Genomic DNA, 115,343 nt, shown 5'->3' on the forward strand with positions numbered 1-115,343 from the left:
GCCTCGTTTATGGGGCCTTTTTTAGGTTCGGTTGGTGGGAGAGGAGGAGGGGGCAGATGTGAGAGTAGGAAGTAAGGAGTAGGGGGAAGAGTAAGAGAGATTAGTGGGAGTAAGGTGAGGAGTATGAGCAAGAGTGAGTAGTCAGTAGTGGAATTGAGGAAGGAGTAGGAGTAAAAGTGAGTAGTGGGAGTATGTGTAAGAGTAGTGAGTAGAATGTAAGTGCGACTATAGCTGTGACCTTTAAACAAATTAATAATAATAAACAACACCGATTCTGGTTGATGCCATAGTCTCGTATTTAATTCAAACTAAAAGCTAAAGAGGAACAATAAGGGCAAAAATGCCCCTGAGTCACTGGAATTCCGCCCGAAGAGGCAAAAGAAAGGCAAAAATGCCCTAGATCGGGCGCAATACAGCCCTAAGGGGCAAAAGAAAGGCAAAAATGCCCTAGAATCGGTGCAATACAGCCCGAAGAGGCAAAAGAAAGGCAAAAATGCCCTTGAATCGTTGCATTTCAGCCCGAAGTGGCAAAACAAGGGCAAAAATGCCCTAGATCGGGTGCAATACAGCCCGACGAAGCAAATCAACGGTATAAATCCCGCAGAATGAGCCAAATCCGGCCCGACGAAGTGAATTAACGGTATAAATCCCGTAGACTGAGCCGAGTCCGGCCCGAAGCAGCAAATCAGCGGTATAAATCCCGCAGAATGAGCCAAATCCGGCCCGACGAAGTGAATCAACGGTATAAATCCCGCAGAATGAGCCAAATCCGGCCTGAAGCAGCAAATCAACGGTATAAATCCCGTAGACTGAGCCGAGTCCGGCCCGACGAAGCAAATCAACGGTATAAATCCCGTAGACTGAGCCGAATCCGGCCTGAAGCAGCAAATCAACGGTATAAATCCCGTAAATGTCCCCAGCCCGCCCGGTTACTATCCATTACCAACAGGGAGTCGGTTTTCGCCACACATTTAATGTGATCCCTACTATGATGAGTGAAATTTGTTTAATTGAGCAGATACATCCGCGTTAATTGAAAATAGGGTAGGAGTTTATCGCTGCAAAATAAAAAAACTGACACCGCTATACCAGCGATATCAGTTTACAGAGCTTAGCGATTAAGCTAGCGGCTGCCTATTTTTAGCTTGTTCCTCTCGCATCCACTGTGACAACTGGCGTTTGAGCTTAAGGAACTCGGGAGAGTCCGTAATCTCATCACGGCGTGGCCGCGGAAACGGCACATCGACTGTATGCAGAATGGAGCCGGGGCGGCCGGAAAATACATAGATACGATTAGAGAGCAGCAACGCTTCTTCGATGTTGTGAGTAATGAACAGCACAGAGCGGCGATTCTCTTCCCACAGCTCAAGCAGCCAGCGCTGCATTTCACTGCGAGTTAGTGCATCCAGTGCGCTGAAAGGTTCATCCAGCAACATTAGCTCCTGAGGAGCGAGCAATGCTCTGAGAAAAGCTGCACGCTGCTGCATCCCGCCAGACAGCATATGCGGATAAGCATGTTCGAACCCGCTTAACCCAACCTTGGCTAGCCACTGGCGCGCTTCCTCGCGGGCTCCATCCCGCAGTGCGCCCTTGATCTCCCCAGCAAGCAGCACATTATCCTCAATCGTACGCCAAGGAAAAAGCGCAGGCTGCTGCGGCATATAACTAATTTCACCGCGTTGACCTGTAACGGCCTTACCGTTCATGAGGATCGTGCCTGCATCGGGTTTCACAAGGCCGCCAATCATATGGAATAAGGTGCTTTTTCCGCAGCCGGAAGGACCAACGATCGAAACGAACTCTTGTTGCTCTACCTTGAGAGAGACATTATTCAGAACGTTCGTCTCACGGCGACGATGGGAAAAAGATTTGGAGATGCCGCTCACTTCAAGGGCGGGTGCCACGGTATGAGCTTCAGGAGAGCTTATGACTTCTGTTGTTCTGTGTTGCATTTGCGTCGCTTGAGACATACAGGCATCTTCCTTTCTATGAGTTACGGCGCGGCTTCCAGCGAACCAGCCATTTTTCCAGCAATGCAATAATAGCAAAGAGTACAAGACTTAAAAGTACAATAATAACAATAGCAACAAACATCCGATCCGTACGATATGCGGATTTCTGCAGAAGCATATAATAGCCAATACCTTTATCCGCGCCAATCCATTCAGCGACCACGGCGCCCATAACCGCATAAGTAGCAGATATTTTTACGCCGGAAAATAGTGCCGGGATAGAAGAGGGCAGCTCCAGCTTGGTGAAAATTTGCCACTTGCTTGCGCCAGCCATTTTCATATAATTCATCATGACCTGATCACTTTGGGCCAGACCGCCCATCGCAGCGACAGCTACCGGGAAGAAACATACTAGTGTAATCAGCACGATTTTGGGCAAAAGACCAAAGCCGAACCAGATAATGAGCAGGGGTCCGAGCGCGATGGAGGGAACATTTTGACTCAGAATAATAAGTGGATAAAAAGCCCGTCTAGCCCAAGGCAAAAGATGCAAAAGCAAAGCAACGATCAGGCCTACCCCCGTACCAATGGGAAAACCAATTAAAGTGAGCCGCAGCGTAGCCATCGTATGAGCCCAAAGACCAGAAGCGTTACTGGTGGATTCACGAGCAATATCAGCAGGACTCGGCAGAATCCAGGATTCAATATGAAATACAGATACAGATAGCTGCCATACGGTTAAAAAGAAGACGACCGCCACAAGGGGCGGCCATATTAGCTTCCAGGTCGATCTCACGGCCGATATTTCTCCGTCAATTTATCCATGCTGATTCCGTTAGGATTATGAGCGATTTTGATCTGCGAAATTACGCTTGGACTGCCTGCTTCGATCAACGCCTCCTGCATCTGACGCACAACCTCCAGCAGCTCGCTAAGCTCACCTTCCATTGTGGTTTCCAGCGGATTCACTTGATGTTTAACACCGGATTTCTGAATGACCTCAATCGCTTTATCTACGTATGGGATGGAATCCTCGTTGTTCGGAGTTTTTGGAATTACTTGAATGCTTAGTAGGGTGTTAGCCACAATAATCAATCCTCTCATTTTATAAGGTAAGTTCAAAAAGCCAACTTTGATAACGAAGTAATTCATTACAATTGTTGTTTACTCCGCCGGTAAAAAATCATTACTGAATGCACTAGCAGCATCCAGCGGTTTATCCAGCAACTTCAGATCATACATCCAGTCGCCGTAATTTTGCCAGACCTCGGTTTTTTGCTCGCCCCAGCGGGCAGCATCGTCCTTGTATTTTGGGCTAAGCCATTTTTGGCTAGCTAGGACAAGGTCGGCGTCCAGGTCAGGAACGGCCTTCGATAACATACCGGCAGCCTCTTCCGGATGATCTATGGCATATTGATAACCTTTTGATGTGGCTTTCATGAAGGCCTTCACCAGATCAGGATGATCTGCAATTTGCTTCTCACTCGTCGTCAGCACAGGCGTGTAATAATCGAGCTGCGGCGCATAATCCTTTAAGTACAGCATATCCAATGGCTCGCCACGCAACTCAGCCTCAACACCAGTCCAAGCGTAGAAAATCCAGGCGAAATCAATGTCACGTTTGACGGCGGTAAAATAATCAGCTTCACCGATACTGATCAGCTTCACCTTTTTCACATCGCCACCTTCAGGATCCATGATAGCTTTCATGGCTGCTTCTTCGGCCGGTGAGCCCCAGCCTCCGTAGGTTTTACCTTCAAAATCCTTTGGTGATTTAATATTGCGATCTACTGGAGCAGCGAATCCCGACGTATTATGCTGAATAATAGCTGCTATCGAGACAAGGGGCACGCCTTGTAGACGGGCTAGCGTTAATCCTTCTTGGGCGCTGATGCCAAATGCGGCTTCGCCAGAAGTAACCATAGTATCAGAACCCGCTGCGCCTGGCTGAACGATCTCGACGTCCAGACCTTCTTCAGCGTAGTAACCAAGATCCTTAGCTACGTATAGACCGGTATGATTTGTGTTCGGTGTCCAGTCGAGTGCGACTTTAACTTTGGTGAGCTCTTTTGGAGCATCCGTCCCAGCCGCAGCAGTTGGATCAGTAGCATTTGCTTTGTTTCCGGCTGTATTCCCATTGTTGCTGCCGCATCCGGCAATGGCAAGAATGAGTACACAGGTGAGGCACAACGTAAGTGCTTTTTTAAGGTGCATGTCTTCTTCTCTCCTTTAAGGTTACAAGAATCCCGTCTTCACAACATGAACCGTAAGTTGTAGTATGTACGTTTTTCTACATCTTTTAGTGATCTTACAAAAAAAGCGCCCCGAGTGATCGGGACGCTGGCTTGGCGCAAGGTTAGTTAAGGTCACAGGGACCAGAACCAATTGGCGATTCCTACGCTGGCATTATCCAGATCAGGTATAAGGGTCAGTATCTTGTGGGATACAATCTCAGCCGGCCAATTCCAGCACCCCTGGTTCTATGAAGTTAACGGGTATTTCTATGTGCAATATAAGTAAGCATAAGTTTTGTACCCATACTTTATATCTTATATTTCTCGCATACGGTGTATTATAGACGGCTGTACTCGGAATGTCTAGTAGTGCACTCCTGAATTTTTCCAATCCAGTAGTTTCTTTTTTGCTAGTCTAGATCTTTATATTTCTTGCGGTGACGCCGTTTAAGCTCACTAACCAGCGCCCCTAGCGTGAGGACAACGCTGATCAGAATCCCGCTCATGATCACGAAGAGGGCAAGAAATTCAAAGGGAGAATAACCAATCATTTTACTCCATTGAATCTTTCCATCCAGATCGTCAATGACCTGATTCATGCCGTAAATCCCGCTTACTACCGTAAATACAGTAAGAATCATCAGCAGATTATCCCGTCGCTTGGATTGAAACTTATCCTGATACTGAAACAGGTCATTTAAGGTTTCTTTCACTTCCTCGAACAAAGCATCGTTTCCGTATACTTTACGCAGCTGAAGAAATATCTCCCGGCCCTGCGACTGGGAAATCAACTCCAAGAAGTAGAACTTTGCCGAGAACTTATTAATGGAGTAGATTAGATTGTCTATTTCCTCATAATCATGATTAATCCGAAGTCGGGAGTGCATATTGGCTAGCTTTAGCAGAACGATTTTGTGGAAAATATTGAGTAAAAATCCGTAATAATATTGCCCGTACATCTGGTTGGCTAGACTAACAGCAATCTCCTGTTCAGCGCGGGTCATGCAGCAAAAGGTCTGCTCATTCATCATATAATACGTGTCTGGACCCCAGCGATTATAGGAGTGTTCATGACAATAGTTCGCAATATATGCTGGATCGCTGGCACTGGCATAGGGCTTTCCGTTCAGATCAATTCCATCAAGCTGTGAGGCACGATAGCGCAGATTTACACTAATCTCATCAGAGCTTTCTTCATTCTGAAAGCCATAAAAAGCTTGCACCTGCATTCTTTCATCTACGAAAAAAGGAAGGGTCTCGAAATAAGCCCCATTGATATCCGATTGATCCAGATATGGCTCCAGTCCATCCACCAAATTTCGGAAGACAAAATCCTCTACCATCTCATAGGTCTGTTCCCCGCAATGAATATAAGTGTAATCATCCTGTATGAAGGTATTCTCTAGCGCACGGAAACGATCTGCGAATTCTAGGGCAATACTAAAGGGAATTGAATCCCCCTCCAGCTGGACACGTATCGTCACGAATCCAAGCTGAAAAGGGCATATGAATATATCCGTCGAGAGAATTTTGAAAAATATAGATTGCTGCGGAATCTCCAGAATGCAGTCGAGATTATTTACTCTGGAAAAACGGCGAAACGAGTCGGCATCCTTCCTGCGTGGAAAAAGGACATGTGCAGCAAACGGTAAATAGGTGCGCTCCATTCGTTCATGGGAAACACAGTAGCCATCTCCGTAATAGGCAGCTTCAAGCTCTTTATTATCCAGAAAAAAACGTGTGAAGCCGTCGTTCTGTAATTGCTGGATAAGCTGCTTAGAATCACCCTTTTTTATAGAAAAGGGAAATATAAACTGCATGAGCGCAGTATGTAACAAAGGCTCAGTTGAAGACTCATTCATTCATCGTCCATCCTTGTGCTCAGAATATGCTTATAGATCACATTACCCTAAAAGGATAACGTTGATACTGTTCTAAATACGGGAACTCTTTCCTTTCACCGCTTGCATGGACTGGAACCTCCATGCGGCAATGCTTAGCAGAAACAAGAAGGCGGCAAAAGCGGCAAGTAATCCGGCTGTTTGTGCCACTTCTAAATGGTCCATAGACCAGCCCATAAACAGAGGTAGCAAAGCACCGCCAACACCTCCGGAAGCAATCATAATGCTGGGTGTTGACTCTTCGGTGCCAGGCAGCATTTTGCTGGAGAAGACTAAAGCAATGGAGAAAATACCGGACATAAACAGCCCCAGCAGCAGAATTACAATGAAAGCAGCCATTCGATTGTCAGTGAACGGAAAGAGTGTCAGCAGTAACAAGGTAAGTAAACAGCTGCTGAGAATGTACACGCGGTAAGATATTTTTTCGGCAATTACACCCGCAAACAATCTTCCTGTAGACATCGCCAGCCAAAAGAAAGTGACTGTCAGTGCTGCGGCAGACTCCGTCATCCCTAGCTTGGCAATAAAGATAGCCGGCATAAAGTTGACTAAACTCATCTCTGTGCCTACATAAAGAAAAAAGAAAACGATGAAGATCCCTAACAGAATCCATTGCTTACCTTTATACGGAAATTTTTTGTTAGAACGTGAGCTTGAGGATTGCGAATTGTCTGCTCCTTGGACAGAGGCGCGTTCATCCAGCATTCGTTGTAGATTACCGAAATGCCCTCTTGTCCAGAGGATAAGAGAAATTAAGGAGAAGGCAGCGACGATTAGAAAGGCCAATCTCCACGCTCCGGCAGCAATGAGCGGACTGGCGATAAGCGGCATCACGAGTGCGCCTATCCCGAATAGCACTTCAAGCCGGCTCATTGCAATAGCAGTTCCTTCGGTTACAGCACCAATAATAATGGTGCCGATAACCGCTTCGATCATCCCGAAACCAAAACCTGCGGCAACAGCGATAACATACATCCAGCCCCAAGGCGGTAGAAAGGCGTAGGCAATTTCTGCAACTAGTAGAAGACTGGTGGCAATGAGGATGCCTCCACGTTTTCCGAAGCGGCGATTAAGCAGGGGAGAGACCAACACACCTGCTAAAAAACCAGCGAATTGACTAAAGATTAATTCACCGCCAGCACTATAATTTTGATCATAATGTTGCAGTAGAACGGGCAGAATAGATCCCAGCACAACATGTGCCAGACCGATAACGAAGTAGGAAAGACAGCCGATCCAAATCAGTTTTTTCACGAAGTAAGCTCCTTATCTTGAAGTAGTTTATGAGGTAAGGTCGGATTCAATGTGAACCTGAAGGGTACATTATAATAAGCACCATTGTTATGATAAATCCAAACGGTGAGCTTGGATATATAAACTTTTGTTTACATGCTTGAAGGGAGAGATTTACGTAATGGATAACAAACAACTGGAGCAACTCATTATTAAGGCATTGGATGACAACAAGTTCGGTTCCTTTGGTACGATCGAAGAAGGAAATAAGCCGAAAGTACGTTATATGGCCATTTTCCATGAGGGTTTGAGAATTTATTTGGCTACAAATCGCAAAACTCATAAAGTGGAGGAGTTATCCGATAATCCGAATGCTTTTGTACTGCTTGGCTATGAGGCAGGCGGAAGCAAAGATGTGCTGGAGATTGAAGCAACTGCTACCGTCTCTAAGGATGAAGGCTTGCGCTCCAAGGTATGGAATAAAGAGCTGGAGCCATGGTTTACAGGACCTGATGATCCTAATTATGTAATTTTGGAGCTTACTCCAACACGTATTGAGTATGTAGGCAGCAATAAAGAGCATGGAGTATGGCAGCCGTAAGCTATAGCTTTGAATTGATCAAACAGCCCTCCTATCCCATATGGGGTAGGAGGGCTGTTTGATGTGTTATAATGACTTCAACTTTTTAGGTATTCATATCGGGGAGGAGCTAAAGCTACATGAGCGTTACTCTGTTATATATTGAAGATGATCGTGAAATTGGCAGTGTAGTGTCTGCTGATTTAAGCGAAAGAGGATATAGTGTCCGCTGGTTACGGAGCGGCGAAGGAGCAATGGAAGAAGCCGGCGCCTGCCAACTGGCTATTCTCGATGTTATGCTACCAGGTCTGGACGGGTTTACGATCGGGCAACGTTTGAAACGTTCTTACCCTAAGCTGCCCATTTTGATGCTTTCCGCCCGGACCTCTATTGATGATAAGCTGCAAGGTTTGGAGTTCGCAGATGATTATTTGACCAAGCCTTTTCATCCGGATGAATTGGCCGCTCGAATTGAGGTGCTGCTCCGAAGGAATGGGGCATCGGTTCAGGATTCGCTCACACTTAAACATCTAGTCGTATATGAAGGGGATAACCGCGTAATGAATGCTCAGACTCAGGAAGAAATCATGCTTACAGGTAAGCAATTTCAGATTTTTTCCTATTTGCTGCGTCATCTTAACCAAATTATGACGAAGGAGCAGATCTACGAGGCCGTGTGGGGTGAGGCTTATATCGAAGGGGATAAAACTCTGATGGTACATATTCGTTATTTGCGCGAAAAGCTGGAGCTTGATCCGGGTAATCCGGAAATTATCGAAACTGTCCGTGGGATCGGCTACCGGGTAAGAGCATGAGAGGATTAGAGCGCATTCGCAAGAAACGTAATTCCTCCTTGTTATCAGGGTATTTGCTAATTATCGTATCTGCACTGCTATTTATCCCTGTGGTCCTTCCGTTGTCTTTTGTTGGCTACAATATTCTTAACGAAGTGACCAAAGGTGCCCCGCCTGTAGATACATCCCTGTATTCGAATATTGCACCGCTGGAGACTATGTGGCATAAAGAGGCACTTCACTTAGAAAATGCTTCTTCGGAAGCCATAAATCAGCGGCTGATTGAATTGAGTCGAAAATACACCGAGGCTACTATGTTTTGGGTAGACGGGCAGGGAAAAACCCAGTTGATTCTCACGCCTGAAGAAGGGGATAAGGATAAGATTTACCCTGAAGTTCCTGATCAGTGGACTGCGGCTGAGGCTATTTCATTTATGAAAGAAAGTACGAATCGTGATCCATTAGCCATCGTTGCTTTCGTGGGGGACAAAGTGGAGGCAGACAAGGGATTTATGGTGATGCAAATTCCAAGCAAGCTGCTGAACAAAGGGGCTTATGGGGGATTAGGGGCTTGGGCTTGGTATAACTTTGTGTTATTTACCCTTTTTGGAGGGTTCGCTCTGGTTTCATGGATGTTCTTTAGAAAAATTCGCAAACGGCTGCTGCAACTGCAAACCGCGATGACGATCACAGGCCCGGATAGAATGCCTAAGTCTATAGTGACAGGAAAACTGGACGAGATCGGTCGATTGGAGGAAGCTTTTAATACGATGGTAACTAAACTGGATGAAAGCCGACGCAGGGAAATAGAAGAGGAAGAGTTGCGTAAGCGTCTAGTCTCGAATTTATCTCACGATTTACGCACACCCCTAACCGTCATTCGCAGCCATATCCATGTTATGACCAAAGAGGATCTGACCTCAAAAGGTAAGCAGTCCTTACAGCTTATGGATGAGCGTATTGCGGATCTTAGCGTCCTGATCGAGAATCTTTTATCTTACAATCTGCTCAATAGTGGACGGGTAACCTTAAAGCTGGAACGTAAAGATGTTTTACGCTTGTTACGGGAAAGTGCGGCTGCTTGGTACCCCGTATGGGAAAAAGAGGGCTTCGATATTGATATTAACCTGGAAGCCGAACCGCTATTCTGGAGGGTGGATGAGGTCTGGTTCCGCCGTATTCTCGATAATTTGTATCAAAACATTGTACGACATGCCAGCAGCGGGCATTATGTCGGGATCTCAACGGAGCAACGTAATGAACAACGTGCCATAATTATTGCGGATCATGGTCGAGGCATTCAGAGTCCATCCGATTACAAGGGGGCAGGTTTGGGATTGTCTATCGTCGATCTTTTGATGAAGCATATGGAGCTGGAATGGGTTGTGGAGAGCACAGGCAAAGGCACTTCTATTGTAATCTTTGATCCGCGTCGTGAAATTTAAACAAAACTTAAACTTGGCACTTCCTTGTTCTTAACCTTGGGACGTTATGCTGTATACCGAGGTGAAGAACATGGAAGAAACAGTGATTAAAACTAAGGATTTATTGAAAAAATATCGTGGCCGGGCTGCGGTAGAAAATTTGAATTTAAATATCCGTAAGGGAGAGATTTATGGTTTTCTGGGTCCTAACGGAGCTGGGAAAACTACAACAATCCGTATGCTGCTTGGCCTAATTACACCGACATCTGGAAAAATTGAAGTGTTCGGCCAGGATCTTCGGAAGAATAAGATGCAAATTTTACGGAAGGTAGGGTCGCTTGTCGAATCCCCCTCGTATTATGGGCATCTGAGTGCTGTGGACAATCTCGAAGCGATCCGCCGCATTCTGGATGTTCCGAAGTCACGAATCGCTGAAGTGCTAGATATTGTTTCTCTAACCGGGGAAGAGAGACGTCCGGTCAAAGGGTTCTCCCTCGGGATGAAGCAGAGACTCGGTATCGCAGCTGCCTTGCTAGGGAATCCAGAGCTGCTTATTCTGGACGAGCCAACGAACGGACTCGACCCGTCAGGGATTCAGGAAATTCGTGGGCTTATCAAACGTTTGCCACAGGAACAAGGAATTACGGTTGTAGTATCCAGTCACCTGCTTAGTGAAATTGAACAAATGGCAGATACCGTGGGTATTATTCGCCAAGGGCAAATGGTATACCAAGATACAATAGCTAATCTGCAACAACAGGCTGCTGGCGAGATACGCCTTGCGGTTTCGGAACCAGAGTCTGCGTTACGTCTCGCTGGAGGCCGGGGGTATGAAGGGACACTACAAGAGCAAAAACTGATTTTTTCAAGAATGAACGATGCAAGAGTAGCGCTGCTAGTCAAGGCTTTGGTAGAGAATGGGCACGCTGTCTATCGTGTAGAGGAGCGGAGACAATCGCTTGAGGACTTCTTCCTACAGGTTGTGGGAGGCGGGGAATCATGATGTGGCGGGCGTTGTCAGCGGATTGGCTTAAAATCCGCGGCAAAGGAATTTGGTTTCTAGTGTTTCTAGGACCGATTGGTCTAGTAGCCATGCAGGGCCTTAACTTTGGCCTTCGTTATGACTATCTGCGTCAGCAGTATAGCGCGGATTTATGGGGAGGACTTCTGGATAATGTGTCCGGGTTTGTGCCCACAGCTCTTTTTCTGGGAGGCACTTTAGTATGCTCGTTGATTGCAAATGTCGAACATCAGATGAGTTCATGGAAGCAGCTCTTGGCACTGCCTATCTCTCGTACCTCAGTGTTTATGGCTAAGTTAATGCTCTGTCTGCTGCTAGTGGCAGTTTCCTGCTTGTTGCTCTCAGTGGGGATAGTTGTTTTAGGGCTTATTTTGGGCTTCAAAGCGGATCTTATTCCTTATGTGGATGTAGTGCGGATTGGCTTTATGTCCTATATTGCGGCTCTGCCGGTCATCGCGCTACAGCTGTGGCTTTCCCTGGCTAATCGTAATCAGACACTGCCAGTTGCCCTGGGGATCACATTATCTTTGACGTCATTTTTCTCCATGTTCCTTTCGGAGTGGGTGCCTTTAACATGGCCATATTTGGCGTGGGACTCTTCTAATCGCCTTTTGTTCAGCGGTGCGGGTCTGCTGCTGGGAATGCTGGTGTTTTTGCCGGGTGCAGTGCATTTCGCTCGAAAGGATGTGGATTAAGATGATGTCATTTTGGAGAGTATTGTCCTCAGAGCGATTAAAAATGTCTAAATCATATGTTTGGCTTTTAGTCATAGGAAGTCCGGTTTTATCACTGGTTCCCGGATTGTTATCGGATAATCAAGGTGAGAAGATGTCTTGGGAGCTGCTGTTAAGTGTGATGTCAATGATGCATGCTTTGCTGTTTCTGCCTGTGCTTTCAGGCATTTTTGCGGCCCTGATCTGTCGTTATGAGCATCATGACGGTGGTTGGAAGCTATTGTTGTCTCTGCCTGTAACCCGGTTGTCGGTGTATCTCTCAAAATATGTGATGATCATCGGATTGCTGGCAGCTGTGCAAATAACGTTCCTCGTTATGGTGCTGGGAATGGGCTTGTTCCAAGGGGCTCCAGATCCAATCCCTTGGGCGCAACTGCTAAAATCAGTATTTGGCGGCTTTGTAGCCTGTCTACCTCTCGCCGCATTGCAGCTGGCGATCTCGCAAAGCTGGAGCAGTTTTGGCGCACCGCTGGCGCTGAATGTGAGTCTGACCATTCCCAATATACTGATCGCTAATTCTTCAACCTACGGCCCCTATTATCCTTGGGTACAGCCGTTGTTGGCCATGAGTCATTATGGTGATGACGGATTTGGTGCCTTTAATCTGCCTTTAGAGACACTGATGATGATAGTGGGAGGAAGCTTGATTGTCTTTTTTGCCGCAGGACTAATCTCCTTTTATCGTAAAGCAGTCTAATTCACAATCAGAGGCTATAAACTCCTCCTCAATGGACATCCCGTGCTGTTTTTCTTATAATTAAAGAATATAATTAGCTAAGATGGAGGAGGGCGAGAGCATGGAGCCAACGGCATTAGAGGACTGCGACAATACATGCAAGGGTTCAGAGCTTGAACCGGAATCCATTGCATTGATCCTGCCAGACCGTGGGATTACTGATAAAATGGCAGAAATGTTCAAAGCGTTGGGTGATCCAACACGAGTGCGGCTCATTTACGCTTTGTCACAGCAAGAATTATGTGTACATGATTTGTCCGTGATCCTTGATATGGGCCAATCTGCGATATCCCATCAGCTCCGTTATTTACGGAATCTACGGATCGTGAAGCGGCGTAAAGAGGGGAAAACGGTATTCTATTCGCTGAACGATGCGCATGTGGAGCAGATCTTTTTGCAGACCCACGAGCATGTCCGACACGAATAGCTAGTTGCAAAAAAAGAGGGACTCCAGCAGCCATTGAATGGCTTTTGGGAGTCCCTCTTTTTATTATGCCGACGAGTCCCAACCATCCACTACGGCTTACGGACCCAGCTGACGTTATTTGCACAATAATCGCTTTTTGAGCAGAGTTGCGGACCTCAGTGCAGTTATTCTTTAGAAAGAGGTCTTATTTTGCTCTTTTTCATGCCAATAGCGCCTATGGGGTCCGATAATATGCTAAACCGGGGATAATACTGCTTTTAGTGTCAATTGGGTCCGTTAGCTGTGTGGTTTGCGACAAATATTGCTCTAATGAAGCTAAGTGGCATCTCAGCTTAACTAAGTAACATCTCAACTAAACTAAGTAGCATCCCAATTAAACCAGGCTGCGTCGGGGTTAACCAATGCGTTTAAATCCACTGAAGCCTTGTATTTCGAAGTAAGGATTAAGCTTATTAGCTGGCTTGATTTAGGTTCTTCGTTAGGTTTGGTTTTCTAAAGGACAACACTAGCCAGACACATTGCACAGCAAGCACTAGCAGGATAAATAGATCGATTCCCATGTATTCACTCGTATTATCGTTGCCCACAAACTGAATTAAATTATGTATAAAGTGAAAGGATATCAGCGGAAGAATATTATTATTTTTTAGCATCAACAAGGCTAGCGCAAAACCGATCAGAAGCGCATATACGAGTTGTAGAAGAATTTGTGTGATATCTGTGCTGGATAATGCATTAAGTAAGTGGGTAATAGAGAAAAGAATACTTGAAGTGATCACTGCTGTTTTAGCCCCTTTAGGAAGCAAGGTCTTAAAAATCAAACCGCGATAGATACTTTCCTCCACAAAAGCGACCAGCAGGGTGAAGAAGATAAAGAACAGTACCTCAGATGCACTGATCTCACGAAATCCCTTAAAGGATATGGTAATCAGGACCACTACTAGCGGGGCATAATAGATCCAGTTGCCCGAGGATATGGTGTTTAGAGGTCGGAAGCCAAGCGTGCTCCATTTGCGCTTAACTGTAAAGTAGATGATGAGTACAAGCGCGATTGGGATGAAGGAGATAAGTACAGGGGCGGTGTACGCAAGTTCCTTAATTGTTGCGTAAGCCCCGGCGGCAGTTACGGCTACAAGTAATAACACTTCGATAATAACTACGCTCCAAATAGGGTGTTTCTGTGAAAAAGAAGACGTTTTGGCTAGCTTTGACATGTTCTAAATTCATCCCTTCTGTGTAAATCATTTGCCCATCGAGCTTCATTGATAATGGGGTCATTCGTATGTAAGAAACTTACTTTGGGTCATACATGATTTTACATATTTTCTCGTAAAGGTCAATTGATTTAATTTTTAAGATAATGTAGAAAAATGGTGTATATCGCGTATTGACCTTGAAATATAAAGGGAATATAATAGGGCTAAGATAACATATGAACAAGTGCTCATATATGGTTTTTATTTGAGGAGATGTGCCGTATGGATACAATGCAAGGAAAATTAAAACGTCAGTGGGAATTAGAAGGCTTGGATTGCGCCAATTGCGCGATGAAAATTGAAGATAAGGTGAAGAAGATTGAAGGTGTATCGTCTTGTTCCGTTAATTTTGTAACAAAAACAATGACGTTGGAAACTGCCGCAGGGTATGAGGAGTCAGCGATTGTAGAAGCGAAGAAGACGGTGAAGGCACTTGAGCCCCACGTAAATGTGAAAGAGAAGGTTGGGGGCAATCACAAGGCGCGCAATAGTGGCGCTCATGAACATACGCATGATCACGAGCATGGTCATGAGCACGGCCATCAAGCTGCTGGACATCATCATGGTCATGAGGATGCTGAAGGTCATGGTCATACGCACGAGCACGGGGAAGGTGATACACGCAAAATATTGCTGCGGTTAGGCGCTGGTGGAATTCTTGCTCTAGCTGGGATATTCCTGCCCGTGAATGGAGTAGTTGAATTGCTGATCTTTTTGGCAGCCTATCTTATCGTGGGTGGTGAAGTTGTCTGGCAGGCGGTTAAGAACATCATCCGTGGCCAGGTGTTTGATGAGAATTTCCTGATGGCTCTGGCAACTATCGGTGCATTTGCGATTGGTGAGTATCCAGAGGGCGTGGCAGTAATGCTGTTTTACCAGATTGGAGAACTGTTCCAAGGTCTGGCTGTGAATCGTTCACGCCGATCTATTACGGCACTTATGGATATTCGCCCCGAGTTTGCCTATCTCAAGCTTGGAAATGATCTGAAGAAGGTCTCACCTGAGGAAGTAGCCATCGGAGATTTGATTGTTGTTAAACCCGGTGAGAAGGTACCCCTTGACGGAACAATACTTGAAGGTAACGCCATGATGGACACATCTGCACTTACTGGAGAGTCGGTACCACGATCAGCTGGTCCAGGAAGTGCGGTGTTAAGTGGTTTTATTAACCGGAACGGCGTAATTACTGTGCAAGTTACTCAGACCTTTGGAGAATCGGCCGTATCCAAAATACTGGAGCTAGTGCAGAATGCGTCAAGCAACAAAGCTAAAACGGAGAACTTTATTACTAAATTTGCACGTGCCTACACGCCTGTAGTAGTGATCACAGCAGTCCTGCTGGCCGTCGTTCCTCCACTGCTGATCAGTGGTGCAACTTTTTCGGATTGGATTTACCGTGCACTTGTATTCCTCGTAATCTCTTGTCCTTGTGCGCTTGTGGTCTCGATTCCACTGGGATTCTTCGGAGGGATTGGTGCAGCTTCACGCAGCGGTATTCTGATTAAGGGAAGTAACTACCTGGAAGCCCTAAATGATGTGAAGGTAGTTGTCTTTGATAAAACGGGAACGTTGACCAAGGGACAGTTTAAGGTGACAGGAATTTATCCGTCGGGTGGCAAATCTAAGGATGAATTACTGCGGACAGCCGCTTATGCGGAGAGCCATTCCAATCACCCGATCGCTGAGTCGATTCGGACGGCTTATGGTGAACAGATTTCTAAGGAAGCTATCTCGAATTACAATGAAATCTCTGGTCATGGTATCGAAGTAACTATCGAAGGCAAGACCGTATTTGCAGGTAACGCACGTCTGATGGAGCGTGAGGGAATTGCTTATGAGGTCCCAGAGCAGAGCGGTACAGTTGTTCACATAGCGGTAGATCATCAATATGAAGGTTATCTGGTCATCGCTGATGAAGTGAAGGAGGACTCACTGCAGGCCATTCAGCGCCTCAAAAAGCTGGGAATACGCAAGACGGTGATGCTGACAGGTGATGCTTCCGCCGTAGCTGAAGATGTAGGGAAGCAGTTAGGGGTAGATGAGGTACACGCAGAGCTTTTACCACAGCATAAGGTAGAGGCCATCGAGAAGCTGGATCGTGATAAGTCTCCACGCGAGAAGATTATTTTTGTCGGAGACGGAATTAATGATACTCCTGTACTGGCTAGAGCCGATGTCGGCATCGCTATGGGAGGACTTGGTTCCGACGCTGCCATTGAAGCAGCAGATATTGTAATTATGACCGATGAGCCTTCGAAGATTGCTGTAGCTATCGGAATTGCCAAGCGTACTCGAGCCATCGTATGGCAAAATATTATTTTTGCTTTAGGTGTAAAAGCTATATTCCTTCTGCTCGGTGCATTTGGGATTGCCACGATGTGGGAGGCTGTATTCTCAGATGTAGGGGTAACCGTACTTGCCGTACTGAACAGTATTCGAGCTTTAAAAGTGCAAGACGAGGGTTAAGAATCTTTGGTGTATTAAATAAATGATTTCAACAAAAGTAAGCTTTAGGATTCCGGTTTTAAGGGTCTTAGGGCTTATTTTTTTTATTCTCCAGCAAAGAATTTGTCTATTTTTGCCGATATAGAAGATATATCCACATCAGGAGATATTATAACAAATGGAGTGAGGAGGCTATTTCATCGTGAATGAAAATGAAATGAAAGGAAACAAGATGAAAAAAATGAGAAAAAATGTAACGAAGAGAAAAGCGACGTCAATTCAACTTAAGTGGTCATCTGTTATATTAGCTATTGCAATCGTGCCGCTCATGGTAGCGACCATATTTTTACTTGATTATTTCGGCAATGTCACACGCACAGACAGTGAGCAAATGGCGCAGGACACCATTAATACGAACACATTCCGGATGGATGAGTGGCTATCCAACAAAACCTCGTCCGTAAAGGATCTGGTGTCCCAGCATCCTGAGTTCGATTTTACAAATCCGGCAAGTATCTTCCCTGTGATAGAAGTGCTGGAGGAAAGTGACAGTGAGACAGAAGGTTACAGTGTCATTAGTAAAGACGGCCAGTTAACCAATATGATGAACATGACCGCAAATGTAGCAGATGCGAGCTATTTCTTGAAAGCGAAAGAAACACATGCGCCTGTGTTGGGGGAAATGTCCTATCTGGAGCAGCTTGATAAATATATCATTCCAATCGTAGTTCCTGTCATGGATAAGGATAAGCAATTTATGGGAGGTATTGTCTTCTCGATTACTCCTGAAGTTCTTGCCCAAATGAGTAATGAAATTACTATGGCGGATACCGGATTTGGATATGTAATCTCAAATGATGGCATGTATTATACATATCCAGACGTCAGTCGTATGGGCAAAAAAATTACCGATTTCGCTAAAGAGCCGGCTCTTCAGAAGGTCGTTGACAAGATTTTAAGCAATAAAGAGGGGTCTGAAACTTATAAGGGCGAAGATGGTAAGAAAGTCATTACATACTTTAAGACAATTCCAGATACCGATCTAAAGCTTCTTGTAACAGTGCCGGAGAAAGAGGTTTTTGCCAAAGTGACCTCTGCACAAAGAACAGCAATGTTCATCTTACTGGCAGTTATACTTGTCATAATTTTTGTTTCACTGTACCTTACTCGTCTTATCGTTAGACCCATTAAAGCTATTTCCTCGACTATGAAAAAGGTGGCAGAGGGTCATCTAAATGAGAGGGTTAAAGTGCAGTCCGGAGATGAGATCGGCGAGATGAGTCAAAATATCAATGATATGATTGAGACACTCTCCGGTATTGTCAACAAGATTGATACAACAGTAGTGGAGGTTACTTATTCCTCAGAAGGAATGCTGAAATCGGCTCAACGTTCGTCCTATACTTCAGCAGAGGTTGCCACAGTTATCCAAGAAGTAGCTCAAGGAATGGAAGAGCAATTTAGAGGCTCCGAGCAATCCGCAAGAGCAACGGAAGAGATGGCTGTAGGTTTACAACGTATTGCTGAGTCCTCTGCAGCGGTATCAGATCAGGCTGAGACAGTCAACTCAGAAGTAGAGAGTGGCTATTTGGAAATTCAATCTACACTGCAACAGATGGCTGTTATCAGTTCCACAGCTAATCAGACTGCCGAGATGATTGGGAAATTAAGTGAGCAATCGGAACAAATCGGACAAATTGTGGATGTAATTTCTGAGATATCCAATCAGACAAGCTTATTATCTTTGAATGCTTCTATTGAGGCTGCCAGAGCTGGAGAACATGGTCGTGGCTTCGGTGTAGTTGCGAATGAGGTGAAGAAGTTAGCAGAGCGGACAAACAGCTCCATCATTAGTATAGTGGAGCTAATCGGCGGCATTCAGTCTTCAACAACAAGTGCAGCGGATTCCATGAAGAAGAGTATTGAGGAAATTGGCGATGGAATGGGGAAAATGCAAAACGTCGGTGTTTCCTTTGATCATATCCGTTCTTCGATCCGTGAAGTATCGTCGCAAATACAGGATGTGTCAGCAATTAATGAAGAGATGTCAGCCGGCACGGAAGAAATAACGGCTTCTATATCCGATATGCTCGGAATAGCTAAAGAATCTGCTGAGAATGCTCAGGCGGTCTCCTTAGCTTCAGCGGAGCAGACAGAGATTATGAAGGATGTCGTGTCCTCCGCGGAATCACTTAATGAAGTGATGTCTGTGCTGAAAGAAGAAATCGAAAAGTTTAAAAAGTAGGAGATAAACTGAGATTCATCTCCTAATAATACAAAAAATCGCTCTCTGGGAGCTGGTAGGTGATCTCACCAATTCCCAAAGTAGCGATTTTTTTATGAATTAAACGCTGTCTTCCAGCTGTAGGCTCTCGATGCCTGCACGTACAATGTTGCAGGAGTGGTTAAATTTCTGGGTTTCCTCTGTATTTAAATTAAGCTCCAGCAGCTCTTGAATCCCAGTGTTGCCTATGATGGCGGGCACGCCCGTGCATACACCACTATGTCCGTACTCTCCATCCAGAATGGCGGATACGGCGATAATTTTGTGCTCATCATTCAGGATCGAACGGGTAATGTAGGCAAGTGCGCTGCCAATCCCGAAATGTGTGGAGCCTTTACGGGTGAAAATTTCCCAGCCGGCATCTTTTGTCTTGCGGGAGATATCCTCCAGATCCAAATGCGGGAACCGCTCGCGATGCTGATCTAAAATTTGCAGAATAGGCTTGCCGCCAATTGTTACATGGGACCAAGCTACAAATTGGGATTCGCCATGTTCACCTAAGGCGTAGCCATTAACACTGCGCGGGTCAATGGAGAACACATCGGAGAGCAGGGTTTTTAGGCGCGACGAGTCAATGGAGGTCCCGGTACCAATAATTCTGTGGCGAGGCAGACCTGATATTTTCCAGACCATATAAGTGACAATATCGACCGGATTAGCGGCGACTACGAAAATTCCATCAAATCCCCCAGCCATGATGTTGGTAATGATTTCTCGAGTAATAACCGCAGAGGCTTCCAATACGTCAAGTCGGGTCTGCCCGGCTGTTGGATTAGCGCCAGCGGTTAAGATAACGACATCCATTTTTGCACAATCGCTATAGGTTCCGGCATACACCTTTGTGCGTGTGCTTGTGAAATCCATACAGTGCGAGAGATCAAGTGCTTGTGCCATAGCCCGATCATAGGTGCGGTCGATCATCATAATTTCGTCGCAAATGGCCTGATTAACCATGGAGTAAGCACAGCTTGAACCCACCATTCCGGCCCCGACGATGGCTACTTTTCTCGATTTACTTTTCAATTGCCTTGTCCTCACTCTCTAAAAGTTATACGCAGTATAGGCTTCCAAATGATATTTATTTCAGCATTAAGGTCTTTTGGAAGCTTATCGTTAGGTATGCTTATAGTTTAACGTATCCCTTCGCAAGTTACCTGACATCGGACTTGCAAAGATTATATTTTTTCTGTTTAATGCTGAATAGGTGACATGATGAGTTAGTTATTTCAGGAGATCTATCCCTATAGTGTATGTAAAGTGCTTAAAGAGGATGTAATAAGAGGATGGCTAATTGATGTCAGAAAAGGGTGAAAAGTAGAAAAAAGCAGAGGAGAACATAAGCTTGAGTTACAAGAGGTAAGAAGTCATCTCAAGGATATCGGGTAAGAACCCTGAGATGGCTTCTTAGGATTATTATTGATAATCATGGCTGCGGCAGCAGACTCACCGAGGAGGTCATAGCCTTATAACGCTTGAACATAAAAAATCTCCAATGAACAATCATGCCGAAGGCTAAAATAAAGAACAAACCACCGGACTGTGGAATAGACACATAACGGTTAATAAATTCATGGAGTAAAGTGCGGACTAGAAGAAGTCCGAGCAGGATAAACGCAAAGCTCTTGGAGCGTTGAGCGTAAATTTGTCCATCACGTTGTTCAAAGTGGGTGCTGCGTATAAGAGGATACGCGAAGATGAACCAGCCAATCAAAAAGGCGACTGCCGCCCACCATAATGGGAATCTGACCGCAGGTGCCACAAACATGGCAAAACCCGTCGACATACCGAGAGGTGGAATCCATATTTTTCGAATAGTAACCGGACGTGCGCTTGCTTTTAGACGAATGAAAATAACCATCAGCGCCATGAACAAAGCCCCTAATGTGGAGCCAATATGTAGAAGCGAGGGGTTTATGTTACCCATGATACACGACCTCTCTATGATTTCAGTCACTTGTATCTTCATTATAACAGAAAAACGATGGCAAAACATTGAAGTGTATTGGCTCCATCCCCGCAACAATTCCAGCAGAGGAATTTTTTCTTAAAGGAACGATACATACAAAAATCCCCGCCAGAGCATACTCTGACGAGGATTTATTGATGTGAATATTATTATCTCAGCCCAGACTTACGAACGGCTGCGTCCACTTGTCGAGCGAAGAATAAGGCTCACGATAAAGATCAGCACAACGGCACCGATCAAAGAAGGGAAGAAGTAGAAATCACTTACTTTAGGTCCCCAGCTTCCCAGAAGCACGCCACCCAGCCATGAACCGATAATACCAGCGATGATATTACCGATAACACCACCAGGAATATCTCTGCCCATAATCAGACCAGCCAACCAACCAATAACCCCACCAACGATTAACATCCATAGAAAACTCATGTTACTTCAACTCCTTCGTTTTGTTGTTTGCGATGTCTACTATTAACCTTTGTGACCATCTTTAAACCACATGGAAAAACTTACTTCTTCAGGAATGGTTAGGAAGTAGGCTCTAAATGCAGTTTCGATAATGTATTACAACTATAAACATGCTATAGTGAAAAAATATTATAAAATTATGAGTAAACCCCTATTAGTAAAGGGTAAGTAAGAAGTAATACAATACATAAAAGATAAAGGAGCCACTATTATGGAACGGGCTAATGAGGCATTGTTTTATGTAGGAACGTATAACTCTGAGAACGAGAAGGCGATTCAGTTATGTGCGCTTAGTCTTTTGTCGGGGGAAATGAGAATTCTTGAGGGTACCGAGGGAATTGAGAATCCATCGTTTTTAGCTGTGAATAAAGCAGGCAGCGTGTTGTATGCAGTTAGTGAGAAGGATCAAGGTGAGGTTTACGCATATGCAATTGATCCTGCAACTAAAGCGTTGAAATCACTTGGAAGTCGTCCTACGGAAGGTGGCGCTCCTTGTTATGTCTCCATTAGTCCTAAGGAAGATTACATATTCGTCTCCAATTACTCGGGAGGCAATGTTAATGCTTTTCCTGTAAATGAAGATGGTTCGCTTCAAGAGATGTCCGACCAAGTAAAACATGTGGGTTCAGGCATTCGTGAAGACCGTCAGGAGGCTCCGCATCCGCACTCTGTCGTTCCGGACGCAAGTGGTAGACATGTGCTGGTGTGCGATTTGGGACTGGATCAAATTGTGATCTATCGCCCTGAAGAGGGCAAACTGGTAAAACATCGTGAGCTTAATCTGCCACCTGGTTCAGGTCCACGTCATCTGGCGGTGCATCCCTCTGGACAATGGATCTACCTGGCGAATGAACTGAATTGTACAGTAACGGCATTTGCTAATGATGAACAGGATGCAAATCTAAATGTTTTACAGCATCTTAGCACGCTTCCTGATAATTATACTGCCGGTAGTGACGATACAGCTTCCGATATTCATGTCTCCCCTTGTGGCAGATTCCTGTATGTCTCCAATCGGGGACAAGACAGTATCGCCCTGTTCCATATCGATGAATTAACGGGTCTGCTTGAAGCAGTGGATTGGCAGGGTACCGGCGGGCGTACTCCGCGTAACTTTGCAATTATTGGGGATAAGCTGCTTGCTGCTAATCAGAATAGTGATAATATTACCTCGTTCTCCATCGATAGTGAGAGTGGCAGATTAATCCCTACAGGAAATGAATTGGAAATGAAGTCACCTGTTTGTGTGCAAGCGTTGTAGGCTGAGACTAGGTTATTGTATGTCGTAAAAATAAGGGCTATTCCCGTATCCATTCATTTTTTCGTGAGTGGAGGTTGGGAATAGCCCTATTTTGCAAATGAAGACCTAAGGATAATAGCAAGTGATTTTTTAAAATGTATTTCGGATACCTAAATCGTAAAAACCGATGTCATCCAGCATGATCCGGTCGCCTTCTTCATCAAGATAGAAGGTGATTTCCGTCAGGTTGTCAGGATCCAGCTCTGGTTCTTCCTCTTGAAATTGTTCGAACGGCATCTCGTAGGTTTGAAATACAGCTTCGGAAAGGTCACCGTATTTGCCATCGTTTATCCGCTCTTCAAGCCATGGGAATAACGTGAACTGAGTTTGTGGAAGCGGCAGTATGTCCATTACTTCATCCAGCGTCAAGCGGGCTGAGGTATCATTATGGTCAGTTAACTCCACCTCAACCTTTGGAGGTAGTGGAACATCCATTTCTTCACTAATGTCACCATTCAGATTTGCCATAGAGAACGTAAGGCCATCTGCCCCTAAAAGAGCAGTTTCAGTACGGACACTGTCGTTAAGCTTAATGTTGTAATAAGCTTCTTCGTTTTTGCTGGCTGTGCGTTCAAGGACAACACCATAGGTGGCTTTGCTTTTTGACTCCCGGTCTTTAGCCAGCTCTTCTGACCAAGAAACACCCGATGCTTCTGCTGTTCCCAGTTCTACTGTGTTTTTGTTGCGGTCATCGTCGAATGTGGCTACAGGACGATATCCCCCGCTTTGGAATCGATTGTAGTAGGCGGTATCTGGTAACCACTTCAGCCCGCTGCGATAATCCCGGAACAAGCTTTGGTATTCCTCTTTTTCATGCAAGGTGGTCTCCAAGAAAGCTGATACATAGACCTTAGCGATTTGCCGTTGTTTGTCTGCATCCATGATTTGTGCCCGATTTAAGAAGAGTCCAGCTGGCAAGGTCTGATCATACCCGCCCCAATCGCTGTTGAATTGACTGTGATTGGCGTCCGCAATATACAGCGAGCTTTTGAAAGCAGATGATCCTTGGGAATAGGAGGTACGTATATACTGCCGATCACCATAGAAATCATGTACATCTCCATCGCGGGCTCCCTGCAGGGTCAAATAATTGATGTCTTTGAGACGGGCTTGCTGGTCATCTATCGTTTTGTCCGTTGGTGCAAGCGCGATTACAGAGGTTATATTAAAGCGATTAACTGCCGCCATCACCGGATCATCCTTGAACCAACGATTGGCATCCGCAGCCATAGCTACGGCTTGTCCTCCGCGGCTATGGCCGAGCAGGGCGGTTTTTGTGAAATCTATTTTCTGATAAAAAGGACTGCCCGGATCATCTGAAAAATCTGCTAGCTGCTCTAAATGTTTCAGTAGGATCCAAGTCCGTACTTTAAAATCATTGTCCGGAATACCGGACCAAGCAGAATAATTCAGGAAATTCTCATCGAGCGAGATCGCGATAAATCCCCGGCTTGCCAATAGTTCGCCGAGATAAGCGTACCCGCCATCAGAGTAATCTTCCATCATATGGTTGCCGTGCACCATCAGTACTACTGGATATGGACCTTCACCTTCTGGCATCCATACGCGACCATTCAAGGGAAGTGCCTTATAATCGAAACCCCAGAATAAAGTGCGCAGCTTTGACCAATCCTTAATATAAGCAGAAGCATCGGCCGTAGAGGATATCAAGCTTGTATCCTTACCGTATTCGGCACGATGTAGATCGGCACCACTGGCATAGGTGAAGGTCTGATAAGCTAGATTACCTGGTTTTCCAGGATCGGAGGCTGTAAGTGGAACAACTTCCGTATCGTTGATGTCGACCGACTCTGAAATAGGCAGTTCTTGCACTCCGCTTGCCAGCGCAAGTGGGGAAAAAGTCACTGCCACTGTTAGCAGAAGTCCTAATGTTATTCTTTTGCTGCGGAGCAGGCCAATGGCTAATCCGCCTAGTGCTCCTAGCAGTGCAAGCACGACCGCAATGACAACCGCAGCCTCAATTTCAAAATCTGCATAATATAAGATTAGTAGAATAGCTCCAAAATCACTCAATACACAGCCTGCGAATAATCTTGGGATACGCAGTCCGGTCAACGCTAGCAGAACAGCCAAGATATTGCCGGAAATCGCCAGCAGGACAGTGCCTGCACCTGCAGCAAGAGCGATATCGGTAGGTTTACCTAATCCAGTAGGAATGCCTAACACGGCAGTACTAAAGGCTAAAAAGCATACTATCCACAGACCGGCTATAGCTGTTCTCCAAACTGCTGTATCGTAACGGTAGGTTCCCCTAATTCTTCGTCCAATTTCTTGAGCCATACGTCTGTGGAGCCGCGGTTTCAACGGCGCAGGGACGTACTCTAAATCCATACCCATGACTCTCTCCCCTGACATAAAGCGGTAATTTCTCTTAACCCATAAGCTGTAGCAATAATATTACTTTATAGCATCAATAACAAGTGGATCTTACAGGAACCGCCCCCATAGCTTATGCGGTGTGGTGTGTAGGAGTTTTCTTTGACATAGGCTGGAAAAAAAGGTTTGACACAGTTAAAGGGTTTCAGTATTATATCCATATAAACCAACTAAGTAGATAGGAATAATTGAAGAAAGTTCTTACCGTACGAACGGAGGAACGCCTGCATTAGGCTCGCAGACACGGTCTTAGGACCGGTTTGACCTGCCATACGTAGGCTTTCCTCCGTTCTTTTTGTGTTACCCAAGGGTTAGTTTGGTACGAAAAAACATGGGGGAGTGGAAAAGATGAAGAAAAAGATGAATAAAGGGCTTCTTGTAGGGTTTAGCTTGTTGCTTACGGCAGGGCTTACTGCTGCTTGCGGCAGCAATAACAATAACGGCAATAGTGCTAGTCCGGCAACAGACGCACCAGCAACAACCAATTCAGCGGAGGCTACAAATGCGGCTGAAGCCAGCAAAACTCCATCTAAAGATCCAGTAGAACTACTGAACGTATCTTATGACCCTACTCGCGAATTGTACGAGAATTATAATAAAGCTTTTGCTGCCTATTGGGAGAAAGAAACAGGACAGAAGGTCACCATTAAACAATCCCACGGTGGATCGGGGAAACAAAGCCGTGCTGTGCTTGATGGCCTGGAAGCGGATGTTGTGACATTAGCACTTGGTTATGATATTGATGCCTTGCAGGAAAAGGGACTGATCAACGAGGGCTGGCAAAGTAAATTCGATCATAACAGCTCACCTTACACCTCGACTATCGTGTTCCTTGTACGCAAAGGGAATCCGAAAGGAATCAAGGATTGGCCAGATCTGCTCAAAGAGGGCGTAGAGGTTATTACACCAAACCCGAAAACATCAGGTGGTGCACGCTGGAACTACTTGGCGGCTTGGGGTTACGCACTAGACCAGAACAATAACGATGAGGCTAAGGCTGAGGAATTTGTAAAAGAACTGTTCAAGCATGTGCCAGTGCTGGATACCGGTGCGCGTGGATCTACGACAACGTTTGTGGAGCGTGGAATTGGTGATGTGCTGATCGCATGGGAGAATGAAGCCTATTTATCCGTGGAAGAGCTGGGACCAGACAAATTTGATATCGTGAATCCTTCGGAGAGCATTCTGGCTGAACCGCCAGTAGCTATAGTAGATAAGGTTGTGGACAAAAGAGACACGCGTGAGGTATCCGAGGCGTACCTGAAGTATCTCTATAGTGAAGAGGGACAAAAAATCGCGGCTGAGAACTATTACCGTCCTACATTAGATAGCGTGAAAGAAGAATACAAAGATAAGTTCCCGGAAATCAAGCTGTTTACATTGGCTGACAAATTCGGAACCTGGAAAGAAACGCAAGAGAAGCATTTTAATGATGGCGGGATCTTTGACAAGATTTATGTGCCGGGTGCCAAATAACAGATGAATGAAATGCAGGATATGATCATTGAGATTTGTCCCGGTAGGGGCTGATCGGCTAAAAGGCCGAAGGCGAGAAAGGATGAATAGGGGATGAATGTCACCACTACAGCTGCACCAGCAGCAACGCGGCGCAAAATACTGCCCGGCTTCGGGCTGACGATGGGCTACAGTGTTTTATACCTGAGTCTAGTGGTTCTACTGCCACTTTCGGCGCTACTGTTCAATTCTACAGGTCTGAGTTGGGCGAAATTCTGGGATGTAGCTACGGACCCGCGGGTATTAGCTTCGTATCGTGTGAGCCTGTCGACAGCTGCTGCGGCTGCTTTTGTAGATGCAATTCTAGGTCTTTTGCTGGCGTGGGTACTGGTACGTTATGAATTTCCGGGCAAAAGAATATTTGATGCGCTGATCGATCTCCCGTTTGCCTTGCCGACAGCTGTAGCTGGTGTCTCCTTGACGGCGCTCTATGCAGGCAATGGCTGGATTGGGTCTTGGCTTGAGCCGCTGGGATTAAAGGTGGCATTCACTCCGCTCGGGATTACCTTGGCTTTGATGTTCATCGGCATACCGTTCGTTGTCCGGACGGTGCAGCCGGTGCTGGAGGATTTGGACAGAGATATGGAGGAGGCTTCGGCAACCCTTGGCGCAGGCCGCTGGAGAACCTTTCGTTCAGTAGTTCTGCCTGAGCTGTTTCCGCCACTGCTAACAGGTTTTGCTCTAGCTTTTGCTCGGGGCATCGGTGAATTCGGCTCCGTCGTGTTCATCTCCGGTAACATGCCGATGAGGACGGAGATTGCTCCGCTGCTTATTATGTCTAAACTGGAGCAATATGATTATGCCGGAGCTACCGCCGTAGCCCTGCTATTGCTCCTCATCTCTTTCTTAATGTTACTTGTTATTAACACACTTCAGCGCTGGGTTCGTAAGACTTCTCGTTGAGGTAATTGCCATGACAGCAGACGTCCGAACATGTTCAAACTTACTCGGAGACACTCGATATCTGCCGTCGATACTGAATTTTCCAAGCTATCTTGTCTTCGTAAAACCCTTTAAAGGAGGAATAATTTTGGCCGGTACCGTCCCTCTCCATACCCCCCGGCTACAAAAGAATGCGTCCTCGTCCGCGACAACGGAAACCCCAATTGTAAAATGGGTGTTGATCGGAGCGGCTGGGCTAGTCCTTTTTTGGCTGATTGCTCTGCCATTAGTTGTTGTGTTAACCGAGGCACTTAAGAAGGGCTGGGACGTATATATTGCTGCCCTGACTGATCCGGATGCCCGCTCAGCGCTGCGATTGACGCTGCTTGTTGCGGCGATAACTGTGCCTCTGAATACCTTTTTTGGTGTAACAGCGGCGTGGGCTGTAACCAAGTTCCGTTTCCGCGGCAAAGGGTTTCTGATCACCTTGATTGATCTCCCTTTTGCAGTCTCGCCAGTCATCGGCGGCCTAATCTTTGTACTCGTCTTCGGAGCAAACGGATGGTTTGGCCCTTGGCTGAGCGCCCATGATATTAAGATCGTATTTGCGCTTCCGGGTATCGTGCTAGCCACGTTGTTTGTGACGTTTCCTTTTGTAGCGCGTGAGTTAATCCCGCTGATGGAGGATCAGGGTACACAGGAGGAAGAAGCGGCAATTACACTCGGCGCACATGGGTGGCAAATCTTTTTCAGAGTCACGCTGCCTAATATTAAATGGGGGTTACTATACGGCATTATTTTGTGTAATGCGCGGGCCATGGGTGAGTTTGGTGCGGTTTCTGTGGTGTCCGGGCATATCCGTGGGGAGACGAATACGCTGCCGCTGCATGTTGAGATTTTGTACAACGAATATCAATTTTCAGCATCTTTTGCAGTAGCTTCTTTGCTCCTGTTATTGGCTTTGGTAACGATGATTATTAAAAGCTGGTTGTCGCGAAAAAATGCCCATTGACATGACTTTTAGTTCCATGCTAAGTTAATTCATAGTATACTGGTTGGTAATAACGGAATTGAGGAAAAAAGGAATTTAGGCGGATATAATCCTTTGGTGAGAAAGGGAGGCTAGAGAATGGCTAAACCGCTGAAAGTGGACGATTTATGGCTTACGCGGATTGCAGGACTTCTGGATGATATGGAATTTGGCTCATTGCATATTGTGGTTCATGAAGGTCAGATTGTTCAGATGGAGCGTACGGAACGCAAACGGTTTGAGAATAGCAGTGGCAACGCAAATGGACGTTATATTGGTGAAAGCGGCAGCCGGCGGGCCGATTCTCAATCGGCGGGACGTTGATTCAATCTCTGGGCAATTATAAAGGTATATATCATCTTTTTGGATAAAAGATTATGGAGTTGTCACATAAGCCACAAAATGGCTGCTGGGGCAACTCCTTTTTCTTCGTATGCTTGATATTTGGCACGTATGACGCACCATATGACGCACCCCATCGGACTCAGTTGACGCTAAACACAGTATTATGCCACATTTGCACCGCTAACGGACCGCATAGCCGCTATTGGCATAAAAAACACCACATATGGACCTGATTCTAAGCAATAACGTCCCTGGAGTCCGAAACCACGCTCCAAAAGCTGAAAAGGCGCAAATAACGTCATCTGGGTCCGTAGGTCGCAGGAATGATGAGTGATGAAGCAGACCGCCCCGAGTAAAAACACAGCAATATGTCATCTGGGTCCGCAGGTCGCAGGGAATGATGATTGTTGAAGCAGACCGCTCATGAGTAAGAACACAGCAATATGTCATCTGGGTCCGTAAGTCGCAGGGAATAATGAGTGCTGAAGCAGACCGCTCATTAGTAAGAACATACAATACGTCATCTGTGTCCGTAAGTCGCAGGAATGATGAGTGTTGAAGCAGACCGCCCATGAGTAAGAACACACAATACGTCATCTGGATCCGTAGGTAGGTCGCAGAGGATGATCTGTCTTTTTACGACTTTTACAAATGATTCGGCCCGTGGGATAGCTACATATTTTGATGACGCAGTACGTTTGTTAATAACGAGGGGCTTGGCGTGAGGCGGATACGCCCTCCATCAACAGGATGAACGCAGTAATGGCGTGCATAATCCAACCAACGATCGGAACAAAAGCTAAAATCGAGGTGATAATGCCCAGAACGTTCCCCATGAATGGTTTATGTTCTCTTTGCAGCACAACAACGGCTACAGCATGAAGCAAAAAGGCAATGGCCAAAGGGACCCAACCATTAGCAATGATAAAGAGTCCGCCAATCAACGGCAGAGCCAGAAAAGCTTCATAAAGGCATGTTCCCCATTTAAACAGCTTGGCTACAGGAGACATAATGCTTCACCCACCCTTTTAAAAATATTGTTACAGATACTATTCCACACAGTCAGTAAAGGAATTCAAGAATATAATGCTTATCCCTCAGTTTCAAAAACATCCCTAGCAGTGAGCCTTGCCTGTGAACCATGCAGTCGTATATAGTGGGAACAGCAATGCTGAACGGAGGAGTGCGGATGGAAACAACTAGTAAGCTTGATATACGCCATGAACAGCCTTCAGTGGAACAGTATTTGGCGCTGAGAAAAGAAGCTGGGCTGAGTGAAATGAGTGTGGAAGGTGCAGCGATCGGTTTGCCTCGTTCTATTTTTGCGGTAACTTTGTATGAGGAGAATAACCTAATCGGGATGGGACGGGTGATTGGCGATGGGGGATGCTTTTTTCAGGTCACGGATATCGCGGTCAAGCCTTCACATCAAGGACGAGGTTTGGGAAAGCTGATCATGCGGGAAATCAGGGAGTTCCTTAATACTGTACCTGACAAGGCTTATGTAAGTCTGATTGCAGATGGAGAAGCCTCGAAGCTCTATGCACAATACGGATTTGAATCGGTTATGCCACGTTCTCAGGGAATGTTTTTGCGTCGCTAAGCTAAGGCGAATTCATGCTGCTTTTTTAGTAGGAGTGCCCCTTGTATTGGTTAAGGGGTTTTTGGTCTGGAAGTGGAGTAGTAGGTGCGATCTGGTTTCGATTGGATCTCAGGGGATAAATAATGTTTAAAGGCTGTAAGGGAAAAGCTATTCAGATGAGCATCAAAAAAATAATTGAGCAGAAGGCTGCACGATAATGGTCTTGCTCGTAGAATGTGAGGAACAACAAGATGGATGTTGTAATATTGGGCGCTTCAGGAACGATTGGAAAGGCAATTGTACAGGAGGCATTAAAAAGAAAACACGAAGTAACAGCTGCGGTACGCAATCCAGAGTCAGTAACTCTCGAACACGAGCGTTTACATGTCACAACGGTGGATATTCTTGATCCGGCTTCAGTAGCAGCTGCGGTCCGTGGCCATGAAGAGGTAATCAGTGCTTATGGACCAGGAGCGGGCCACGAGCAGGATCTGATTACGGCGGCAAAAGCGTTGGTGGAGGGTATGCAGACGGCAGGGTTAAATCGGCTGTTGGTTATTGGAGGTGCAGGTAGCTTAAAGACTGAAACTGGAGAGCTGCTGATGAATACACCGGATTTTCCGGAAGAGTTTAAACCAGTTGCAGAGGCGCATGCGCAGGCTTATGAGATTTACAAAAATACAGAATTGGATTATACGTATCTCAGTCCTGCTGCGGTAGTTCATCCAGGTCGTCGTACAGGTCATTTCCGCATCGGATTGGACCGTCTTATTCTAGATGAGAATGGTGAAAGCAAGATTAGTGTGGAGGATTTCGCTGTAGCTATGGTGGACGAGCTGGAGGAAGGGAATTTTAGTCGGGCCAGATTTACTGTCGCTTACTGATATCAGACTTGCGCCGGACTTGCGCTCGGGATTGTACTTGGAATTGCGTGTGAAGCTTTGGAACGGTAGATAGCGGAAAGGGGCTAAATCATGTATCTGGTAACTGCTGAGCAAATGAGGCAGCTGGACAGCGAAACGATCCAGCAGCTGGGGATTCCAGCGATTGCGCTGATGGAGAATGCGGGAAGAGTTATCGCAGAGGAGATCATCGCGCTTTGCCGGGAGAGAGGCGGGGCAGGCTGCAGGAATGCAGCCAAAGGGAACGATGCCGGGCTAAAGCAGGCCGCGCTGGGTGACCCAGGCAAGGCATTTAAGGTCAGCGCAGATCATGCGCTGACGCTTGCCTCTGCCGCCGCCGAGCGATGGTTCATCCTCGTCGGCAAAGGCAACAACGGCGGCGATGGCCTCGCCGCCGCACGGTACCTTCGCGAGACCGGCATCGCCGTCACGCTCGTCTATGCGGTGCCGCCGGAGTCGCTCTCCGGCGAGGCCGCCCTGCAGCGCGATGCGGCTGCAGCCATGGGCCTGCCTGCCGTAGTATACGGCAGGGATCGGCTGGACCTTGCCGAGTGCAGCGGCATCCTGGATGCGCTGCTCGGCACCGGCGGCGCGGGAGCCCCGCGCGGCGCCTATGTGGAGCTGATTGCCGCAGCGAACAGCAGCGGCAAGGTCATTGTGTCCGCGGACATCCCCAGTGGTCTGAACGCGGACACAGGAGAGACGCATGAGCCTTGCATTCATGCGTCAGTGACGGTATGCCTCGCGTTTCTCAAGCGAGGCCTCCTGCAATACCCCGGTGCAGGCGCAGCGGGGCATGTCAAGGTACGGGCCATCGGCATTCCGACTGCTCTGGCTCTTAACAGCGGTGTGCAGGTTCACCTGCTGACACCGGAAGTGCTGCATGCCCATCTGGGGGTCGATCTGGCCCGGCGGCGGTCGCCAGAAGGCCATAAGGGAACTTATGGGCATGTACTCCTTGCTGCCGGCACCTTACGGATGAGCGGCGCCGGACTACTGGCAGCCCGTGCTGCGCTGCGCACGGGCTGCGGACTGGTGACGTGGGCGCTTCCTAAGAAGCTGTTACCTTCCGTCATCGGTGTTGTTCCTGAACTCATGCTGGCTGATGTAGGTGGCAGTGAAGAGGGAAACTGGGAGGCTGAGACCGCGCCCGAGCTACTGAAGTTAAGCGAAGAGCGAGATGTAATCGCTGTGGGACCAGGTCTTGGACGGTTCCCGGGTGATACAGATTGGCTTCGCAGTCTTTGGGAAGGCAGTGATTGCCCGCTGGTTATCGATGCGGATGCTTTAAATATTCTGGCTGACTCCGATTATAAGAGTTGGGCGCGGCGCCGTCATTCTGTAATTCTGACACCTCACCCAGGCGAAATGGCTCGCCTGGCTAACCTAACTACGGCTGAGGTCCAACGTGACCGAATCGGTCTGGCTATGGACTATGCCCAGGAGCATGGGGTTACGCTTGTGTTAAAAGGAGCACATACCGTGATAGCAACTCCTGAAGGGCAAGCTTATGTAAATACCACAGGCCATCCCGGCATGGGCACTGGTGGAGCTGGTGATGTGCTAACGGGCATGATTTCCAGCCTGCTGGCTCAGGGACTTCATGCTACGCAGGCAGCAGCTTTTGGGGTATACCTGCACGGATTAGCAGGAGAGGAAGCAGCCCGTCAGCGGAATAATCCGGCGGCTATTATTGCCGGAGATATCATTGAAGCGCTTTGAGTATCCCTAATAAGGCTTATGACAGCAGTAAGCAGAGCAGTGGCAGAAATAGGGCGAATACTGGCAGCAACAGAGGAAACCTTTCTACACCAAGCTGGGTCACTCTGAGAAGGAGTAGTCCAAGGACTCCACCCAGACCCCATAGCAGATACTCTGCACCTTGTTCCGCTGCCAGCCATAGACCTGCACCAAAACCCGTGGCGACATATACAGCAAGGGGCAGGATAGGGGATTTGGAGCGCAGAATACGCAGCAGTACATCTGCTACTAACGCCGCAGGCAATCCATAAGCATAAATGGCATAAGGAATCGATAGTGGCCAGCCTTCAGGAATTCCATCGGATTGTGGAAATCCAAGCATAAGTAAGGTAATAAGGACGTAAGTTAGCCCTGCGCAGGCTAATTTGGTTAATGCGTACATCCCACTGCTTAGGCGGACAGAAGAGATATCATAATCATTTATCTTATTCATTTGATATACATTCCTCTCGTGGTGTAATGCATCAGCTGGTGACCATGTCTCCACCATTGACATGAATACATGTCCCGGTAACATACGAAGAATCCGGTCCCGCTAAATAAAGATAGGCTCCTGCTAACTCATATGGCTGTGCGGCACGTTTAAAGGGTGTATCCGTCCCAAATACACTAACCTCATCTGCAGAGTAGCTGGAGGGAATTAGTGGTGTCCATACAGGTCCGGGAGCTACGCTATTGACACGAATGCCAGAGTCTAAGAGTGATAAGGCTAAAGAGCGGGTAAAGGAGACGATCGCGCCTTTAGTTGAGGAATAATCTATAAGCTCTTTATTTCCTTGATAGGCAGTAATGGAAGCAGTGTTGATGATGGCTGCACCTTTTTTTAGATGTGGAAGTGCGGCTTGTGTCAGGTAAAAGAATGGAAATATATTCGTCTGAAACGTTTGGTAGAGCTGTGCTTCCGTGATATCCAGAATACTTTTTTGCGGATACTGGACGCCATGATTGTTGACGAGGATGTCCAGCTTGCCAAAAGTGCGAAGGGTATGCTCCACAGCCTTGAAGCAGTTTTCCTTATGGCGTAAATCAACTTCGATCCGCAAACAACGTTGCCCTAATTCTTCAATTCGCCGCTGAGTGACCTCTGCATCTGAAGCTTCGTATAAATAAGCTATAGCGACATCTGCGCCTTCCTTTGCAAAAGCAATAGCCGCCGCTTTACCAATTCCGCTGTCGCCTCCGGTGATGAGCGCAATTTTTCCTTTTAGCTTTCCGCTGCCGGTGATCTCCGGATTTTCACTGATGGGGCGAGGATTCATTAGACTCTCTAGACCAGGCTGACGGTCTTGGTGCTGTGGGGGAAAAGCAATAGGCTGTTCCTTACATATCGTTTGTTCCCCATAATAGGGGTAGGTGGGGTTCATTTTTACATACACTCCTCCTTGCCTTCTATCTTCCGTATATTTCTATGCATGCGCCTAGAAAAGCGTGCGCTGTTATCCGGTCCTGCCTGTGTTTATAACCTAGTTCGAGGGAGCGTTTGTCAGAGATGAATGATTGGCGAAACATAGATTATCTGAATCGTGGAACTCCAGTGCAAAAAGAGGTCTATACCCTGTTAAGAAAATTAAATATTATGAGTTTGCTGGCCGACTATAACCCGGTGCTGGTTGGCACAGTGCCGCTTGGTATTCAGGTGAAGGGCAGCGATCTGGATATTATTTGTGAGGTGCATGATTCCGTAAAGTTTACGGACATTGTTAGTCGATATTTCGGAACCATGGATGAGTTTACTAGTGTATCGCGTGTGGTTGATGGGGTCCCACGAACGAAAATTAACTTTATGGCCGGTGGCTGGCCTATAGAACTGTTTGGGCAGCCGCGACCCACAGCTCTGCAGAATGGTTACTTACATATGATCATTGAAGCGGAAATTCTAGCTCAGCTGGATAATGATTTTCGCCAGCAGATCATTACAATGAAAACAAACGGGTGGAAGACCGAACCTGCCTTCGCGCAAGTGCTGGGCTTGGAAGGCGACCCTTATGAAGCGCTGCTGATGCTGGAAAAGCTTCCGCGGAGTGCTCTTTATGCTTTTTGTCATTCTATACAAGCGAGGGGATAGACATGAATTATCGAGAGATGATTGCGGATGATTATGAAGCTGCCCACCAGCTATGGGAAAATACAGAGGGAATGGGACTTAGTGAAGCGGATTCGAGACTGGAGATTACGCGTTATCTGGAGCGTAATGCTGGCTTCAGCCAGATCTGCGAGAATGAAGACGGCCGGATTGTAGGAACTGCATTGTGTGGACATGATGGGCGAAGAGGTTATATGTATCATGTTGCAGTTAGTAATGACTGCCGAGGCATGGGCATCGGGCGTGAGCTTGTAAAGCGTTGCCTCGGTAATTTACATGCAGCTGGTATCGCAAAATGTCATCTGATGGTGATTGGAACCAATGAACAAGGAAGAGGATTCTGGGAAGGGATAGGCTGGCAGTATAGAGGTGGAATTATGTTATACTCCCAGGATATCTTGTGATACATAAGATGCGAAATGAAAATACTATCTAAGTAAAATATCATTAGATTAGAAGTGGATATATCACAGCAAATGTAACGGTGAACTCCGACTGCCAGTGCAGTATACTATATATGAGTTTGATAATTGCCTATTTGCAGGCAGGAGGTCTTTTATGCGTTTCAAAGATGTGTTTTCAATTATTGGTCCGGCCATGGTCGGGCCTTCAAGCTCGCATACAGCCGGTGCGGCACGGATCGGAAGGGCTGCAAGGCAGGTGCTGGGTGAAGTGCCGCGTGTGGCAGAAGTGACGTTTTTTGGTTCTTTTGCAGCTACTTATCAGGGCCATGGCACAGACAGGGCTATTGTCGGAGGACTTTTGGATTACGCTACCGATGATCATCGGTTACCCGACTCTCTGGAGTTAGCGGCTGAAGCTGGGATGGACGTATCTTTTGAGCAAGGAACGGGATTGTTTCCTCATCCTAACACAGTTAAACTGCATCTTATCGGACAAGAGACAGGAAGTGAGCTGACTTTAACGGGGACATCCATCGGTGGTGGAAACATTGAGATCGTCGATGTGGATGGTTTTGGAGTAAAGCTTACGGGAATGTATCCGACGGTATTGATTCATCATATGGATTATTTAGGTGTTCTGGCGAGTGTTACAGAAGTGATGCGTAACGGACAATTTAATATAGGGCATATGTCTCTGGATCGGAAGAATCGCAGCGGTGCAGCCTTAACGGTACTGGAGCTGGATGAAGCTGCTACTCCAGAGCTTATTGAAGCGCTTAAAGCGCTCACTGCAGTGAAATCGGTGAAATTGGTTAATTTAAACGAAGGTAAGCAAGATGAGAAGGGGAAGGAAAGCTTAACATGAATTTTCAAACACTTAGCCAACTGGCTGTATTATGTGAGGAACGTGGCCTCACCATTGGAGCCCTTATGCTTGAAGAGCAAAGCGCGGAATCTGGACGTTCCAGTGAACAGGAATTTGCCACTATGCGTGAATATTATGGGGTGATGAAAGAGGCTGTTCATCGTGGGATGCATGAAGATACCACTTCGCGCAGCGGCCTTACGGGAATGGATGCCCAACGTGTAGGAGCCTATAACGCAGCAGATGAACCATGCCTAGGTGGACCCGCTGGTCAAGCAATGGCCTATGCCTTGGCTGTGTCCGAGGTTAATGCCTCAATGGGCCGCATAATTGCTACACCTACCGCAGGTTCATGCGGAATTATTCCGGGTGTATTTCTCAGCTGCCAGGAACGGTTTGGCTGGGATGATGACTATATGGTTTCCGGTTTGTTCGCTGCAGGAGCGATCGGTTATGTCATTGCCAACAATTCGTTTGTATCTGGTGCAGAGGGTGGCTGTCAGGCGGAGGTCGGGTCGGCCATCGGGATGGCGGCAGGAGCTTTAACCGAACTGCGTGGAGGAACGCCTGCACAAGCAGTGCATGCTGTTGGACTGGCGCTTAAGAACACCTTAGGACTGATTTGTGATCCGGTGGGAGGACTTGTAGAGATTCCTTGTATCGTTAGAAACGGATTCGGTGCAGTGACCGCGCTCGCCGCCGCCGATATGGCACTGGCTGGCGTACGTAGCGTGATTCCTTCAGATGAAGTAATCAAGGTCATGCTTGAGGTAGGCTCAGCTATGCCAGAAAAACACCGCGAGACCGCAGGTGGCGGATTAGCACAGACACCTACCGGCCGCAAGATCATGCAGGATTTACGTAAAAAGAAGTGATTTTAGAGCATTTTGAAACGTTCCAACTGTTCCCATAATCCTTCCTTCCGAAGGATTTCTGCTTGTTTGGGTCCCAAAAGGTCAAAGTGGGGGAATGGCGAACGATTATGAATATATTTAGCCGGCAGTCCATTTTCCTCACACCAATATGTTAGTCTGGTTAGGTCACTACAGCCGACCTTGGTGACAGTAGTCATGCCGGGAAAACGCGGGTCTAGCCAGTAATGGGTTAAGAAAGCGATCTCTCCTGCGGAGACAGCCTTTTTCCAGCGGGTTAATTCTTCTCTGTTGATGCCGAAGGCCATTACGTCTCCTCCTTATGTAGTATAGTTGACAACATTATAACCCATTGAAAGGGGATTACATCATGAACGGACAGGTAAGAGCCGATATTCGTCCTGGGCTTGAAGTGGATATTGTGCTTAAGCAGGATCAGCCGACGGGTAAGCTAACACATGGAACGGTAAAGGATATTCTCACGAACTCACCTCGACATCCGCATGGCATCAAGGTGCGTTTAACCAGTGGACAGGTAGGACGAGTTAAGAATATTGTTGCTAACTAACAACAATAAACTTTACCTTTGATTTTTATAAAAAAGCGCCCCTAATCAACAGAAATTGGGGCGCTTTTCTTTTTTATCTGCTCATAAAATCCTCAACGGACTGATCGGCTTTGGTCTGATTACATAACGTACAAGCGCAAACGCAATTATCCGGAGTAGTATGGCCGCCTTTAGCACGGGGGAGCAAATGATCTATAGTGTCTCCATAGGAGCCACAGAAGTAGCAAGTATAGTTGTCTCTGGTCAATATATAAGCACGGAAATCCTTATTGCTGTAAATCCGGCGGATGGTTCGGCGATTCACTACGATAGCGGCATGTTCTCTGACTAGAGTAACTGCAAGCTCGTAGTCAATTTCCTGATGCCAGCGCCGTCCTTTATCACTGTGGCCACGCATTAGAATTTTCCCTTTGGCAGAGGGAATCAATTGCGTTGGATCTTCGGGACTCAGTTTCGCGCCTTGAGAATGAGAATGTTTCCTTCGTTGTTCCAAGCCCCGTATGCGCTGATTTGGGTTGGATTGCGGTGAAGAAGCAACCGTGGAAGAAGGCTTTCCTTGTTTGGAGCGTTCCTTGACAGCCAAAGAAGGGGATTGAATGGTATCAGGTTGTACTGGAATGGGACCTGCTGCAAGAGTGAGATCTATGTTTTGTCGTTGTTTGCGGCACTCCCGACAAGCGCCACGGCGAGACTGACCTTTGGAACGTTTGCCGGTACGTTTACGAAATTCAGAGAGCGGCTTCTGTTGCTGGCAATAGGTACATTGTTTGGTGGATAAAAGATGGGTATCGTTCATAGATATGTTAGGTTCAGCGCAACTTAGCGCCCGTCCTGTCTCCTTGTTTTTTAGGATCCAATGTATTTTATTTATTAGATTCAGTCGGCAGGGTTAACATTTCGTTCTAATCTTAGTATAGCGTAAAATACAATCGTTCACATCGCACTCAAAAAAAAGCTTAAATACGGCTTTTTGTGTGATATCTGTCTTGGTGACATTCAGGAAAAACATGTAAAATCGAAAAGAGCTGTAAGGAATGCTCTACTTTTTAAACATGGGAAGGGGTACTGAAATGAAGCCAACCAAAAGAAGGCCGTTTACGGTAACAATGCTTTATATTTTTCATATATTTTTGGGGGTTGGAGCGTTAGCAGGAGGCGGGTCAATGGTCATGGATCCTAGTGGTGATCTGATACACATACCCACATCTATGCTGGAAAGATCGCCATTTTCAGATTTTTTAATTCCGGGTATTTTGCTATTCATCGTATTTGGTATCCTGCCCACGCTCGTGTTATATGGGTTGATCAAGAGACCAGAATGGCATTGGGTGAATACGTTGAATCCCTTTAAGAAATTATATAGCTTCTGGGCATTGTCCCTATATATCGGATTTGGTCTAATTATTTGGATTATGGTACAGACGTATATGCTCGACAGTGTGGTAATCATACATCTGGTCTATATGAGTCTAGGGCTTTTGATCCAAGCTGTTACGCTGCTTCCTTCCGTGCAAAGTTACTTTTTGCTGGACGGCGGTACCGAAAGACGTTAAAATTGCAGTGAACAGAAGGTATTTCATTAGTCTGGGCAAGGAGTGAACCGGATTGACAACTATATACGATATTGCCAAAAGAACCGGTTACTCTCCTACAACGGTATCCAAGGCGTTTAATAATTATTCCGATGTACGGGAGAAGACTCGCCAGGAAATTTTCCGGGTTGCCCAAGAAATGGGATATTTGCCGAATTCCCATGCCCGTACACTGACTACTAAGAAATCATGGACCATCGGTGTATTATTTGTAGAGAATACGGGATTTGGTATTCGCCATCCCTTTTTTAGCGCTGTGATTGAGAGCTTTAAGAAGGTTGCTGTGGATAAGGGGTATGCCCTCATGTTTATTTCCAAGGATGTTGGGGGTAAACAAAGCGGGTATTTGGAGAATTGCCGAATCCGTGGTGTAGATGGTGTTGTCGTTTTCTTGTCTGATTACGAGGACCCCTATTTCCGTGAGCTGCTAGAGAGTGATATTCCTACTGTGATTCTGGATTTTGAGACTACGCAGTCGCATACGGTATGTTCGGATAATACGGCTGGAGCTCAGCTTGCGATAGAGTATTTAGTTTCTTTGGGTCATCGCAAGATTGCTCATATTTCCGGGGGGATGAACACTTTTCCCGGTAAAACTCGGGAGTTAGGGTATAAGAACGCTATGAAGCAGCAGGGGCTTGAAGTGCCGGAGTCCTATGTTGTGAATGGAGCTTTTTATTCTCGTGAAAGTGGTTATAACGCGATGCTGGAGCTTCTTAAGCTGCCTGATCGGCCAACCGCTGTTTTTGCTTCGGGTGACATGTTAGCTTTAGGGGCTATTATGGCGGCAAAAGATAGTGGACTTTCCGTACCGCGGGACCTTTCAGTTGTGGGTTACGATGATATTGATCTAGCTGAGTATGTTACACCTGCATTGACAACCATTCGTCAGGATACGGCACTTTTAGGAAGCCGGGCAGCGGACATTCTTTTAGCATCGATTGAAGGGAAACAGTTGGATAAGGAAGCGGTTTTAGTTCCGGTAGAAGTGATCGAACGGGAATCCTGTGCACCTCCGGCTAGCGGGGATTAGGGCTGTATCAAATTCCATAACTACAGAGAGCGGGCTGCTATCCACAGGATAAATCTTGACGTAGAGAAAAGAGTCCTGATAAAGTAGAGGACATCATAGCTTGAATTTTTTCTATGCGGTATTTGCTACAGCGTATTCAGAGGAATAGGGCTATAATGGGCATATTGTTATGCCGCTTTTTACCTGCTCTCGTTAGATCATTTTTTTTCGTTATAATCGAAACCGGTTTCGATTATAGGTTTCGAATTGAGATGAAATCAAAATTTACCGAGGGCTTCCTTGAATTTTCTCAAACGTTTCAGTGGCCCATCGCTCCGAACCCTAACATCGGATGGTGATCCAGTAAAGGCAGTGCTTGTTGTTAGTAACAAAACAATTAGAGGAGATGGATGAAATGGCAAAAGTTCAAACTGTAGTAACTGCAAAAGATACAGGGGAACGCTTAACTCCGAAAGAGGCAATTGTTTTTAGCACAAGAGTAGATTCTGGATCTGCCGATGTAGAGCTTAGGCCAGAGCAGGAGTTCCAAAAGATGATCGGATTTGGCGGCGCTTTCACAGAAGCTGCGGCCTATACGTTGTCACGGCTCAGTCCTGAGAACCGGGCAGAGGTTATTCACCGCTATTTTCATCCGGTAGAGGGATTAGGCTATAACATGGGTCGTGTTCATATCCATAGCTGTGACTTTGCTCTTGGAAATTATACTTATGTCGCTGATCATGATACGGAGCTGGCTACCTTTGATATCTCTCATGATCATAAGTGGGTGCTTCCGCTGATTAAGGATGCAATGCAGGTAAAAGGCGGACCGTTCACGATGTTGGCGTCTCCTTGGAGCCCTCCGGCATGGATGAAAACAAATGGTGAAATGAATAATGGAGGATCACTCAAGCCAGAATACGCTGAAGTTTGGGCACGCTATTATACCAAATTTATCGAAGCTTATGGGAAGGAAGGCGTACCTATTTGGGCGGTTTCCGTGCAAAATGAGCCGGCTGCTGTTCAAGTCTGGGATTCTTGCATTTATAGTGCGGAAGAGGAACGCGATTTTGTTAAAAATCATCTCGGTCCAGTGATGCAGCAGGCAGGCCATTCCGATGTGAACATTGTCATCTGGGATCATAACCGCGATATTATGGTCGAACGTGCTTCGGTCGTGTTGTCTGATCCTGAAGCTGCACAATATGTGTGGGGTACAGGCATCCACTGGTATGGTGGTGAGGAGTTCGACAAGGTAGAGAAGGTACATGATCTATTTCCTGACAAACATCTATTGTTCACTGAGGGCTGTCAAGAGGGCGGCGTCAAGCTTGGCGAATGGTTTACAGGTGAACGTTACGGCAGAAATATGATTGGGGATCTCAATGCATGGACAGAAGGGTACCTGGACTGGAACCTGGTACTGGATGAGACCGGCGGACCCAATCATGTAGGGAATCTCTGTGATGCCCCAATTATTGCAGATACAACAACAGACGAATTGCACTATAACAGCTCTTATTATTATATCGGGCATTTCAGTAAATTTATCGCGCCAGGTGCGGTACGGATTGGCTTTACTTCTGAAGCGGAAGGAATCCTATCCACAGCATTCCGTAATCCGGACGGCAGCATTGCTGTCATATTGATGAATGAGAGCGAAGAAGTTCGCACAGTAACCCTGGGGCTTGGCGATGAGATTGCCAACTGCGAGCTATCCCCTCATTCTATCGTAACGCATCTGATTTCATAAATAAGTAACAGTTTAGGAGGACATTAACGTGAGTAATTATTATTTCCAATCAGGTAACTTTGTAATGGAGCAGTTTGATACAGGAAAGCCTTTCTCTAGTTTCCTGCCAGGTCTTGCAGGTCTTAAGGGAATTCCAATGTGGACTTTTTATGTAAACCGGGGGCAAGCGATTTGCAGCTTTGGGGTACGCGACAAGAACTCGCCAATCATGGAATTCTCTCCAGCAAATATCTCTTATAAAGACGTAGGAACCACCGGATTCCGAACCTTTATTAAAATAAAAGGTGAGCAAGAGATTTATGAGCCATTTCAATCGGCACGTCCAGATTCTGCCGCCAAGCGGATCATGACCATTTTGCCTAACGGACTGACCCTTGAAGAAAGCCATGCCGGGCATGGGCTGAAGACGACTGTACACTATTTCAATCTGCCTAATGATGATTATGCCGCGTTGGTACGTCGGGTGGAGATTGAGAATATCGGTGGCAAAGAGATTGAGCTGGAGCTGATGGATGGTCTGCCTGAGATTTTGCCTTACGGAGTAGAAAACAGCGGCTACAAGGAGATTGGTAACCTGCTGCGCAGCTGGATGGACGTATACAATCTGGAGAACGGTATTCCGTTCTATAAGCTGCGTTCCAGCACCAATGATAGTGCACAGGTTAGCGAAATCACAAATGGACATTTCTATCTGTCGTTTACTGGAGATGGAGAAAAAGTCGCGCCAATCGTTGATTTCGAACTTATTTTCGGCGGCAATACCTCTCTTACTTACCCAGACCGCTTTGCGGGATTAACGCTTTCGGAGCTGAGTGAGCTTCCACAATATCCAGTCAATAAGGTTCCTTGCGGCTTCAGTGGTGTGGCTAGACGTTTGGCACCCGGCAGCAGCTTGACCCTGAATACTTTGGTTGGGCATGTAAATGACATCGACAAAATCAATAAAAAGGCGGAGCAGTTATGCCGGGATGAATATATCCTGTCCAAATCCAAGGAAGCCGCAGGTCTGACAGAGGAATTAACAGAAGACATTGCCACGCACACTTCATCGGCTGTGTTTGATGCTTATTGCCGTCAGTCCTATCTCGATAACTTCCTGCGCGGAGGCTATCCTTTTATTTTTGACAATGGCGGAGATGGCTTTGTAGTTCATTTATATTCCCGCAAGCATGGCGATTTGGAGCGCGACTATAACTTCTTCTCACTTGCCCCAGAATATTATTCACAGGGGAATGGTAACTTCCGTGACATGAATCAGAACCGCCGGAATGATGTGTTTTTTAATCCGAAGGTGGGCAGCTTCAACATCAAAATGTTCTATAGCTTGATTCAAGCAGATGGCTACAACCCACTAAGTGTTCAAGGAACAACCTTTGAAGTGAAGCCAGACAGCAAAGCGAAGGCTGCGGAATGGATCGGAGAAGCGGCTGCGGATCATCAAGCTGAGCTTGTTAAGCTATGCAACAGCCGGTTCACCCCAGGCAGCCTGATCAATTACATTGCGGATCAAAACGTTACGCTGAAGGTTAGTGAGCAGGAGTTTCTGTCGGGTCTGCTGGCTCTTTCACAGCAAAACATTGAGGCTGCTTTTGGCGAAGGCTTCTGGTCTGATCACTGGACATATAATTTGGATCTCGTAGTAGGTTATTTGGACATTTTCCCTGACAAGAAGCAGGAGCTTTTATTTGGGGATAGTACTTATGCGTTCTATGACAGCCCAGCATATGTGCTGCCCCGTAGTGAGAAGTATGTAATTAGTGACGGAAAAGCCCGGCAATATGGCGCCCTCCTTGAGGATGAGGAGAAGCTGCATAAGCTGAAATGGAAAGCTGGAGATACCCATTGGCTGCGTACCAAAGGTGGGCAAGGTGCTATTTACCACACCAATCTGTTCGTGAAGATGTTGTCTCTTGCTTTGAATAAATTTGCTACGCTTGACCCTTACGGCATGGGTGTGGAGATGGAAGGCAACAAGCCGGGCTGGAACGATGCTATGAACGGTCTGCCGGGATTGTTTGGCTCCGGAATGAGTGAGACTTTTGAGCTGAAGCGTACTGTAGTCTTTTTGCTGGATGTGCTGAACGGTGCTGAGAATGTACAGGGAGCTGTAAAGCTGCCAGAAGAAATCGCGGAGCTGCTTGAAGCGGTATATCACGCGGTAACTGCTGTCCTAGCAGGAGAAGTGGAACAATTCAACTATTGGGATACAGTAGCTTCAGCCCGTGAAGCTTATAGAGCAAGTATCCGGTTTGGCATTACGGGTGCTGAAACTGAAGTAACCTTGGAACACATCCGCGAAGCCCTTTCCAAGTTCCTGGTTAAAATTGATGAGGGGATCAACAAGGCGGTAGAAATGGGCAATGGACTTACCCCAACCTATTTCCGTTTTGAAGCGGAGAAATTCCATCAGGTAACAGATGCTGAGGGTCAGCCAGTCATTAGCGGATACGGATTGCCAAAGGCTGTGGTAGAGGAGTTTAAGGCTTATGCCTTGCCTTATTTCCTTGAAGGACCTACCCGCTGGTTGAAGACGATGAAGAACCCGGTGCAGGCAAAAAAAATCTATAATCTGATTAAGCAAACAGAGCTGTATGATCAGGCAACATCTATGTATCAGACCTCTGTTAGTCTAGAAGGTGAATCGCATGAAATCGGACGGATGAGAGCCTTCACACCAGGCTGGCTAGAACGGGAGTCTAACTTCCTGCACATGTCCTATAAGTATTTGCTTGAGCTGCTGAAGGGCGGGCTGTATGAGGAATTCTACGGCGAGCTGAAGACGTCGCTGGTGCCATTCCTTGATCCTGCTGTTTATGGACGCAGTACACTGGAGAATTCATCATTTATCGCAACTGGAGGCAATCCTGATCCAAATAACCATGGTAGAGGGTTCGTAGCGAGACTTAGTGGATCGACCGCGGAATTCTTAAGCATGTGGAGAACAATGATGGCTGGAAGCCATGTTTTCAGAATGGAGGATGGAGCGCTTACGCTGTCTCTCGATCCGGTATTGCCAGGATGGCTGTTTGATGAAGAGGGCAAACTGTCTTTCACTTTCCTAGGGAATACGGAGGTAATCTATTCTAACCCAAAACGTGAAAATACCTTTGGCGAGAAGAAGGTCAGCATTCAATCTTTGATGCTTGTATACCGTAATGGAACTGTGACTAAAATATCTGGAGCGTTCGTGCGCGGTGAAGAGGCAGAGGCTCTGCGGCGTGGAGAAATTGCACAAATTCAAGCAGTATTAGCATAAAAATAGAGGGGCGAGCTGCGGCTCGCCCTTAAATTTTCACTCAATCCGAAAAATGGTACCTATAATCCGAAATTCAAAGCCTTACGGAGACAGGCAAAAGCAAATACAATGGATACATAAACATTGTAAGCGCTTTAGATTAAATACAGATATAGAGCCTGGAGGTCCAAAGGATGGAGAACAAAAAAAGCATGGAAGTAAGCTCAGCGATGAAGCCGTTAATTCCTGGCAATTTCGAAACCGGTAAAGTAAATCGGAGCCCGCTTTGGAAGAGGTTCATTGCCCAGCGTCATTTGCAGACAATGGCTCTACTCGGCATTGCGTGGATGATAATCTTTAACTACATTCCCATGTATGGAATTATCATTGCTTTTAAAGATTACAACATCGTTAAAACGATTGCAGAAGCCCCATGGGTGGGACTTACACATTTCAAAGAGTTCATGGATGATGACAATCTCTCGAATGTAATTAAAAATACGCTCGGCATCAGCTTGTTTAAGCTAATTATCGGATTTCCATTGCCAATAATATTTGCTCTATTTCTGAATGAAGTTCGTTCAATGAAATTCAAGAAGACCATACAGACGATTTCGTATTTGCCCCACTTTCTCTCATGGGTGGTACTCGGAGGGATTTTGGCTACATGGCTTGCTGATGTAGGAATTATCAATAACATTTTGCTAGCGCTTCATCTGATTGATCAGCCAATTACATACTTGGCTGAGCCTGGTTACTTCTGGACAATTATTATCTCCTCTGATATCTGGAAAGAACTTGGATGGTCAGCGATTATCTATTTAGCAGCAATTTCCGGTGTATCTCCTGAAATGTACGAGGCGGCGACAATCGACGGCGCGGGCAGATTTCAGAAGATGTGGTATGTTACCTTGCCGGCGATTAAATCGACAATCAGCATTCTCTTCATTCTCGCGGTCAGCGGAGTGCTGAACTCCAACTTTGATCAGATTCTGGTCCTGCGCAACTCACTGAATGATAGTGCAAGTAATGTAATTGATTACTATGTGTACTATACAGGGATTCTCTCAGGCCGCTTCTCTTACTCAACTGCAGTTGGATTGTTAAAATCGGTTATCGCTCTAATATTGCTGCTGATTGCCAACCAAGTATCTAAAAAAATCAACGATACATCGTTGTTCTAGGATAAGGAGGACCATATATGTTTGCACTTAAGCGTAAAACCAAGGGCGAGGCCCTGTTCGATATCATCAATAACCTCATCATGTTATGTATCTGCTTCATAACGCTTTACCCGATCTGGTACGTATTGGTTAACGCCTTCAATAACGGTAATGACGCCATGCGGGGAGGAATCTACTGGTGGCCGCGGATGTTCAGCTTTGAGAATTTCGAGGCCGTGTTTGCCAGCCCCGGCATCATGCAGGCGATGTGGGTTACTGTCGCCAAAACACTTTTGGGTACTGTACTGCATGTATTTTTCACAGCGATGGTAGCTTATGCATTCTCCAGAAAAAACCTCATTGGCGGTAAGTTCTACATGCTGATGGGTACAGTGACTCTCTTTTTTGGCGGGGGACTCATTCCTACCTTCCTGCTGATGAAGGACCTTCACCTATTGGAGAATTTCCTAGTCTATATTATTCCGGTTATGTTTAGCTTCTTTGATCTTATTATCTTCATGACCTTCTTCCGGGAGATTCCCGATGGGCTGGAAGAAGCGGCACGGATTGACGGTGCTAATGATTGGTCCATCTTTCTAAGAATCGTACTTCCAGTATCCATGCCTGTAATTGCTACCATTGCGCTGTTCCATGGCGTGTATCAGTGGAATGATTACTTCACGGGCATGATCTATATCAATAATACTGATCTGCAGCCGATTCAGACGTATTTGTTCCGGGTCGTCGCACAATCGAGCTCTAGTCAAATGATGGTCGCTGTACAAGGCAGCAGCGTTACGAGAAGCGTAACGTCACAGTCCATTAAGCTGGCGACGATGGTAGTGACCACATTGCCGATAGTATTCGTGTATCCGTTCCTGCAGCGTTATTTCGTTAAAGGGATGATGATCGGCTCCATTAAGGGCTGATGTCTAGCAGTGATAACTCCTCCGGTTGCCTACAGCTGTAGGCACTGGGGTTGAGCTTATAATTAACATTCATAGAAAAGGGGTAAACAAGCATGGGCATGAAACGTAAGCCAAAAGCAATGGGAGTTCTGCTTCTCGCAATAATGATGTCATTGTCAGCCGCAGGCTGCTCCAGCGGGAATAATGCTGGCAAGAATGCCGAAGGTAATGCTAACAGCGCTAAAGCTACTAATACGGAGGCAAGTGCTGAACCGACTGCTGCTGCATTATCAGCAGATGAACCGGGATGGAAGATTGATACTTCACCCATTACATTTGACTGGTACCTGAACTTCTCATGGTTCCCTAATAAATGGGGCGTGGACCCAACCTCCCAATATGTAACTAAGAAGACCGGAGTTGATATTAATTTCATCGTTCCGGCTGGTAACGAGAATGAGAAGCTTAACACGCTGATTGCATCCGGTAAATTGCCTGATTTCATCACTTTGGGCTTCTGGGAAGATGCGATTAAGAAAATGGTCGAAGGTGAACTTGTTCTTCCATTGAACAAACTTGCTGATGAATATGATCCGTACTTCTTTAAAGTATCCGATGCTGATAAGCTGGGCTGGTATACACAAGAAGACGGCAATGTGTATGGCTATCCTAACTCTTCTTCCTCTCCTGCCGACTATGAGAAATATGGAGAAAATTACGTATCCAACCAAGTATTCGCTGTCCGCAAGGATATGTATGAAGCTATTGGAAGTCCAGATATGCGCACACCAGAAGGTTTCTTGAATGCGCTTAAATTAGCGAAAGAGAAATTCCCTGACGTAAATGGACAGCCGCTTATTCCACTTGGTTTGCATGAATTTACCGAGAACGGTAACGATTCTTTGGAAGGTTACCTGCAGAACTTCTTGGCAATCCCAAGAGAAAAAGATGGCAAGGTATATGCTCGTGAAACCGATCCTGAATATATCCGCTGGATGAAGGCACTTCGTCAAGCGAATCAAGACGGTCTGCTGGCTAAAGATATCTTTATCGACAAACGCCCACAAATGGAAGAAAAAATTGCCCAAGGCCGTTATTTCGCAATGCTGTATCAACGTACAGACTTTGCAGCACAACTAGGAACGATTTACCAACAGGATCCAACTAAAACGTATATCGCTGTTGACGGACCTTCCAATACGAACTTGGATAAACCAACCCTTGATGGCCCTGGTATCTCCGGTTGGACGGTAACACTGATCTCCAAAGATGTTAAGGATAAAGCACGTGCTATCCGCTTCCTCAGCTACTTGAACAGTGAAGAAGGCAACAAAGACTTGTTCTTAGGCGAAAAAGGTGTCAGCTACGATACGATTGATGGAAAAGATCAATTTAAACCAGAAGTGTTTGATTTGATGAATAAAGACCGTTCGACGTTTGATAAGCAAATCGGATCTTCCTTTACATTCTGGATGCTGCAAAATACGAATATCACAGACCAATGGGCTCCTAAATCGGTAGAACCATTTAAGCAATTGGAAGATTGGACTAGAGGTAAATCCATAGGCTCCTCCGAGTTCCAACAAATCGAACCAACAGGAAACTCTCCTGAAGGCATCATCGCTTCGAAGCTGAAACAGCTGCGCGGTAAAACTATGCCGAAATTGCTCATGGCTTCCTCCGATGCGGAATTCGATAAGATTTGGAATGAGTATTTAGAGAAGAGAAAGAAGGAAGGCGAAGATGTATTTGATGCCTACCAACAAAAGAAATATGAAGAGAATAAAGTGAAGCTGTCCATAAAATAAAAAGTATGACCCAAAATGCCCGCTAACTGCGGGCTTTTGGGTTATTTTCGAATTATAATAAGGAATAGATATTAAGTATTTGAATATTCACTATTTTAGCGAGGTGGACAGGACAGAAGTGTATAAAGTGAATAGGCGAGATCGAACCAGAGCATTATGGCATTCTTTTAGTTATTGGTGGGGGCGAAGATCACTTCAGAGCCGTTTAATTGCAGCTTATGTTTTTATTGTTTTAGGCCCGTGTATGCTGGTTTCTGTCTACTCCTATAAAGCCATTAATAATACCTATCTCCGCGATGCCGTCGAGAAAAATGATTATTTGTCGCAAATGGAGAAGCTGCATATTCATAATCAGATCGAAGCGATGGAACGGGCGGCGCAAATGGCTTATTCTGATGCCGAAGTAGAAAAATTCTTAGCGAATGAAACCGAACCGCAGCTAGTAGATTTGGTTGATTTTAATACAAATGCTTATGTGAATATGACTCGTATTCAATTTAATAATCCGAATATTGAGCATTTAAGACTGTATTCGAGAAGTAATAAGGTGCATGAAATTTGGCCGATTATCTTTCGCGAAGAGCGGGTTTCTTCCACCCCATGGTTTCAGAAAGCGCTTCAATTGAAGGGGCAGGAATACTGGTCTTTTCAGAAAAATGATCCGGATTTGATGCAGAGATACTTGGGAGCACCGACGGAGAGTCTGCCAAAGGTTTCTTTGCTGCGTGAGAAGAGTCGGCCAGCAGACAATCATATCGGCATGGTGCAGGTGGATATGCTGCTTAGTCGATTTACACCCAAGACGTATACAGATGTACGGGATAATCAGACCCAGATGTTTCTTGTGGATAGTGAGCTGCAGCTTTTCACCAGGCCGGACAATTCTTTTTTGCAGGATAATCTAGAGATGGCTGATATGATTGCAGAACGGTATAAGCAGTTCCGGGAAACTGGCGAATGGGACAGTAATTACTCGGAGAATGGTAAATCGTTTTTGTTAATTAACACTCCGCTAGAACGAATTGATGCTTATTTGTTAAATGTAGTGTCAATGGAAGGAGTGATGAAGGATATCTCCCGCACGCGCAACTTAATCATTGGAGCCAATGTTGGTTTTATTACTTTACTAACGCTGATCGCTTATGTGACAAATGCCTTTATTCTAAAAAATCTGCGTAGATTGACCGAAACGATGAAAAAAGTGCGTAGAGGTGAAGCGTACACTGGAATAATGATTCGTGGTGGAGGGGAAGTCGGGGAGCTTGCCCATCATTTCTCTAAGCTGATGAACACCATCAATACGTTGGTGGCTCAGGCAGTGAGCAAGCAGGCGTTGTCTAAAGAGGCTGAGCTGCGTACGCTGCATAACCAGATTGACGCACATTTTTTGTATAATACGCTGGAAAATATAAAAATGCTGGCTGAAATTGAGAACCAGCGAACGATCTCGGACGCACTGACCTCGCTGGGTGGGATGATGCGCTATAATTTTAAATGGTCCGGAGAGTATGTGAAGCTGCGGGATGAAGTCCGCCACATTGAAAATTACATTGAAGTGATGAATATTCGTTTTGAATATCCGGTTAAGTTAGTGCTTCATATTGAACCTCGATATTTGGAGCTGGAGGTGCTGAAAATGTCACTGCAGCCTATTGTAGAGAACAGTGTTAAGCATGCTTGGTGCGACGAGAAAGAGAATTTACAGGACCCGAACATTCATATTCATATTTCGGAAACGGAAGGTGATATTTGCATAGAGCTTCGTGATAATGGCATCGGCTTAACTCCAGAGCGTTTGGTTGCTTTGAACGAGGCGATTTATGCGAAAGATGAGCGCTGTGAGAGTGCTTCAGAACAGAGGGATGTTGACCGCCGAACAGGTGGTATTGGACTGAGAAATGTACATCAGCGACTGCAAATCTTTTATGGTGATGAATATGGGCTTGTAGTACAGAGTGAAGCAGGGAGTTGGACGATGGTACGTCTGACCTTGCCGAAAGTTCTTTTGACAGGAGAAAAACAACTATGAAGAAGCTACTGATCATTGATGATGAAAAGAATATCCGTTACGGTCTCAAGACTATGATAGAAAGAGAATTTCCGTCCGTGTATACCATCACAATGGCGAGTAATGGCGCAGAGGGTTTCGAGATATTTAAGACCGAAGGTGCAGATATTATTATTACAGATATACGTATGCCAGTGATGGATGGTATTACGCTGTTGGAGCAGATATCTAAGGTAACAAGTGGTGAGAAAAGCCCAGCAGTGCTGATCTTAAGCGGGTATGATGATTTCGAATATGCCAAAAGCGCGATTCGTTATCGCGTGAAGGATTACTTGCTGAAGCCGATTCGCCGAGATGAGTTGTTCGAAATTTTGAAGAATATCGATAAGGAACAGGAAGAACAGGATCTCAGCGCAAGGCAGCTGGAACAGGAAACGGAACACTTCCGCAGGGAACTGCGGTCCAGTCGTTTACGGGGACTGCTAATGCAGCAGGAGGTTCCGCTGGAGCGTGAGCAGCAAGAGTGGCTAAGTGATCTGCAAGCACCTTTTACAGTTGGTGTGTTGAATTACTATTACAATGACGGAACAAGAATGAAGTCGGGGGATGTTCAGGGACTGGCGGAACGATTGATCGGACCGCTTGAAAAGTTTTTCTCGGAAATCACAACGGATTGGGATGGCAAATTAGTCTTGATCGGGAGCAGAAAACAGGATTTTATAGAGCTGTCCAGACAAGCTGAAGCTAAGGAAATAAAGGGATTATCGATTGGGATTAGCAGCGAAGGAGGAAGTCTTGAGGACCTCCGTTCCTGTTATAAGGAAGCATGCCGGGCACTGCAATATACTTTTTTATATCCGCAAGTGAGTTTGTTGGATTATGGGGATGTTGGTCAGGGACGGTCTAACTTTCCGTTACCTAAGGAAGAGCTTCGCAAGCTGCTCAATATGCTGGGAACAGAACGCGAGAAGGAGATGAAGCATCTTCTATCTGTGATTTTTCAAACTGAGCATTTGAAGGAACTGGACCTAGCTTATCTGGAGTCCGTGGGACAGAATGTAAACGAACTGGTGTTGGATGAAGTATTTCGGGTACATGGCGAAGCCTCGGTAGAGGTATTGAAGCTGTATCGTACGGTAGGCAATATGTACAACTATCGTCATTTCCACGAATATTATCGTGCGCTGGAGAACTTACTCTTGAGTGTGAATGAATACATTGTAGGCGTAAGGTCTGCGCATACCGAGCATGCGGATATGGAAGAGGCACTGAGCTATATTGAAGCCAACTATGCCCGTCCACTGAATATGGCTATGGTCAGCAATCATGTATCCTTGAATTATTCTTATTTTAGCGAAGCCTTTAAGGCATATACCGGTGAGAATTTTGTTATCTATTTAAAAAAGGTCCGCATCCGTCATGCTAAAGAGCTATTGGCAAAAGGCTGCAGTAAGCTCGCAACAGTCTCAGAAGAAGTAGGCTTCGAGAACAGTAAACAATTTGCCCGTGTTTTTAAAGAGCTGGAGGGGATTTCCCCAGGTGATTATAGAGCGAAAATAGTATCCGAAGAGTGTTGAGGTTATTGAAGATGCATTTAGAAGCGGCCCTCCTATATAATGGATTTGAGAAGATTCATTGGAGGAATGAAGGGTGGAAGAAATACAAGGCAATTTGATTACGGTTCAGACATTAGCAGCGGATTTTCGTCGACTGGGCGTTAAGGCGGGCATGACGATTTTATTGCATTCTTCTTTTAAATCGTTAGGCCAATGGGTAGCCGGGGGCCCGGTCGCTGTTATTTTGGCATTGGAGGAGGTCCTCGGAGAATCTGGCACGCTGGTAATGCCCACTCATTCCAGTGACCTGACTGATCCCGCAGGCTGGAGCAACCCACCGGTGCCGGAGGCGTGGTGGCAGAGTATCCGCGAGCAGATGCCGGCTTATGATCCAGACCTGACCCAGCTTAGAGGAATGGGGGTTATTCCGGACTGCTTCCGTAAACAAAAAGGAGTAAAACGCAGTGACCATCCGATTCATTCGTTTGCCGCTTGGGGCAAGCATAGAGACGAAATTATGTATGGTCATTCGATTGAAATGGGTCTGGGGGAAGATTCTCCGTTGGCTCGGATTTACGATTTGGGCGGACATGTACTGTTGCTGGGTGTTGGCAATCTTAATAATACTTCTCTGCATCTTGCCGAATGCCGCGCATCTTATGCTGGCAAGAAGGAAACCCTTGGCGGGGCGCCCATTATGGTGGATGGAGTTAGGCAGTGGGTGGAATTTAAGGAGCTGGATTGGGATTCTGACGATTTCGTTCAGCTGGCAGATCAGTTTGGACAAGAGACGGGACTTATTACATATGGACAGGTTGCTTCCGCAACCGCTCAATTGATTCCGCAACGGGAAATCGTAGATTATGCAGTGAACTGGATGGAACAGAACAGGAAGTAAAACCTCATTGGATAGGGGAAACGGAAGGAGAAGCTGGCATGAGTACAACAACGATATTTTTAACCCGGCATGGTCAAACGGAATGGAACGTGCAGCATCGGATGCAGGGACATATGGATTCTGAACTGACGGCTCTTGGTGTGCAACAGGCAGAATGGCTGAGCCGGGGAATGCGCACTGAACAGCTGGATGTCATCTATGCAAGCCCCAGCCCAAGGGCGCTGCGCACAGCTGAGATTATTCGTGGAGAGCGGAGTACTCCGCTTAAGACCTCTGAGGCGTTCAAAGAGATTGGCATGGGTGTGTGGGAAGGCCGTGATTCTACTGAGCTGGAGAGCGAGTATTCGGAGCAGCATCGCAATTTCTGGCAAGACCCTGAGCAGTTTAAAGTGGAGGGTAGTGAGACCTTCGCAGAGGTGCAGGCACGGGCGCTGGGTAAGCTTCAGGAAATTCTCGTTGACCATCAAGGTGAGACCATTCTTATTGTCACACATACAGTAGTGATTAAGTTGTTAATGGCCTATTTTGAGGGCAGAGCGCTGCCTAAGCTCTGGGATCTGCCTTACATTTATCCGACCTGCTTATGCAGGGTTGATTTTACGGATGGTGTGCCGGAAATCCTGCTGCATGGGGATACGAGCCATTACGAAGAGAGTGAAGCTGGGATGGAATCATAACACTTCCTACAGATCAGATTGGGTTTATAAAAAAAGGCGGTTCCTCGGGTGCATTACGCACTCGGGAAACCGCCTTTTTGTCTTCAGAGCTGAAGATCAGCTTTTGCTAGTTGATAAATTGGAGAGATTTCAATGTCTTCTCCAGCATCGTAACCGCTTCGGCACGAGTTGCCAGCTTCTGTGGAGCAAAGGATCCATCTGTTGCTCCTTGGATAATTCCCTCAGCAGCGATTTCTGCTACTGCTGCTTGGGACCAAGCTGGAATGCTTGCTGCGTCACTGAATTTAGCCAGTGCTGCAGGGTCGGCATTTAAGGTTTTCCCTGTGTACTTAATAGCTTTCGCTAATACCGAGGCCATTTCCTGACGAGTGATTGGGCTACCCGGCTTAAAGCTGCCATCGGTATAACCGGAAATCAATTCGGCTTCTGCTGCGGTGCGAATAGCATCAGCATACCAAGCACTTGGGTTTACATCTTTAAATGTGGTCTCACCATTAGCTATCGCAAGTCCCAGAGAACGCGTAATTATTGCCGCGAACTCAGCACGTGTGATCGACTGTGAAGGAGAGAACGTATCGTTGCTTGTTCCGCTGACGATTAGTTTGGTAGCTAATAGATCAATGGATGATTTAGCCCAGTGTCCGTTAGTATCTGCGAACGTTTTGGAAGACTTAACAACGGTGTAGTAGCTGTTGCTGTTCCGTTTAATCGTAACGTCCGTTGTTCCATCTGCTTTAGGAACAAAGATAGCAGGCACGAAGGAGATCTTACCTGAAGCAGGATCGAAGACCACTGCCGTTGCGTTATTTGAATTTAAGACGGCAGGTACATTGATCGTGCGCTTCACGTAAGTGCTGCCGAAATTGTTCAACTGCACACTCTTAGTTCCGGCTTGTGCTGAAACGCTGAATTCGATTACTGGAGCAGCTAAAGTAGCATTACCTAGCTGTGAGGCTATAGCTTGGTTTGTGCTGCTTAGTGTTCCCGAATTCGCTACTAGAATGGATACCGTAATTGTAAAGTCGCTGGTGCCTAATTGAGCGGCAAGTGCTGCGCTGTTTACAACACGGAGTGGCAAGGAATAAGAAGCACCATCCGTAGTAAAGGTAAGAACTGTGTTAGGTTGTGCTGCTGCTTGTTTTACAAGCACACTGCCTGGAAGCACTACTTGAGCGCCGCCTGTAGTGGCTTTAACCGGAATAACCAGCTCTTGGCTACCCGTTGGCAGTTCAGCAAGTTGTTTGGTTAGATCAGCAGCATCAATTGTTGTTACTTGTGCTGAAGCAATTGGAGCCACAGTTGGAGCAACAGTTGGTGATGGTGTAGCCGTTGGTACTGTTGGAGCCGATGTTGGTACTGATGTTGGTACTGAAGTTGGTACTGAAGTTGGATCTGGTGTTGGTACTGGTGTTGGGTCTGGTGTCGGAGTTGGATTTGTCTCCGGCAGTGGTGCACCTTTTAGATCAACAATCCGGCCTTCAACGGCGGAAGTGTTCGCAGTGACCGTTCCAACCTTCTGCAGATACTTCGTAAATACATCAAAGTCCGGTAGGTACAGCAGATTCACGCGGCCTTCTTTATAGGCCTTTTCAAGTGAAGTATAGAAATCTCCACCCTTAGCTGTGAAAGCATTAGTAGCTACTTCATAAGATGCTTTTAGATCTAGAGGAACGTATTTCTCCCCGTTTTTCACTTCAATACGCAATACACGTTCGTTCACAGGTTTCGTAGAGTCGTAATAGAATTTCAACCCTGCAACGTGTGGGAAACGTCCGTCTGCTGCCGGCGTTTTGGAAACCCCGTTCTCCATAGCATCCTTAATTTCTTGTCCAGTCAAAGTGATCGTAACCAGATCGTTGTTGAATGGAAGTACACCGAGTACTTCGCCTTGTGTGATCGGTCCTTCGTTGATGGATTCGCGAATACCGCCGCCGTTTTGCAAGGCGATTACGGCATTAGTGCCCGCTTTTTGAGCTGCATAAAGCATGCCATCGGCAATCAGGTTACCAAGATTAGTTTCCTTTGTGCGCACATTATCACGAACTCCGTTTAGAACAACCTCTGAATTTCCTACTACCTCATTGGTTAGTTCTTGAATACCCGGCTTATACTCGGTATCCAGGATCTTTTTAGCTTCAGGATCCTCTGCGATAACGTAGTTAGTACCGTTTTTAGCATCGATGGAGATTAATTGGTCTTTCCAATCGGTCAGTACGCCATCTTTGTTAAATTTAACTTCAAGTTGGCCAAGGAAAAGACCTTTTTCACCAGTTTGTACAATTAGCTTCGGTGCTTTTGGATCGGTGTTATCAACAACGGCTTGATTCAGTTGCGTGTGGCTGTGACCCCCAACGATAATATCAATGCCGTTAACGGCTTTGGCTAGCTTGAGATCTTCTTCATAGCCAAGGTGAGAGAGAACAATGATCTTGTTAACTTTCTCTTTTTCAAGCATAGCGACCGTTGCTTCCGCTTTAGCGAAGGCATTCTCAAAGGTCACTTTACCTGGTGAAGCAATGTTCGCCGTATCTTCTGTCGTCAGACCCATGATACCGACCTGTTGGCCGTCTACTTCTTTGATCAGCGCAGGGTAGATGGTTCCAGCATTACCTGACCGGCCGATTTCATTGGTGAACATTTTACTAAGAATATCATCCGCTGAGAAGTTCACATTGGAGGAGACAAATGGGAACTTTGCGTTGCCAATGAATTTGGACAGTACATCTGAATCTTTATCAAACTCATGATTACCGAAAGTCATAGCATCATATTTAACCAGATTCATAAAGGCCAGATCTGCTTGACCCAGATACTTATTGAAGTAAAGCGTTCCGGAGAACACATCACCTGCGTCTACAAGAATAGGATTCTCTGTAGTCGCCTTGGCATCTTTGATTGCTGTTACACGGCGCAAGATGTTGTTTGGCGAGCTGACAGTATCTAATCCTGCATGTGTATCATTGGTGTGCAGAATGGTTAGTGGGAAGTCTTCAGCAGTATTAAAATCAATCTGTGCCAAAACCGCATCATGATCGGATACCCGACCGTTCGATGGTGAGAAGTCGGCATTTAGATGAACGACATCTACTTTAGAAGAAGCCGTTAGATTTTTACTGACAAGAATATGATCTAGCACTTGAGAGTTTCCATCATAGGTGTACGTATACTGCTCATTTAAAGGTAATGTATCGATCAAATTGTCTAGTTCTGTACCTTTTAAGAGGGTTGCAGTTTTAGTAAATTGGAAATCATTCAAATCGCCAAGAGCTACGATGTTGGCTTTAGGATTTGCAGTCAGAACCTCTTTGACAAATCCGTTTACGACCGCCGCGATTTTATGGCGTTGTGTTTCACTGGACAATACAGGGGGCTGAACGTTTCCGAAAGGACCGGTATCGCCGCCTTTTGAATTGAAATGGTTAGCGATCACAATTACTGTTTCGCCACCGAATACGAACTGTGCAGCAAGGGGTTTACGTGAACTTGCAAAGGCAGAGTTTGTTGGATCAATTCGTCCTGGATTGTAGGTCAATTGATCTGCCGCTGCGTTATATCCAACGGATTGTGTAGCTGTACCTTTTTGTCCGCTCACACTGTCCGCAAGCTGTACTCTTGCTGGATTGTACAGGAATCCTACGCGAATGTTTCCGCCTGGGGCACCGCCATCCATATTGTTCTCCGGAGCGATATCTGTGTATTTATATACAGGACCGCCAGCGGTTTCAATAGCCTTAATCAATTCGGCTGCACTTGCTTCAGTGATACCATTATTGGCTTCACCATTGCTGTCCTGCATTTCGACAACGCCGATAATGTCAGGTTTTTTCATATTGTTTGTGATGGAGTCGGCTAGTTTCTGGATTTTTGTTGCTCCGACACCCGGGTAGAAGTTTTCAATGTTGTACGATGCGATCAACAACTTACTATCATTGACTTCAAGAGTAGTTGTTTCTTGCTTAAAGGTACTTGGAGTGATGGCTGGAAGCTTACCGTTTTCCGGAATCACTTTGAAGTTACCGTTGTTGTATCCGATGACGCCAGTTACATCTCCCGCGAACTTATCTCCGGTGATGACTTCTTGACCCGGATTTCCGTAAGCAATGATGAGGCGCTGAGGATTGTATTGGTTGTATTCTTTGAGAACTAATCCACCAGCTGGTGTGATGACATCAGGTGTTTCATTTTCTACTCTTGTAGGGATGTTATACAGCATGGAATTTCCGCTACCACTTGTCCAGTAAGGACTGATAATCGTAGGGGTAGGGAGCTTGACGAGCATACCTTCTAACGATTCGTAGAAATCAATTGCATCTTCATTAGGCTCAAAATCAGCCATGCCGTCATTGTCAATTATGGAAGACGGAATGGCTCTCCCGCCTTTACCAAGTACGACAGGCTCCGGCACAGTATAACTTGAAGAGGAGTCTACTTTTATTGAAGTCATAGTAATTTGAGTAGAGGTTAAATTACTTGCGTTACCTTCGTTGTATTCGGAAACAGCTCCACTAACTTGGACTAAATCTCCAATTTGAGGCTTAAGGGATGAATTAGTGCTGTATACAAAAATACCTTCCGAAGTGTTTACATTATCGTCTGGCTGAGGGTCTTGCATAAAGAAACCTCTATAAGCGCCAGTGGCGAAGGTGTACCCATATTGGGTAACGATGCCTTCTACATCGGAAACGTTCTGACCTGCATACTCAGAAGTATGAGATTCTCCTTGAATATCATGTATACGAGGGAGTTCAGATGCTTTATATGCAAAGGTATAAACCTTACTTGTCTTGCCATCTGCTACGACAATTGCATGGATGGTAAGATCTTGATTAACTGTAATCGGATCTGAATAAAGCTTACTTGCTGTTGTTGGTTCAGTTCCGTTGGTCGTGTAGTAAATCTGTGCTCCAAGAGTAGGGCTGGATAGGGTCACAGAACTTCCTTTGATGATGCGACCTGCGCCAGGGCTGGCCATAACGGAAAAAGTTTCTTCCACCAAAGCATTTTCATTAAGTGGAATGAATTGATAAGTCGTACTATATTGCTCGATAACTCCAGTGATATTGTCAAAGGTTTTACCCTTAACTAGTTTAGGCAGGGTTGAAAAAATTGTGAATTGTTGTCCACCTTGGCTAGCAGTCACCGTGCTGCCATTTACATTGTCTATGGTCACATTATTCATAGTTACCAGCTGAGCTTCGTGGCTTTCGCCGTTCGCGGCAGACAAGTCGGTTGCTGTAATCAATTTTGGTGCAGGCACCCCAACATTTTGTGCAGCTACATTGTATTGAAGTCCACTTTGGAATTTGATTTCTTGCAGGTTGCTGTAGATATCCATTGTGCCGCTTACTTCAACACGATCTCCAACGTTTGCGAACTCTGGGAAACCATAAAGTACGATCCCGCCGGATTCATCCTGAATATACATTTTTGCTGCATTAATGTGAGTTACGATACCTTCTGTTAAAATATTCTGACCTTTACTAGCAAGGCGTGCTGTTGCAACATCTGTTTTGGCCAGAATAGTGTAATCAAAAGTCGATATAGGGCTGTCTGGCATATTTGGTTCTGAAGCATACGCTTTAATCGTAGTGTCCTCAGTTAAGGTAATAGGCCCTGTGTAAGGTTGGAAATTAGTTGAACCACCTGATCCATAAACAGCTGCATAGACGGATGCTCCAACCGTTGGAGAATTCAAAGATATTTCTGTACCAGCCGGCCAGGCATTAGGGGCTGGTAAAGCTACTGCGGAACTAGCAGTTTCCGGTAATTCAGGGAACGTACCGTAGGTGCTGTTCCGTGGACTTGGTGCTTGGACAACAAAATCCGTAGAGTTGTTATCCGTATCTAGACCGCGGCTGTCTGCTGGTGCACCAGCCGCAGCTTTACGGATAGCGGCTGTCGTATTGGAGAGAGCAGCGGTCGCACTTCCCTCGACATTTGTAGCTGTTCCGTAGCCAACTAAATCAATTGTTGTACCTGATTTATCAACGAGGTCGACTTTGCCGTTTGTACCACTCATAGCAAGGATTCCCTTGCTAACATCAGGAGTAGGCAAGTCGGTAGTTCCTCCCGTTCCAGCGGCCTCCTCAATAAGGAAGTATCCATTTGCCGGGATGGTTCCATTTAAGTCTGTTCCGCTACTAAAGGTTCCGGCCGCTGAGGTATAGCGAACTTTCCATCCAGTCAAATCTACTGGATGATTTGTAGGATTGTATAATTCAATAAAATCATTTTTAAATTCCGCTCCGCCGTTTCCACCACCACCATAGACCTGCGAGATAACAATATTGCTATTATCCGGTGCTGCCTCGGCGGTCTGGACAGCTGGTAACACACTGCCGGCAACCATTAACATTGCCAGTCCAGTAGCGAACCATTTCCTTACTCTTGAAGAAATAATCATTTGGATAAGTCATTCTCCCCTCGAATCTTTTATTTACAACCTATTAAATCTTAGCATTCAAATGTAAAATGAAAGGTTGTCTTTCATGAATATAAATTAAAGTTTGCATCATTTAAATCTAAAAATTGAAATGTTGTGATTTAAGTATAAAAACAGTGCATAAATACAATATTAATTATAAATTTAGTGTTTTTATGGTTAATAGATCACCGATATTTTAATTTTATGTTATATATATTGTTGAATTTATTATGGATTGCGACAAATTTATTCTAGAGTTTTGTTAATTTTTACATAGGGAAAACAATAGAGATTAGAATTATATAGAATGTATCGGAACAAAAATAATGCCCCTCCAGCTTCTTATCGAGAAGTGGAAGGGCATTATTAATTTTAAATCTACTTGGACAACACATCACTGCTGGTGCGGAAGCTCAAGCCGTTCAATTCCATCCATATATTTACGCAGTGCCTGCGGAATGTAAATGGATCCATCCTCCAGTTGATGATTCTCCAGCAGCGGAATTAGGATCCTTGGTGTAGCCACTGCGGTGTTGTTTAGGGTGTGGCAGTATTGCAGCTTACCGTCGGCATCCCGGTAACGAATGCCCGAACGACGAGCTTGGAAATCGAGCAGGTTGGAAGCCGAGTGTGTCTCTCCGTATGCCTCTCTGCTTGGCATCCAAGTCTCGATGTCATACTGCTTATGTGTCTTCAGGGACATATCTCCTGTGCAGACAGACATGATCCGATAGGGAAGTTCCAAGAGCTGTAGAATATGCTCTGCATTCGCAAGAATCTCCTGCAGCATGCCCTCTGATACGCCCTCATCATTCCGACATAAGATAACTTGTTCAATTTTTGAGAATTGATGAACACGGTACAGGCCACGCACGTCTCGTCCCGCCGATCCTACCTCACGGCGGAAGCAGGCCGACATTCCGGCGAGTCGCATTGGCGAATCCAGTTCGACAATCTCATCGCTATACAGCGAGACAAGCGACACCTCCGATGTGCCTACCAGCCAGCGATTGTCTCCGTTTAGCTCATAGGTCTGATCCATCCCGCCGGGGAAGAAGCCCGTACGTTCCAGCGCTTCCGGACGGACAATCACGGGAACATCCATCACCGTGAACCCGCGGGCAGTTAGTACATCAATGGCCAGCCGCTGTACAGCGAGATGTAACAACAACCCTGCATCCTTCAGCACATAGCTGCGTGGGCCGCCTGCTTTGACGCCACGGGGGATATCGATGATATTGTGGAGCTCGCCTAGTTCTACATGATCACGCGGTTTAAAGCCGAATTCCGGCAACGTTCCGGTTCGTCGCAGTTCTACATTATCTTTATCATCATGGCCAATCGGTGTATCCTGCGATACAGGGTTTGGTGCGAGCAGCATGAGTTCTCCACAGCGGCGGTCTGCCTCAGTTAGTTCTGCCTCATAGAGATTCAGGCGGTTGTTCAGTTCTCTTACTTGTTCTTTAACTGCTTCTCCTGCCACGCTGTCACCCTGTCGTAAAAGTCGTTCAACCTCTTTGGTCAGCCCGTTACGCTGGGCTCTCAACTGTTCCGTATCTTGGCGCAATTCGCGCCGTTTCTCATCCCATTCCAGCAGTTCATCCAGTGGGAAGTCGACTCTTTTCCAAGCCGTAATGTTTCTTACAAGTTCCTGATTGTCTTTGATCCAGTTCATATCCAGCATACCGTTTCGCTCCTTTTTGGTTAAAAAAACGCAAAAAACGCCCTCATCCATGGGACGAGGAGCGTCAGCTCGCGGTGCCACCCAGGTTGATCGAATCTCCTTAACTGCAGGAACAATCCGACCCTCTTTGGTCTTCGCGGTAACGGGCGAAACCCGGTGAACTTAGGGAGTTGTTGTAGACTCCGGTCGCAGACGCCTCACGGTTGGATGCCGATCATTGGCCTGATTGTTGGATTTAATATTGTTGCTTAGTATAACGTAAGAGCGGAGGGAGCGCAAGTGGTTATGGTTTGACAAAAATATCAATTCTACGTTAGGATTAGTATTAATTTAAAGTAATTTTGTCGGGATAATAAATAAAGCAGTGTGAGCTGCTTAAGTGGGATGGAAGAGGTGGAAAAGTGGCTAAAATTGTTGTGATTAACGGAACGCCTTCCCTGGTATCGCGTATCAATGCAGCTATAGAATATGCGGAGGCCAGCTTAACCAATCAGGGCTTCGAGGTTGAGCGTATTAACGTAGCAGAACTACCAGCGGAGGATTTGATTCACACTAAGTTTGAAAGTGAGTCTATCGTCAAAGCCAATGGCCTTGTAGCGGAAGCTGATGCGGTAATTGTGGTTAGCCCGGTTTATAAAGCTTCTTATACAGGCGTGTTGAAGACCTTTTTAGATCTGGTTCCACAAAAGGGATTGGCCGGAAAAGTTGTACTCCCGCTGTTCATGGGCGGCAGTCTTGCACATCTGCTCACAATTGATTACGCATTGAAACCTGTGTTGTCTGTACTGGGCGCGCGTTACATTCTTGGCGGCGTCTATGCCGTGGATTCTCAAGTGGTTCGTAATGATCACGGAGTGGTAGAGCTTGCTGAGGAGCTGAAGCTGCGCCTGAACGATGCATTAGATGAGCTTGCAGAAGAAACTACACATCGTGTGGAACGCAAGGCATAAGACTAAGTAGCATGCCTTCTGTGCTTAGTGCTAATAACAAACGTATAAGCGTCTCTTTCATCCCTGATACCAGGGGAGAGGGGCGCTTTTTGCATTATATAAGCTATAGCAAAAAGGCCATCTCACTAAGAAAGTAGAAAATGGCCTCTTTTTTATATAGGGATCGTTATATATCCGGTCTTACAAATCGTCGAATCCGTTATCGTCGCCAACCTTACCATAGTTGCGGGACTTAGCTTCGAAGAAGTCAGTTTTGGTAGCATTAAGCGCATCATCGGAGAAGGGTTTGATCCAAGGCATACAGTTAACGTCAACACCTTGATAAGCTTTTTCCATACCCATCAAAGTCAGACGCTTGTTCGCTGTATATTTGATGTAGTCGCTAAGCTCGTTAAGATCAATACCACGCACGTTAGTAAGTGTGTAATAAGCCCAGTTGGTTTCGAGCTCTACCGCGCGGTCGATGGTACGGTATACGTAATCCATGTTTTCTTTGGTGTTCAGCTCAGGGAAGTCTACAAGCAGCTGCTTAAATACTTCTGCGAAGAAGTAGCAGTGCTGATTCTCGTCACGTTGAATATAAGAGATCATTTGGCTAGTCGCCATCATCTTCTGGTCACGGGCCAGATTGTAGAAGAAGGCGAAAGTGCTGTAGAAGAAAATTCCTTCCAAGATGAGATCTGCTACCAGCGCATGGAAAAAGGTCTGTCTCGTAGGGTTATCACGGAACTCTTGATAAATATCAGAGATAAACTGATTACGTTCCAGCAGGACAGGGTCTTTTTTCCAATATTCAAAAATTTCCTTCTGCTCACTCTCCGACACGATAGAGGAAAGAACATAGGAATAGGATTGGTTATGCACCACTTCTTGCTGCCCGATAATAGCGGAGATAGCTTCCAAAGAGGAATCGGTGAAATAACGCTTCACGTCGCTCACGAACATCGTCTGCATCGAATCCAGCACAGCGAGTAGGGAGATATTAATCTTAAATACGCGTTGTTCCTCGGCATCCAGCATCGGGAATTGTTGCGCATCCTTGGACATTGGAATTTCATCCGCGATCCAGTGATTAAGCAGCAGCACCTTATACAGCTTGTACATATGAGGCATGCGAATATCATTCCAGTTCAGAATACCTGAGCATTCACCGTCGATAATGCGTGTGGATTGGTTAGGTGCTTCAGTATTAAAAATCTTTTGTAATTGCATTTCTTATCCCTCCATTTTTTGCGCGGGTAATCTTTCTTGGTGTCTTGTTCATAGAAAGACGGTGATGGAGTAACGGAGAGGAAGTTTGGAGCTGTAGGAGCGTCAGCGTTCGCCCGAAAGCTTTCCGTAGGAAAGCTCGCATCGAAAGCATATGCTGTCATCGGATGTCATCCGCTAATAGCGGTAAAGATCAAGACCTCTGATGACAACAGCGGCCGGAAGCCCAAACATTCCTCGCAGTTACGAAATTCATCATCGTTTTTCTATTTAGGGCACTAAGATAATTAGCTAGCGCAAGATTCACACTCTTCTATAGTCAAAGCACGGCTACGCACATAATAAGTTGATTTCAAGCCGCCCTTCCAGGCATTCAGATGCAGTTCCAGGAACTCGGTAGCCTTGATGTCAGGACGGACATACAGGTTGAAGCTTTGGCCTTGATCGACGTGACGCTGGCGAGCAGAAGCCATGCGGATCGACCAGTTTTGGTCAATCGTAAATGCTGTCTTATAGTACCAGATCGTTTTGTCGGACAGATCCGGTGCTGGGTTAGCAATCTTATAAGTTGTTTTTTCTTCATAGGAAAGCAGTTCATACAGCGGATCAATGCTGGCGGTGGAGCCGGCAATAATCGATGTAGATCCATTCGGCGCAATGGCGAACATCCAAGCGTTACGTACGCCGTCCTTAGCTACTTCTTCTTGCAGCTCGCGCCATTGCTCAGTCGTTACATATTTACCTTCTTGCTCACCGCTAACATAACCGCGGGAAGTGAAGTATGCGCCAGTCTCCCAATCGGATCCAGCAAATTTCGGATAACGGCCTTTTTCACGGGCAAGCTCCATGCTCGAACGAACCAACAGGTAGTTGATATGTTCATATAAATGATTGTTATATTCTACGGCTTCATCGGATTCCCAACGAATGCCCTTGAGTGCCAATAGGTGATGCAGGCCGAATGTGCCGAGACCTACTGCGCGGTACTGGCTGTTCGTGTATTGTGCCTGCAGAACTTCAATATTATTAATGTCGATTACGTTATCAAGCATACGAACTTGGATCGGAACAAGTCTTTCTAATACGCCAGCTGGAATCGCCCGTGCTAAGTGAATCGAATTCAGGTTGCAGACTACGAAGTCGCCAGGGATTTTGGAAATAACGATACGGGTCTGGCCATCTTTAGTTACTAATTCTTCTTGCTCAATAACTGTTGCAGACTGATTCTGCATAATTTCTGTACACAGGTTGGAGGAGAAAACCATACCTTGATGACGGTTTGGGTTAGTCCGGTTCACGGTATCGCGGTAGAACATGTACGGTGTACCTGTTTCTAGCTGTGATTTCATAATCCGTTTCATGATGTCGATCGCAGGAACAGTGATCCGGGATAATTCCAGGTTCGCTGTAGCCTCAGCATATTTTTCACGGAAAGTACCTTTGCCAAGCTCTTCATCGTAGAAATCTTCCAATCCTAGTGGACGGCCATTTTTATCTGTCCAGCCCATGACCTTTTTCACTTCGTGAGGGCAGAAGAGGTTCCAATGGCTGCGCGATTCTACAGCTTCCATGAACAGGTCAGGCAGGGAGACGCCATGGAACACGTCATGTGCACGCATGCGCTCGTCACCGTTGTTCAGCTTAAGATCGAGGAAAGCGAGAATATCTTTATGGAATACATCAAGATAAACAGCTACAGCACCTTTACGTGTGCCCAACTGGTCTACGCTGACTGCTGTATTGTTCAACTGGCGAATCCAAGGGATTACGCCGGAGCTTGTGTTCTTGTGGCCACGGATATCCGAACCACGTGCTCGTACTTTTCCAAGGTAAACGCCGATGCCGCCACCCATTTTGCTTAGACGTGCTACGTCTGTATTGGAGTCAAAGATACCCTCTAGGGAATCGTCTACAGTATCAATAAAGCAGCTGGATAGTTGTCCAGCGACCTTTTTGCCGGCATTGGACATTGTAGGTGTAGCAGCAGTCATATAGATGTTGCTCATAGCCCAATAAGCTTCTTTTACAAGCTCAAGACGTTTCTCAGCTGGCTCACGGTGCATCAGGTACATAGCAATAATCATATAACGTTCTTGTGGAAGCTCCATTACACGGCCGTCAAAATCATGCGCCAAATAACGGTCGGATAGCGTAAGCAGACCGATATAGTCAAACAAAAGGTCGCGTGTATAATCGATACACCCGCCTAGTTCGATAATTTGTTCTTTGGTGTAATGACTTAGAAGTTCTTCGCGATAGATTCCTTTTTTCACGAGATCCGTAATTAGTGGATACAATTCACCGTAAGGCTCTTCTGGATAAGCTTTGTAGCGGCGATGAACGGCAGCTTTTTTATAAAGGGTAGTCAGAAGGGCGCGGGCAGCTGCGAACTTCCAGTTAGGCTCTTCTTTTGTTACAAGCTCTAGAGCGCTCATGGTGAAGGCATTGCTGATTTCTTCTCCGCTTACCGAGTCACGACGCAGTTTGGAATTCACTCCACGCAGCAAAGTTTCTTTATTTAGTTGATCGAGACCTTCCAGAATACGGTCAGCGTAGACGGAGAGACGGTTCTCATCAAAAGCCAGTTGGCGATTATCCGGTTTTACTACGAATTGCGGCATAGTTAGTTCATCCCTTCTTATTTCAAATTAATTTTCAATATCAAAAATTGATATATTATAGCGCAGCAGGCTGCCACAGAAAGACCTCCGAGCCGTTCATGCTGGCCGGAATGTCGATAATGCGTTGGTTGGAGCTTCCCCGGTAGAGAAGCGTAGTATCTTTCAGTTCTTCTACAAATCTTCCATCTATTAACACCTGACACTGTTTAAGTAGATTCCACTCCGGCGTACCGGGAAGGGCTGTAAGTTCTTCGTACGTATAACCACTGTAAATCCAGATTGAGAACCCTGGCAGTACAGTGCGAAGCTCATGAATGAACCCCAGCAACTCTTCTGCTGAGAAAAAAGGATCGCCGCCTGCCAGTGTCAGACCATCCAGCAAAGGGTTAGCGGCGATTTCTGCGATGATTTCATGTTGTCGTTCTAAGGTGAAGACTTCTCCATATTTAAAGTTCCATGTCTCGGGATTAAAACATCCCGGGCAACGATGGCGGCAGCCGCTGAGAAAGAGAACGGCCCGCATGCCCTCTCCCTCGTTAATCGACTCCGGATAGTAACCGCAAATATTCATAGATGCTTAACGCGATCTCGTACTTCAGCTTGTTTGGCGGCATTAAAGCGGGTCTGATAGTCGCCGGTTAAATAACCTGTAACTCTGCGCAAACGGCGGATGTGCACGTCATTCTCATGTGCGTTGCAGGAAGGACAGTTTGTCCCAATTACGCCTTCGTATCCACAGCTGGAGCAGCGGTCAATCGGATGGTTAATGCTGAAATAACTGACCTGTTGTTCGAGCGCATATTTAATGATTTTGATAAAAGCCGATGGGTTGTTGCGGGCATTGCCGTTTAATTCGACATAAGAAATAGCCCCGGCATTGCAGTATTCATGGAAAGGAGCTTCCAAGCTGATCTTCTGAGCAGCACCCAGATCGAAGTATACAGGGATGTGAAAAGAGTTCGTATAATATTCACGGTCGGTTACGCCCGGAATGGAACCCAGTACCTTGCGGTCAACTTTGGTGAATTTACCGGACAAACCTTCTGCTGGAGTTGCGAACAGGGTGATGTTAAGATCCAGTTCCTCACTTTTCCGATCGCAATAGTCCCGCATATGACGCACGATAGCCAGCGCCTTGGCATGAACTTCCATATCCTCGCCATGGTGTTTACCGTACATAGCTTTCATACATTCCGCCATACCGATGAAGCCAAGAGACAGACTGCCATGCTTCAGCAGATCGCCTACAGTGTCATCGGGTGCAAGATGTTCGCCGCCTTCCCAAACGCCTTCTCGCATCATGAAATCGGAAGCTTTAGCTTTTTGTGCGGTTTGGATGTGGAAGCGATGGAGAAGTCCTTCCAGCGCAATATCCATATAATGATTTAGATCTTCATAGAAGCCAGCTTCGTCTGCGACGGTACGTCTGCCTGTTACTGTGCCGTGTGCCAGACCTAGCCGAACCAGATTTAGTGTATTAAAGGAAAGGTTGCCCTTCCCAGAGCAATGATTACGCCCAAAACGGTCACCGAGCACTCGGGTTCGGCAGCCCATTGTAGCGAACTCCGTATCAGGATCACTTGGATCATAATACTGCAAGTTGAGCGGAGCGTCCAGATTAGCGAAGTTTGGATATAGTCTGCGCGCAGAACATTCAGCTGCTTTTAGGAACAGTTCATAGTTAGGATCGCCTTGCTGTTGATTGATTCCTTGCTTGCATTTGAAGATTTGAATCGGGAACACTGGTGTTTCTCCGCTGCCAAGTCCGTTCATAGTTGCGGTTAGCAGAGAACTGATCACAAGCTGACCTTCTGGTGAAGTACAAGTACCGTAGTTGATGCTGGTAAACGGTATTTGTCCACCGGATCGGCTGGACATGGTATTCAGATTATGTACCATACTTTCAGCCGCTTGCAGGGTTTCGATTTCGGTTTCCTTTAGTGCAAAACGGAACGCTCTTGGATATGACTCCGCCAGATCGGTCCGGCTCATCGTAATCTCGCCCAAAGATTCGTCAGCTTGTCCTTCTTCAAAATAATCCAGACCCTTGCGGAACAGCTTGGCGAAGGATTTGGTTACATAAGGTGCCAGATCGTAATCGAGTTTATTGGCGGATACACCACCATATTGAGCATTTTGCTGGGATTGGAAAATAATCGCTACCAGAGACATAGCTGTCATTATTGAGTTCGGAGGACGAACGCTGCCGTTGCCGGTATTGAAACCTTCACGGAGAAGTTTATCAAACGGGATAAAAATACAGTTCGTCGTTCCAATCGCGTATTGATCCAGATCATGCACATAGACGACATTGTCATCAATAGCCTGCACTAGCTGTGGCGGCATCGTAAAATTGCGGGCGTACCATTTTGAATATTCACTGCCGAACTTGCTCATTTTACCGGAGAAACTCTCTCCATTCAAATTGGCATTCTCGCGCAATAGGTCCATATCCCGACTGTCGATAATATCCCGGCCTAAATCAATGAGCTCTTCTAAAAGAACTTCCCGTGCATTTTCTACTCCATTAAATTGTCTCTCCAACAACGTCATTGTACAGCTCTCCTCTCAGTATAAAAGAAAAACATCTATCATCAAATCCATATATCCATAAGAAGTTGGACTGCTATAAGCAGTCGTATATTTGTTCAGATTACATAAAAAAAGCATCCCCTACCCGAGGATGGCAGAAAATGCCCGATGCGTTATGTAAATATCCACACGGATATTTGCAGAGGTCTCTACGTAGATGACCGCATGCGGACACCATCCCTGTTCCTCGCAGGCATCAATAGTTGGTGTCGTCGAAACAGGTAGGTCTCCTGGCTTCCGTGGGATCTCTCGGCGCCTTCCCAAGGGTGTTCCTAACCCTCAGTGGCATTTGCCGGGAGATGTGGATTCTCAAGCTTCCCAGAAGCTTAAGAAGGCCATCCGGTTACAGTGGCGGGACCGCAGCGGATTCTCACCGCGCTTCCCTATTAAGCTCTAAATCCGGTTAAGGATCAAAGCGCCTGTCTCCACTATATTTTGTTGTCGTTAGATAAAAATAACCCAAGATGTTGTGTTTGTAAACAGTTTTTTAGAAAACCCGCGCGGGGAGCGGGTTCTTTAAAAGTACTCCACAAATGATCCACAGGCTGTCCATAAGTAATCCACAATTGATCCACAGGGAGATGCGAAATGATTCATAAATTGTCCGAAAAGATGCCACAAAGAGTCCATAAATATAGTGCAGATGACCCTAGAATTTGCTCATGAGAAAATACCCTTAGCCCAAAGTCATATTTTGGAGTAATCAGAAGAAATAGAAGAGATAAGGGAGGATAATCTTGCTTAGTTTGTGACAGAGCGGTGGAATTGTTACAATGGAAGGAGACAGCTACTATAAAATTTCGAGGAGGTATTCTCATGCCTATTGCTGAAGTTACAGTTATTCCAATTGGAACAGGCAGTACCAGTCTTAGCAGCTATGTTGCGGATATGCAGCGGGTGCTGAAGACAGTAGAAGGGATTACTTATGAACTTACGTCCATGGGGACGATCATCGAAGGGCCTCTGCAACGCATTTTTGCCGCGGTAGAAGCTTTGCATGAGTCTCCTTTTTCCGCAGGTGCAGAACGTGTCTCTACCTCACTTAAAATAGACGACCGCCGCGATAAACCCTCTACTAGCCGTGGAAAGTTAGAGTCTGTGGAGCGTAAGCTACAGGTGGATTAGCAGTTTAGGAGGGCGGAAAACAGGGAGCAATAGGCTTGCGTTTCTGGCTGAAAGTTGTATAATATTTTTTGTTTGACAGAAAAACAGCGTTAAGCTGGTGTAGCTCAGGGGTAGAGCAACGCACTCGTAATGCGTAGGCCGGGGGTTCAATTCCCTTCACCAGCATCCTTACAAAGTCGATAGTGGCGCGTGTTCCCGGGTTTTTGGAACTGCGCCTTTTTTTTGTACAAGCATCAACTTCTAACATTCTTCTAACCTTTAGTCGATTAAAGTGGGTGTCTCGTCAATTTTCTCCACTTCTTTTCGGGTTCCTAGAATAGAATCTCCGATACATCGGGGCACCGCTTCCTGCAGATTGGGGAGAACATGTGAATAAGTATCCAGAGTGATATTTATTGATGAATGGCCTAATCTTTCCTGAAGTCGAATATGATGGACAGCCCCTGCTGTTCCCTGTTCTTCTGGAGAAACGTATCAAGGAAGATAAGACATGGCGCGAAATCGGTAATGAAAACGGTATGACTAGTGGTCACTGTCGAGCAGATGGAAGGCGTGTCGCAAGCTGACAGCAATCAGAATGAAGGATGTGGCGGAGGTGCAGCATAAGCTGCTTTTCTCTTGCGGGGGCAGATCGGTTAGATGGTAATTACTATAAAAATAAAAAAGACACCACAAGGTGTCTTAGTACAGATACTTTTCGCTCGAATTTCACGAGCTCGTCAGTGAACTGAGTTCATAAGCAAGACTGGCTACGGCTAACAGATGAAGAGATAAAGTAATATCAATGTTAAAATGTGCGGTAATATTAATTTTCATAGATAACCACGCTCCTAAAGTATAAATACACATAAAGAAAACTTTATAAAGCGCTTGGCCTGCCATCATCAGTGCCAGGTAGCCATCCTGTACAGACGCCTTAGCGTTTCGACAATAACATTATACTTAATATTTTGTGTTTTGCCAAAAAAAGGACCCCCAATTCTTGGTCGGGGTGGCGGTTCTGTGTGGTTTCTCAGCGCTTTGGAATCATGATGGTCATTGAGGCTCCACGCACGCGGCTGCAGAATGATCAAATGGAAGTTACGTTTCGGTGTTCATATCTGCTGCATGCTCTGAAATTGATTATCCAAATAACGGGCAGCAAGTTCAGAAGGTTAACGGATTTTTTATTGATACAGGTTGAATTTAATGTTTGATACTGTTGTTATGCTAACGGGAAAGGATAGTTTAATAAAGGAGTTACTTAAGACTGGAATAATGAGCAATGTGACAATTATGTCATTCTGAATTGAATATTGTTAGGTTAATCGATGGGGAAGTTTACTTGTCTCCCTTATACTGGAAATTAAATGATTTTATTTCCGAAAGGGGACAATGCACTGATGACTGATGTAATTAAAGCAATAATACTTGGCATAATAGAGGGCTTAACTGAATTTTTACCAGTATCATCTACTGGACATCTTATTCTAGCAGGCGATTTGCTTAGCTTTGAGGGAGATGCTGCAATAACTTTTAAAATTGTTATTCAGTTGGGTGCAGTGATGGCAGTTTTAATTCTTTATTGGAAAAGGTATTTGGAGATTGGGGTTAATATGATTAGAATGGATTTTTCCAAAAGCAAAGGATTAAATGTCATTCATATGATTTTGGCTATGTTACCAGCATTAACCCTATATCTTCTCTTCAAGGACACAATAAAAAGCCAATTATTTGGCCCAACCCCTGTTTTGATAGGTCTAGTTGTTGGTGGCGTGTTGATGATCATTGCAGCGCGGAATAGGCGGACTGAAACCGCTGATACTATCGATGGGATTAATTATAAACAGGCTTTCGGAATTGGTCTGTTTCAATGCTTGGCGTTATGGCCGGGATTTTCGAGATCAGGTTCGACGATTTCAGGTGGCCTGTTGCTTGGCACTAGCCAAAAAGCCGCTGCAGATTTTACATTCCTTATTTCTGTGCCTGTTATGTTTGGTGCAAGCTTGTTGGATTTGTACGATAGTCGTGATTTGCTGAGTTCTGACGATTTGCTTCTAATGTTAATTGGCTTTGCGACATCCTTTCTTGTGGCAATGATTGCAGTAGTGACGTTCATCAAACTGATTAAGAGACTTCGATTGGAGTGGTTTGCTCTATACCGGTTTGTTTTAGCAGCTCTCTTCTATTTAATTGTCATACAGTAATTAGGCAAATGTAAAGAAAATTGTAGCCTTAATGGATTACGAGGGAAACCCTATCGAAACCGTTATTCAAAATAGCGGAATGGAATGGACAATCTTAAGGCCGTCAGAATTTATGAAGAATGCATTATATTTTTGGGCAGAATCCATTCAAAAAGAAGGAATTTTAAAATAACCCCCCAGTGAGTTTGCACTAGGAGTTCCAGTGAAGGAAACGAGGTTAGAGTTTCCTTATCAATATATGCACTATAAAGGTTGTAATCGGACATATTTTACTACCCAAAGCGGAAATGAAATAATACCATTACCTGTGTTTAAATGGACGAATTGGTTACTAAAATTTTCTTCGCAAATGCCTTCAAAGGTTTCGCCACTGATTAAGTATAGGCGCACTGGCGAATGTTCTTTTATTGACTCCTCGACTCTTTTGTTGATCAAAACAAGCCACCTCTTTTTTTAAGTGATTACATTATCACTAATGCTATACCTATAAACACATTTATCCCAACTCAACAATAAGTGTGAATTTATATGTGAAAAATAATACATATATTTATGTTTCAAAAGAGTATATACTGGATTCACTATCAAGTTGTGATTACCAACTAGAATTTTTTTGGTGAGTTTAGATCACATCTTCTTATCATTTGGGGAGGTGTCTTATTTGGAAAAAACCCTTAATTATGTACAAGATTTTAAATTGCTTGAAGAACGAATTAATGCATTTATAAATTATGATTCATGCATTGAATACGTAGAAGGATCTGAAGAAGTTGTAGCTGGCGGGGCCTTTGCCTGGACCAAGTTAAAATCGGCGGAGAGCTATAAACAAGAGCACATTGATGCTGACTACGTAGAATTAGCAGAAAGGGTACGTACAGTACTGGAAAACGAACATAGTCCTAACATTGAAAAGTTTGAGCGTAGTTATGAGCTAGTAATGAATTATATCCGACAAGATACTTTTCTCTGGGTACCTGGTTTGAAAAATGTTATTGAGAGTATAAAATCTGAATTGGATTTGCAACAATTTTTTCTTAATCAATAGAAATAGTAAATTTAATGCGTCAATCATAAGTGGTGACTAGCTATTTCATAGGTATCTTATAAAAAGTTTAATTATATAAATTGAGAATGATACTTTTAATTCAATTAATTCTACATACAGTTTTCTTCCTTTGAATTTGGGAACAATACTAAAGCCTCCATTTATAACTCCATAAAAAAGCCCGTCAATTTTAATGGTTGGCGGGCTTTTTTTGTTTATTGAATTGTATACTCACTGACTTCAAAGGTTAGTATTTTATCAAATATTACGTACTCTTTGCGCTTGCTAAAAGGCCCTTTGTTGTTGGAATGCTTATTAATTCCATATGATCCTGCACCTCTTCCTGCATCACGAGCATCGTACCAGTTTAAGAATGCATCTACTTCAGCAATTGGTAGGTCGTATTCTTTTTCTGTTCCATTCACCAGAGTGATGGTAAGAATAGCTCGATCCCCTGATGGCTGCTCTGGAGTTGTTGTAGGTTTAGGCGTCACTGTTGGTATTGGGTCTTCTGAATAAGTGCCGAATATATCAAATTCGTATATACGAGCAGTAAAAGGGCTATAAGTATTAACGAATTCAATATATACAACACCTTTTAAATCAAGCGCATACTCAGCACCGGAGGTTACTCCAGGCGAATTATTAAACGGAATTTTCTTTAAAAGTTCTCTTTTACTATCAAGAAAGTTCATATAATAATATGAAGATGTCTCAGTCGACTTTAAATAAAACTTAGTAATATCAGCGCTATAGTAATTTGGAAATTAAGATTGATACGTTACCTTGTTTGATCGGTTTCGATAAAAATAATAATAATTCAGCAAATCTTTAGACGGGCTTCATACTTATTTAAGCTAAGAGGATTATAGTAATTACATAACCCCCTTATAATATAGATCTAGACCCTGCCGGAAGTTGGTGGGGTCACTTTTTTGCACAGAGTAATTTTATAAATATGGATTTCTCTTTAAATCTACTATAAAGAAGCGCCGTCCCTTTTGGAGACGCCGCTTCTTTATAGTAGATTCTATTCTTTTTGCTCAATTCTTGATTTTGGTGATCTTTTTGGCGGTAACTTGTGCAGGGAATGAATCATCACTTACTTCAAAAAACACTTTAATCTCATCGCCTTTTTTATATTTAGAAGGTGCAACTTTATTTACCCAAATGGCTTGAGAGTACTCATTAGATTCGAGAATCTCCTTATATTCCTTGTTCAAGTCTTCTTCTTTTAATTCAGAAATTACTAAAATTCTTTTATTTTCTACATCTATTGTGTGTACAATTCCTTTCAAAACTTCATTATTCTTACTACAGGCGGTGACGAATAACAAAAAAACAAAAATAAGAGTCCATTTAATAGTAGTACGTGGTTTTTGAATCATGGACCTTCCCCTCCAGTGGTTACGACATTAGTTTAAAATCGGTTGCACAGGCATAGCATTTAGTACATTACCAATATAAGAATAAACAGCAGCCTTTCCATTATGACGACCTTTATTGATTCTGGGGAGTTACAGGTGAATGCCTGTAGTATTGATATTTTCATAAGAACTTTTGTTTGTATATAATAAAAATAAATGTTCTTATTTTAGAGGCGATCAATGATGGAAATGAGTATCGACCAAACGGTTGGGATTATTTATCAGGTCAAGGTGAGCAAGATTACACAACGCGAGATCGAGATCCGTGGCATCCGTGACAAACGTCCAACATAAACAAAGGGGATAAATATCATGCGGTGTATAACAATACGGCAGCCTTGGGCGACCTTAATTGCTCTTGGTGAAAAAGAGTTTGAAACTCGTTCATGGAGAACAGCCTACCGCGGCGAGTTAGGCATCCATGCCGGAATGAGGATTGACAAAAAGATTTGTGAACAGGAACCGTACAAATCAGTATTGGCGAAACATGGCTATACAGCGAATAATTTGCCGACAGGAGCTATTATTGCTACAGGTCAGCTCGCGGGATGTTATGTGGTTACTCCAGAGGTGGATTTAAGGGAATGGATCAATGGGAATGAATATGATTTTGGCGACTATAGTGAAGGACGGTTTGCCTGGAAGCTTGAAGGGGTTCATCCATTAAGCCATCCAATTCCAGCTAAAGGTCGGCTAAGCTTGTGGGAGCACTCTAATCACTTCTGAACGGCGAACAATATTTTTAATGTAATTTTTATGTGCCTATCAGCTTTTTTTCAGGTTCGAGGTATATATTAGAGACACCAAACACCCCCCAGTGTTTTGTGGTATATCTCTCTCAGGTCTTGCCAACTCCCATGGTAAGGCCTATTTTTTTGTTCACTAATTGATCGGGGGGAGAGAGCGCAGCGGCTTCTATACAGCTTTACTTAATCTGGTACTGTTCTTCGTAACTCTTAAAAGATGAAATATCCAGCCCTAGGTATCTGCGCATATGGATGGCAGCCTGAGCCGCAACAATGTCATTCAACAGCAGCATTCGTTCATGATAGCCACGACATATATACTTGGCTTCAATTCCAGTATTAAGTCTGTTTTGCTCATACACCTTGATTCCCCGTCTTCTCATTTCTGCACGAACATCCCTTAGATCTGTTGTAGCTACTGCAGCAGCTGTTCCAAGCACCTCCAGATAAGGGGCGGGTGTTCGTAAGTGTGTAGATAAAATGGCGGAGTCCCGTTCGAAAGCTGATAAAATCATCGGAAGCAATAAATAAGATTTCACCAGCATGTTGTCCCTGCTTTCTGCTCTATGCATGAATCTCATCACCTCTAATAGGAACGTATATTCGTATTCTACCCCGATATTCCAAAAATAATCAATGGTATTTCTAAACAGCTTATCCAATGTGATTAAATTCACAACTAAATAACGAAGAATAAATTATATTAAAATTGTAATAATAAAAATTAATGTATCTAACGCACATAAAGGAGAATTATGATGGAAAAAGAGGGCAGCCTCCAGCGTGGATTGTTTTTTGGTTTAATTCTGAGTGTTCCCTTATGGATATCCATATTGGGCTATATACAGTTACTTTAAAATTTAATGAAAAACCTTATGCGAAGCGCCTTTAGGCGCTTTTTTTGTGTGGTACTAATGCGGGGAATTATCGAAAGGAATTGATTGACAATTGTGGGTGTCGGGAGCTAAACTGTTATTAATTCAAAAGTATTAAAAGTCATAGACTGTTATTGGATAGAATGCTTCAGCTACCAGTTCTGGACTTGCAGTGTAATACATATATATAGTCATGATAATAGCAAACCGTCTGAAAGGGCGGGACGCAAAGTCCAGGAGTCTAAAGTGTCTTAAAGGCACAATGACCGTCCGACTGCCATGAGAAGGGAATTTCACTTCTTTTTGGCGGTCTTTTTTGTTGTTAGGTCCTTTAGAGTTTCTGGTAATTATTCTGATTAATATAAATCATAGTTTTAGGAGGTGTGCCATTTGAAAAGAAGAATAAAACCGTTACTCTCGCTTGTATTAGCTGGGATTTTGACGGTAGGTAGTGGGCTTTCCTCATTGGGAGCTGGAGTTGCTGGAGCTAGTAGTTCTTCTACATTGGGAATTGCAGCGGTCTACAACGTGTTTATTCTAGGGGATATAACAACAGTTTCGGATACGGAAGGAAGGTTTGCTGCTGGAGGTAACGTTAACTTAACCAACTATAGTGTTGGAGATAGGTTGACCGCTGCAGAGGTTTCCCTGACTGACACACTTGTTGTTGGAGGGAATCTTACTTTCAACGGAGGTACTGTTTATGGGAATATCGTGCACGGGGGAGATTTTTCAGGGAATGTAACGCTCCTCAAGGGTGGTACAAAAAGACAGGGGAGTACGATTGACTTTTCAGCCGTAGGTCAGTCTTTGAAGGACAAATCAGCAGAACTTGCAGCATTGCCGGCGAATGGAACAACAGTGTACCAATATGGCAGCCTTACCTTGACAGGTACAGATCCTGCGGTCAATGTTTTTAATGTTTCAGGAGATAACGTCTCTAATACCTACGGAATTACAATAAATGTTCCTTCAGGATCTACTGCAATTATTAATATTGATGGTTCTAACGTAAAAATGAAAAACTTCGGATTTCTACCTAATAACGTGTTGAACAGCAAGAAAATTTTGCTTAACTTTAGCCAAGCTGCGTATCTTGATATGGCAGGCATAGGTGTAATGGGAAGCATACTTGCCCCCTATGCTCATGTTGATTTTATTAATGGTCAGATTAACGGTACTTTAGTGGCGGCTTCACTCAAAGGTACTGGTGGTGGTGAATTTCACCACTATCCATACGATGGTGATGAACCCGGACCAACGCCGACACCAACGCCGACACCAACGCCGACAGTGACGCCAACACCGACGCCGACACCAACGCCGACAGTGACGCCGACACCAACAGTGACACCAACGCCGACGCCGACAGTGACACCAACGCCGACACCGACGCCAACACCATGTCCGACGCCGACAGTGACACCAACGCCGACGCCGACACCAACGCCGACAGTGACGCCAACACCGACACCAACGCCGACAGTGACGCCAACACCGACACCAACGCCGACAGTGACGCCAACACCGACACCAACACCAACACCGACGCCGACGCCAACGCCGACGCCAACGCCGACAGTGACACCGACGCCAACAGTGACACCAACGCCGACAGTGACGCCAACACCGACACCAACGCCGACAGTGACGCCAACACCGACACCAACACCGACACCAACGCCGACAGTGACACCAACACCAACGCCGACGCCGACAGTGACACCAACGCCGACGCCGACAGTGACACCAACGCCGACGCCAACACCAACGCCAACACCGACGCCGACAGTGACACCAACGCCGACGCCGACAGTGACACCAACGCCGACGCCGACAGTGACACCAACGCCGACGCCGACAGTGACACCAACGCCGACGCCGACAGTGACACCAACGCCGACGCCGACAGTGACACCAACGCCGACACCAACGCCGACAGTGACACCGACACCAACGCCGACAGTGACACCAACGCCAACGCCAACACCGACACCAACGCCGACAGTGACGCCAACACCGACACCAACGCCGACAGTGACGCCAACACCGACGCCAACGCCGACGGTAACACCTGAGGCAACGCCGACGCCAACGCCATCGCCGACGGTAACGCCTGAGGCAACACCAACACCGACGGTAACGCCTGAGGCAACACCGACACCGACGGTAACACCTGAGGCAACACCAACACCGACGGTAACACCAGAGGTAACACCAACACCAACGGTAACACCAGAGGTAACACCAACACCAACACCAACACCAACACCAACACCAACACCAACACCAACACCAACGTCGACACCAGAGACTTCGGTGTTCCCGACACCAACGCCATCATCCGTAATTGGCACTATAGTTCTTGCAGAAGATCCCGTGCCGCTTGGGCCTGTAGCTTCGCCGACACCAGCGCCAGTACCAACACCGTCGAATAGCACAGAAGTACTTGTTGATGATGATGAGATCCCATTAGGTCCGGTACCGGCAGTGACACCAACGCCAACACCAACACCTGATGAAATCATCGTAGTGGACGATACGATCCCATTAGGTAAGCCACCTGTGAAGGAATTGCCAAAAACGGGTGAATCAAGTCCTGCACCTTACTATGTAGCAGGTTTAGGTTTTGCACTTATCGGATTATTAATGAGAACCAAGTTCTCCAAAAAGAATAAATAATAAAGGGTAGAGCAACATAGAGTCGCTTTCGGGGGGTGTCCCGATGGCGGCTCTATTTGTATGTCATGATTGCGATAGTTTGGTGCATTCTAAGTAGATGGTATACTCTTGTTGCAAAAGAAATGAAGAGGGGATGGCGAAGGCGAATTGATATGGTTCATTATTAGCGCTGTAATCATCATAGGGATTCTAATCTATGTGGGATTTTTCTTCTATGGTATTGCTATTAAACGAGCGCCAAAGGTATTTCTAAGTAATAATCCTAATCTGAAGGCTGATCCTCCGGTTGCCGGAGCTTCTTGGGGGGAGGGGAAGGATTGGGTCTCTCGCCAGAGCTTCGAGAATATTGAGATCGTATCTGCAGATGGACTTAAACTAAGAGGTTACTTACTCCAATCTAATCGTGCTGCGGGACGCACAGCCATTCTAGCCCATGGTTATTCAGGTAAAGCAAAGGATATGGGGGCGTACGCCAAAATCTACTACGAGAACTTAGGCTTTAACATCCTAATTCCCGATGCAAGAGGGCATGGAGATAGCGCAGGGGATTACATTGGTTTTGGTTGGCCGGAACGAAAAGATTATTTGCAATGGATTGAATACATGATTAAAAAGACTGGGCCCAGTGCTCAAATTGTGCTTCACGGTGTCTCTATGGGTGGTGCTACAGTGCTAATGACCTCAGGGGAAGATCTTCCGCCGCAGGTAAAAGCTATTGTTGCGGACTGCGCTTATACCTCAGTAAAAGCACAATTATCTTACCAACTACGACGAATGTATCGCTTGCCAAGTTTCCCTTTCGTTCAAAGTGCAAGTCTAATCACCCGCTTGAAGGCGGGGTATGGCTTTGGTGAAGCCTCTGCATTAAAACAAGTGCGGAAAGCGAAGGCTCCGATTCTTTTTATTCATGGGGATGCGGATAACTTTGTACCTTTTGCTATGATGAATGAATTGTATGAGGCATGCCAGAGTCCAAAAGAGAGGCTCATAGTACCGCAAGCGGGGCATGGATTGTCTTATGATACGGATAAGGCGGGGTATATAGATGTAGTAACAGCTTTTGTAAGTCGATATGTAAAATAAGTCCTGAACGTAGACAGCGCCCGATATCCGCTAGGTAGCGGTTATCGGGCGCCTATATTTTTCCACACATGACGTAGTCCTTGAATAAGGATCGTACCGTCATGCTTTCTCGTTATATTCATCCCCCGCCGTTCGTGAGTAACGGGTGTCTTAATTCCTTGTTATTTCCAGCAGCCGTGTGGCGAGAATAATCCTTCCAATACGACAAAAGCCCTACCTCTCTTTTGCCCTTGCGGCTCCATTGACCGCGCCAGTGTGAATCGGAATGCTATATTTCGAATTTAATCTCATAAAAAGGAAGAGTACTGCAAGAAAACATAAAGCCTCTTTGTCCAAAATGCCGATGTGTATAATAGTCGGCCTGACATCTTCTTGGTGGGGATATTCAATATATCGAAAAACAAATACCATATAAATATAACACACTATTGTTTAAAAGGCAAATATAATAATGAATTCCAAGATAAGGTTTATTTGATTCTAGAGAGGAACAAACCTCGATAAGGGGCGCTTAGATTTTGAAAGTAACTTAAATTGGGTTAATTGTGAATTATTCCGGAAAAGCTAGTAAACCAGAGGAGATGGGCGATCTCGGTGCAAATGGGCTAAAATGTAAGTTGGATATTTTTGCAAACGCTACAAACTTCAACTGAAAATGCCAGAGACGAATGGGTTGTGTCTGCTGGGGTTATTTTGCGTGCCTATTTTGTGAACAGCTCTCTAAAACTGACAATAAACTCCAACATTGATTGAAGGATTGAGGGTAGACCGTTATAATTAATAAGTCTGGATTTTAATTAAAAAATAAGGGAGATTTTTATGAAACGCGCAGATGTGTGGCTGATTTCCATCGTATTGATTGCTGCGCTCGCTTTTCTCGTACCGAGATGGTTTTCGGACAATGATGACAAAGGTGGGGCCGGTAAAAATCTCATAGCCAATGTAACGGTGGACGGTGAGTTATTTAAAACGGTAAAGCTTACAAAAGAAGAACAAACCATTGAGGTCCGCACGGAACGCGGCTATAACATTTTGAAGGTGCATGATTACGGGATTGAAATGTACGATGCCGATTGCGCTGATAAAGTTTGCCTAGGTTTTGGTTTTATTACCCTGCCCAAACAGACGATTGTCTGTCTACCGCATAGAGTATTAGTCGAAATCACCAGTGCGTCGGGGGAGGATGATATAGATGCCTATGTCCAGTAGTGAATCTGCAACAGCTTTAAAAAGAACAGTGATTATTGCGATTTTCGCCGCAGTGGCAGTAGTGTTAAGTTTAATAGAGGCACAGATTCCGTTATCCGGAATGGGACTGGTGCCGGGTGCTAAGCTCGGACTGGCCAACATTATGATTTTGACTTGTATTTACTTTTTACGTGGACGGGATGCTTTGCTGCTTGTCATCCTCAAAACACTGCTTACTGCATTTCTGCTAGGTACCTTCTCAAGCTTGCTGTTTAGTTTATTTGGTTCACTTTTTAGCTTTGTTGTTATGTTTGTGCTGATGCTGATTAGTGGCAAAGGTAAGAGTATAAGCTTGATCGGAATTAGTATAGCCGGTGGGATTGCGCATAATATCGGTCAGCTGCTGGCAGCTTCTATGGTATTTGCATCACTTAGTATTTTTTATTATCTTCCCATGCTGCTGATCACTGGGGTAGTAACAGGAATTGCCGTGGGCTATGCAGTCCGTTATTTGGTGGCGTCATTGTCAAAAATATCGCTGTTTGAAGAATTTTTGGACTGATTAGTCACATCAGCGGAAGGATGACTAACATGAATGAATCATACGAAGGTCAAGACTTAGAGGGAGAGGGACAAGCAGTCATCTCTCTGGATGGGGTATCGTTTGGCTATGATCCCGAGCATCCGATTCTTCACAATATAACGTTATCTATCTCTCAAGGACAATGGGTCAGCTTGGTTGGTCCTAATGGCTGCGGGAAGTCTACGTTGGTCAAGCTGCTCAATGCTCTGCTGCCTAAGGGGGCTGGTGAGATTGTGGTTAGTGGCATGCTGCTTAGTGAGGAAACGATCGGAAGCATTCGGCAATGTATCGGAATGGTGTTCCAAAATCCGGATAATCAGTTTATTGGAGCCACTGTAGAGGAAGATATCCTATTCGGCCTGGAAGGGCTTTGTTTGCCGTACGAAGAGATGGCTGAACGTTTGCACTCCTATACGACGAGACTAGGAATAAATCATCTGTTGTCCAAGCATCCGGGTGAGCTGTCGGGAGGTCAAAAGCAGCGTGTTGCTATCGCTTCCATTCTTGCTATGGAACCAGGCATCGTCATTTTTGACGAGGCCTCTTCTATGTTGGATGAAGGAAGCAGAAATGACCTTCTCGGTATTCTGCAGGATATGCGGGCAGAAGGAAAGTACACGATCCTCATGATTACGCATGATGCAGATGAGATTTTGGCATCGGATCGGGTGCTTGCGCTGCATGGAGGTGGTTTGGCTGCAGATGTTACACCGGCGGAGTTGTTCCGGAACGAGGAGCTTCTGGAAAAATGCCATCTGCGTGAACCTTATCCTTGGCGCCTTGCACGCGAGCTGCAGAACCAGGGTATTCATGTGGATGTTCCGACCAGTGAAAAGGAGCTTATAGACACGTTATGGCCATAGAATTACAGCAAGTAAGTTACACCTACGCTGACCGAAGCCTCTGGAAGCTGACGGCGCTCCGGGACATTAACCTCAGTGTACCCATTGGCTCGATGGTTGGTATTGCGGGGGCGACGGGCTCAGGTAAATCGACGCTGCTGCAATTGTTTAACGGGATACTGAAACCAACCGAGGGTACGGTAAAAGTGCTTGATGTAACTATTCAGGCTGGTGAGAAGTCACCTAAGCTAATGCCACTGCGCCGCCGAGTCGGATTGGTATTTCAATTTCCGGAGCAGCAGATGTTCGAAGATACGGTCGAGAAGGATCTCATTTTCGGTCCCCTTAATTTCGGCATGAGTCTCGAAGAGGCAAAGTCACGTGCACGTCAGGCCATGTCAGATATGGGGCTGGATCTCGCACTGCTAGAGCGGAATCCTTTCCAATTGAGCGGTGGACAAATGCGTAAGGCGGCTATCGCTTCCGTGCTAGCTATGGACCCTGAGGTCATCGTTCTGGATGAGCCCACGGCAACGCTTGATCCCATTAGCCGTGCAGAGTTAATCAGCTTGCTGGAGAGATTATGTCGTGAGCAGGGCAGAACGATCATTATCGTCACGCATCGGATGGATGAGTTATTGCCCTATGCAGACAGCTGGGTTGTACTTAAAGAGGGCAGCACGGCGTTTCAGGGCAGTGTAAAGGCGCTTGCAGATGATCCTTCAATTCTGGAACAGTGTGGTTTGACGGTTCCGCAGTCCCTTCGTTACTGGCGTGCAGTTGCTGATCATTTAGGTCTTGTGGATGAAGCCCCCCGCTTGACGGCTGAGAGTCTGGCAGAGCTTATAGCTTCGCTGCCAGCGGAATCAATAAGCACTGGTAAGCCCGATGGAAAGAGGGATGACCATGAATGAGAAACTGATCTTAGGTAGGAGTATTGAGACCGGTTCGTGGGTGCACAAGCTGGATGCTCGTGCCAAAATCACTGGCATGCTATTATACGTAGCTGTTATCCTGCTCTCACGTTCGTGGATGGCCATGGCTGTGCTGGCTATTTTTTCGATAGCCGTTATGGCTTCAACGCGGATTCCGCTTAAATACTTCCTGAAAGCAGCTAAGCCTTTACGTTATTTAATGTTGTTTATCTTTATTGTGCAGGTGGTGTCTGTAAAGACAGGGGAGGTAGTGCTGACTCTTGGTTCCTGGTCTATCTATGAGGGAGGGCTAAGATTAGGGGCATTTTCGGTCATCCGCATGTTCTTTCTTATCACCTTTACAGCGCTTCTGACCTTCACAACAACGCCGGGGAAGCTGAATCAAGGGCTGGAGGGGATCTTGACACCCTTCAAAAAGCTTGGCTTATCCCCTGACCGTATCACGCTGATGATCAGCATTTCACTTCGTTTCATTCCTACGATTCTAGATGAATCGCAGATCATAATGAAAGCGCAGGCCTCAAGGGGAGCCGATCTGAAAGAGCTGCCTTTGAAGGAAAAGGGACGGATGTTAGTCTCCCTGCTGGTCCCGATTATCGCCAGTGCTTTTAGGCGTGCTCAGGATCTGGTGTATTCCATGGAAGCCCGCGGTTTTCGCATGGATGCTCCCCGCAGTCGGTATCACCGCCTAAGGTGGGGCAAATTCGATACTGTTTTTATTGGGATGTTTGTGGTCATGGGAATTGCAGTAGCTTTGTTATAATACTCATTCCCTATTAGTAGTATCAACTTGGGAGGGAACTTGAATGGCACGTTATTTTAACGGTAGAGAAGTCGAATTACTCGCACCCGCAGGAACGTTTGAGATTTTCAAGGAAGTGATCCAATCACGGTGTGATGCAGTTTATTTTGGTGGACCTGTATTGAATATGAGAATGATGCGTAAAGGTTATAATCTTACTCATGAAGAGATCGTAGAGGCACTTGATATCGCACACCGTCTAGACAAAAAAGTGTATATCACTGTGAATAATCTTTTTAGTGAGGAAGATGTGGAGGAAGCTAGAGAATACTTGCGTTTCCTTGATGGTGCTCGGCCAGATGCCTTGATTGTTCAGGATATGGCAGTGTTGGAGCTTATTCGGGAGATGGAGCTTAACCTTCCTATTCACTCTTCCGTAATGATGAATGTTCACAACCTGGAGATGATCTATGCGCTGCGTGATCTGGGTGTAACTCGTGTAGTTACCTCGCGGGAAATGGACCTGCAGACAGCTAAGCTGCTTGGTCAGCGGAGTGGCATGGAGCTGGAATATTTTATTCACGGGGATATGTGCTCTGTCCATGGTGCAAATTGTTACTTCAGTTCCCATGTCTTTGGTATGAGCAGCAACCGGGGGAAATGTATGAAGCCTTGCCGCTGGGATTATCGGGTAAAAAAAGACGGATATGTATATCCTGCTGAATATCCACTGGCTGTCAAAGATATGTTTATGTATGAGCATCTTCCGGAATTGATTGAATCAGGCATTACTTCCTTCAAAATAGAAGGCCGTATGCGTGATAAGGATTTTATGGTGATGCTGGCGAATAGCTACGGCGAAGCCATTGACCGATATATCGATGATCCGATTGGCTTTGATCGTACGGTTGATACTAAAGAGCTGTACAACAACCGCAAGCGCGACTTTTCGACAGCTTATGCTTTTGGTAAACCAGGGTTAGCTAACATTAACCGTCGTTATGAAGGTACGGGCAAATTCTATAGCACTGGAAAAGTATTTAGCACACCAACCGCAGAACGTGAGCTATCTGAAAAACGTGTAGAGGAATTGCGGGAACGTTTGGCGCAAGAAAAGAAACCAAAGACAACAAAAGCTAAGTTGGCTGTACGTGTGAATAATATGGAACAGGCGCGCGTAGTATTGGAGCTGGGTGTGGATAGTTTATACTTGCCGGGGGATGTATTTGAACCGGATAGACCTTTTACAAAACGTGATATTAAGGAACTTGGTGAGCTAAAAGGCGATAGCAAAATCTATTTAGGGTTGCCACGCATGATGACCGAGCTGCATTTCGATCAATATGATCAATTGCTTGGTGGAGAACGCTTGCCGATCGACGGTATAATCGTTACTAATTTGGGAGCGATTCGCAGATACAGTTCTACAGGTTATCCGTTAATTGGAGATGGTAGTTTAAATGTCTACAATCATCTTTCAGCCCAATTATATGCAAAATTAGGTTTAACTCAGCTTTCGGTTTCACCGGAAATGACGCTGGAGCACTTTGCTACCTTTGCCTCGCGTTGTGACACGCCTTTGGAAGTTGTTGTACATGGTACACCTGCACTAATGTATATGGAACATGACCTTTATGAGAATACTGAAGTAATGGAGCCTATCGCTGAAGAGGATAATCAATATGTGCACAATAATGTATTGGTTCTAAAAACAGACAAAGGTGAAAATCCGGTATATCGTGATCAGCACGGCCGTTGCCATCTTTTGTTCGCGAAAGAGCTCTGCTATTTACCGTTGCTTGGTGAGATGATTGATCTAGGCATATCTAGTTTCCGTATTGAAGGAGCGACATATAGCGCTCAGCAGTTGCGTGAAATTATAATTTCTTATCAACAAGCTATGAATCGTACTGAAGTAAAAGATGATATGCTAGGTGGTCTTGAGCCCATTTATGCGGGTTATACTCTAGGTTCGCTGCAATTTAACTAATTCTATTTTTTGGGGCAAAATACCGTCTGCTAGTAAGAAGAATGCACAGTACTCTATGAATAAGTTACTATTTTCACAAGAAGAGAGGGAATCAATCATGGAACAACAAGAATTCATCGGAAGAGAAGCCGTAGCGGCAAAGCGTAAGCAATATTTCTATCCGTGTACACAGCATTTTTACCGCGATGCGCCTCAGCTTGTGCGAGGTTCGATGCAGTTTGTGTATGATGAAAATGGCAAACAATATACAGATTTCTTCGCAGGTGTATCTGTAGTTGCCTGTGGGCACTGCAATCCAGCCATAACTGAACGTACGATTGAGCAACTGCAGCAGCTGCAGCATACGTCTACGATCTATTTAACTCAGCCAAATGTGGATTTGGCTGAACGTCTGGAAGAGGTTATGCCAGGCGGTCTACGCCGAACCTTTTTCGTGAACAGCGGCTCAGAGGCTAATGAAGGCGCACTGCTGCTCGCTCGGATGTATACAGGACGCAAGGGGTTCATTGCACTGGAAAGTGGTCTACACGGCCGTACCAATCTAACTATGAGCGTGACAGGTCTGCCGATGTGGCGTACCGATAAATACTTGGATCATGACGTTGAGTTTATTCCTCGCCCATATCATCCAGAACTATCTCTAGAGGAAGCCGCTGCACTATCCCTGGAATCTCTGGAGCGAGTGCTTGAGGAGAAGGGGAATACTATCGCCGCAATGATCGTAGAGCCAATCCAAGGCAATGGTGGTATGATTATGCCAACGCCAACCTATTTCAGTGAGGTCAAAATGTTGCTGGAGAGATACGGCGTGCTTCTGATCGCTGATGAAATTCAAACTGGATTTGGTCGTACAGGCAAAATATTTGCTATGGAGCATTTTGACGTAGTGCCCGATATTATTAGTATGGCCAAGGCACTGGGGAATGGAATTCCGGTGGCAGCCTTTGCGACAACGGATGAGATTGCACTCGCGCTGAACCGTCCGTCGGCTTCAACCTTTGGAGGCAATCCGGTATCTGCTGCAACGGCGCTGGCTGTGCTTGATTATATTCGCGATGAACGGCTTCCTGAACGCTCAGTGCTGCTCGGAGAACGATTGAAAGCAGGGCTAAAGACCCTTCAAGACCGTTATCCTTCGCTTATTGTGGATGTACGGGGAATTGGGCTTATGTTGGGAGCGGAGCTTGCTGGTGAGGATGCAGAAGGCTCTGCGGCGCTTACAGATCAAGTACTGGAAGCGACGAAAGACAGAGGATACCTGATCGGCAAAAATGGCATAGGACGCAACGTACTAGCCTTTCAACCGCCGATGATTATTACGGAAGAGGATATCGACGGGCTGCTTTACAACCTGAATGAAGTCCTTGCGGAGCTTAATGACTAATATAATGAATTTCAAGTAGCGAAGAAAGAGGAAAACGAATGGCTATTCTAAACATTTTTAAAACTGCAGGCCTAAAGCTTAAAATGTTCAGTGAACTGGTGATGTTCTCTCATACGCTTTTTTCGCTGCCGTTTGCCATTATCTCGATGGTGTGGGCTGCTAGGGGCTGGCCATCAGGGCATGTGATGATCTGGGGTCTGATTGCATTGATCGGTGCCCGTAATGGCGCTAATGCATTCAATCGGCTGGCAGACCGTACGTTTGATGAACAGAATCCTCGTACGGCACATCGGCATTTGCCACAACGGTTATTGGCAGAAAAAGAAGTGGTTGTCTTTGTTATTGTCAATTATGCCATCTTTATTGTGGCTTCAGGCATGCTGAACTTGCTCTGCCTGCTCTTATCGCCGGTAGCAATCGTGTTAATATCGACTTATTCTTATACAAAACGTTTTACCTTTCTAAGCCATTTATATTTAGGCTTTGTTATTGCTTCCGCACCGATTGGTGCATGGTTTGCCGTAACCGGAAATATCGCATTTACCCCGTTTGTGATCGGGACGGTAGTTATGCTCTGGATTGCCGGATTTGATATTATCTACGGCACTCAGGACATTGAATTTGACCGGCGGCATGGGTTATGGTCTATTCCGAGCTTCTTTGGATTAGAGAATGCGCTGCGTATCGCCAAAGGTCTACACTTCATTATGATTATGCTGCTATTATTTCTATACGTATGGCAGGATCTCGGATGGATGTATTTAGTTGGGATTGGTATCGCTACATTGCTCCTGATGACCGAGCATAAGATTATAAAACCTTCGAATCGTAAGCTGATGAAGGTGGCTTCTTATAATCTAAATCAGGTAATCAGCATAGTGATATTATTGTGTACGTTGATTGATTTTTTCTATGTTAGTTAGGGAGCTGGCTTTGGTGAGCCGGCTGGCTGAGCATTTGGCACATTGCCCTCAAACTAACAACAAAAGACAATAGCCTACCCCTTTTGGGTAGGCAAGGGAATTGGAAAGCTGGCTACGCTAGCTTTCCTTTTTTGTGTTGACTCGGGTCCCCGCTCTGCAAGGGGGAAGCTACGAGTTGAATGCAAAGATTAGGGAAAACCTCCCTAATCTTATTGAGTTTTTTATCCTTTGACTCTGTTTTAGGGAATTTCTCCCTGAAATATAGCTGGTTACTCTTAAAAGCATGCTAAAGTGGACTTTATTAGGGAGGAATTCCCTAATATCGTGGTTTTCGAACGATTATTAGCTAATTTTAGGGAGGTTTTCCCTAATTATATCCGATGGAGTAGAATGACTGAATTAGCTCATGTGCGCTACGCTGCGTTTGCGTGTTTAGCTTGTCCTGTTGAAGCGGAAAAATAGCAGTTGAATTGCGACAAGATCAATAAAATGATGTGTCTAAATCAAAAAAACGGATACCCCCAAGTGAATGGGAGGTATCCGTTTTTATTTGTATTAGATCGTACGCTTTAGCGATCACGGTCCGCAAAATATTGCAGCAACGTTTCCAGATCAGCATGCGCAGGGTAGGAGGAGAGCTGCTGCACAATAGCTGCAGCTTTATCCAGATAGTTCTGGCTGACCCGTTCAGCGCGAGCGAGGGCATCGCTATTGTTAATTAGGGTGAGCACATGTGCTACTTCAGCGTCGGAAGAATCCGGGCCGATTGCACGGATCACAGGCGAGAGCTTAGGGTCCTGCAAGGCGTACAGCACTGGCAGGGTGACCTGACCATGTCGCAGGTCGCTACCGGCAGGTTTGCCTAGGACATCGGCGGACTGTGTGAAATCTAGCAGGTCATCTTGTATCTGAAAGGACATCCCTAAGGCTTCTCCAAAATTATAAAGGAGATTGGCAACTTCTTCGGTGCTTTCAGTGGACAGTGCACCAACCCGTAAGCAGGTTGCCATAAGAAGAGCGGTTTTGTTTAAGGATTTCTCCAAATACTGATCCATTGTAATTTCATAATCAAAAGCATGTTCCATTTGCTGATATTCACCCAGACACAGCTGAGCGGTGGCTACAGAGGATAAGTCATGAACGTATCTGTTTTTATCTCCTGTATATTTGCTCAGCAGCTCGATGACCCGAGCGGACATGTAATTACCAACATGTACTGCTGACAATGTCCCCGTCTTAATATGTAAGGCGGGTACGCCCCGCCGTAACTCAGAACGGTCAATGATATCATCATGAATTAATGAGGCGGCATGAATAAATTCAGCAGCAGCAGCTAATTGAAGCGCTCTGCGACCGGTATCCTTACGGCCAAACCGACTGCCAACAATGACCATGAGGGGACGAAGGCGTTTACCACCGGAATTTATAAGCTCTAGAACACTTTGCGCGAGCTGAGATTTCTTAGGTACATCTTTATCACGCGTCACAAGGTTTACGATTTCGCGGTTGATTTCATTTATGTCTATATTTAAGGCCTCATGCAGCTTCATTTATGGATCCCACCTGTCAAATGGCTTTGCTTGTGCGACTACGCTGTCTGCACTCTTGAATCAAGAACTCTTCGATTCCAGTAGCTGGATCATGTTCCGCGAAGTCTCCATTTGACCGTCTAATCTGCATTTTTTTGATCGAAGGAGCTAGATAAGCAACTAAGTCGAGCTCACGGCATTTCACCGCAAACTGCAGGTAAAAGCTATACAAATAATCTCCATCCAAAATGTTGCGTGTAAGGTCGGGATGATGTGGGATACATTCCATATGGCGCTCTGCTGCCAAAGTGAGAATAGTGTAAATACCCAGCAAATTGACTTTGCGGCTGTATTCCAGATCATGGCGTTCCAGTACCGAGATTAGCTGTTCACATGCAGCCGGAGAGGGCTGAAGCTCAATTCCGGCAATAGGTGACATTTCAGTATGCAACAACCGGAGGGTATCTTCTATGAGTTGTTTGTTCACAAGATTCTCTCCTTCTTGTCGGTTTTGCCGGAAGAAACCATACCCCGATCATCCCTACAAAACCATTCATTCAAGAAAAAACCACCATTTCCTAGGATTAGGAAGGTTATTTTCTTCTTGTAAATAAGGAGAGTAATGTGTCCTAGGGACACATTACTCTGAAGTATATCCATATTTAACCCTAATAAAATACAATTTGCACATATGTTCTATATGATAAATTACACAAATTCAGGGTTTTATTATCAGTCGGTGTATAGATACCATCGTCTGACGAGCGGAATTCTCTTCCACTGTTTCTTAAGCCAAGGAAGTACATAGTAGTCTAGACCAAGTGTGCTTCCCGATCCGCCGATGCAGGCAATACCAGCAGCAACGTACCATAACATTTCTGTCGAGGCCATTTTGGTTGACCAAATCATGACCGACATGCCTACGGTCGCTATAGAAGCAAGTGCTGTGAAGAGACCAACGATGAGCATAATACCGAAGACGATTTCTGCACATACCATACCGATTTGGAACCATTTCGCGAGGAAAGTATAACTTCCGTCGTTGTTGTAGAACATCAAATCCATGAACCAGTTTGTAATGTTGTATACGAAGTTAGGTACAGGCAACGCTTCAACTGCTTCTTTTGCAGTGGATACTGCTGAAGCTGCAGATTGTGCATCTACGGTGTCTTTAACTGCATCTACTGCAACACTGGCTGCTGATGAAGCATCCGTTGCAAAAGGAGCAGCTGGAATCAAGAAAATCTTATCTGGATCTTTCCAAATCTTTTGGATCTTCTCAATACCTTCGTATAACCACATACCCCCAAGTAGAACACGAAGTGGAACGAGCCAGAAATTAGGTGAACGTTTGGAGAAGTGACCACCCAAGAAGCTCTTGCGGTTCTCAACATGGAAGAATTCATGCATCATATATGTCCATACTTTATTGAATCCGACAACCTGAGACAGGTAGAACATATTAATAAAGTGTTTGGATAGCATTGCCATGAATCCAGTAAGCATAAAGAACTTACCTGGCAGACCAACGTTAGCTACGCCGTAGCGGCTACCAATGGAGACCATTGTACCGTGGAAACCTGGTTTGTAAGCTTTTTTAGCAGTGTTCTGAATGTCGGCGGCAATGTTGCCAGCAACAATCGGAGCGGCTTGTTCAGCGTTCTCAACCATTTGTGGTACAGGACGAGTTTCACCTTCAGGAATGTAGAAAATGTTGTCCCCTACTACGTAGACGTTCTTATGATCTACACTTTCCAGGTTCTCATTCGTAACAATCCGTTTGCGGCCTTGTTGTTGAACTTCAAGTCCACCAACGATTTCGGAGCCTTCAACACCAGCAGTCCAAACAATTGTTTGGGAATCGACGACGTTTTTCTCACCAAGGGCAACACTACCATTGCCTACTTCGGTGATTTTAGCGCCAGTAACGATTTCCACGTTCAGCTTACGAAGGCGAGCTTCAGCTTTTTGAATCAGCTTATCTGGAAGGATAGGCAGAATCTTCGGAGCCATATCAGCCACAATCAGTCTTACTTCGGATGGGTCGATAAAGAACTCCTTGCATAATTCCTCGCGTTGTTCAGCCATTTCACCAACCAGCTCGACACCAGTAAAGCCGGCACCGATAATAACGAAGGTCAGCATAGCACGGCGTACAGCTGGATTTTTCTCCATAGCCGCTTTGGTATACATATCGCGGATTTGGCGTTTCAATGCTACCGCATCATCGTAAGACCAGAAGGAGAAGGTGTTTTCTTCTGCTCCTGGAATACCGAAGAAGGTTGGTTTGCTACCTGTGCCGATTACAAGGTAATCGTACGCGTAGGTAGCTTTATCGGACTTAAGTTTTCTGTTTTTGAAATCGATATTGCTGATCTCATCAAGAACAACATCTACTTTAAGGCCCGCAAAAATTTTCTTAAGATCGATCTTGATTGAATCCTCTGGAGCACGGTTCGCGGCAACCTCATGCAGCTCAGTCAATAGAGTGTGATATGGATTCCGGTCGATCAGTGTAATTTCAACATCTTTGTTTTTCTTAAATTTCTTTGCCAGTTTCTTAGCCGTGAGTACGCCGCCGTAGCCGCCGCCCAAAATGACTATTTTCTTCAAGAGAAATTCACCTCATTCGTCTGATTAGCTGCAGAAGGTCCTGCGAAATTATTTCGCGCCTTCGAGTGCTTTTTCTGCAAGTGTAAAATATTCACCAACATGAATACTCACGCCGGAAATTGCATCAGTTTTGCCTTCAGCATCAAGCGTTGGAGCAGTACCTTTGTTTTCAAGGAAGTATTTTTCAGCCAAAGCGATTTCTTCATGCCATTCAGCAGAAGCGCCGCCAGCTTTCATACCATATTTACCATCAACGGAGAATTGCTTCTTGTCATCGCCAGCAGCATTCAAACCACTGAATTTAACAGCTACAACATTACCGTTAGCAACAGTCAGGTCAACAGTGGATTTCCAACCGGATTCAGCGTCCATTTCGCCTTCAGCATGGTAGCCTCCGTCTTTATATTGACCAGCTTCTACTGGACCAGCAGCAAGAGCAGCTTGAGCAGCTTTTACAAAGTCAGATACGTGTACGGATACACCAGAGATGGCATCAGTTTTCCCCTCAGCATCAAAAGTTATAGCTGCTGGATCTTGTTTTTCGATCAGGAATTCTTCAGCTTTAGCTGCTTGCTCGTGCCATTCAGAAGAAGCACCGCCAGCTTTCATGCCATATTTACCATCTTCAGAAACCTTTTTCTTCAGGTCGCCTGCAGTGTTAACGTTAAAGGCATCCCAGTCAGCTTTAGTGATCTTTCCACCTTCTACAGTTAAGAGTGCGAAATATTGCCAGCCAGTTTTAGCATCAACGTCAGCAGTACCGTAGTAAACTCCGTCTTTGTACTGTCCAGCTTCAGTTCCAGCGTTACCGGAATTTGTTGCAGGAGCAGTTGTTTCAGCTGGTGCGTTAGTAGGGGCTGCGGCGTTGTCTGTGTTGTTACCACAACCTGCGAGCAATCCAAGGATAAGTGCGCTCGACAAGATAACAGAAGCTTTTTTCATTTCAAATGACCTCCAAAAATATAGTTTAAAATATATATATTAAAATGTAAAACATTTTAATAGTCGAGCGAAGTGATAAAAATCACTTTATAAATGATATTTGTCACTTTAATCTCATACCTCATTACCCGTTTGTAACAGTATCATGACTTATATCGGCATAGATTAGAAAAAAATTTAATGATGTTGTTTTATCTCCGATGGCATTCTAGCACATGGACTAGGAAAACATTTGTGAAATAAATCACTTAAAAAATTAAATATTTAATTTATATCTGGATTATATCAAATTTTAAAAGATTTGAATACATAAATTAAAAAATATATGTGACAGAATACGACTTAATTTGCTAATGCCATGAATGGCGGAAAGATTCATAGCGAATGGGGAAGGGTAAGTAAAGGTAACACGGGATAACGATCCTACCCTAATTAATTCAGCTAAGGAGATGAGCTTATAATGGACAACAATGTATTTAAAGGGAAATGGAAACAGCTCAAAGGCGAGGCCAAGAAGCAATGGGGCAAGCTTACAGATGATGATCTTGACGTAATTGATGGTGAAAAGGATAAATTAGTAGGTAAACTACAAGAACGTTATGGACACACGAAAGAAGACGCGGAAAAAGAGTACCAAACTTGGGGACGTTCCTACCGCGATTAATTCGTTACTAATGACGTCTATAATAAAATTCCAGAAGAAGAGCGCAAATCGCATCTGATTTGCGCTCTTCTTCTGCGTCCGTGGGCGGTTAGTTATCGAATAGGGCTTTAGTATGGTAGTATTATGAGATGAAAGTTGTAATTTATTTTGCCAAGGTGGGAGTGAATCTATGGGTTATCTTAAAATATTTTTTGGAAACACCGCGATGCTAATAGCTGTAGCCTATTTGGCTAATCTTATATATAAAAGCACCATTTCAAATGCAAGTGTAAGAATAAAGAAAGTAAGCTGGGTATTACTAGCCATCTTTGCCGGGTGGATTAGTACTCTTTTTGGATATAGGCTGGATGAGCATGTGATTTTTGATTTACGTTTTGTGCCACTTATTATTTCAACGCTGGCTTATCCGCATCCTTTCATTCTTGTTTTGATTGGTATAGGAACAGGTCTTACACGGTTAACTTTTGGAGTAAATGAGGCAGCAATGGCTGGTACAATTAATTTGTCCATTCTAGGATTTGTTTGTGCTGCGCTTAGCTACTGGGTCAGACGATCTAGCTTATGTATAGTGAACAAAGGTTTGATCGTGATTCTAGTCGTAAATGTAATGAATGCAATCAACATTATGGTGTTTGGTGTGATTCCCGCCCCAGAGTACATAAGAGAGATTATGCCGATTACTTTCCCTGCAGGGTTGATTCTAAGTGTTCTATTCTCCTTAATTATTCGTGACTTTCAATTAGGACTCTTACGGAATGTGCAGATTCAGCGTGCTAATGAACAACTGTCCGCCCAGACGGAGGAGCTGCATAAGAATAAGATAGCGCTTGAAGAACGTGCCGATCAGTTAATGATGGCTTCGCAATTTAAATCCGAATTTCTGGCCAATATGTCTCATGAGCTTCGAACACCACTGAATAGCATCATTAATTTATCGCAATTAATTGAAGACAATGATAATTCTCTTACGGAAGCAGAAATGAGTGAGTATGCAGCCATTATTCGCCGTTCTGGTGAAGAATTATTGATGATAATTGGCGATATATTAGATCTCTCCAAAGTGGAAGCAGGTCGATTGGATATTATAAATGAAGATTTAAGTGTTATTGAGATCCCAGAGATCCTGGCTATGCAATTCGCTGTCACGGCTAAACAAAAGGAATTAGAATTTACTATTGCTATGGAAGAAAACATCCCGCAAATGATTCATTCCGATCCACAGCGGATTCAGCAGATCCTGCGTAATTTGCTCTCTAATGCTTTTAAATTTACAAAGTCTGGCCATGTCGCACTCCGTATTCGTCAAGAGGAACGTGGGGAAAGAGCTATTGTGAAGCATTGGATTGTATTTGAGGTAGAAGATAGTGGGATAGGTATTGCACCAGAGAAGCATGCCATGATCTTTGAAGCCTTCCAACAGGCGGATAGAACAATTAGTCGAAAATATGGCGGAACAGGATTAGGACTTTCTATTAGTAATGATTTGGCCAGACTGCTCGGAGGGTTCATTACTTTAGAAAGTGAGGAGGGTAAAGGGAGTCGTTTTTCGCTTTATTTACCCCTCGAGTTCATAGAAGAGTAAGCTCCAATATTATTTGTTAATTTGGCGTATTGACAGTAGATTGACGCGGAGTAGAATGAAGCAAATGCCGCATCAAAGGAGTGTTACCCCTTTCTATGAACAACATGGAAACTAAGCACACAGTTACTAGTTCAAAGCGTGTCCGTAAAACCTCAGTACATCGCAGGAATTTGCGCATTGCTACCTGGGAAGGTGTGCCATCGACCATTTTCCAGGTCCTGCTGCAAGGGCAGTTTCTAACAGGATTCCTGCTATATTTAGGAGCCACTTCAAGTCAAATTGGATTTGTGCTAGCGCTTACCACTTTGGTTAACGTGATGCAGATCGGGGTAGCTTTTTTGATTCAGAAGCTGCCAAGCCGCAAATGGGCTATGGTTACTTTTATCGGCCTGCATAGGATACTTTGGAGTTCTACGGGGCTAATTCCGTTTATTTTTCCTAAAGAGTATTGGGTCATGGCTTTTATAGCCTTATATACTACTGCTTTTATTGCCAATACGGCGGGTGGTGTGCTGTGGAGCTCTGTGATCAGCGATCTTGTTCCGGCACGTGTGCGTGGACGTTATTTTGGGATTCGTAATACGTTCCTGAATGCACTCGGTAGTCTGGTGATGTATGGTGGGGGTATCGTTTTGGATCGTTATCCCGGGAGCCATGGCTTTCTGATTCTTTATATTGTCGTGTGGATCTTCGCGATCTCTAACGTCGTTGTATTCTTTTTTTATCCCGACGTGCCTTTCGAGAAATCGGAAGAACATAAATTTTTACCGATGTTTAAGAAACCGCTTAAAGATACTTTATTTATGAAGTCTACTTTGTTTCTGGCCGCCTGGTTGCTGCTGCAGAATTTAACTGTTCCGCTATACTCGTATGTCATGTTGCAGTTACTTCATATAAATTATGAAACGTTATCACTGCTTAATGTGTCCCAGACTCTTTTTATGATGGCTAGTTTCTACGTTTGGGGTAATCTAAATGCAAAATATAGCAATAAACGTCTGTTGTTCTTTACGTTGCCGATTATTGCCTTGTCCTCGTTGATGTGGGGACTCTTGTCTGTGTTGCCGATGCTGTTGGTGTTGTTTGCCGCTCATATTGTTTTTGGTGTAGGTGTAGGCGGTTTCAACCAGCTGGCCTTTAATTTTATTATTGGAGACACGCCGAAAAAAGAACGGCCTATGTATATGGCGACCTATGCGGCGCTTACGGGTTTATCATCCTTTTTTGGTCCGCTTATTGGGGGACAGCTGTATGAAAAAATTGCCCACTGGCCGCAATGGACCCAAGTATACGGTATGCAGTTGGTAGTGGGAACGCTTATGATCGCTCTTGCCTTCCTGCTGGGCCGTCGTATTCTAAAGGACGAATAGAAGTAAAGGGGACTATTCCATGTTAAGGATTGCGTTGGTATTAGGGGCTACTGGATTAGTAGGGAAAGCGGTTACGGAGGAATTGCTGAATCGTGAAGGTTGGGGTGAGGTGAGAGTGCTTGTACGGACTCCATTAGCTTTAGAACATCCTAAGCTTAAGCAAATCGTTGTGGATTGGGAGAGCCTGGCGGAGTATAGCGATTCGTTCGAAGGCGTTCATTCCATCTTCTGTTGCCTCGGGACTACGATCAAGAAGGCAGGTTCACAAGAGCAGTTCGAACGTGTCGATCTGGATTATCCGCTTGCAGCTGCTGCTATTGCGAGAGATCACGGTGTTAAACAGTTCTTGGTTGTTTCATCCATGGGGGCAGATGCCAAATCGCGCAATTTCTACAGTCGGACTAAGGGGAGAGCAGAGGAAGCGTTAAGCAAAATCGGTTTTCAAGGGCTGCATTTGTTTCGGCCATCCTTGCTGCTGGGTCATCGTGAGGAATTCAGACTGGGAGAACGCGTCGCGGCTAGATTGATGAAAGCACTGGAGTTTGTGATGGTTGGCAAAGCGGCTAAATATCGTGCCATACCTGGTGTAACTGTGGCGAGAGCTATGGTTAACATTGCCTCTGCTGACACGCATGGTCTGCATATCTACACGAATGAAGTAATACATGTGATTGGAAAACGTTAAGTTTTTCGGGCTGCTAATAAATTTGCATTACGGTGAGAACAGGACTTACAATGGACAATAAATGATCAGCGTTTAATGGAGAGGGGTAACAAGATGAGTAAAAAACAAGTAGCTACTACAAAAGCACCAGGAGCCATTGGTCCTTATAGTCAAGCCATTACCACCGGTAGTTGGGTATACACTTCAGGACAACTGGGCCTTAATCCCGAGACAGGGAATTTGGCTGAAGGCGTTCAGGAACAAGCTCGTCAAGCACTTAGCAATGTACAAGCTATTCTTGAGGAAGCTGGTGCATCACTGGATCATGTAGTGAAGACCACCGTATTCCTAAAAGATATGAATGATTTTGCAGCAGTTAACGAGGTTTACAGCACTTTCTTTAAAGAACCTTATCCTGCCCGCAGTGCCATTGAGGTTGCTCGGCTGCCCAAAGACGGACTTGTTGAGATCGAAGCGGTAGCACGTAAGAAATAAATATGATTTCGCACTTCTAGATTATTCTACAAAAAAAGGCGGGTTAAGGAGGATCACCTTCTTAGCCTGCCTTTTTATATTATCAAGAGGACAATCAGTATCTGCTGTATCTTCTGCGGCGTGGTGTGAGCAATAGCCAAATGCTGTAGAGCAGCAGAAGACCTGCCGTTACTGTGCCCGTTACAAAGACTGCATTAGCTTCTCTATGTTCCAAGGCGATCGCGATGAAAGCCCATACGAAGACCAGAGGATAGATGCTGTCTCGGTTAGGGTAGCTGACTAACACCGCAAGCAGTGTCCCCACGCAGAGCATGATCACGGCCCAGGTTATCCCGCTAAGTCCAAACCCATCCCAATGATTTTTCTCCAGAACAACGCTAACATTCACGATAGTCGCCACAGAGATCCAGCCAAGGTATATACTAAAGGGTAGCTTGATCAGCCATTTCTCACCTGAAGTAGGATTTGCGATCTGGCGCGTTCGGCGATAGATAACAATGATGGAAATTAACATTAACACCATGGCAATCAAAGAAAGCTCGATGTATAGATACTGCCAGAGGAAAAGCCAGCTCATATTAAAAACACAGCTCAGGATAAACCAGAACGAAATAGCTCGTACAGAATCCCTAGAACTTGTATAGGAGCGGAATTGATAAATAACGAAACCGGCTAACAAGAGGTAGATCAGCGACCAAATGGAGAACGCGTAGCCAGCAGGAGTCATGTAAGTCTTATATTTGTCAGAGATTTCTCCTGTACTGTTTCCGCCCAAAGGCAAGGTTACCGCCAGCACATTTACGATAATTACACCCACAAAGAATACGAGGTTCCACCATTTATAAGGATTATAACGTCTCAAATAATTCACTCCCTAGCTTTTTTAATAGGGTGTTGCTTATTTAGAATATACCCCTTTTTGGCCTAATTAAGACTATAAAAAGAAAAGAAGTGACTAGTGAGTCATAACATTCTTGGATAGCAGGGCAGTAGTGCGGGGTATTTTAAATGAATCAAATTACTGGGTGTTTCTATATCCTTCAACTTTATTTCATAAAAATCTACAGAAAATATGCAGAAATGTTTTTAAATCAGCGCTTTTTCGTATAAGATGAAGAGATGAAGATTCAAGAAAATATAAGTTTTGTCCTAGTTCTTTATCCTTATATTTACCGCAGGAGCGCATCGCCTCTCTAAAAGAGGAAGAAGCGGCTTCTACTTGTATAGCTTCAAAATTTATTTCTCGCGGAAAAGGTTGCAGTTACCCTTCCTGATGGTGGGGGGCTGGTTCTTTTTTTGCTTGCTTAAAAGACAGGAGATCACCGATGACTAAGCATCTGTATGCAATATGGTTAGGGGACGTTTTATTTTGCTTCTCTGGCGAAACTTCGGAGCCGAAGGTTGACGCTTGGACTCGCGTAGTGAAGCGGATGGAGCTACAGGGAGGAGTGCGTCCTTTTGCAACTGCTGCTCTGCGTCTGGCAGAAGTGAAATATCCGGCTCCCCCTGTAGAGGGGAAGCCAGCCCGGCGCGGATTGCCCGGACGAACGTTCGAAGGGCTCGCCTTGGTTCCTAGCGATGCATTTCAACTGCTTCTGGCATGGGATGAGACGTTATGCCGAGATCAGGGAGTGGAGCCAGGCGGCGAACTGCGTTACTGGGCGGCAGCGGCACGTTTTGCGCTGGAGCTGATGGGTACGGGCGGGATTACGCCGGGGGCCTTGCCACCACGCCCTGTGGGCTCACGTCGCCGCGGCGGAGAACAGGCGGCGACGGTCTGCTGGTCGCCAGCTTTCCGAAAGCAGGAGGACAAAGAGATCTTTCTGCAGCTGGCAGCATCCATGCCTGTTCTTGCACTAGGAACGCATATCGCAGAGGCAGGGGATTTATCCTCTCGTGATGAGGCTGGAGCATATGTGCTTTACTCCTTTATGCAGGCTGTAATGACTGCTGAGATAAAAAAAGTAATTGCGGGCATTGAAAGTGAGTTAATCCCTTATAAAGCGAATTATCGCCGGGGTTATTCCCCTTTAACTGAACTGTGGTGGAATAGCCTTCTCACGGGAAGCCGAGATATACCCGTGCAAGGAACTCCAGCAGAGGTGACAGACCTTTTGGTCACTGTGAACGAGACCGCTGGCAGCGATGTGCCACATTCAGAGCCAGAGGAAGCACGGAGCGGGCAGCTGGGTCTTGGGCTACGGCTGGAGCCGCCAGAAGACAATGAAAACAATAATGAAGTCTGGCGGTTAACCTTCTGGGCGGAGAATAAGGAAGAAGGGGAATTCTGGTTTCCCGCCAAATCGATCTGGAGTAGTAAAGAACGAGAGTTTACGTTATGGGGTAAACGCTATCGCAATATCCAGCAGCAGCTGCTTATAGCGCTGGGCCGGGCTGCGAAGATATCGCCGGATATTCAGCGCGCTCTTGCTAAGCCTGCGCCTACGGGGGCGGATTTGGAACCGGAGCGTCTTTATTTCTTTTTGAAGGAGACGGTGCAGCAGCTGCGCGATCGGGGAATAACGGTGCAGATGCCTTCGCGCTGGAGCCGTGAGGGACGCCGCCGCATTGGCATGAAGATGAAAATGCAGCCGGGCGTGAACGGGGGCGATAGTCCGGCGCCCGCAGCTCTGGGTATGGAAGAGCTGATCTCGTTCCGTATTGAGGCCTCGCTTGGAGATAGTACGATTAGTGAGGAAGAATTAAATGCATTAGTAGAGGCCGGTGTACCTTTTGTACGTTTCCGCGGGGAATGGATCGAGATAGATCCTAAAGAAATCCGCCAGGTTCTTAGATATATGAAACGCCATGAAAACGGAGAAATGACTGCCGCGGATTGGATGCGCCTAGAAGCCGAGGATGGTGAGGATCGGCTCTGGAAAGGAATGTCCGTCACTGGGATGGAGACATCCGGGCTGTTGGCATCACTTATGCGCGGAGATGTATTACGTAATCTTCCGGTGCGTCCCGTACCTGAAGGTCTGCATGGAACTTTAAGACCTTATCAGGAGCGGGGTTATCAATGGCTGGCCGAGCTCAGTGGTCTGGGTTTTGGGGTATGTCTCGCCGATGATATGGGTCTAGGTAAAACGGTGCAGGTTATCACCTGCCTGCTGGACCGGGCGTTAAGTGCTCCCCCTGAAGAGAAGCAGGAGCCTGTACTGATTCTCTGCCCAACATCGCTTCTTGGCAACTGGCAGCGGGAGCTGCAGCGCTTTGCACCTTCGCTTAATGTACACATACATCATGGGGGACGCCGTGTTCGGGGAGATAGCTTCTTAGAACTGGCAACCAGTCATGATATCGTACTGACGACCTATCATTTGGCAGGCCGTGACAGTGAGGATTTAGCCAATGTCCAGTGGTCAACAGTGGTGCTGGATGAAGCTCAATATATTAAAAATCACCGTACGAAGCAGGCGCAGAGTGTGATGAAGTTATCAGCGCCGCATCGCATAGCTATGACAGGTACTCCGGTAGAGAACAGACTTGGCGAGTTATGGTCTATTTTCCACTTTTTAAACCCGGGCTATTTAGGAACCTATCATTCCTTCCGGCAGCGTTATGTGTCTGGTGAAGGTGGGGAACGCCTGCGGGAGCTACATCGCTTGGTATCCCCCTTCCTGTTGCGGCGTCTGAAGAGTGACCCGGATATTTCTAAGGATTTACCGGAGAAGCTGGAGCTGAAGTCTTATTGCCCGCTGACCGAGATCCAAGCTGCCCTGTATCAGGGTGTCGTGGATGAAATGCTCGGTGTGATCGGGGAGAGCAGTGGTATGGCCCGCCGTGGACTGGTGTTATCCTCTCTGACGAAGCTGAAGCAGATTTGCGATCATCCTCAGCTGTTCCGGAAAGAAGAAGGACGGAGTCCACGCAATGAACATTCCGGTAAAATGGAGGTTATGTTCGAGGTGCTGGACAGTGTCGCTGAAGTTGGCGAATCTGTGTTGATCTTTACGCAATACGTAGCGATGGGTGAGCTGCTGGTGAGCAAGCTTACTAAGCGTTATGGTACATCGCCGCTGTTCCTTCATGGGGGGATTCCAAAACGGGAGCGGGACGAGATGGTGCATGATTTTCAAGAGGGCAAGGGGCCAGCCTTCTTCGTGTTATCTCTTAAAGCGGGCGGAGTAGGTTTGAACCTAACCCGGGCCAATCATGTTATTCATTACGATCGCTGGTGGAATCCGGCCGTGGAGAATCAGGCGACAGACCGGGCTTTCCGAATTGGGCAGGATAAGAACGTACAAGTTCATAAGCTGATTTGCCAAGGAACGCTGGAGGAACGTATTGACGAATTAATTGAGCGGAAGAAAAGCCTTTCGGAGCAGGTTGTTGGTTCTGGTGAAACATGGTTGACCGAGATGTCTAATCATGAACTGAAGGAGCTTATTGAACTGCAGGATCAGGATTGGATGTAAAGAAAGACATGAGCAATACGGAGGGATCGAACAATGAGTGAACTGTTAGAGATGCGGCTGGAAGTTGTGCCTGGATTAGTAAAAGCAGCATGGACGGCTTCGCCCGGGAAAGTGACGGGAGGGTCGCGGGCAAAAGGTGAATGGAATGTCGGTACTTCTGCTGTTCCTCAGGGACAAAGAACGGAGCAACCCCTCTCTCTGAAGGTTCCAGTATGGCATGCTGCCCGTAGAAAAGAAATATTGCGGCGTCTGGCGCTAAGTCCGGATGAGGTATTTGCTTTGCTGCAAGGGAGATTGACGGGTGGGCTGGCGGAACTGGAGCTTCTGCCTACAGATACTGAGCTGGAGCAAGCCCTCTTTGAGGGGGAAGGGTTAGAGAACCAGGCGGAGACTCTGCAGCTTATAAAAGAACGACTTGCTGAAGAGCCGCTGCTGGCGCTTTCTCTGAGAGGATTTACTAAGGGAGAACTCCTGGATGGAATATTTGCCCTTTGGGCTGAAACTGATATAGCTGCCGATGATTCTGAGACAGAGGCAGCCCCAGCTAGTGAGCTTGCAACAGAATTAGCACGGCTAGAGCGCAAGGGCCCCGCAATTTCTTCTGGGGAATGGCTTGCAGAAGCGGCTGCTGAAGGTTCGCTTCACCAGCCGGGACCGCAGTTCCATGAGATTACGGCTAGGCCATTTCCTTCATCGCCGGTAGTAGCAGCGGTAACGGAAGACTGGGGAGCTTTGCTGCCTCAGACACCTAAGGCTCTAGAAGGCCTAACTTTGATTATGAATCGAGTAGCAGAAGCTGCTGCCCGTCGTGCAAGTAAGGCGTAGTCAAACAGCAGTGGAGTTTAGAGAAGCCGCTTCCTATCTGAGGAGGCGGCTTCTTCTTTGTGTAAAGCTTCTGTAACCTTTTACTATTAAACTCTGTCTATGATTATAGAATAGAAGGAAATGGAAAAAGGAGGGTTTCATTTGAGACTATATGCCGTTTTTGCCCCGATAATCATTGCTGGGTTATTTCTGCAATCCTACATGGTAAATGATAATCTTGGTTTAGATTCGAGTGTGGGGATAAATACCGCTGAGCTGAAGACGGATATGAATTCTTTGCAGGGGTATCCTGCTAAATTTAGCATGAATGACATAAAGCATGGGTGGGGAATAGATAAGACTGGATTATGGACTACGAACGATGGAGGAAGTAGTTGGTACCATCCGGACAGCAATATTGTTCCTATTCCACAAGAAACAGGCATCTTTGCCGCAGCAAGCTTTTTCCTGAATGCCACAAATGGCTGGATTATTAGTAGTCATGGTATGGGTCAACCTATTCAGATCTATCATACCTCTGATCAGGGCCAGACCTGGAAGGAGACAAAACTTCCCGTCACGGAGGATTGGGAGCAAGGATACAGTGGCGGTTTTATTCATTTTATCGATGTGAATAACGGGTATGTGTTGCTGGATTCAGAACCTGGTCTCGGGATGATGGAGAAATCCTTGTATCGCACGGCTGATGGCGGGAACAGCTGGAAGCGAATCGGAAATCTAACGGGGAGTATTAAAGCCTATCCAACAGGGATAACCTTTCAGGATTCCCAGAATGGCTGGATCACCTCCAGCAACCATGGGCAAGAATACATTTTAACATTCAGAACTACGGATGGCGGGAAGAGCTGGAAGCCGGAGCAATTAAAGAAGCCAGCTGCTCTGGCAGCCTTTACTTACAGTAATAGTTATCCGCCTAAATTCTCAGGCAAAGACAATATGAAAGGCATCCTGCCGCTGGAGATCGTTGACGATGGGATTCGAAGTATGGTGTTTTACACAAGTGATAACGGAGGCAGGACATGGAAGCTTGGCCCTCAATTGCTCGGTACTGAGGCAGCGAGAACAACATGGCTGAACGCTCGTGAAGGTTGGGCTTTGCAGGAGGGCGGCAAACTGGTGGCGACTGTCAACGGGGGTGTAAGCTGGAGGTTGATTGCGACATCACAGCTATTCGCGAAGGCAGAAAACATTCAGTTCGTTACGCCGAAAAACGGTTGGTTGGCGGGTCCAGGATTTCTAAAGACCACTACAGATGGCGGCGTTACATGGAAGCCTTTGGTTAGTAAGCCTTGAGGCTGAATACAGCGGAACGCCGGGTCATGATTAGCCGTTGGTTGAGGCTTAGGGACTCAGGAGGCGTTATTCACACATTTATTGCCTATCCAGTATGTTTTCGGACTCCAGTGCAGCTATTTTATATAGGAGGCGCAGATCCGGCGTTTTTTATGCCGTTAGCGACTTTGGGGTCCGTTAGTATGCAAAATGGAGGATTATTTTGCGAATAAGATCGGCTGTGTCCGATCACCTTGCTTCGGCGGCGAAGGGTAACGATCAAACGGCCTAATCGATTAAAAAGAAGGGGGTGTCCCAGCAGCCATTGTCATGGCTTATGAGACATCCCCTTAATTTTTGAGAAATGTAGAAATATGAAAGCTTAAACCTGCCCGCCGGCAGGGGATTCCCCTTCTGCAAGTTCCAGAATCTCGCGGCGTAGGCGCAGCATTTTTTGATCCAGTTCATCGGCGGCGCGTGCGGCATCCTTCAATTCCTCCGCAACATGCGAAGGAAGCTGCTTATCGAATTTATAATACAGAATATGTTCCATACTTGCCCAGAAGTCCATGGCTAGGGTTCGCAGCTGTATTTCGGCTTTGACCCAGCGTGTTCCTTCCAGCAGGACGAGCGGAATTGCGACGATAAGATGCAGGCTTTGATACCCATTCGGCTTGGGATGGGCTATATAATCTTTGATCTCCAATACGCGAATGTCTTCGCGTGTGCTGAGGTGATCAACCAGACGGTAAATATCTTTAACAAAAGCACATACAATCCGCATACCTGCAATATCGTGAATGTGCTGCTCCATATTTTCCAAGTTGAACTCGAAACCTTTGCGCTCCATCTTTTGAAGGATGCTCTTGGGTTCTTTAATTCGGCATTTAACATGCTCGATGGGACTGAAGCCGTCACGGACCTGCCATTCCGTTTTGATCACATCGATTTTATTCTCAAGATCGTTTAGTGCATGGCGATAGAGTGCTGGCAGAGACTTGAACTCATTGATAAGATTTGTGAAATCCTCGTTATCTTGCCAATGTTGCAGATCCTTAACGTGTACCTGCATCTGTTTTAGCGTAAGCTGTGTGCTGTCATGTTCTTCCACTGAAACTCTCCCAATTTCGTTATTTGTGATTAATTCTATTTTAACCGATGTAGAACCCCTGACGCAAAATAACGTCTGAAATCAGGGAAAATAAGAATTTATAGGAACATTCTCCGCTAAATCGCGTATTAAAGCACATTAATGAATCTGTTCGATACATTTGGTATGATAGAAACACGTATCGCTGGAGAGGGAGGAACTGTAATGAGTTTTATGAAACGAATCAAAGATAGTGCGAGCCGGGTTACCGAAAAAGCACAAAGCTCTGTTGAGATCGGCAAGCTGAACGGGCTTATTTCCGATATTGAACGTGAGATGGAAGTGGAATTCACGAAAATGGGCAGGCTTTTTTATGAAGGGTATCGCTCTAAGGATATGTCTGTAGCTGAAGGCAAAATGGTAGAACTGGCACGGACCTGTTCCAAGCTTCAGGAAAAAATTGAAGTCCAACGCGCAAGAATTGCTGAACTGAAAAATGAACGGTTATGTTCTTGTGGCAATGTTGTGGCGCTCGATGCAAACTTTTGTCCAAAGTGTGGAAGTAAGCTGGAGGAGCTAACCACATCAAGAAAGATTCCGTCACCGCCGGTATTCGTCAAAACTGTGGATGAGGACGAAGAGGATGAGGATCAATACTATGGTGCGGATGAGCTAACGGATGAAGAGAAGGAGATTGCAATGAAGCTCCATCCGCAAAGTGTGGTGTATTCTGAGATCCTGCCTTCAGAGGATGATGAGCTGCCATTGGAGGAATATGCGGCGAACGAACATGACATTGAACGGGATCGCAGACATGCTGATCAGCTGGAACGGGAAAGACAAAGACAGCTTGAGCTGGATCGTCGCATCCGCGATTGGAACGCGAATGAACATCAGGAGGAGTCCGCAGTCACCCAGGACAGTGGTGTTCGTGATATGATTAAGTGTCAAATCTGTCGGAATGAATTGCCCAAGGGCTCCTTATGGTGCCCGCGTTGTGGATCGGAGCAAATATAGTACAGATATCAGTCAGCTTAGGGCTTAGGGGGACAACAAGATGGAACAGCTGCTGCTGCATCTGCGCAATCTGGGCTTCACGGAGATGGAGTCCAAAATCATGGTCGAGCTTGCGACTAAAGGTCAGGCTTCTGGCTATGAGGTTGCCAAACAGCTCGGAGTTTCAAGATCAAATGTGTATGCGGCGCTTCAGCGCCTAACACAGCAGGGATATGTACGATGTGGTGAAGGAGAGCCTGCGCGGTATAGTGTTCTCAATCCGGAGGAGCTGGCGACGATGATCTCGGGAAGAGTTCAAGCTTCGCTGGCTTATATGGAAAGTGAGATGCCTCGCGGAGGGCCTGTTAGTCCTTCTTTTTATAATGTAGAGGGCGACCGCAATGTAATGGGGGCGCTGATTCGCCAGCTTAACATGGCAGAGCAGGAAATTGTAGTGGATATGTGGCGCGAGGAAGCGTCGCTTCTGCGGAGCGAACTTGAACAGGCCGAACTGCGTGGTGTTAGGCTTTTATGGGCTTTTGACGGTGGCAATGCTGCTGCTGCCTCTTACCCGGTATGGCCGTCATTCGGAAAAAATTCGCAGCGGGCGGATGGACGGAAGTTCTCATTTGTGATTGACCGGAGCTGGTGTATGCTGGGGATGCGTTATGATGATGGATCCGCGCAAGCAGTGGTAACAGAGCACCCGGTGTTAGTGGAGCTGCTGTTGAATCATTTTACACAGGAAATGGTCTTGTTCGAGCTGGAGCAGGATATGGGCGCAGAATTAGTAGAGCGTTATGGAGAACGTTACAGCAAAATTCATAGCAAATATGTTATGTATGATCAAGGCGATGATGGGGAAGAACAGGCGCAGTAGTTATTATCATAGGGAGGTGAGAAGCATGGAATGTATCGTTCATTTTGAAGTGGTGCACAATGATGGTCCTAAAAAATTGCGTGGACTGTTGTTTCTGGATAAGGGAGCATCTCCTGGAGAAGCAGAATTAGTCGAAATGTTTAAGGATATGAATTTTAACGTGAGACTGGAAGACCGCGAAAAATTGATTTTTAAACCGGTAAATCCGGGGGATTTCTTGGAGATTCGAATTACGGGTTATGATAACGGTCAGGAAAAGAGCAAGGATGATCATAATTTAAAATCGATCGTTGGAAATTTATTGCCTCAGAAGCCGACAGGTCTGTAATGTGGGGAGAATGGATTCATTGATGGGAGAAGGAGGAGCACTATGGAGCTGTTGAGACAAAAAGTGTTGAAAGAAGGTATTGTACTCGGGCAAGGAGTGCTCAAGGTGGATTCTTTTCTGAATCATCAGATGGACCCCTTCCTGATGCGTGAGGTTGGCCGTGAGTTTATCCGCCGGTTCGCTGGCGAAGAAATTACGAAGGTGCTGACTATAGAATCCTCGGGGATTGCTCCGGGGATTATGACAGCATTAGAGCTGGAGGTTCCGCTGATTTTTGCCCGTAAGCAGAAATCGCTGACGCTGACAGAAGACATTTACGTGGAGAAGGTCTACTCCTTCACGAAGAAAGAAACGAATGAAATTACCGTTTCGAAGAAATTCATTGCTCCCGGAGAACGGGTACTGATTGTTGATGATTTCTTGGCGAATGGTGAAGCCGCCTTCGGACTTGCCCGTATTGTTGAGCAGGCGGGGGGAAGTGTGGTTGGAATTGGTATTGTGATCGAAAAAGCGTTCCAGCCAGGGAATCGGCTGCTGCAGGAAGCGGGATATCGCGTAGAGTCACTTGTGCGTATTGCTTCATTGGAGGACGGAAGAGTCACTTTCGTGGAAGACGAGGAAGAGCCTCTTGTTTGAGGCTTTTGGAATGCATTCTCAAACAAAAGCTATAGGATATACAAAACAGCAAGCGAACTGGTAATGAACCAGTCGCTTGCTGTTTTTTGTGTGTATGGTATGCACGGGTCAGGTTACCCGTTGCTGCCGCATGCCGCTGCAGTGTCGACGGGCAGCTGTACGCTGTCCGCCGCCAGCGGCGATAGCACCCGCAGCGCCCCCGGCTCGCAGCGAACGGCCAGCGGCCCTTTGCCGAGGCTCTCGCCGTCGCCGATCGCAGGCCGGGCCTCGGCAAAGCCCACAGCTACGCTACGTCCGCGCAGCATAGACACGAAGGGCAACGCCACATGCTTGCCCTTCAGTACCGTGGGGAACAACCGCAGCAGCTGCCCGCGGCTGCACCCATGCACGACGCAGACGTCAAGCTGGCCGTCATCGGCCTTTGCCTGCGGGCAGATCAAAAGCCCGCCGCCGTAGCTGGGCAGGTTGCAGATCGAGACCAGCCATGCCTTCTCGAAGGCGTGCTCCGTGCCGTCGCAGACTACGCTTACCCGGCAGGGCTTGAATGTCATCAGCGTATGCAATATGCCGATGATATACGCGAGCTGGCCTGCTCCAATGGCATTGCACAGCCTTTTGTATCGGCTGGCATTCACATTCTCGGCCACTTGAGCATCAAAGCCATTGGCAACGGCTGTTACGGTCAGTCCGTTTGCTCCTGAAAGCAGGTCTGCTTCGATATACCGCTCGCTAAGGGCGGCCTCCAGCGCGGCTTCTATGGAAAGTGGAATGCCGAACCCCCGGGCGGTGTCGTTGCCGGAGCCGGCAGGAATTACGCCCATGGGGATATCTTTGCCGCAAAGTGCACCCAAAATGCTATGGAGCGTGCCGTCACCGCCGATTACAATCACGGCTTTCCAATCCTCGCGATGCTTTAGTGTATTTAAAACAAGGGCTTCTGCACCCTCTACGCTGTGCGTAAACAAGGACATGAAAGGCAGCGAACGCTCCTTCATGAGCGCCTCTACAGTATGCCAGGTCCGGCCGCCTGCTCCCCCGCCGGAACGCGGGTTTATGATAAATAGATACATATGATTTCCTCCAGCCTGTAGAATTCCATTGATGCCCTTTCTACATTGTAAGGAGTGGATGGGCAAAAGGGAATACTTTTCAGCGATCAGAGGGGCTGCTTTTTGGGGGATTACAGATGGCGAATCTGACTTTCTGCGATATCACCTGCCCAAGGAAGTTTATACCACCTGCCACTTAAGGCATGGTAGATCATTAACAGCCACACCCCAAAGCTGCAAAGAGAGACGAGGGCACTCATCAAGGGGCCGAGGAATGGGACCAATCCGGTTAGAACGTGGAGGATCATCAGCACCCCGAAGGTAATCAGTGATTGCAGCGAATGGAACAGCACAAAGCGGCTGCGTTTCTCCAATGCGAGAAAGACGACGCCGCCGAGAAAAGGGAAAAAGTAACATAACGCGCCCGCTATATTATCGGGCAATCCGGTGGATGATTTAAAAGGGGACAATGGGCTCACTCTCCTTCTGCTTGGAGAAGAAGGGGCTTGATTGTTCGAATCCTTCTTCCTTACAAGCCTATGACTTGTCAGGAAAAAGTATGTTTAGCTCATTGAAGGGAGAACATACTTTTCAAGCAGCCTGCGAGGGTTCTTCCAGTTGTTTGTCTTGCTCTCTGCTGTAAAGACCACTACAGCATCCAGATTGGGAAAGAGCAGAATCTGCTGCCCGCCATGCCCGTGGGCGAGCTTGTAGGGCTGCCCGCTCATCGTACCGATCCAAAACTGATATCCGTAATCACCAAACGCTGGATATCCCTTAGCTTGAGCGGTAAGTGCTTCCTGCAACCAATGTTCTGGGATGATTTGCTGCTCTGCAAACACTCCATTATTCAGCAGGCAGATTCCGAATTTAGCCATATCCCGAGACGTTAGGTGCAAACCGATATGACCCATGCTATGTCCTTCGGGGCTAGGTAACCAAGCGGTATTAGCCATTCGGAGTGGAGTGAATAAATACTGTGCTGCATAGGAAAATGCATCAAGACCTGTAGATTCACTAATCATTATCGAGATTAGATGTGAGTCGATGCTTCGATATTGGAACTGTCCGATTTGTTCTGGAATAATGTTCAAGCTAAGGCCAAAGGAACCCCAGCGGCGGCTGCGATGGAGGTTCCGAACAAGCGGTTCACCAAGCTTCTTCCCTGTGATCCAGCTAAAACCGGAAGTCATGGTAAGAAGATGACGGAGTGTGATTTTTGAGAGATGTGGGGAGTGAAGGTATGGAATATGCTTGCGAAGGACCTCGGACACAGAAATATGGAGATCAGGCATCTCTCCACGGCCGATAGCGATTCCCGTAAGGGCACTGACAAAACTTTTGGTGGCAGAACGGAGATCATTTAATGCTCCAGCATGATGGTCATTATAATAATGTTCGAAGATAAGTTTTCCATGACGCACAATAAGCATGCTATGCATCTTGGGGTATTCTTTTAGGATAGCTTGATGGGCTTGTTCAAGACCCTCCCGGCGTGTATCGGTGTCTTCTGGCGTTGCGGTAGTCATTAGGGGAATTGCAGGCTGGGCCATAAAGATCTCCTTCTCATTTGTTGATAAATACAATTTCGCTTGCTGTATAGGTTATTGTATTTTAACCAGTTTGGAGACATCTGACTTACGAAGACAGCTGTAAAAAATAATATTTTCCAAATAGTACATTTTACAAGGAAAGGTGGAAGTTAATCCGGAATATGATACAATATAACGATAAGGCCCGAAAGGAGTGATTCAGTAAGTGGCTCTTCGGGTAATAAAAGTGTCAAGGAGCTATCGTTCATCAGGCGTCCTTACTCTCAGCCCAAATCACGACGAACCTGCTTCACCGGCAAGGCGGTGTCTCAAAGGCTAGATTTAGCTTTAGATTCCACGTTTTGACGGATAGTGCAAGCCACGTATGTGTACTGGATACTTCACTTGCATTCGAGGTTACGGCGTACTTTTCATCATGCATTCTCTACAACGGAGCATTCATTTTCAATGTTTTGGGAGGGAACTGATCATGGCAAGTAAAGGTCATAACGAAGTCAAGGAAAGTCTACGGGAAATGACACGCATTTTCCGGCCCAAAGATCCCAAGAAATTCGTAAAGGAGTACGTCCGAAAGTATCGGATTACAGGAGGCTATGAAGAAGAACTGACCATGGTCGTGGAACACGAGTTGGTACGGATGAATTCATCCGTCTCCTAGCTAACAGATACGTTTGTCACTTGCTTAACTTTAGACATCATTTTGAGTAATAACATCCACGAGGATTCTTATAAACCGTGCCCGAGCGACTTTTGTTGCTGGAATCGGTTTTTTTTGTATGCCCATTTACGAATAAGGAAAAGTCTTCCTCATAGAATAGTCAAATGAATTAATAGACACATTTTAAATTGAATGCGCTTTCTTTATTATTTTTTATTTGTTTGCGTTTTCATAAAATGCTATAAAATCCAGATGGGACAAGGGTTTATTGTGTCGAAAATTACAATGTGAACTAGTTGTGAACGATTGACAAAACTTTCCCTTAAACTTATATTAATAGTGATTGTTATAATTGACAGAAAAAAACAGGAATCTACGAAATCGGGAAAAGCGGGGTAGATCAATGATGAAAACGTGGCAGGCTGTAAAGCGACTCCTTCCCATGACCGCTATGTTTGGACTCTTTCTTGCCGGGTGCGGTCGTGAGGACTTGTCAGTACTCAGACCACAGGGACCTGCAGCAGACAGATCTTACGGATTAATGGAGCTGTCGATCAGCATTATGATCGTGGTGTTGCTGATTGTCTTTACGATTGCAGCTTATGTACTGATCCGCTTCCGCAGAAGACCGGGTCAGAATGAAATCCCTGAGCAGGTTGAGGGCAGTATGAAACTTGAGATTCTCTGGACAGTCATTCCGCTCATCCTTGTTGTAGTACTGGCCGTGCCAACGGTTAAAGCTGTGTTTGCCGCTGGAGATGATCATTCCAATGACAAGAATGCGATCAAGGTTAAAGTAACCGGCCACCAATACTGGTGGGAGTTTGAGTATACCGACTATAAGGTAACTACAGCGCAGGACCTGATTATTCCGGTGGGCAAAGATATCGCCTTTGAACTGGAAACTAAAGATGTGCTGCACTCCTTCTGGGTCCCTTCTCTTTCCGGTAAAATCGATACCAACCCAGCTGGAACGATTAACCGCTTTAGCTTTAGTGCGCCTAATGAAGGCGTTTACCGTGGGAAATGTGCGGAGCTATGTGGACCTTCTCATGGATTGATGGAATTTAAGGTGAAATCAGTTAGTGAACAAGAGTTTCAAAAGTGGATTGATTCGATGAAAGCACCTGTAGCTGTGCTGCCAGAGGATCCTGCTTTAGCTGAGAAGTTCAAAGCGGCATGTCTGACTTGCCACGCTGTAGGCGATCAAGGGATTAATAATGCGCCGAACTTGACCGGAATTGGTTCTCGGGAATCGATTGCTGGAATTCTGCTCAACGACGACACGAGGGAAGATGGTGCGCCGATTGAAGAGAATCTCAAAACCTGGCTGCACGACCCGCAATCCGTAAAACCAGGCAATCTGATGCCTAACCCCAAAGATCTGGGCCTGAGTGATGCTGAGATTGATGGCATTGCAGAGTATCTGGCCAACTATAAGCTGGACTAATGCCTTAGCCTAAAGGCGGGCGGAACTTTCGAAAAGGGGGGACGAACTTTGGCTCAAGCAGCGCATACCTTGAATTCATCCAAGCCTCTGGGGCACGGCCACAGTGTGAAGCGCCATACAGGACTTATGGATTGGCTAACAACCGTCGATCACAAAAAAATCGCGATTTTGTACCTATGGGCCGGAGGATTATTTTTTGGCATCGGGGGAATTGAAGCGCTTCTGATTCGTTGGCAGCTCATCAAGCCGATGAATAACTTTTTGGATGCACAAACGTTTAATGAACTCATAACCATGCATGGTACGACGATGATCTTCCTCGGCGTCATGCCAGTCATCTTCGCACTCATGAATGCCGTTATTCCGCTACAGATCGGTGCACGTGACGTAGCCTTTCCTTTTCTAAATGCACTTGGTTTCTGGACCTTCCTGTTCGGCGGGATTCTACTGAATCTTAGCTGGGTTATGGGTGGTGCTCCTGATGCCGGGTGGACCGCCTACACCCCACTATCTACGAGTACA

The 115,343-nt window shown here is 45.8% G+C and carries 99 protein-coding genes, 1 tRNA gene and 3 riboswitches (1 of these 103 only partly in view); of the genes, 65 read left to right on the top strand and 35 right to left on the bottom strand.

Translation table 11 applies throughout. The features are described from left to right. Positions 1-549 precede the first annotated feature (549 nt). From MHH89_RS24165 to MHH89_RS24195, 7 genes are all read right to left on the bottom strand, one after another. Positions 550-888, bottom strand: coding sequence for a hypothetical protein (locus MHH89_RS24165; protein ID WP_341088346.1), 339 nt, complete (start codon positions 886-888; stop codon positions 550-552). 230 nt (positions 889-1,118) lie between these two features. Then, the gene (locus MHH89_RS24170) at positions 1,119-1,952 is read right to left on the bottom strand and encodes an ABC transporter ATP-binding protein (protein ID WP_076304360.1); all 834 of its coding nucleotides are present in this window, start codon (positions 1,950-1,952) and stop codon (positions 1,119-1,121) included. Between the two features lie 34 nt (positions 1,953-1,986). Then, positions 1,987-2,748, bottom strand: coding sequence for an ABC transporter permease (locus tag MHH89_RS24175; RefSeq protein ID WP_036682669.1), 762 nt, complete (start codon positions 2,746-2,748; stop codon positions 1,987-1,989). Further along, positions 2,745-3,038, bottom strand: coding sequence for a thiamine-binding protein (locus MHH89_RS24180; protein ID WP_036682688.1), 294 nt, complete (start codon positions 3,036-3,038; stop codon positions 2,745-2,747). The genes MHH89_RS24175 and MHH89_RS24180 overlap by 4 nt, the downstream gene beginning before the upstream one ends. Before the next feature lie 78 nt (positions 3,039-3,116). Further along, complete coding sequence (locus tag MHH89_RS24185; RefSeq protein WP_076124596.1) at positions 3,117-4,166, bottom strand: ABC transporter substrate-binding protein; 1,050 nt, start codon at positions 4,164-4,166, stop codon at positions 3,117-3,119. 161 nt (positions 4,167-4,327) lie between these two features. Continuing rightward, positions 4,328-4,438: riboswitch (TPP riboswitch) on the bottom strand. Positions 4,439-4,596: 158 nt separating this feature from the next. Beyond that, positions 4,597-6,048 carry a hypothetical protein gene (locus tag MHH89_RS24190; RefSeq protein WP_076124594.1) on the bottom strand — a complete coding sequence of 484 codons (1,452 nt, stop codon included), beginning with the start codon at positions 6,046-6,048 and terminating at the stop codon, positions 4,597-4,599. 72 nt (positions 6,049-6,120) lie between these two features. Continuing rightward, positions 6,121-7,341, bottom strand: coding sequence for an MFS transporter (locus MHH89_RS24195; RefSeq protein WP_076192749.1), 1,221 nt, complete (start codon positions 7,339-7,341; stop codon positions 6,121-6,123). A gap of 160 nt (positions 7,342-7,501) precedes the next feature. On the opposite strand from MHH89_RS24195, the gene MHH89_RS24200 reads away from it, so the two are divergent. From MHH89_RS24200 to MHH89_RS24230, 7 genes are all read left to right on the top strand, one after another. Beyond that, on the top strand, positions 7,502-7,921 hold the full coding sequence (locus tag MHH89_RS24200) for a pyridoxamine 5'-phosphate oxidase family protein (protein ID WP_038568443.1): 420 nt from the start codon (positions 7,502-7,504) through the stop codon (positions 7,919-7,921). Between the two features lie 119 nt (positions 7,922-8,040). Further along, entirely contained in the window at positions 8,041-8,715 is a 675-nt protein-coding gene (locus MHH89_RS24205) for a response regulator transcription factor (RefSeq protein ID WP_038568445.1), read from the top strand. Beyond that, a complete protein-coding gene (locus MHH89_RS24210; RefSeq protein WP_076185223.1) occupies positions 8,712-10,139 on the top strand; it encodes a HAMP domain-containing sensor histidine kinase in 1,428 nt (475 codons plus the stop codon). Before MHH89_RS24205 ends, MHH89_RS24210 begins: the two co-directional genes overlap by 4 nt. Positions 10,140-10,209: 70 nt before the next feature. Then, positions 10,210-11,121: an ABC transporter ATP-binding protein gene (locus MHH89_RS24215; protein ID WP_076307938.1), complete on the top strand. Its 912-nt coding sequence runs from the start codon at positions 10,210-10,212 to the stop codon at positions 11,119-11,121. Further along, positions 11,118-11,834, top strand: a complete 717-nt coding sequence (locus tag MHH89_RS24220; RefSeq protein WP_076124588.1) for an ABC transporter permease — start codon at positions 11,118-11,120, stop codon at positions 11,832-11,834. Before MHH89_RS24215 ends, MHH89_RS24220 begins: the two co-directional genes overlap by 4 nt. A 1-nt stretch (position 11,835) precedes the next feature. Next, positions 11,836-12,570: an ABC transporter permease gene (locus tag MHH89_RS24225; protein WP_076124586.1), complete on the top strand. Its 735-nt coding sequence runs from the start codon at positions 11,836-11,838 to the stop codon at positions 12,568-12,570. 100 nt (positions 12,571-12,670) lie between these two features. Beyond that, positions 12,671-13,036 carry an ArsR/SmtB family transcription factor gene (locus MHH89_RS24230; protein WP_036682656.1) on the top strand — a complete coding sequence of 122 codons (366 nt, stop codon included), beginning with the start codon at positions 12,671-12,673 and terminating at the stop codon, positions 13,034-13,036. Positions 13,037-13,488: 452 nt separating this feature from the next. Here the strand turns inward: MHH89_RS24230 and MHH89_RS24235 are convergent, their stop codons facing one another. Continuing rightward, positions 13,489-14,250 carry a CPBP family intramembrane glutamic endopeptidase gene (locus MHH89_RS24235; protein WP_076124584.1) on the bottom strand — a complete coding sequence of 254 codons (762 nt, stop codon included), beginning with the start codon at positions 14,248-14,250 and terminating at the stop codon, positions 13,489-13,491. Between the two features lie 264 nt (positions 14,251-14,514). Here MHH89_RS24235 and MHH89_RS24240 point away from each other — a divergent pair, with 264 nt between their 5' ends. Further along, positions 14,515-16,758 carry a heavy metal translocating P-type ATPase gene (locus MHH89_RS24240; protein ID WP_076307936.1) on the top strand — a complete coding sequence of 748 codons (2,244 nt, stop codon included), beginning with the start codon at positions 14,515-14,517 and terminating at the stop codon, positions 16,756-16,758. Between the two features lie 181 nt (positions 16,759-16,939). Then, entirely contained in the window at positions 16,940-18,982 is a 2,043-nt protein-coding gene (locus tag MHH89_RS24245) for a methyl-accepting chemotaxis protein (RefSeq protein WP_254847742.1), read from the top strand. Positions 18,983-19,081: 99 nt separating this feature from the next. Here MHH89_RS24245 and MHH89_RS24250 read toward each other — a convergent pair whose 3' ends face one another. From MHH89_RS24250 to MHH89_RS24260, 3 genes are all read right to left on the bottom strand, one after another. After that, positions 19,082-20,044: an L-lactate dehydrogenase gene (locus MHH89_RS24250; protein WP_312149609.1), complete on the bottom strand. Its 963-nt coding sequence runs from the start codon at positions 20,042-20,044 to the stop codon at positions 19,082-19,084. Between the two features lie 400 nt (positions 20,045-20,444). Next, positions 20,445-20,945: a CcdC family protein gene (locus MHH89_RS24255; protein ID WP_076185218.1), complete on the bottom strand. Its 501-nt coding sequence runs from the start codon at positions 20,943-20,945 to the stop codon at positions 20,445-20,447. A 207-nt stretch (positions 20,946-21,152) separates the two neighbouring features. Then, complete coding sequence (locus MHH89_RS24260; protein WP_036682650.1) at positions 21,153-21,413, bottom strand: GlsB/YeaQ/YmgE family stress response membrane protein; 261 nt, start codon at positions 21,411-21,413, stop codon at positions 21,153-21,155. A 250-nt stretch (positions 21,414-21,663) separates the two neighbouring features. On the opposite strand from MHH89_RS24260, the gene MHH89_RS24265 reads away from it, so the two are divergent. Continuing rightward, on the top strand, positions 21,664-22,713 hold the full coding sequence (locus MHH89_RS24265) for a lactonase family protein (RefSeq protein WP_312149607.1): 1,050 nt from the start codon (positions 21,664-21,666) through the stop codon (positions 22,711-22,713). A gap of 129 nt (positions 22,714-22,842) precedes the next feature. Here the strand turns inward: MHH89_RS24265 and MHH89_RS24270 are convergent, their stop codons facing one another. Continuing rightward, complete coding sequence (locus MHH89_RS24270) at positions 22,843-25,110, bottom strand: alpha/beta hydrolase family protein (RefSeq protein ID WP_341088351.1); 2,268 nt, start codon at positions 25,108-25,110, stop codon at positions 22,843-22,845. Between the two features lie 387 nt (positions 25,111-25,497). Here MHH89_RS24270 and MHH89_RS24275 point away from each other — a divergent pair, with 387 nt between their 5' ends. The 4 genes from MHH89_RS24275 to MHH89_RS24290 all read left to right on the top strand — a co-directional run bounded on the left by MHH89_RS24275 (position 25,498) and on the right by MHH89_RS24290 (position 28,900). Further along, entirely contained in the window at positions 25,498-26,625 is a 1,128-nt protein-coding gene (locus tag MHH89_RS24275) for a sulfate ABC transporter substrate-binding protein (RefSeq protein ID WP_340033895.1), read from the top strand. A 93-nt stretch (positions 26,626-26,718) separates the two neighbouring features. Further along, a complete protein-coding gene (cysT, locus tag MHH89_RS24280) occupies positions 26,719-27,567 on the top strand; it encodes a sulfate ABC transporter permease subunit CysT (protein WP_076124574.1) in 849 nt (282 codons plus the stop codon). A 127-nt stretch (positions 27,568-27,694) separates the two neighbouring features. Then, positions 27,695-28,558 carry a sulfate ABC transporter permease subunit CysW gene (gene cysW / locus MHH89_RS24285; protein WP_076101318.1) on the top strand — a complete coding sequence of 288 codons (864 nt, stop codon included), beginning with the start codon at positions 27,695-27,697 and terminating at the stop codon, positions 28,556-28,558. Between the two features lie 117 nt (positions 28,559-28,675). Then, positions 28,676-28,900: a YezD family protein gene (locus MHH89_RS24290; protein ID WP_076101319.1), complete on the top strand. Its 225-nt coding sequence runs from the start codon at positions 28,676-28,678 to the stop codon at positions 28,898-28,900. 722 nt (positions 28,901-29,622) lie between these two features. On the opposite strand, the gene MHH89_RS24295 is transcribed toward MHH89_RS24290, so the two are convergent. After that, positions 29,623-29,931 (bottom strand): hypothetical protein, encoded by a 309-nt coding sequence (locus MHH89_RS24295; protein WP_076134873.1) that lies wholly within the window; start codon positions 29,929-29,931, stop codon positions 29,623-29,625. A 179-nt stretch (positions 29,932-30,110) separates the two neighbouring features. On the opposite strand from MHH89_RS24295, the gene MHH89_RS24300 reads away from it, so the two are divergent. From MHH89_RS24300 to MHH89_RS24310, 3 genes are all read left to right on the top strand, one after another. After that, the gene (locus MHH89_RS24300; protein WP_081383325.1) at positions 30,111-30,524 is read left to right on the top strand and encodes a GNAT family N-acetyltransferase; all 414 of its coding nucleotides are present in this window, start codon (positions 30,111-30,113) and stop codon (positions 30,522-30,524) included. A 230-nt stretch (positions 30,525-30,754) separates the two neighbouring features. Next, positions 30,755-31,387, top strand: a complete 633-nt coding sequence (locus tag MHH89_RS24305) for an NAD(P)-dependent oxidoreductase (protein ID WP_076306498.1) — start codon at positions 30,755-30,757, stop codon at positions 31,385-31,387. Positions 31,388-31,477: 90 nt separating this feature from the next. Then, on the top strand, positions 31,478-33,127 hold the full coding sequence (locus MHH89_RS24310) for an NAD(P)H-hydrate dehydratase (protein WP_341088354.1): 1,650 nt from the start codon (positions 31,478-31,480) through the stop codon (positions 33,125-33,127). 16 nt (positions 33,128-33,143) lie between these two features. Here the strand turns inward: MHH89_RS24310 and MHH89_RS24315 are convergent, their stop codons facing one another. Together MHH89_RS24315 and MHH89_RS24320 are read right to left on the bottom strand one after the other, a co-directional pair. Next, on the bottom strand, positions 33,144-33,599 hold the full coding sequence (locus tag MHH89_RS24315) for a hypothetical protein (protein ID WP_076124566.1): 456 nt from the start codon (positions 33,597-33,599) through the stop codon (positions 33,144-33,146). 31 nt (positions 33,600-33,630) lie between these two features. Continuing rightward, the gene (locus tag MHH89_RS24320; RefSeq protein ID WP_339246103.1) at positions 33,631-34,530 is read right to left on the bottom strand and encodes an SDR family oxidoreductase; all 900 of its coding nucleotides are present in this window, start codon (positions 34,528-34,530) and stop codon (positions 33,631-33,633) included. A gap of 125 nt (positions 34,531-34,655) precedes the next feature. Between MHH89_RS24320 and MHH89_RS24325 the strand changes: the two genes are divergently transcribed. The 4 genes from MHH89_RS24325 (at position 34,656) to sdaAA (ending at position 37,393) form a co-directional block, all read left to right on the top strand. Beyond that, the gene (locus MHH89_RS24325; RefSeq protein WP_076302335.1) at positions 34,656-35,231 is read left to right on the top strand and encodes a DUF4269 domain-containing protein; all 576 of its coding nucleotides are present in this window, start codon (positions 34,656-34,658) and stop codon (positions 35,229-35,231) included. A 2-nt stretch (positions 35,232-35,233) separates the two neighbouring features. Beyond that, a complete protein-coding gene (locus MHH89_RS24330; RefSeq protein WP_076142075.1) occupies positions 35,234-35,653 on the top strand; it encodes a GNAT family N-acetyltransferase in 420 nt (139 codons plus the stop codon). A 154-nt stretch (positions 35,654-35,807) separates the two neighbouring features. Then, positions 35,808-36,518: an L-serine ammonia-lyase, iron-sulfur-dependent subunit beta gene (sdaAB, locus tag MHH89_RS24335; RefSeq protein WP_076124558.1), complete on the top strand. Its 711-nt coding sequence runs from the start codon at positions 35,808-35,810 to the stop codon at positions 36,516-36,518. Beyond that, positions 36,515-37,393, top strand: a complete 879-nt coding sequence (gene sdaAA / locus MHH89_RS24340) for an L-serine ammonia-lyase, iron-sulfur-dependent, subunit alpha (protein ID WP_036682621.1) — start codon at positions 36,515-36,517, stop codon at positions 37,391-37,393. The genes sdaAB and sdaAA overlap by 4 nt, the downstream gene beginning before the upstream one ends. A 2-nt stretch (positions 37,394-37,395) precedes the next feature. On the opposite strand, the gene MHH89_RS24345 is transcribed toward sdaAA, so the two are convergent. Then, a complete protein-coding gene (locus tag MHH89_RS24345) occupies positions 37,396-37,698 on the bottom strand; it encodes a hypothetical protein (protein WP_076124555.1) in 303 nt (100 codons plus the stop codon). A gap of 62 nt (positions 37,699-37,760) precedes the next feature. Between MHH89_RS24345 and MHH89_RS24350 the strand changes: the two genes are divergently transcribed. Beyond that, positions 37,761-37,958, top strand: coding sequence for a YwbE family protein (locus tag MHH89_RS24350; RefSeq protein WP_036682616.1), 198 nt, complete (start codon positions 37,761-37,763; stop codon positions 37,956-37,958). Positions 37,959-38,031: 73 nt separating this feature from the next. On the opposite strand, the gene MHH89_RS24355 is transcribed toward MHH89_RS24350, so the two are convergent. Next, the gene (locus MHH89_RS24355; RefSeq protein ID WP_076185211.1) at positions 38,032-38,754 is read right to left on the bottom strand and encodes an HNH endonuclease; all 723 of its coding nucleotides are present in this window, start codon (positions 38,752-38,754) and stop codon (positions 38,032-38,034) included. A gap of 367 nt (positions 38,755-39,121) precedes the next feature. Here MHH89_RS24355 and MHH89_RS24360 point away from each other — a divergent pair, with 367 nt between their 5' ends. The 11 genes from MHH89_RS24360 (at position 39,122) to MHH89_RS24410 (ending at position 54,568) form a co-directional block, all read left to right on the top strand. After that, the gene (locus MHH89_RS24360; protein WP_341088358.1) at positions 39,122-39,511 is read left to right on the top strand and encodes a hypothetical protein; all 390 of its coding nucleotides are present in this window, start codon (positions 39,122-39,124) and stop codon (positions 39,509-39,511) included. A 52-nt stretch (positions 39,512-39,563) separates the two neighbouring features. Continuing rightward, positions 39,564-40,583: a LacI family DNA-binding transcriptional regulator gene (locus MHH89_RS24365; protein ID WP_340011848.1), complete on the top strand. Its 1,020-nt coding sequence runs from the start codon at positions 39,564-39,566 to the stop codon at positions 40,581-40,583. A gap of 394 nt (positions 40,584-40,977) precedes the next feature. Continuing rightward, on the top strand, positions 40,978-42,315 hold the full coding sequence (locus MHH89_RS24370) for a glycoside hydrolase family 30 protein (protein ID WP_076276012.1): 1,338 nt from the start codon (positions 40,978-40,980) through the stop codon (positions 42,313-42,315). A 28-nt stretch (positions 42,316-42,343) separates the two neighbouring features. Continuing rightward, positions 42,344-45,571 carry a cellobiose phosphorylase gene (locus tag MHH89_RS24375; RefSeq protein WP_076302337.1) on the top strand — a complete coding sequence of 1,076 codons (3,228 nt, stop codon included), beginning with the start codon at positions 42,344-42,346 and terminating at the stop codon, positions 45,569-45,571. A gap of 173 nt (positions 45,572-45,744) precedes the next feature. Then, positions 45,745-46,734, top strand: a complete 990-nt coding sequence (locus MHH89_RS24380; protein ID WP_036682605.1) for an ABC transporter permease — start codon at positions 45,745-45,747, stop codon at positions 46,732-46,734. Positions 46,735-46,751: 17 nt separating this feature from the next. Further along, the gene (locus tag MHH89_RS24385; protein ID WP_036682603.1) at positions 46,752-47,642 is read left to right on the top strand and encodes a carbohydrate ABC transporter permease; all 891 of its coding nucleotides are present in this window, start codon (positions 46,752-46,754) and stop codon (positions 47,640-47,642) included. A 92-nt stretch (positions 47,643-47,734) separates the two neighbouring features. Further along, on the top strand, positions 47,735-49,429 hold the full coding sequence (locus tag MHH89_RS24390) for an extracellular solute-binding protein (RefSeq protein ID WP_036682600.1): 1,695 nt from the start codon (positions 47,735-47,737) through the stop codon (positions 49,427-49,429). Between the two features lie 118 nt (positions 49,430-49,547). After that, positions 49,548-51,458 (top strand): cache domain-containing sensor histidine kinase, encoded by a 1,911-nt coding sequence (locus tag MHH89_RS24395; protein ID WP_081387132.1) that lies wholly within the window; start codon positions 49,548-49,550, stop codon positions 51,456-51,458. Beyond that, a complete protein-coding gene (locus MHH89_RS24400) occupies positions 51,455-53,014 on the top strand; it encodes a response regulator (RefSeq protein WP_076179469.1) in 1,560 nt (519 codons plus the stop codon). The genes MHH89_RS24395 and MHH89_RS24400 overlap by 4 nt, the downstream gene beginning before the upstream one ends. Before the next feature lie 73 nt (positions 53,015-53,087). Beyond that, entirely contained in the window at positions 53,088-53,891 is an 804-nt protein-coding gene (locus MHH89_RS24405; protein WP_076278895.1) for an aminoglycoside N(3)-acetyltransferase, read from the top strand. 38 nt (positions 53,892-53,929) lie between these two features. Next, positions 53,930-54,568 (top strand): histidine phosphatase family protein, encoded by a 639-nt coding sequence (locus tag MHH89_RS24410; RefSeq protein ID WP_036682592.1) that lies wholly within the window; start codon positions 53,930-53,932, stop codon positions 54,566-54,568. 106 nt (positions 54,569-54,674) lie between these two features. On the opposite strand, the gene MHH89_RS24415 is transcribed toward MHH89_RS24410, so the two are convergent. Further along, positions 54,675-60,971 (bottom strand): 5'-nucleotidase C-terminal domain-containing protein, encoded by a 6,297-nt coding sequence (locus MHH89_RS24415; RefSeq protein ID WP_341088361.1) that lies wholly within the window; start codon positions 60,969-60,971, stop codon positions 54,675-54,677. 415 nt (positions 60,972-61,386) lie between these two features. After that, a complete protein-coding gene (gene serS, locus MHH89_RS24420; protein WP_076310026.1) occupies positions 61,387-62,676 on the bottom strand; it encodes a serine--tRNA ligase in 1,290 nt (429 codons plus the stop codon). A gap of 401 nt (positions 62,677-63,077) precedes the next feature. Between serS and ssuE the strand changes: the two genes are divergently transcribed. After that, a complete protein-coding gene (ssuE, locus tag MHH89_RS24425; protein ID WP_036682586.1) occupies positions 63,078-63,626 on the top strand; it encodes an NADPH-dependent FMN reductase in 549 nt (182 codons plus the stop codon). Between the two features lie 180 nt (positions 63,627-63,806). Here the strand turns inward: ssuE and MHH89_RS24430 are convergent, their stop codons facing one another. From MHH89_RS24430 to MHH89_RS24445, 4 genes are all read right to left on the bottom strand, one after another. Next, entirely contained in the window at positions 63,807-64,838 is a 1,032-nt protein-coding gene (locus MHH89_RS24430) for a ribonucleotide-diphosphate reductase subunit beta (protein ID WP_036682584.1), read from the bottom strand. A 284-nt stretch (positions 64,839-65,122) separates the two neighbouring features. After that, on the bottom strand, positions 65,123-67,456 hold the full coding sequence (locus MHH89_RS24435) for a ribonucleoside-diphosphate reductase subunit alpha (RefSeq protein ID WP_076142084.1): 2,334 nt from the start codon (positions 67,454-67,456) through the stop codon (positions 65,123-65,125). Between the two features lie 55 nt (positions 67,457-67,511). Beyond that, positions 67,512-68,027 (bottom strand): anaerobic ribonucleoside-triphosphate reductase activating protein, encoded by a 516-nt coding sequence (nrdG, locus tag MHH89_RS24440; RefSeq protein WP_076124537.1) that lies wholly within the window; start codon positions 68,025-68,027, stop codon positions 67,512-67,514. Next, on the bottom strand, positions 68,024-70,009 hold the full coding sequence (locus MHH89_RS24445) for an anaerobic ribonucleoside triphosphate reductase (RefSeq protein ID WP_341088364.1): 1,986 nt from the start codon (positions 70,007-70,009) through the stop codon (positions 68,024-68,026). The genes nrdG and MHH89_RS24445 overlap by 4 nt, the downstream gene beginning before the upstream one ends. A 242-nt stretch (positions 70,010-70,251) precedes the next feature. Then, positions 70,252-70,486: riboswitch (cobalamin riboswitch) on the bottom strand. 378 nt (positions 70,487-70,864) lie between these two features. Between MHH89_RS24445 and MHH89_RS24450 the strand changes: the two genes are divergently transcribed. The 5 genes from MHH89_RS24450 (at position 70,865) to MHH89_RS24470 (ending at position 74,404) form a co-directional block, all read left to right on the top strand. Further along, positions 70,865-71,173, top strand: coding sequence for an MTH1187 family thiamine-binding protein (locus MHH89_RS24450; RefSeq protein ID WP_076124533.1), 309 nt, complete (start codon positions 70,865-70,867; stop codon positions 71,171-71,173). 93 nt (positions 71,174-71,266) lie between these two features. Continuing rightward, positions 71,267-71,338: transfer RNA gene (locus MHH89_RS24455), tRNA-Thr, on the top strand. Positions 71,339-71,571: 233 nt separating this feature from the next. After that, entirely contained in the window at positions 71,572-71,739 is a 168-nt protein-coding gene (locus MHH89_RS24460) for a hypothetical protein (RefSeq protein ID WP_175618960.1), read from the top strand. A gap of 816 nt (positions 71,740-72,555) precedes the next feature. Further along, positions 72,556-73,359, top strand: a complete 804-nt coding sequence (locus tag MHH89_RS24465) for an undecaprenyl-diphosphate phosphatase (RefSeq protein WP_076220559.1) — start codon at positions 72,556-72,558, stop codon at positions 73,357-73,359. A 661-nt stretch (positions 73,360-74,020) separates the two neighbouring features. Further along, positions 74,021-74,404 (top strand): hypothetical protein, encoded by a 384-nt coding sequence (locus MHH89_RS24470; protein ID WP_076278888.1) that lies wholly within the window; start codon positions 74,021-74,023, stop codon positions 74,402-74,404. Positions 74,405-74,619: 215 nt separating this feature from the next. On the opposite strand, the gene MHH89_RS24475 is transcribed toward MHH89_RS24470, so the two are convergent. Together MHH89_RS24475 and MHH89_RS24480 are read right to left on the bottom strand one after the other, a co-directional pair. Beyond that, on the bottom strand, positions 74,620-75,099 hold the full coding sequence (locus MHH89_RS24475) for a hypothetical protein (protein ID WP_341088366.1): 480 nt from the start codon (positions 75,097-75,099) through the stop codon (positions 74,620-74,622). A 348-nt stretch (positions 75,100-75,447) separates the two neighbouring features. Beyond that, on the bottom strand, positions 75,448-75,792 hold the full coding sequence (locus tag MHH89_RS24480) for a DUF3221 domain-containing protein (RefSeq protein WP_076142087.1): 345 nt from the start codon (positions 75,790-75,792) through the stop codon (positions 75,448-75,450). Between the two features lie 351 nt (positions 75,793-76,143). Here MHH89_RS24480 and MHH89_RS24485 point away from each other — a divergent pair, with 351 nt between their 5' ends. After that, on the top strand, positions 76,144-76,557 hold the full coding sequence (locus tag MHH89_RS24485; RefSeq protein ID WP_076179467.1) for an ASCH domain-containing protein: 414 nt from the start codon (positions 76,144-76,146) through the stop codon (positions 76,555-76,557). Positions 76,558-76,756: 199 nt separating this feature from the next. Here MHH89_RS24485 and MHH89_RS24490 read toward each other — a convergent pair whose 3' ends face one another. After that, a complete protein-coding gene (locus tag MHH89_RS24490) occupies positions 76,757-77,149 on the bottom strand; it encodes a hypothetical protein (RefSeq protein WP_051491249.1) in 393 nt (130 codons plus the stop codon). A gap of 494 nt (positions 77,150-77,643) precedes the next feature. Further along, a riboswitch (cyclic di-GMP riboswitch) is annotated at positions 77,644-77,734 on the top strand. A gap of 108 nt (positions 77,735-77,842) precedes the next feature. On the opposite strand from MHH89_RS24490, the gene MHH89_RS24495 reads away from it, so the two are divergent. The 10 genes from MHH89_RS24495 to MHH89_RS24540 all read left to right on the top strand — a co-directional run bounded on the left by MHH89_RS24495 (position 77,843) and on the right by MHH89_RS24540 (position 89,804). Continuing rightward, positions 77,843-80,134, top strand: coding sequence for a choice-of-anchor A family protein (locus MHH89_RS24495; RefSeq protein WP_341088367.1), 2,292 nt, complete (start codon positions 77,843-77,845; stop codon positions 80,132-80,134). 147 nt (positions 80,135-80,281) lie between these two features. Continuing rightward, on the top strand, positions 80,282-81,217 hold the full coding sequence (locus MHH89_RS24500) for an alpha/beta hydrolase (protein WP_305953543.1): 936 nt from the start codon (positions 80,282-80,284) through the stop codon (positions 81,215-81,217). Positions 81,218-82,036: 819 nt separating this feature from the next. Further along, on the top strand, positions 82,037-82,426 hold the full coding sequence (locus MHH89_RS24505) for a NusG domain II-containing protein (protein WP_036681022.1): 390 nt from the start codon (positions 82,037-82,039) through the stop codon (positions 82,424-82,426). Beyond that, on the top strand, positions 82,410-82,967 hold the full coding sequence (locus MHH89_RS24510; protein WP_076124520.1) for a Gx transporter family protein: 558 nt from the start codon (positions 82,410-82,412) through the stop codon (positions 82,965-82,967). Before MHH89_RS24505 ends, MHH89_RS24510 begins: the two co-directional genes overlap by 17 nt. A gap of 29 nt (positions 82,968-82,996) precedes the next feature. Further along, complete coding sequence (locus MHH89_RS24515; protein ID WP_076185195.1) at positions 82,997-83,851, top strand: ATP-binding cassette domain-containing protein; 855 nt, start codon at positions 82,997-82,999, stop codon at positions 83,849-83,851. After that, positions 83,842-84,744, top strand: a complete 903-nt coding sequence (locus MHH89_RS24520; protein ID WP_076124517.1) for an energy-coupling factor transporter ATPase — start codon at positions 83,842-83,844, stop codon at positions 84,742-84,744. The genes MHH89_RS24515 and MHH89_RS24520 overlap by 10 nt, the downstream gene beginning before the upstream one ends. Then, positions 84,737-85,528 (top strand): energy-coupling factor transporter transmembrane component T family protein, encoded by a 792-nt coding sequence (locus MHH89_RS24525; RefSeq protein WP_036681014.1) that lies wholly within the window; start codon positions 84,737-84,739, stop codon positions 85,526-85,528. The genes MHH89_RS24520 and MHH89_RS24525 overlap by 8 nt, the downstream gene beginning before the upstream one ends. A gap of 43 nt (positions 85,529-85,571) precedes the next feature. Beyond that, entirely contained in the window at positions 85,572-87,497 is a 1,926-nt protein-coding gene (locus tag MHH89_RS24530; RefSeq protein ID WP_076124515.1) for a peptidase U32 family protein, read from the top strand. 97 nt (positions 87,498-87,594) lie between these two features. Continuing rightward, positions 87,595-88,881, top strand: a complete 1,287-nt coding sequence (locus MHH89_RS24535; RefSeq protein ID WP_312151473.1) for an aspartate aminotransferase family protein — start codon at positions 87,595-87,597, stop codon at positions 88,879-88,881. 38 nt (positions 88,882-88,919) lie between these two features. Beyond that, entirely contained in the window at positions 88,920-89,804 is an 885-nt protein-coding gene (locus tag MHH89_RS24540; protein ID WP_312151474.1) for a UbiA-like polyprenyltransferase, read from the top strand. Between the two features lie 569 nt (positions 89,805-90,373). On the opposite strand, the gene MHH89_RS24545 is transcribed toward MHH89_RS24540, so the two are convergent. From MHH89_RS24545 to MHH89_RS24560, 4 genes are all read right to left on the bottom strand, one after another. Next, positions 90,374-91,354: a polyprenyl synthetase family protein gene (locus tag MHH89_RS24545; protein ID WP_076124510.1), complete on the bottom strand. Its 981-nt coding sequence runs from the start codon at positions 91,352-91,354 to the stop codon at positions 90,374-90,376. A gap of 16 nt (positions 91,355-91,370) precedes the next feature. Next, positions 91,371-91,820 (bottom strand): hypothetical protein, encoded by a 450-nt coding sequence (locus MHH89_RS24550; protein ID WP_076124508.1) that lies wholly within the window; start codon positions 91,818-91,820, stop codon positions 91,371-91,373. 245 nt (positions 91,821-92,065) lie between these two features. Then, positions 92,066-93,946: an FAD-dependent oxidoreductase gene (locus MHH89_RS24555; protein ID WP_076179739.1), complete on the bottom strand. Its 1,881-nt coding sequence runs from the start codon at positions 93,944-93,946 to the stop codon at positions 92,066-92,068. 48 nt (positions 93,947-93,994) lie between these two features. Further along, positions 93,995-94,888 carry an FMN-binding protein gene (locus MHH89_RS24560; protein WP_076124505.1) on the bottom strand — a complete coding sequence of 298 codons (894 nt, stop codon included), beginning with the start codon at positions 94,886-94,888 and terminating at the stop codon, positions 93,995-93,997. Positions 94,889-95,348: 460 nt separating this feature from the next. Here MHH89_RS24560 and MHH89_RS24565 point away from each other — a divergent pair, with 460 nt between their 5' ends. The 5 genes from MHH89_RS24565 (at position 95,349) to MHH89_RS24585 (ending at position 99,663) form a co-directional block, all read left to right on the top strand. Further along, positions 95,349-95,552 (top strand): CsbD family protein, encoded by a 204-nt coding sequence (locus tag MHH89_RS24565; RefSeq protein WP_036682530.1) that lies wholly within the window; start codon positions 95,349-95,351, stop codon positions 95,550-95,552. Positions 95,553-95,721: 169 nt separating this feature from the next. Next, on the top strand, positions 95,722-97,134 hold the full coding sequence (locus tag MHH89_RS24570) for an ATP-binding protein (RefSeq protein WP_076179738.1): 1,413 nt from the start codon (positions 95,722-95,724) through the stop codon (positions 97,132-97,134). 95 nt (positions 97,135-97,229) lie between these two features. Further along, positions 97,230-98,504 (top strand): MFS transporter, encoded by a 1,275-nt coding sequence (locus tag MHH89_RS24575; RefSeq protein WP_051491245.1) that lies wholly within the window; start codon positions 97,230-97,232, stop codon positions 98,502-98,504. A gap of 19 nt (positions 98,505-98,523) precedes the next feature. Further along, on the top strand, positions 98,524-99,189 hold the full coding sequence (locus MHH89_RS24580; protein ID WP_076124502.1) for an oxidoreductase: 666 nt from the start codon (positions 98,524-98,526) through the stop codon (positions 99,187-99,189). Positions 99,190-99,282: 93 nt separating this feature from the next. Beyond that, positions 99,283-99,663 carry a RidA family protein gene (locus MHH89_RS24585; RefSeq protein ID WP_036682524.1) on the top strand — a complete coding sequence of 127 codons (381 nt, stop codon included), beginning with the start codon at positions 99,283-99,285 and terminating at the stop codon, positions 99,661-99,663. 94 nt (positions 99,664-99,757) lie between these two features. Here MHH89_RS24585 and MHH89_RS24590 read toward each other — a convergent pair whose 3' ends face one another. Further along, the gene (locus MHH89_RS24590) at positions 99,758-100,525 is read right to left on the bottom strand and encodes a TspO/MBR family protein (protein ID WP_076124500.1); all 768 of its coding nucleotides are present in this window, start codon (positions 100,523-100,525) and stop codon (positions 99,758-99,760) included. A gap of 463 nt (positions 100,526-100,988) precedes the next feature. On the opposite strand from MHH89_RS24590, the gene MHH89_RS24595 reads away from it, so the two are divergent. From MHH89_RS24595 to MHH89_RS24605, 3 genes are all read left to right on the top strand, one after another. Beyond that, complete coding sequence (locus tag MHH89_RS24595) at positions 100,989-104,084, top strand: DEAD/DEAH box helicase (protein ID WP_341088372.1); 3,096 nt, start codon at positions 100,989-100,991, stop codon at positions 104,082-104,084. 33 nt (positions 104,085-104,117) lie between these two features. After that, entirely contained in the window at positions 104,118-104,909 is a 792-nt protein-coding gene (locus tag MHH89_RS24600) for a hypothetical protein (protein WP_076124497.1), read from the top strand. Positions 104,910-105,050: 141 nt separating this feature from the next. Next, positions 105,051-106,202, top strand: coding sequence for a WD40/YVTN/BNR-like repeat-containing protein (locus tag MHH89_RS24605; protein ID WP_312151798.1), 1,152 nt, complete (start codon positions 105,051-105,053; stop codon positions 106,200-106,202). 361 nt (positions 106,203-106,563) lie between these two features. Here the strand turns inward: MHH89_RS24605 and MHH89_RS24610 are convergent, their stop codons facing one another. Beyond that, on the bottom strand, positions 106,564-107,253 hold the full coding sequence (locus MHH89_RS24610; RefSeq protein ID WP_051491247.1) for a GTP pyrophosphokinase: 690 nt from the start codon (positions 107,251-107,253) through the stop codon (positions 106,564-106,566). A gap of 243 nt (positions 107,254-107,496) precedes the next feature. Here MHH89_RS24610 and MHH89_RS24615 point away from each other — a divergent pair, with 243 nt between their 5' ends. Genes MHH89_RS24615 through MHH89_RS24630 form a run of 4 tightly spaced genes read left to right on the top strand, consistent with a single transcriptional unit; the run spans position 107,497 to position 110,111 of the window. After that, positions 107,497-108,288, top strand: coding sequence for a zinc ribbon domain-containing protein (locus MHH89_RS24615; protein ID WP_076193702.1), 792 nt, complete (start codon positions 107,497-107,499; stop codon positions 108,286-108,288). A gap of 40 nt (positions 108,289-108,328) precedes the next feature. Then, on the top strand, positions 108,329-109,147 hold the full coding sequence (locus MHH89_RS24620) for a TrmB family transcriptional regulator (RefSeq protein WP_076124492.1): 819 nt from the start codon (positions 108,329-108,331) through the stop codon (positions 109,145-109,147). 25 nt (positions 109,148-109,172) lie between these two features. After that, positions 109,173-109,475: a hypothetical protein gene (locus MHH89_RS24625; RefSeq protein ID WP_038568522.1), complete on the top strand. Its 303-nt coding sequence runs from the start codon at positions 109,173-109,175 to the stop codon at positions 109,473-109,475. 42 nt (positions 109,476-109,517) lie between these two features. Further along, the gene (locus tag MHH89_RS24630) at positions 109,518-110,111 is read left to right on the top strand and encodes a xanthine phosphoribosyltransferase (RefSeq protein ID WP_076101352.1); all 594 of its coding nucleotides are present in this window, start codon (positions 109,518-109,520) and stop codon (positions 110,109-110,111) included. Positions 110,112-110,224: 113 nt separating this feature from the next. On the opposite strand, the gene MHH89_RS24635 is transcribed toward MHH89_RS24630, so the two are convergent. The 3 genes from MHH89_RS24635 to MHH89_RS24645 all read right to left on the bottom strand — a co-directional run bounded on the left by MHH89_RS24635 (position 110,225) and on the right by MHH89_RS24645 (position 112,713). Then, positions 110,225-111,181, bottom strand: a complete 957-nt coding sequence (locus MHH89_RS24635; protein WP_052096739.1) for a diacylglycerol/lipid kinase family protein — start codon at positions 111,179-111,181, stop codon at positions 110,225-110,227. A gap of 110 nt (positions 111,182-111,291) precedes the next feature. Then, positions 111,292-111,630, bottom strand: a complete 339-nt coding sequence (locus tag MHH89_RS24640) for a DUF4870 domain-containing protein (protein ID WP_036682511.1) — start codon at positions 111,628-111,630, stop codon at positions 111,292-111,294. 93 nt (positions 111,631-111,723) lie between these two features. Continuing rightward, a complete protein-coding gene (locus MHH89_RS24645; RefSeq protein WP_341088376.1) occupies positions 111,724-112,713 on the bottom strand; it encodes a serine hydrolase domain-containing protein in 990 nt (329 codons plus the stop codon). A gap of 469 nt (positions 112,714-113,182) precedes the next feature. Here MHH89_RS24645 and MHH89_RS24650 point away from each other — a divergent pair, with 469 nt between their 5' ends. The 3 genes from MHH89_RS24650 to ctaD form a co-directional block, all read left to right on the top strand. Further along, positions 113,183-113,371: a hypothetical protein gene (locus MHH89_RS24650; protein WP_019913840.1), complete on the top strand. Its 189-nt coding sequence runs from the start codon at positions 113,183-113,185 to the stop codon at positions 113,369-113,371. A gap of 403 nt (positions 113,372-113,774) precedes the next feature. Further along, positions 113,775-114,821 (top strand): cytochrome c oxidase subunit II, encoded by a 1,047-nt coding sequence (gene coxB, locus MHH89_RS24655; protein WP_076124488.1) that lies wholly within the window; start codon positions 113,775-113,777, stop codon positions 114,819-114,821. A 126-nt stretch (positions 114,822-114,947) separates the two neighbouring features. After that, a protein-coding gene (gene ctaD, locus MHH89_RS24660; protein ID WP_076124740.1) for a cytochrome c oxidase subunit I crosses the window boundary here: on the top strand, positions 114,948-115,343 show its beginning. Its footprint extends 1,452 nt past the window's final position; 396 of the gene's 1,848 nt are visible here — the first part of the coding sequence; its start codon is at positions 114,948-114,950; its stop codon lies off the right edge, out of view.

The sequence above is a fragment of the Paenibacillus sp. FSL H7-0323 genome, assembly GCF_038002725.1.
Lineage (GTDB): Bacteria > Bacillota > Bacilli > Paenibacillales > Paenibacillaceae > Paenibacillus_AQ > Paenibacillus_AQ odorifer.

Excerpts from the sequence above, each read along its gene's own strand:
- MHH89_RS24170 (WP_076304360.1), bottom strand. The coding sequence starts at position 1,952 with ATGCAACACAGAACAACAGAAGTCATAAGCTCTCCTGAAGCTCATACC.
- MHH89_RS24185 (WP_076124596.1), bottom strand. The coding sequence starts at position 4,166 with ATGCACCTTAAAAAAGCACTTACGTTGTGCCTCACCTGTGTACTCATT.
- MHH89_RS24190 (WP_076124594.1), bottom strand. The coding sequence starts at position 6,048 with ATGAATGAGTCTTCAACTGAGCCTTTGTTACATACTGCGCTCATGCAG.
- MHH89_RS24200 (WP_038568443.1), top strand. The coding sequence starts at position 7,502 with ATGGATAACAAACAACTGGAGCAACTCATTATTAAGGCATTGGATGAC.
- MHH89_RS24205 (WP_038568445.1), top strand. The coding sequence starts at position 8,041 with ATGAGCGTTACTCTGTTATATATTGAAGATGATCGTGAAATTGGCAGT.
- MHH89_RS24210 (WP_076185223.1), top strand. The coding sequence starts at position 8,712 with ATGAGAGGATTAGAGCGCATTCGCAAGAAACGTAATTCCTCCTTGTTA.
- MHH89_RS24215 (WP_076307938.1), top strand. The coding sequence starts at position 10,210 with ATGGAAGAAACAGTGATTAAAACTAAGGATTTATTGAAAAAATATCGT.
- MHH89_RS24220 (WP_076124588.1), top strand. The coding sequence starts at position 11,118 with ATGATGTGGCGGGCGTTGTCAGCGGATTGGCTTAAAATCCGCGGCAAA.
- MHH89_RS24225 (WP_076124586.1), top strand. The coding sequence starts at position 11,836 with ATGATGTCATTTTGGAGAGTATTGTCCTCAGAGCGATTAAAAATGTCT.
- MHH89_RS24230 (WP_036682656.1), top strand. The coding sequence starts at position 12,671 with ATGGAGCCAACGGCATTAGAGGACTGCGACAATACATGCAAGGGTTCA.
- MHH89_RS24235 (WP_076124584.1), bottom strand. The coding sequence starts at position 14,250 with ATGTCAAAGCTAGCCAAAACGTCTTCTTTTTCACAGAAACACCCTATT.
- MHH89_RS24240 (WP_076307936.1), top strand. The coding sequence starts at position 14,515 with ATGGATACAATGCAAGGAAAATTAAAACGTCAGTGGGAATTAGAAGGC.
- MHH89_RS24255 (WP_076185218.1), bottom strand. The coding sequence starts at position 20,945 with ATGGGTAACATAAACCCCTCGCTTCTACATATTGGCTCCACATTAGGG.
- MHH89_RS24260 (WP_036682650.1), bottom strand. The coding sequence starts at position 21,413 with ATGAGTTTTCTATGGATGTTAATCGTTGGTGGGGTTATTGGTTGGTTG.
- MHH89_RS24265 (WP_312149607.1), top strand. The coding sequence starts at position 21,664 with ATGGAACGGGCTAATGAGGCATTGTTTTATGTAGGAACGTATAACTCT.
- MHH89_RS24270 (WP_341088351.1), bottom strand. The coding sequence starts at position 25,110 with ATGGGTATGGATTTAGAGTACGTCCCTGCGCCGTTGAAACCGCGGCTC.
- MHH89_RS24275 (WP_340033895.1), top strand. The coding sequence starts at position 25,498 with ATGAAGAAAAAGATGAATAAAGGGCTTCTTGTAGGGTTTAGCTTGTTG.
- cysT (WP_076124574.1), top strand. The coding sequence starts at position 26,719 with ATGAATGTCACCACTACAGCTGCACCAGCAGCAACGCGGCGCAAAATA.
- MHH89_RS24290 (WP_076101319.1), top strand. The coding sequence starts at position 28,676 with ATGGCTAAACCGCTGAAAGTGGACGATTTATGGCTTACGCGGATTGCA.
- MHH89_RS24295 (WP_076134873.1), bottom strand. The coding sequence starts at position 29,931 with ATGTCTCCTGTAGCCAAGCTGTTTAAATGGGGAACATGCCTTTATGAA.
- MHH89_RS24300 (WP_081383325.1), top strand. The coding sequence starts at position 30,111 with ATGGAAACAACTAGTAAGCTTGATATACGCCATGAACAGCCTTCAGTG.
- MHH89_RS24305 (WP_076306498.1), top strand. The coding sequence starts at position 30,755 with ATGGATGTTGTAATATTGGGCGCTTCAGGAACGATTGGAAAGGCAATT.
- MHH89_RS24310 (WP_341088354.1), top strand. The coding sequence starts at position 31,478 with ATGTATCTGGTAACTGCTGAGCAAATGAGGCAGCTGGACAGCGAAACG.
- MHH89_RS24315 (WP_076124566.1), bottom strand. The coding sequence starts at position 33,599 with ATGAATAAGATAAATGATTATGATATCTCTTCTGTCCGCCTAAGCAGT.
- MHH89_RS24320 (WP_339246103.1), bottom strand. The coding sequence starts at position 34,530 with ATGAACCCCACCTACCCCTATTATGGGGAACAAACGATATGTAAGGAA.
- MHH89_RS24325 (WP_076302335.1), top strand. The coding sequence starts at position 34,656 with ATGAATGATTGGCGAAACATAGATTATCTGAATCGTGGAACTCCAGTG.
- MHH89_RS24330 (WP_076142075.1), top strand. The coding sequence starts at position 35,234 with ATGAATTATCGAGAGATGATTGCGGATGATTATGAAGCTGCCCACCAG.
- sdaAB (WP_076124558.1), top strand. The coding sequence starts at position 35,808 with ATGCGTTTCAAAGATGTGTTTTCAATTATTGGTCCGGCCATGGTCGGG.
- sdaAA (WP_036682621.1), top strand. The coding sequence starts at position 36,515 with ATGAATTTTCAAACACTTAGCCAACTGGCTGTATTATGTGAGGAACGT.
- MHH89_RS24345 (WP_076124555.1), bottom strand. The coding sequence starts at position 37,698 with ATGGCCTTCGGCATCAACAGAGAAGAATTAACCCGCTGGAAAAAGGCT.
- MHH89_RS24350 (WP_036682616.1), top strand. The coding sequence starts at position 37,761 with ATGAACGGACAGGTAAGAGCCGATATTCGTCCTGGGCTTGAAGTGGAT.
- MHH89_RS24355 (WP_076185211.1), bottom strand. The coding sequence starts at position 38,754 with ATGAACGATACCCATCTTTTATCCACCAAACAATGTACCTATTGCCAG.
- MHH89_RS24360 (WP_341088358.1), top strand. The coding sequence starts at position 39,122 with ATGGTCATGGATCCTAGTGGTGATCTGATACACATACCCACATCTATG.
- MHH89_RS24370 (WP_076276012.1), top strand. The coding sequence starts at position 40,978 with ATGGCAAAAGTTCAAACTGTAGTAACTGCAAAAGATACAGGGGAACGC.
- MHH89_RS24380 (WP_036682605.1), top strand. The coding sequence starts at position 45,745 with ATGGAGAACAAAAAAAGCATGGAAGTAAGCTCAGCGATGAAGCCGTTA.
- MHH89_RS24385 (WP_036682603.1), top strand. The coding sequence starts at position 46,752 with ATGTTTGCACTTAAGCGTAAAACCAAGGGCGAGGCCCTGTTCGATATC.
- MHH89_RS24390 (WP_036682600.1), top strand. The coding sequence starts at position 47,735 with ATGGGCATGAAACGTAAGCCAAAAGCAATGGGAGTTCTGCTTCTCGCA.
- MHH89_RS24400 (WP_076179469.1), top strand. The coding sequence starts at position 51,455 with ATGAAGAAGCTACTGATCATTGATGATGAAAAGAATATCCGTTACGGT.
- MHH89_RS24410 (WP_036682592.1), top strand. The coding sequence starts at position 53,930 with ATGAGTACAACAACGATATTTTTAACCCGGCATGGTCAAACGGAATGG.
- MHH89_RS24415 (WP_341088361.1), bottom strand. The coding sequence starts at position 60,971 with ATGATTATTTCTTCAAGAGTAAGGAAATGGTTCGCTACTGGACTGGCA.
- serS (WP_076310026.1), bottom strand. The coding sequence starts at position 62,676 with ATGCTGGATATGAACTGGATCAAAGACAATCAGGAACTTGTAAGAAAC.
- MHH89_RS24430 (WP_036682584.1), bottom strand. The coding sequence starts at position 64,838 with ATGCAATTACAAAAGATTTTTAATACTGAAGCACCTAACCAATCCACA.
- MHH89_RS24435 (WP_076142084.1), bottom strand. The coding sequence starts at position 67,456 with ATGCCGCAATTCGTAGTAAAACCGGATAATCGCCAACTGGCTTTTGAT.
- nrdG (WP_076124537.1), bottom strand. The coding sequence starts at position 68,027 with ATGAATATTTGCGGTTACTATCCGGAGTCGATTAACGAGGGAGAGGGC.
- MHH89_RS24445 (WP_341088364.1), bottom strand. The coding sequence starts at position 70,009 with ATGACGTTGTTGGAGAGACAATTTAATGGAGTAGAAAATGCACGGGAA.
- MHH89_RS24450 (WP_076124533.1), top strand. The coding sequence starts at position 70,865 with ATGCCTATTGCTGAAGTTACAGTTATTCCAATTGGAACAGGCAGTACC.
- MHH89_RS24460 (WP_175618960.1), top strand. The coding sequence starts at position 71,572 with ATGAATGGCCTAATCTTTCCTGAAGTCGAATATGATGGACAGCCCCTG.
- MHH89_RS24465 (WP_076220559.1), top strand. The coding sequence starts at position 72,556 with ATGACTGATGTAATTAAAGCAATAATACTTGGCATAATAGAGGGCTTA.
- MHH89_RS24475 (WP_341088366.1), bottom strand. The coding sequence starts at position 75,099 with ATGAACTTTCTTGATAGTAAAAGAGAACTTTTAAAGAAAATTCCGTTT.
- MHH89_RS24480 (WP_076142087.1), bottom strand. The coding sequence starts at position 75,792 with ATGATTCAAAAACCACGTACTACTATTAAATGGACTCTTATTTTTGTT.
- MHH89_RS24485 (WP_076179467.1), top strand. The coding sequence starts at position 76,144 with ATGCGGTGTATAACAATACGGCAGCCTTGGGCGACCTTAATTGCTCTT.
- MHH89_RS24490 (WP_051491249.1), bottom strand. The coding sequence starts at position 77,149 with ATGCATAGAGCAGAAAGCAGGGACAACATGCTGGTGAAATCTTATTTA.
- MHH89_RS24505 (WP_036681022.1), top strand. The coding sequence starts at position 82,037 with ATGAAACGCGCAGATGTGTGGCTGATTTCCATCGTATTGATTGCTGCG.
- MHH89_RS24510 (WP_076124520.1), top strand. The coding sequence starts at position 82,410 with ATGCCTATGTCCAGTAGTGAATCTGCAACAGCTTTAAAAAGAACAGTG.
- MHH89_RS24515 (WP_076185195.1), top strand. The coding sequence starts at position 82,997 with ATGAATGAATCATACGAAGGTCAAGACTTAGAGGGAGAGGGACAAGCA.
- MHH89_RS24520 (WP_076124517.1), top strand. The coding sequence starts at position 83,842 with ATGGCCATAGAATTACAGCAAGTAAGTTACACCTACGCTGACCGAAGC.
- MHH89_RS24525 (WP_036681014.1), top strand. The coding sequence starts at position 84,737 with ATGAATGAGAAACTGATCTTAGGTAGGAGTATTGAGACCGGTTCGTGG.
- MHH89_RS24530 (WP_076124515.1), top strand. The coding sequence starts at position 85,572 with ATGGCACGTTATTTTAACGGTAGAGAAGTCGAATTACTCGCACCCGCA.
- MHH89_RS24535 (WP_312151473.1), top strand. The coding sequence starts at position 87,595 with ATGGAACAACAAGAATTCATCGGAAGAGAAGCCGTAGCGGCAAAGCGT.
- MHH89_RS24540 (WP_312151474.1), top strand. The coding sequence starts at position 88,920 with ATGGCTATTCTAAACATTTTTAAAACTGCAGGCCTAAAGCTTAAAATG.
- MHH89_RS24545 (WP_076124510.1), bottom strand. The coding sequence starts at position 91,354 with ATGAAGCTGCATGAGGCCTTAAATATAGACATAAATGAAATCAACCGC.
- MHH89_RS24560 (WP_076124505.1), bottom strand. The coding sequence starts at position 94,888 with ATGAAAAAAGCTTCTGTTATCTTGTCGAGCGCACTTATCCTTGGATTG.
- MHH89_RS24565 (WP_036682530.1), top strand. The coding sequence starts at position 95,349 with ATGGACAACAATGTATTTAAAGGGAAATGGAAACAGCTCAAAGGCGAG.
- MHH89_RS24570 (WP_076179738.1), top strand. The coding sequence starts at position 95,722 with ATGGGTTATCTTAAAATATTTTTTGGAAACACCGCGATGCTAATAGCT.
- MHH89_RS24575 (WP_051491245.1), top strand. The coding sequence starts at position 97,230 with ATGAACAACATGGAAACTAAGCACACAGTTACTAGTTCAAAGCGTGTC.
- MHH89_RS24580 (WP_076124502.1), top strand. The coding sequence starts at position 98,524 with ATGTTAAGGATTGCGTTGGTATTAGGGGCTACTGGATTAGTAGGGAAA.
- MHH89_RS24585 (WP_036682524.1), top strand. The coding sequence starts at position 99,283 with ATGAGTAAAAAACAAGTAGCTACTACAAAAGCACCAGGAGCCATTGGT.
- MHH89_RS24595 (WP_341088372.1), top strand. The coding sequence starts at position 100,989 with ATGACTAAGCATCTGTATGCAATATGGTTAGGGGACGTTTTATTTTGC.
- MHH89_RS24600 (WP_076124497.1), top strand. The coding sequence starts at position 104,118 with ATGAGTGAACTGTTAGAGATGCGGCTGGAAGTTGTGCCTGGATTAGTA.
- MHH89_RS24610 (WP_051491247.1), bottom strand. The coding sequence starts at position 107,253 with ATGCAGGTACACGTTAAGGATCTGCAACATTGGCAAGATAACGAGGAT.
- MHH89_RS24615 (WP_076193702.1), top strand. The coding sequence starts at position 107,497 with ATGAGTTTTATGAAACGAATCAAAGATAGTGCGAGCCGGGTTACCGAA.
- MHH89_RS24620 (WP_076124492.1), top strand. The coding sequence starts at position 108,329 with ATGGAACAGCTGCTGCTGCATCTGCGCAATCTGGGCTTCACGGAGATG.
- MHH89_RS24625 (WP_038568522.1), top strand. The coding sequence starts at position 109,173 with ATGGAATGTATCGTTCATTTTGAAGTGGTGCACAATGATGGTCCTAAA.
- MHH89_RS24630 (WP_076101352.1), top strand. The coding sequence starts at position 109,518 with ATGGAGCTGTTGAGACAAAAAGTGTTGAAAGAAGGTATTGTACTCGGG.
- MHH89_RS24635 (WP_052096739.1), bottom strand. The coding sequence starts at position 111,181 with ATGTATCTATTTATCATAAACCCGCGTTCCGGCGGGGGAGCAGGCGGC.
- MHH89_RS24645 (WP_341088376.1), bottom strand. The coding sequence starts at position 112,713 with ATGGCCCAGCCTGCAATTCCCCTAATGACTACCGCAACGCCAGAAGAC.
- MHH89_RS24650 (WP_019913840.1), top strand. The coding sequence starts at position 113,183 with ATGGCAAGTAAAGGTCATAACGAAGTCAAGGAAAGTCTACGGGAAATG.
- coxB (WP_076124488.1), top strand. The coding sequence starts at position 113,775 with ATGATGAAAACGTGGCAGGCTGTAAAGCGACTCCTTCCCATGACCGCT.